Annotated in this window: 107 protein-coding genes, 1 tRNA gene and 1 riboswitch (1 of these 109 running past the window's edge); of the genes, 41 read left to right on the top strand and 67 right to left on the bottom strand. The window is 71.4% G+C overall.

Annotated features, from left to right (window positions below; all coding sequences use genetic code 11):
- Positions 1-505 precede the first annotated feature (505 nt).
- From OHB01_RS20530 to rpsP, 9 genes are all read right to left on the bottom strand, one after another.
- On the bottom strand, positions 506-829 hold the full coding sequence (locus tag OHB01_RS20530; RefSeq protein WP_036327164.1) for a DUF2469 domain-containing protein: 324 nt from the start codon (positions 827-829) through the stop codon (positions 506-508).
- A gap of 54 nt (positions 830-883) precedes the next feature.
- On the bottom strand, positions 884-1,609 hold the full coding sequence (locus tag OHB01_RS20525) for a ribonuclease HII (RefSeq protein ID WP_142650452.1): 726 nt from the start codon (positions 1,607-1,609) through the stop codon (positions 884-886).
- 78 nt (positions 1,610-1,687) lie between these two features.
- Positions 1,688-2,419, bottom strand: coding sequence for a signal peptidase I (gene lepB / locus OHB01_RS20520; RefSeq protein ID WP_147944358.1), 732 nt, complete (start codon positions 2,417-2,419; stop codon positions 1,688-1,690).
- 20 nt (positions 2,420-2,439) lie between these two features.
- On the bottom strand, positions 2,440-3,294 hold the full coding sequence (gene lepB / locus OHB01_RS20515) for a signal peptidase I (protein WP_142650450.1): 855 nt from the start codon (positions 3,292-3,294) through the stop codon (positions 2,440-2,442).
- 108 nt (positions 3,295-3,402) lie between these two features.
- Positions 3,403-3,768, bottom strand: a complete 366-nt coding sequence (rplS, locus tag OHB01_RS20510) for a 50S ribosomal protein L19 (RefSeq protein ID WP_030511727.1) — start codon at positions 3,766-3,768, stop codon at positions 3,403-3,405.
- Between the two features lie 153 nt (positions 3,769-3,921).
- On the bottom strand, positions 3,922-4,791 hold the full coding sequence (gene trmD, locus OHB01_RS20505; protein ID WP_142650449.1) for a tRNA (guanosine(37)-N1)-methyltransferase TrmD: 870 nt from the start codon (positions 4,789-4,791) through the stop codon (positions 3,922-3,924).
- Positions 4,792-4,801: 10 nt separating this feature from the next.
- Entirely contained in the window at positions 4,802-5,317 is a 516-nt protein-coding gene (rimM, locus tag OHB01_RS20500) for a ribosome maturation factor RimM (RefSeq protein WP_328855819.1), read from the bottom strand.
- Positions 5,318-5,452: 135 nt separating this feature from the next.
- Positions 5,453-5,695, bottom strand: coding sequence for an RNA-binding protein (locus tag OHB01_RS20495; protein WP_030511730.1), 243 nt, complete (start codon positions 5,693-5,695; stop codon positions 5,453-5,455).
- Position 5,696: 1 nt separating this feature from the next.
- Positions 5,697-6,152 carry a 30S ribosomal protein S16 gene (gene rpsP, locus OHB01_RS20490; RefSeq protein WP_142650447.1) on the bottom strand — a complete coding sequence of 152 codons (456 nt, stop codon included), beginning with the start codon at positions 6,150-6,152 and terminating at the stop codon, positions 5,697-5,699.
- Positions 6,153-6,417: 265 nt separating this feature from the next.
- Here rpsP and OHB01_RS20485 point away from each other — a divergent pair, with 265 nt between their 5' ends.
- Positions 6,418-7,119 carry a DUF4232 domain-containing protein gene (locus OHB01_RS20485; RefSeq protein ID WP_328855818.1) on the top strand — a complete coding sequence of 234 codons (702 nt, stop codon included), beginning with the start codon at positions 6,418-6,420 and terminating at the stop codon, positions 7,117-7,119.
- 280 nt (positions 7,120-7,399) lie between these two features.
- On the opposite strand, the gene ffh is transcribed toward OHB01_RS20485, so the two are convergent.
- The 5 genes from ffh to OHB01_RS20460 form a co-directional block, all read right to left on the bottom strand.
- Complete coding sequence (gene ffh / locus OHB01_RS20480) at positions 7,400-8,947, bottom strand: signal recognition particle protein (RefSeq protein WP_328855817.1); 1,548 nt, start codon at positions 8,945-8,947, stop codon at positions 7,400-7,402.
- 127 nt (positions 8,948-9,074) lie between these two features.
- Positions 9,075-9,626 (bottom strand): ATP/GTP-binding protein, encoded by a 552-nt coding sequence (locus OHB01_RS20475; RefSeq protein WP_328710763.1) that lies wholly within the window; start codon positions 9,624-9,626, stop codon positions 9,075-9,077.
- A gap of 7 nt (positions 9,627-9,633) precedes the next feature.
- Complete coding sequence (locus tag OHB01_RS20470; protein WP_328710764.1) at positions 9,634-10,071, bottom strand: DUF742 domain-containing protein; 438 nt, start codon at positions 10,069-10,071, stop codon at positions 9,634-9,636.
- A 4-nt stretch (positions 10,072-10,075) separates the two neighbouring features.
- Positions 10,076-10,504, bottom strand: coding sequence for a roadblock/LC7 domain-containing protein (locus tag OHB01_RS20465; RefSeq protein ID WP_147945471.1), 429 nt, complete (start codon positions 10,502-10,504; stop codon positions 10,076-10,078).
- Positions 10,501-13,305, bottom strand: coding sequence for a nitrate- and nitrite sensing domain-containing protein (locus tag OHB01_RS20460; RefSeq protein ID WP_328855816.1), 2,805 nt, complete (start codon positions 13,303-13,305; stop codon positions 10,501-10,503). Before OHB01_RS20460 ends, OHB01_RS20465 begins: the two co-directional genes overlap by 4 nt.
- Positions 13,306-13,719: 414 nt before the next feature.
- Here OHB01_RS20460 and OHB01_RS20455 point away from each other — a divergent pair, with 414 nt between their 5' ends.
- From OHB01_RS20455 to OHB01_RS20435, 5 genes are read left to right on the top strand one after another with little or no spacing between them, the layout of a single operon-like run.
- A complete protein-coding gene (locus OHB01_RS20455; protein WP_240972261.1) occupies positions 13,720-14,703 on the top strand; it encodes an ABC transporter substrate-binding protein in 984 nt (327 codons plus the stop codon).
- Between the two features lie 19 nt (positions 14,704-14,722).
- The gene (locus OHB01_RS20450; RefSeq protein ID WP_147945472.1) at positions 14,723-15,496 is read left to right on the top strand and encodes an ABC transporter permease; all 774 of its coding nucleotides are present in this window, start codon (positions 14,723-14,725) and stop codon (positions 15,494-15,496) included.
- A complete protein-coding gene (locus OHB01_RS20445; protein WP_142652662.1) occupies positions 15,493-16,281 on the top strand; it encodes an ABC transporter permease in 789 nt (262 codons plus the stop codon). Before OHB01_RS20450 ends, OHB01_RS20445 begins: the two co-directional genes overlap by 4 nt.
- A gap of 9 nt (positions 16,282-16,290) precedes the next feature.
- On the top strand, positions 16,291-17,067 hold the full coding sequence (locus OHB01_RS20440; protein ID WP_142652661.1) for an ABC transporter ATP-binding protein: 777 nt from the start codon (positions 16,291-16,293) through the stop codon (positions 17,065-17,067).
- A complete protein-coding gene (locus tag OHB01_RS20435; protein ID WP_240972260.1) occupies positions 17,064-18,068 on the top strand; it encodes a methyltransferase in 1,005 nt (334 codons plus the stop codon). The genes OHB01_RS20440 and OHB01_RS20435 overlap by 4 nt, the downstream gene beginning before the upstream one ends.
- 109 nt (positions 18,069-18,177) lie before the next feature.
- Here OHB01_RS20435 and OHB01_RS20430 read toward each other — a convergent pair whose 3' ends face one another.
- The 17 genes from OHB01_RS20430 to OHB01_RS20350 all read right to left on the bottom strand — a co-directional run bounded on the left by OHB01_RS20430 (position 18,178) and on the right by OHB01_RS20350 (position 37,953).
- The gene (locus OHB01_RS20430; RefSeq protein WP_328710766.1) at positions 18,178-18,753 is read right to left on the bottom strand and encodes an ATP/GTP-binding protein; all 576 of its coding nucleotides are present in this window, start codon (positions 18,751-18,753) and stop codon (positions 18,178-18,180) included.
- A gap of 7 nt (positions 18,754-18,760) precedes the next feature.
- Positions 18,761-19,195 (bottom strand): DUF742 domain-containing protein, encoded by a 435-nt coding sequence (locus tag OHB01_RS20425; protein WP_405395848.1) that lies wholly within the window; start codon positions 19,193-19,195, stop codon positions 18,761-18,763.
- 119 nt (positions 19,196-19,314) lie between these two features.
- Positions 19,315-19,728 (bottom strand): roadblock/LC7 domain-containing protein, encoded by a 414-nt coding sequence (locus tag OHB01_RS20420; RefSeq protein ID WP_205825907.1) that lies wholly within the window; start codon positions 19,726-19,728, stop codon positions 19,315-19,317.
- Between the two features lie 8 nt (positions 19,729-19,736).
- Complete coding sequence (locus tag OHB01_RS20415) at positions 19,737-22,883, bottom strand: nitrate- and nitrite sensing domain-containing protein (protein ID WP_168065828.1); 3,147 nt, start codon at positions 22,881-22,883, stop codon at positions 19,737-19,739.
- Between the two features lie 482 nt (positions 22,884-23,365).
- Positions 23,366-23,902: a GTP-binding protein gene (locus OHB01_RS20410; RefSeq protein WP_260617195.1), complete on the bottom strand. Its 537-nt coding sequence runs from the start codon at positions 23,900-23,902 to the stop codon at positions 23,366-23,368.
- 28 nt (positions 23,903-23,930) lie between these two features.
- A complete protein-coding gene (locus OHB01_RS20405; protein ID WP_030510865.1) occupies positions 23,931-24,290 on the bottom strand; it encodes a DUF742 domain-containing protein in 360 nt (119 codons plus the stop codon).
- A gap of 15 nt (positions 24,291-24,305) precedes the next feature.
- Positions 24,306-24,725: a roadblock/LC7 domain-containing protein gene (locus tag OHB01_RS20400; protein WP_142647064.1), complete on the bottom strand. Its 420-nt coding sequence runs from the start codon at positions 24,723-24,725 to the stop codon at positions 24,306-24,308.
- Positions 24,722-28,138 carry a nitrate- and nitrite sensing domain-containing protein gene (locus tag OHB01_RS20395; RefSeq protein ID WP_328855815.1) on the bottom strand — a complete coding sequence of 1,139 codons (3,417 nt, stop codon included), beginning with the start codon at positions 28,136-28,138 and terminating at the stop codon, positions 24,722-24,724. Before OHB01_RS20395 ends, OHB01_RS20400 begins: the two co-directional genes overlap by 4 nt.
- A gap of 230 nt (positions 28,139-28,368) precedes the next feature.
- Positions 28,369-30,720, bottom strand: a complete 2,352-nt coding sequence (locus tag OHB01_RS20390) for a [protein-PII] uridylyltransferase (protein ID WP_240971306.1) — start codon at positions 30,718-30,720, stop codon at positions 28,369-28,371.
- 4 nt (positions 30,721-30,724) lie between these two features.
- Positions 30,725-31,063, bottom strand: a complete 339-nt coding sequence (locus OHB01_RS20385) for a P-II family nitrogen regulator (protein ID WP_030510869.1) — start codon at positions 31,061-31,063, stop codon at positions 30,725-30,727.
- Positions 31,060-32,376: an ammonium transporter gene (locus tag OHB01_RS20380; RefSeq protein WP_142647066.1), complete on the bottom strand. Its 1,317-nt coding sequence runs from the start codon at positions 32,374-32,376 to the stop codon at positions 31,060-31,062. The genes OHB01_RS20385 and OHB01_RS20380 overlap by 4 nt, the downstream gene beginning before the upstream one ends.
- 245 nt (positions 32,377-32,621) lie before the next feature.
- Entirely contained in the window at positions 32,622-32,837 is a 216-nt protein-coding gene (locus OHB01_RS20375; protein WP_147944459.1) for a MarR family winged helix-turn-helix transcriptional regulator, read from the bottom strand.
- Positions 32,838-33,062: 225 nt separating this feature from the next.
- The gene (locus OHB01_RS20370) at positions 33,063-33,995 is read right to left on the bottom strand and encodes a sigma-70 family RNA polymerase sigma factor (RefSeq protein ID WP_142647068.1); all 933 of its coding nucleotides are present in this window, start codon (positions 33,993-33,995) and stop codon (positions 33,063-33,065) included.
- A gap of 224 nt (positions 33,996-34,219) precedes the next feature.
- A complete protein-coding gene (gene hutI, locus OHB01_RS20365) occupies positions 34,220-35,368 on the bottom strand; it encodes an imidazolonepropionase (protein WP_142647069.1) in 1,149 nt (382 codons plus the stop codon).
- 53 nt (positions 35,369-35,421) lie between these two features.
- A complete protein-coding gene (locus OHB01_RS20360) occupies positions 35,422-36,765 on the bottom strand; it encodes a formimidoylglutamate deiminase (protein WP_260617196.1) in 1,344 nt (447 codons plus the stop codon).
- 73 nt (positions 36,766-36,838) lie between these two features.
- Positions 36,839-37,525 carry an SDR family oxidoreductase gene (locus OHB01_RS20355; RefSeq protein WP_142647071.1) on the bottom strand — a complete coding sequence of 229 codons (687 nt, stop codon included), beginning with the start codon at positions 37,523-37,525 and terminating at the stop codon, positions 36,839-36,841.
- A gap of 80 nt (positions 37,526-37,605) precedes the next feature.
- On the bottom strand, positions 37,606-37,953 hold the full coding sequence (locus OHB01_RS20350; RefSeq protein WP_142647072.1) for a hypothetical protein: 348 nt from the start codon (positions 37,951-37,953) through the stop codon (positions 37,606-37,608).
- A 39-nt stretch (positions 37,954-37,992) separates the two neighbouring features.
- Here OHB01_RS20350 and OHB01_RS20345 point away from each other — a divergent pair, with 39 nt between their 5' ends.
- From OHB01_RS20345 to OHB01_RS20335, 3 genes are read left to right on the top strand one after another with little or no spacing between them, the layout of a single operon-like run.
- Positions 37,993-38,532, top strand: a complete 540-nt coding sequence (locus tag OHB01_RS20345) for a PadR family transcriptional regulator (RefSeq protein ID WP_142647073.1) — start codon at positions 37,993-37,995, stop codon at positions 38,530-38,532.
- Between the two features lie 17 nt (positions 38,533-38,549).
- Positions 38,550-39,533, top strand: coding sequence for an ATP-binding cassette domain-containing protein (locus OHB01_RS20340; RefSeq protein ID WP_328855814.1), 984 nt, complete (start codon positions 38,550-38,552; stop codon positions 39,531-39,533).
- 56 nt (positions 39,534-39,589) lie between these two features.
- Positions 39,590-40,339 carry an ABC transporter permease gene (locus OHB01_RS20335; RefSeq protein WP_142647075.1) on the top strand — a complete coding sequence of 250 codons (750 nt, stop codon included), beginning with the start codon at positions 39,590-39,592 and terminating at the stop codon, positions 40,337-40,339.
- A 391-nt stretch (positions 40,340-40,730) separates the two neighbouring features.
- On the opposite strand, the gene OHB01_RS20330 is transcribed toward OHB01_RS20335, so the two are convergent.
- From OHB01_RS20330 to OHB01_RS20305, 6 genes are all read right to left on the bottom strand, one after another.
- Positions 40,731-42,515 (bottom strand): ABC transporter ATP-binding protein, encoded by a 1,785-nt coding sequence (locus tag OHB01_RS20330; RefSeq protein WP_328855813.1) that lies wholly within the window; start codon positions 42,513-42,515, stop codon positions 40,731-40,733.
- Between the two features lie 139 nt (positions 42,516-42,654).
- On the bottom strand, positions 42,655-43,356 hold the full coding sequence (locus OHB01_RS20325; RefSeq protein ID WP_260617197.1) for a hypothetical protein: 702 nt from the start codon (positions 43,354-43,356) through the stop codon (positions 42,655-42,657).
- A 38-nt stretch (positions 43,357-43,394) separates the two neighbouring features.
- On the bottom strand, positions 43,395-43,589 hold the full coding sequence (locus OHB01_RS20320) for a hypothetical protein (protein ID WP_142647077.1): 195 nt from the start codon (positions 43,587-43,589) through the stop codon (positions 43,395-43,397).
- Positions 43,590-43,747: 158 nt separating this feature from the next.
- On the bottom strand, positions 43,748-44,200 hold the full coding sequence (locus OHB01_RS20315) for a DUF3592 domain-containing protein (RefSeq protein ID WP_142647078.1): 453 nt from the start codon (positions 44,198-44,200) through the stop codon (positions 43,748-43,750).
- A gap of 152 nt (positions 44,201-44,352) precedes the next feature.
- A complete protein-coding gene (locus OHB01_RS20310; RefSeq protein WP_240971307.1) occupies positions 44,353-45,213 on the bottom strand; it encodes a hypothetical protein in 861 nt (286 codons plus the stop codon).
- A gap of 44 nt (positions 45,214-45,257) precedes the next feature.
- Positions 45,258-46,061, bottom strand: coding sequence for a FadR/GntR family transcriptional regulator (locus tag OHB01_RS20305; RefSeq protein ID WP_240971308.1), 804 nt, complete (start codon positions 46,059-46,061; stop codon positions 45,258-45,260).
- A gap of 146 nt (positions 46,062-46,207) precedes the next feature.
- Here OHB01_RS20305 and OHB01_RS20300 point away from each other — a divergent pair, with 146 nt between their 5' ends.
- From OHB01_RS20300 to OHB01_RS20250, 11 genes are all read left to right on the top strand, one after another.
- On the top strand, positions 46,208-47,545 hold the full coding sequence (locus OHB01_RS20300; RefSeq protein WP_312845729.1) for a glutamine synthetase family protein: 1,338 nt from the start codon (positions 46,208-46,210) through the stop codon (positions 47,543-47,545).
- A 44-nt stretch (positions 47,546-47,589) separates the two neighbouring features.
- The gene (locus OHB01_RS20295) at positions 47,590-48,897 is read left to right on the top strand and encodes an aldehyde dehydrogenase family protein (RefSeq protein WP_240971317.1); all 1,308 of its coding nucleotides are present in this window, start codon (positions 47,590-47,592) and stop codon (positions 48,895-48,897) included.
- Between the two features lie 4 nt (positions 48,898-48,901).
- On the top strand, positions 48,902-49,666 hold the full coding sequence (locus tag OHB01_RS20290) for a 3-oxoacyl-ACP reductase (protein WP_142647080.1): 765 nt from the start codon (positions 48,902-48,904) through the stop codon (positions 49,664-49,666).
- Positions 49,667-49,677: 11 nt separating this feature from the next.
- Complete coding sequence (locus tag OHB01_RS20285; protein WP_142647081.1) at positions 49,678-50,367, top strand: gamma-glutamyl-gamma-aminobutyrate hydrolase family protein; 690 nt, start codon at positions 49,678-49,680, stop codon at positions 50,365-50,367.
- A 91-nt stretch (positions 50,368-50,458) separates the two neighbouring features.
- Positions 50,459-52,558, top strand: coding sequence for a peptidase domain-containing ABC transporter (locus tag OHB01_RS20280; protein WP_328855812.1), 2,100 nt, complete (start codon positions 50,459-50,461; stop codon positions 52,556-52,558).
- Positions 52,559-52,965: 407 nt separating this feature from the next.
- A complete protein-coding gene (locus tag OHB01_RS20275; protein ID WP_260617198.1) occupies positions 52,966-53,931 on the top strand; it encodes an MvdC/MvdD family ATP grasp protein in 966 nt (321 codons plus the stop codon).
- A gap of 74 nt (positions 53,932-54,005) precedes the next feature.
- The gene (locus OHB01_RS20270) at positions 54,006-55,337 is read left to right on the top strand and encodes a TIGR04500 family putative peptide maturation system protein (protein WP_328855811.1); all 1,332 of its coding nucleotides are present in this window, start codon (positions 54,006-54,008) and stop codon (positions 55,335-55,337) included.
- Positions 55,338-55,583: 246 nt separating this feature from the next.
- On the top strand, positions 55,584-56,522 hold the full coding sequence (locus tag OHB01_RS20265; protein ID WP_142647085.1) for an AfsR/SARP family transcriptional regulator: 939 nt from the start codon (positions 55,584-55,586) through the stop codon (positions 56,520-56,522).
- 98 nt (positions 56,523-56,620) lie between these two features.
- A riboswitch (glycine riboswitch) is annotated at positions 56,621-56,718 on the top strand.
- A gap of 138 nt (positions 56,719-56,856) precedes the next feature.
- A complete protein-coding gene (gene gcvT / locus OHB01_RS20260; RefSeq protein WP_328710772.1) occupies positions 56,857-57,948 on the top strand; it encodes a glycine cleavage system aminomethyltransferase GcvT in 1,092 nt (363 codons plus the stop codon).
- Complete coding sequence (gene gcvH, locus OHB01_RS20255) at positions 57,945-58,337, top strand: glycine cleavage system protein GcvH (protein ID WP_142647087.1); 393 nt, start codon at positions 57,945-57,947, stop codon at positions 58,335-58,337. The genes gcvT and gcvH overlap by 4 nt, the downstream gene beginning before the upstream one ends.
- 25 nt (positions 58,338-58,362) lie before the next feature.
- Positions 58,363-59,736: an L-serine ammonia-lyase gene (locus tag OHB01_RS20250; RefSeq protein WP_142647088.1), complete on the top strand. Its 1,374-nt coding sequence runs from the start codon at positions 58,363-58,365 to the stop codon at positions 59,734-59,736.
- Here the strand turns inward: OHB01_RS20250 and OHB01_RS20245 are convergent.
- A complete protein-coding gene (locus OHB01_RS20245; protein WP_260617199.1) occupies positions 59,723-59,854 on the bottom strand; it encodes a hypothetical protein in 132 nt (43 codons plus the stop codon). The genes OHB01_RS20250 and OHB01_RS20245 overlap by 14 nt on opposite strands.
- Before the next feature lie 52 nt (positions 59,855-59,906).
- Here OHB01_RS20245 and OHB01_RS20240 point away from each other — a divergent pair, with 52 nt between their 5' ends.
- On the top strand, positions 59,907-61,334 hold the full coding sequence (locus OHB01_RS20240; RefSeq protein WP_142647089.1) for a hypothetical protein: 1,428 nt from the start codon (positions 59,907-59,909) through the stop codon (positions 61,332-61,334).
- Here the strand turns inward: OHB01_RS20240 and OHB01_RS20235 are convergent.
- A complete protein-coding gene (locus tag OHB01_RS20235) occupies positions 61,263-61,754 on the bottom strand; it encodes a hypothetical protein (RefSeq protein ID WP_328855810.1) in 492 nt (163 codons plus the stop codon). The genes OHB01_RS20240 and OHB01_RS20235 overlap by 72 nt on opposite strands.
- 1 nt (position 61,755) lies before the next feature.
- Complete coding sequence (locus OHB01_RS20230) at positions 61,756-62,484, bottom strand: DUF6286 domain-containing protein (protein ID WP_328710775.1); 729 nt, start codon at positions 62,482-62,484, stop codon at positions 61,756-61,758.
- A 201-nt stretch (positions 62,485-62,685) separates the two neighbouring features.
- Here OHB01_RS20230 and OHB01_RS20225 point away from each other — a divergent pair, with 201 nt between their 5' ends.
- Positions 62,686-63,861, top strand: coding sequence for an amino acid deaminase/aldolase (locus tag OHB01_RS20225; protein WP_142647092.1), 1,176 nt, complete (start codon positions 62,686-62,688; stop codon positions 63,859-63,861).
- Positions 63,862-63,982: 121 nt separating this feature from the next.
- Here OHB01_RS20225 and OHB01_RS20220 read toward each other — a convergent pair whose 3' ends face one another.
- Positions 63,983-64,312: a DUF3618 domain-containing protein gene (locus OHB01_RS20220; RefSeq protein ID WP_142647093.1), complete on the bottom strand. Its 330-nt coding sequence runs from the start codon at positions 64,310-64,312 to the stop codon at positions 63,983-63,985.
- A 135-nt stretch (positions 64,313-64,447) separates the two neighbouring features.
- Between OHB01_RS20220 and bcp the strand changes: the two genes are divergently transcribed.
- Both bcp and OHB01_RS20210 read left to right on the top strand, forming a co-directional pair.
- Positions 64,448-64,915: a thioredoxin-dependent thiol peroxidase gene (gene bcp / locus OHB01_RS20215; protein WP_147944468.1), complete on the top strand. Its 468-nt coding sequence runs from the start codon at positions 64,448-64,450 to the stop codon at positions 64,913-64,915.
- Positions 64,916-65,443: 528 nt separating this feature from the next.
- A tRNA-Leu gene (locus OHB01_RS20210) sits at positions 65,444-65,517 on the top strand.
- A 352-nt stretch (positions 65,518-65,869) separates the two neighbouring features.
- Here the strand turns inward: OHB01_RS20210 and OHB01_RS20205 are convergent.
- On the bottom strand, positions 65,870-66,115 hold the full coding sequence (locus OHB01_RS20205) for a hypothetical protein (protein ID WP_142647095.1): 246 nt from the start codon (positions 66,113-66,115) through the stop codon (positions 65,870-65,872).
- 787 nt (positions 66,116-66,902) lie between these two features.
- Between OHB01_RS20205 and OHB01_RS20200 the strand changes: the two genes are divergently transcribed.
- From OHB01_RS20200 to OHB01_RS20185, 4 genes are all read left to right on the top strand, one after another.
- Complete coding sequence (locus tag OHB01_RS20200) at positions 66,903-68,084, top strand: sensor histidine kinase (protein WP_260617200.1); 1,182 nt, start codon at positions 66,903-66,905, stop codon at positions 68,082-68,084.
- Positions 68,085-68,356: 272 nt separating this feature from the next.
- Positions 68,357-69,022, top strand: coding sequence for a response regulator transcription factor (locus tag OHB01_RS20195; RefSeq protein WP_221889898.1), 666 nt, complete (start codon positions 68,357-68,359; stop codon positions 69,020-69,022).
- A 113-nt stretch (positions 69,023-69,135) separates the two neighbouring features.
- On the top strand, positions 69,136-69,879 hold the full coding sequence (locus tag OHB01_RS20190; RefSeq protein ID WP_328855809.1) for an ABC transporter ATP-binding protein: 744 nt from the start codon (positions 69,136-69,138) through the stop codon (positions 69,877-69,879).
- A 3-nt stretch (positions 69,880-69,882) separates the two neighbouring features.
- A complete protein-coding gene (locus OHB01_RS20185; protein WP_142647098.1) occupies positions 69,883-72,372 on the top strand; it encodes an ABC transporter permease in 2,490 nt (829 codons plus the stop codon).
- Between the two features lie 214 nt (positions 72,373-72,586).
- On the opposite strand, the gene OHB01_RS20180 is transcribed toward OHB01_RS20185, so the two are convergent.
- Complete coding sequence (locus tag OHB01_RS20180) at positions 72,587-73,210, bottom strand: TetR/AcrR family transcriptional regulator (RefSeq protein WP_168065836.1); 624 nt, start codon at positions 73,208-73,210, stop codon at positions 72,587-72,589.
- An 85-nt stretch (positions 73,211-73,295) separates the two neighbouring features.
- On the opposite strand from OHB01_RS20180, the gene OHB01_RS20175 reads away from it, so the two are divergent.
- Entirely contained in the window at positions 73,296-74,249 is a 954-nt protein-coding gene (locus OHB01_RS20175; RefSeq protein ID WP_328855808.1) for an alpha/beta hydrolase, read from the top strand.
- Positions 74,250-74,309: 60 nt separating this feature from the next.
- Here the strand turns inward: OHB01_RS20175 and OHB01_RS20170 are convergent, their stop codons facing one another.
- From OHB01_RS20170 to OHB01_RS20140, 7 genes are all read right to left on the bottom strand, one after another.
- Positions 74,310-76,403: a toxin glutamine deamidase domain-containing protein gene (locus OHB01_RS20170; RefSeq protein WP_328855807.1), complete on the bottom strand. Its 2,094-nt coding sequence runs from the start codon at positions 76,401-76,403 to the stop codon at positions 74,310-74,312.
- A 134-nt stretch (positions 76,404-76,537) separates the two neighbouring features.
- Positions 76,538-78,508 (bottom strand): molybdopterin-dependent oxidoreductase, encoded by a 1,971-nt coding sequence (locus OHB01_RS20165; protein ID WP_328855806.1) that lies wholly within the window; start codon positions 78,506-78,508, stop codon positions 76,538-76,540.
- A gap of 58 nt (positions 78,509-78,566) precedes the next feature.
- Positions 78,567-79,169 (bottom strand): RdgB/HAM1 family non-canonical purine NTP pyrophosphatase, encoded by a 603-nt coding sequence (gene rdgB / locus OHB01_RS20160; protein ID WP_142647100.1) that lies wholly within the window; start codon positions 79,167-79,169, stop codon positions 78,567-78,569.
- A gap of 19 nt (positions 79,170-79,188) precedes the next feature.
- The gene (rph, locus tag OHB01_RS20155; protein ID WP_142647101.1) at positions 79,189-79,905 is read right to left on the bottom strand and encodes a ribonuclease PH; all 717 of its coding nucleotides are present in this window, start codon (positions 79,903-79,905) and stop codon (positions 79,189-79,191) included.
- Between the two features lie 5 nt (positions 79,906-79,910).
- Entirely contained in the window at positions 79,911-80,663 is a 753-nt protein-coding gene (locus tag OHB01_RS20150) for an MBL fold metallo-hydrolase (protein ID WP_142647102.1), read from the bottom strand.
- Positions 80,660-81,496, bottom strand: a complete 837-nt coding sequence (murI, locus tag OHB01_RS20145; RefSeq protein WP_396689249.1) for a glutamate racemase — start codon at positions 81,494-81,496, stop codon at positions 80,660-80,662. Before murI ends, OHB01_RS20150 begins: the two co-directional genes overlap by 4 nt.
- A gap of 82 nt (positions 81,497-81,578) precedes the next feature.
- Positions 81,579-82,373, bottom strand: coding sequence for a thioesterase family protein (locus OHB01_RS20140; RefSeq protein ID WP_142647104.1), 795 nt, complete (start codon positions 82,371-82,373; stop codon positions 81,579-81,581).
- Positions 82,374-82,803: 430 nt separating this feature from the next.
- On the opposite strand from OHB01_RS20140, the gene OHB01_RS20135 reads away from it, so the two are divergent.
- Complete coding sequence (locus OHB01_RS20135) at positions 82,804-84,417, top strand: DUF3352 domain-containing protein (protein WP_328855805.1); 1,614 nt, start codon at positions 82,804-82,806, stop codon at positions 84,415-84,417.
- Positions 84,418-84,578: 161 nt separating this feature from the next.
- Here the strand turns inward: OHB01_RS20135 and OHB01_RS20130 are convergent, their stop codons facing one another.
- The 5 genes from OHB01_RS20130 to clpS all read right to left on the bottom strand — a co-directional run bounded on the left by OHB01_RS20130 (position 84,579) and on the right by clpS (position 87,305).
- Positions 84,579-85,526: a PLP-dependent cysteine synthase family protein gene (locus OHB01_RS20130; protein ID WP_142647106.1), complete on the bottom strand. Its 948-nt coding sequence runs from the start codon at positions 85,524-85,526 to the stop codon at positions 84,579-84,581.
- Entirely contained in the window at positions 85,527-85,805 is a 279-nt protein-coding gene (locus OHB01_RS20125; protein ID WP_142647107.1) for a MoaD/ThiS family protein, read from the bottom strand.
- A 261-nt stretch (positions 85,806-86,066) separates the two neighbouring features.
- Positions 86,067-86,483: a Mov34/MPN/PAD-1 family protein gene (locus OHB01_RS20120; RefSeq protein WP_142560302.1), complete on the bottom strand. Its 417-nt coding sequence runs from the start codon at positions 86,481-86,483 to the stop codon at positions 86,067-86,069.
- 10 nt (positions 86,484-86,493) lie between these two features.
- A complete protein-coding gene (locus OHB01_RS20115) occupies positions 86,494-87,018 on the bottom strand; it encodes a DUF2017 domain-containing protein (RefSeq protein WP_142647109.1) in 525 nt (174 codons plus the stop codon).
- Complete coding sequence (gene clpS, locus OHB01_RS20110; protein WP_079315320.1) at positions 87,018-87,305, bottom strand: ATP-dependent Clp protease adapter ClpS; 288 nt, start codon at positions 87,303-87,305, stop codon at positions 87,018-87,020. Before clpS ends, OHB01_RS20115 begins: the two co-directional genes overlap by 1 nt.
- A gap of 39 nt (positions 87,306-87,344) precedes the next feature.
- On the opposite strand from clpS, the gene OHB01_RS20105 reads away from it, so the two are divergent.
- The 4 genes from OHB01_RS20105 (at position 87,345) to OHB01_RS20090 (ending at position 90,991) form a co-directional block, all read left to right on the top strand.
- Positions 87,345-88,628, top strand: coding sequence for a nicotinate phosphoribosyltransferase (locus OHB01_RS20105; protein WP_142647110.1), 1,284 nt, complete (start codon positions 87,345-87,347; stop codon positions 88,626-88,628).
- 64 nt (positions 88,629-88,692) lie between these two features.
- A complete protein-coding gene (locus OHB01_RS20100) occupies positions 88,693-89,265 on the top strand; it encodes a nicotinamidase (RefSeq protein ID WP_142647111.1) in 573 nt (190 codons plus the stop codon).
- Between the two features lie 150 nt (positions 89,266-89,415).
- Positions 89,416-90,030, top strand: a complete 615-nt coding sequence (locus tag OHB01_RS20095; protein ID WP_142647112.1) for a hypothetical protein — start codon at positions 89,416-89,418, stop codon at positions 90,028-90,030.
- 262 nt (positions 90,031-90,292) lie between these two features.
- On the top strand, positions 90,293-90,991 hold the full coding sequence (locus OHB01_RS20090) for a hypothetical protein (RefSeq protein ID WP_328855804.1): 699 nt from the start codon (positions 90,293-90,295) through the stop codon (positions 90,989-90,991).
- 338 nt (positions 90,992-91,329) lie between these two features.
- On the opposite strand, the gene OHB01_RS20085 is transcribed toward OHB01_RS20090, so the two are convergent.
- From OHB01_RS20085 to OHB01_RS20060, 6 genes are all read right to left on the bottom strand, one after another.
- Positions 91,330-93,084, bottom strand: coding sequence for a DEAD/DEAH box helicase (locus OHB01_RS20085; protein WP_142647114.1), 1,755 nt, complete (start codon positions 93,082-93,084; stop codon positions 91,330-91,332).
- A 384-nt stretch (positions 93,085-93,468) separates the two neighbouring features.
- Positions 93,469-94,002: a hypothetical protein gene (locus tag OHB01_RS20080; RefSeq protein ID WP_328855803.1), complete on the bottom strand. Its 534-nt coding sequence runs from the start codon at positions 94,000-94,002 to the stop codon at positions 93,469-93,471.
- A gap of 685 nt (positions 94,003-94,687) precedes the next feature.
- Entirely contained in the window at positions 94,688-95,578 is an 891-nt protein-coding gene (locus tag OHB01_RS20075) for a hypothetical protein (protein ID WP_328855802.1), read from the bottom strand.
- A gap of 178 nt (positions 95,579-95,756) precedes the next feature.
- Complete coding sequence (locus OHB01_RS20070; RefSeq protein ID WP_328710788.1) at positions 95,757-96,728, bottom strand: zinc metalloprotease; 972 nt, start codon at positions 96,726-96,728, stop codon at positions 95,757-95,759.
- Between the two features lie 620 nt (positions 96,729-97,348).
- Positions 97,349-97,609 (bottom strand): DUF3039 domain-containing protein, encoded by a 261-nt coding sequence (locus OHB01_RS20065; RefSeq protein ID WP_142647117.1) that lies wholly within the window; start codon positions 97,607-97,609, stop codon positions 97,349-97,351.
- 86 nt (positions 97,610-97,695) lie between these two features.
- Positions 97,696-99,261, bottom strand: coding sequence for an MFS transporter (locus OHB01_RS20060; RefSeq protein ID WP_142647118.1), 1,566 nt, complete (start codon positions 99,259-99,261; stop codon positions 97,696-97,698).
- 126 nt (positions 99,262-99,387) lie between these two features.
- On the opposite strand from OHB01_RS20060, the gene OHB01_RS20055 reads away from it, so the two are divergent.
- Positions 99,388-100,053, top strand: a complete 666-nt coding sequence (locus OHB01_RS20055) for a TetR family transcriptional regulator (RefSeq protein WP_142647119.1) — start codon at positions 99,388-99,390, stop codon at positions 100,051-100,053.
- Between the two features lie 60 nt (positions 100,054-100,113).
- Here the strand turns inward: OHB01_RS20055 and OHB01_RS20050 are convergent, their stop codons facing one another.
- On the bottom strand, positions 100,114-100,605 hold the full coding sequence (locus OHB01_RS20050; RefSeq protein WP_260617216.1) for a leucine-rich repeat domain-containing protein: 492 nt from the start codon (positions 100,603-100,605) through the stop codon (positions 100,114-100,116).
- Positions 100,606-101,040: 435 nt separating this feature from the next.
- Here OHB01_RS20050 and OHB01_RS20045 point away from each other — a divergent pair, with 435 nt between their 5' ends.
- Positions 101,041-102,426 (top strand): cellulase family glycosylhydrolase, encoded by a 1,386-nt coding sequence (locus OHB01_RS20045; RefSeq protein WP_328855801.1) that lies wholly within the window; start codon positions 101,041-101,043, stop codon positions 102,424-102,426.
- 102 nt (positions 102,427-102,528) lie between these two features.
- On the opposite strand, the gene OHB01_RS20040 is transcribed toward OHB01_RS20045, so the two are convergent.
- From OHB01_RS20040 to OHB01_RS20030, 3 genes are all read right to left on the bottom strand, one after another.
- Complete coding sequence (locus OHB01_RS20040; protein ID WP_142647122.1) at positions 102,529-103,104, bottom strand: YqgE/AlgH family protein; 576 nt, start codon at positions 103,102-103,104, stop codon at positions 102,529-102,531.
- A gap of 102 nt (positions 103,105-103,206) precedes the next feature.
- The gene (locus OHB01_RS20035) at positions 103,207-104,616 is read right to left on the bottom strand and encodes an NAD-dependent malic enzyme (protein WP_142647123.1); all 1,410 of its coding nucleotides are present in this window, start codon (positions 104,614-104,616) and stop codon (positions 103,207-103,209) included.
- A gap of 245 nt (positions 104,617-104,861) precedes the next feature.
- Entirely contained in the window at positions 104,862-105,776 is a 915-nt protein-coding gene (locus OHB01_RS20030; protein ID WP_142647124.1) for a tetratricopeptide repeat protein, read from the bottom strand.
- Between the two features lie 131 nt (positions 105,777-105,907).
- On the opposite strand from OHB01_RS20030, the gene OHB01_RS20025 reads away from it, so the two are divergent.
- Entirely contained in the window at positions 105,908-106,414 is a 507-nt protein-coding gene (locus tag OHB01_RS20025) for a DinB family protein (RefSeq protein WP_142647125.1), read from the top strand.
- A 167-nt stretch (positions 106,415-106,581) separates the two neighbouring features.
- Positions 106,582-108,021 (top strand): pyridoxal phosphate-dependent decarboxylase family protein, encoded by a 1,440-nt coding sequence (locus tag OHB01_RS20020; protein ID WP_328855800.1) that lies wholly within the window; start codon positions 106,582-106,584, stop codon positions 108,019-108,021.
- Between the two features lie 141 nt (positions 108,022-108,162).
- Here OHB01_RS20020 and OHB01_RS20015 read toward each other — a convergent pair whose 3' ends face one another.
- Positions 108,163-109,155, bottom strand: coding sequence for a MarR family transcriptional regulator (locus OHB01_RS20015; protein WP_142647127.1), 993 nt, complete (start codon positions 109,153-109,155; stop codon positions 108,163-108,165).
- Between the two features lie 184 nt (positions 109,156-109,339).
- On the opposite strand from OHB01_RS20015, the gene OHB01_RS20010 reads away from it, so the two are divergent.
- Positions 109,340-109,936 carry a hypothetical protein gene (locus tag OHB01_RS20010; protein ID WP_328855799.1) on the top strand — a complete coding sequence of 199 codons (597 nt, stop codon included), beginning with the start codon at positions 109,340-109,342 and terminating at the stop codon, positions 109,934-109,936.
- Positions 109,937-110,217: 281 nt separating this feature from the next.
- Here the strand turns inward: OHB01_RS20010 and OHB01_RS20005 are convergent, their stop codons facing one another.
- Positions 110,218-111,900, bottom strand: a complete 1,683-nt coding sequence (locus tag OHB01_RS20005; RefSeq protein ID WP_328855798.1) for an acyl-CoA mutase large subunit family protein — start codon at positions 111,898-111,900, stop codon at positions 110,218-110,220.
- A 196-nt stretch (positions 111,901-112,096) separates the two neighbouring features.
- On the opposite strand from OHB01_RS20005, the gene OHB01_RS20000 reads away from it, so the two are divergent.
- Both OHB01_RS20000 and OHB01_RS19995 read left to right on the top strand, forming a co-directional pair.
- Positions 112,097-113,827, top strand: coding sequence for a S8 family peptidase (locus tag OHB01_RS20000; RefSeq protein WP_328855797.1), 1,731 nt, complete (start codon positions 112,097-112,099; stop codon positions 113,825-113,827).
- A 365-nt stretch (positions 113,828-114,192) separates the two neighbouring features.
- Positions 114,193-114,406, top strand: partial view of a serine hydrolase gene (locus OHB01_RS19995; RefSeq protein ID WP_328855796.1) — the start only. It continues 1,283 nt past the right edge of the window; only the first 214 of its 1,497 coding nucleotides appear in the window; its start codon is at positions 114,193-114,195; its stop codon lies beyond the right edge, outside the window.

Below are 114,406 nucleotides of genomic sequence, written 5' to 3'. Positions count from 1 at the left end.
CATCGACCCCAGCACGTCCGGCGCGACCGCCCCCACCGGTTGCGCGGCCCCAGCAGGTCGGACGGCCACCCCAGAGCGGGCCGTCCCGCCGGAACCAGGGCGGGCCCTCCCGGCAGAAGCAGAGAGGGTCGTCCACAGCGGCACGTCGGCCTGGGCCTGGTCCGGCGATCCGCCTGCCGGCCCGTTGGATCGAGCCGGTCCGGCCGTTCCAGCGCCCGCGGATCGCGATGCCCTCCTCGGCGATGCGTCCGCAGACCTGGGCGCCCCGGCCGGCAGCGGATCCGTGGGCGGGGGCGCACTCGCCGACGCGACCGCGTACGGCCCCGTGGACGGTTCCGGGGAGCCTTTGGCGGCTACGGGCCGGACGGCGCCGGACAACCGATCGGAAGCCGCGGTCAGCAGCGCCAGGACGAGCACGTACGCGACGAGACGCATGCCACGACGATGCACCCCTGAAGCTCACGCCGAGCGGCCGAACGTCGTTCTGTGGACAGACCGCGCACGATCAGCTCGAGAAGCCCTCCTTGGGCATCTCGAGGTCGGGCTTGGCCAGTTCCTCGATGTTGACGTCCTTGAAGGTCACCACCCGCACGTTCTTCACGAAGCGGGCCGGGCGATACATGTCCCAGACCCAGGCGTCCTGCATCTTCACGTCGAAGAAGACATCGCCGTTCTCCGCGGTGCGGACGTCGAGATCGACGGAGTTGGTGAGATAGAAGCGCCGCTCGGTCTCGACCACGTACGTGAACAGGCCGACCACATCGCGGTACTCCCGGTAGAGCTGCAGCTCCATCTCGGTCTCGTACTTTTCGAGATCTTCCGCGCTCATCCCGGTCCTCCTCTTCCACTCCCCGTCGGGAACCCACCGTCGAGGCCGACCCGTTCAGACGACACCGGTCTTAACCTCATTCTCGCGCATGTCCTCATCCTGCCCCGTCCACAGGCCCCCGGCCGGGATCCTTGTCCCACGAGTCACCCTGGCCACCGTCACGAACGAGAACCGATGGTGAGGGCACGGCCCATGCCGCGCCAGCGCCCGCCGATGTCCGGGCGTCACGTAGCCCTTGTGCAGGGCGAAGCCGTACTGCGGATAAACCTCGTCGAGACCGTGCATCAGCCGGTCCCTCGTCACCTTCGCCACGATCGAGGCCGCCGCCACGCACGCGGCGACCTGGTCGCCCTTCCACACCGCCAGCGACGGCGCGGGCAGCCCCGCCACCGGGAAGCCGTCCACGAGGACGTAGCCGGGATCGATCCCCAGCCCGGCCACGGCCCGCCGCATCCCCGCGATGTTGCACTTGTGCAGGCCGCGCGAGTCGATCTCCTCCGGTGGGATCACGACCACGCTCACGGCCCGGGCGGTCGCCGTGATCCGCTCGTAGAGGCGCTCGCGCACGGCCTCGGTCAGGAGCTTGGAGTCGCTCAGCCCGTCGATCTCCCGCCCCAGCACGACCGCGGCGACGACCAGCGGCCCGGCGCAGGCGCCGCGACCGGCCTCGTCCACCCCGGCGACCGGCGTGAACCCCCGCCGGGCCAGGGCCCGCTCATAGCCGTAGAGTCCGGAGTCCCGTCGTACGACGCTCGGGCGCGGGCGATAGGCAGCTGTCATGACGACAAGCAGATTACGCCCCATTCGGGACCGGCGATACGGCCGAAACCACCACCGACGGCAAAGCCGCAGGTGAGATCAGCGTACGGCGGAGAAAGTGCCGGGCCGGGAGAGGATCGAGATCCGGTTCAGCGGCCAGTAGCGCAGGAACGCCCGCCCGGTGACATCGTCTTCGGAGATCGTGCCCTGGTGCCCGTCGTCGGTGTAGAAGCGCGAGTCCGCCGAGTTGTTCCGGTGGTCGCCCATCAGCCACAGCCGCCCCTTGGGGACCGTTATGTCGAACTCACGGTCGGAGGGCTTGGCCCCGGGATAGAGGTACTTGTCCTCGTCCAGCGGCGTCCCGTTCACGGTGATGCGCTGCTTGGCGTCGCAGCACTTCACGTGGTCGCCGCCCACCCCGATCACCCGCTTGATCGTGTCCTCGCCGTTCCATCCCTTGAAGACCACGATGTCGCCGCGCTCCACCGGCCCGAACTTGTACGCGAGCTTGTTGACCACCACGTAGTCGTTGACCAGGAGCGTGTTCTGCATCGACTCCGACGGGATCCAGAACGACTGCAGCAGGAAGGTGTGCACCAGCAGGGCGACGACGACCCCGCCGAGCACGTACGCGAGGGTCTCGAGAAGGCCGGAGCGCTTCTTCTTCGCGGCCCGGTCCTTCTTCCCCGCGGCGGCCCCCTCGTTCTCCTCCGCCCCGCCCGTCGCCGCCGGCTCCGCCGATTCCTTCGGTTTCGCCGGCTCTTCCGGGGCGCGGTCCGCGGACCCGGCCGGCTCCGCGGTGTCTAAGCGACTCTCGTCGGACTCTCCCACGGCTGGTTCCTCCGGCTCTGTCACGTCCTACGTCGCCTCACCAGCCGGCGGCGCAGGGCCACCAGCGGCACGGCTCCCGCGAAGCCCGCGACGAACGGCGCGGACCCGAGGGCCACCTGGAGCGCCGGCTGCGCGAACGTCTCCGGAATCGGCAGGATCTTGGCCCGGTTGAACGGCCAGACGATGACGAACGCGCGGCCGATCACCTTGTCGGCCGGAATGGTGCCGCCGCCCGGGTCGCCCATGTGCAAGCGGGAGTCCCAGGACACCGAGCGGTGGTCGCCCATCACCCACAGGCGGTCCGGCGGGACGGTGACCTCGAACTCGCGCCCGGACGGCTCGTCGCCGGGATAGAGGTACGACTTCTCGTTCAGCGGCACGCCGTTCACCGTGACCCGGCCCTGCGCGTCGCAGCACTTGACCTTGTCGCCCGGAACGCCGATGACCCGCTTGATGTAGTCCTTCTCCCCCGGCACGACGCCGAACGCGGTGCCGAGCCAGCGAAGCGCGGCCGAGATGGGGTTGGACGGCTCTTCGAGCTTCACCTCGGGGTCCCAGGAGTCCACACCGGAGAACACCACGATGTCGCCGCGCTCGATGTCGCGTACGTGGTAGACCAGCTTGTTCACCAGCACCCGGTCGTTGATGAGGAGCGTGTCCTCCATCGACTCGGACGGGATGTAGAACGCCTGGACCACGAAAGACTTGATCAGCAGGGCAAGGGCGAGGGCGACCACGATCAGGACGGGCAACTCCCGCCAGAACGAGCCTTTCTTCTTCCCGTCCTCGGCGTTCTGCTTGACGTCTTCGGCGACCACGTCCACCCCGTCCTCGGCAGGGCTGCGCGTGCCCGGCCCCTGTCCCTCGCTAGTCATCGCTGCTGAGCCTAGATGATGTCCGCGACGGCGGGCGCCGGGGACACCGCATCACCGGCAAAAAGAAAGTGGCCCGCGCCTGGGGCGCGGACCACGATCTCCAAAGCCTTACTTGGCGGCCGGCTGCGCCTCGCGCTTCTCGCGGATGCGGGCGGCCTTTCCGCGCAGGTCACGCATGTAGTACAGCTTGGCCCGGCGGACGTCACCGCGGGTCACGACGGTGATCTTCTCGATCACGGGGCTGTGAACCGGGAAGGTGCGCTCGACGCCGACGCCGTAGCTGACCTTGCGGACCGTGAACGTCTCACGGATGCCACCGCCCTGGCGGCGCAGGACGAAGCCCTTGAACACCTGGATGCGGGACCGGTTGCCCTCGACGACGCGGACGTGGACCTCCAGCGTGTCACCCGGGCGGAAGGCCGGTACGTCGCTGCGAAGGGCAGCCTTCTCGATCTCCTGGATCTGCGTGTGCATGGCGGCGGTTCCTCATTGACATGGGCACGCGGAGGTCCACCCGGCCGGCCCGAGGGCGCGGCGACGAGGGGGACACGCGTGCTTGGCTTGATACGTCTTGTCTGCCGTGTTCGGCCGGGCGCACCCGGCCATGCAGAAGTAGGCAGCAGCGATTCAGTCTGCCATATCTTCCGGCTCCGCGCGAAACGCGGTGCGAACTCCGGTGGGAGACGCGCTTTGGGAGGCGGCCGAACGGCGCTCATCAAGGCGTTCCTCGAACTCCTCGATGACGCGCCGGTCGTGCTTGTCGAGGCCGTCACGGTCGAGCCGGGCGACCAGTTCCGGCCTGCGGTCCAGCGTACGGCGCAGCGCCTCGTCGCGCCGCCAGCGGGCGATCCTGCCGTGGTGTCCCGACAGCAGGACCTCGGGCACCTCGTGCCCCCGCCACACGGGCGGCTTGGTGTAGACGGGGCCTTCCAGCAGGTTGGCCATGGCCCCCGGGGCGAAGGAGTCGTCGGCGACGGAGCGCGCGTTGCCGAGGACGCCCGGCAGCAGCCTCCCCACGGCCTCGACCATCACCAGGACGGCCGCCTCTCCCCCGGCTAAGACGTAGTCGCCGATGCTCACCTCGTCGGCGCGCAGCCGCTCGCCGTACTCGGCGACGACACGGGAGTCGATGCCCTCGTAGCGCGCCGGGGCGAACAGCAGCCACGGCTCCCCGGCGTACTCCAGCGCCACTTCCTGGGTGAACGGCCGGCCGCTCGGTGTGGGGACGATCAGCCGGGGCAGCGCGTCCGCCCCGAGGGCGGCGCGTCCGCCGTCGATCACCGCGTCGACGGCCTCGCCCCAGACCTCCGGCTTCATCACCATGCCGGGGCCGCCGCCGTACGGCGTGTCGTCCACGGTCTTGTGGACGTCGTGCGTCCAGTCGCGGAGCTGGTGGAGATGGATGTCGAGGATGCCGCGCTCGCGGGCCTTGCCCATGAGGGAGACGTCGAGCGGGGCGAAATACTCGGGGAAGATCGAGATGATGTCGACGCGCATCGGCGGCCCCCTACTCGGCCTCGGCGTCGAGCAGGCCGGGCGGTGCGTCGACGACGAGGATCCCCTTGCCGAGGTCGATCTCGGGCACGAGCGCCTTGACGAACGGCACGTACGCCTCGTCGCGGGAGGGACGGGCCACCACCAGCAGGTCCTGTCCGTGGTGGAGGACGTCGCTGACCTCGCCGACCCGTTCCCCCTCGGTGGTGACCACCGTCAGGCCGATCAGCTCGTGGTCGTGGAACTCGTCGGGGTCCTCGATCGGCGGCAGGTCCGCGGAGTCCACGACGAGCAGCGTGCCGCGCAGCGCCTCCGCGGCGTCCCTGCCCTCCACTCCGGCCAGGGTCAGCAGCAGGATGCCCTTGTGCCACCGGGCCCGCTCCACCGTCAGCGGACCGGCCGAGGCCGGGTCGGTGGCCAGCGTCGCACCCGGAGCGAAGCGCAGGTCGGGCTCGTCGGTGCGCACCTCGACCGTGACCTCGCCCCGCACGCCGTGCGGGCGGCCGATCCTGCCCACGACTAGCTGCACTTGTCGCCTACCTCCGCTACCGCTTCCACGCGACTGCCACGTCTGTCACTGCGAACCGCCCGGGACGGACCGGTTCGAACCCGGAAAACACGCCGGGGGACCCCGATGCGGGGCCCCCCGGACGCGTCGTTCGGCTCAGCGCGCCTCTTCCAGGTCGACCAGGTCGATCCGCACGTACTTGCCGTTCGACAACGCGTTGAGCACGGTGCGCAACGCCTTCGCCGTACGTCCGCCACGGCCGATGACCTTGCCGAGGTCGTCGGGGTGCACCCGGACCTCGAGAACGCGCCCGGTGCGGATGCGCCGCGCGCGGACCCGGACATCATCCGGATGTTCGACGATGCCCTTGACCAGGTGCTCGAGGGCCTCCTCGAGCACCTCAGGCCTCGCCTTCCGGCTTCTCCTCCGCGGCCGGGGCCTCGGCGGTCTCTTCGGCCTTCACGGTCTTCCTGGCCTTCTTCGGCGTGGTGGCGGCGGCGCCGGTGTCACCCGAGAGCGACTCCTTGGCGGCGGCCTCGTACGCCGCGTGCCGGTCCGGCTTGGGCTCGGCGACCAGGAGCGGCGTGGCGGGGGCGGGCTCGCCCTTGAACTTCTGCCAGTCGCCGGTCAGCTTGAAGATCTTCAGGACCGGGTCGGTCGGCTGCGCGCCGACGCCCAGCCAGTACTGCACCCGCTCGGAGTTCACCTCGATGCGCGAGGGGTTCTCCTTCGGGTGGTAGAGGCCGATCTCCTCGATGGCACGGCCGTCCCGCTTGCTCCGGGCGTCGGCGACGACGATGCGGTACTGCGGGTTGCGGATCATGCCGAGCCGCTTGAGCTTGATCTTGACTGCCACGGGTGTGGTCTCTCCTGCATTAGAGCGTGGGTGAGCGGTGTCTCATCGAGTGGGGCACGATGGGAGCCCGCCCGAGGGACAGGCGCGACCGGCGGGGGTGAGAGGGCACCCGCCTGGCCACGATGTTCCAGCCTGACATTCTGCCAGATGATTCCCCATGCTCCGCAAAGGACGGTTCCATCGCCGCCCTGATTTCGGCACGGATGTGCCCATGCCTCCGGAACGGGCGCGCGAACTGATCGCGTGCACACGCCGTCCAATGGTCATGCGAATCACGAACACCACCCTCACGGCCGGAGCGGCGGCCCTCGCCCTGCTGGCCGCCGGCTGCGGCACGGGCACGACGCCCTCGGCCGCCGCCGCTCCCCCTGCCAGGACCACGACCACCACCACGACCACCACCACGACCCAGCACACGACAACGGCGGCCGCCGCGGACGCGGGCCGGGCCACCGCCGCGAGCGCCATGTCCGCCCGGTACGGCTCCGCGGCGCAAAGCGCCGGCACACGGACCACGGCCACACGGACCACGGCCGCACGGAGCACGGGCGCCGCCCCCGCGCGGTGCCGTACGACCGGTTTGCGGGCCCGTGTGGGCCGGCAGGACGCGGGGGCGGGCAACCGCTACGCCCCGCTCGTGCTGACCAACACGTCGGGCAAGACCTGCTGGGTGTACGGCTTCGTCGGGCTCGTCCTGATCGACGGCCGGGGGGACGCGCTGCGTACGCGCACCCGCCGCGAGAGCGTCACCCCGCACCGGGTCACGCTGCGTCCCGGGGCGAGCGCCCACGCCCGGCTCCACTGGACCGTGGTGCCGACCGGGCACGAGACCCGCTGCCCATCCTCGGCCCGGCTGATGATCATCCCGCCGGACGAGGTGGCGCACCTGGAGGTCCCGTTCAAGGCGACGGTGTGCGACGACGGCAGGATCGACGCCAGGCCGATGGCCCCGGGCACGAGCCTCTGACACGACGACAGCGGCCCCGGCACAAAGCAGGGCGAGCCGCCGCGGACGCCGCGTCACCCCTGTGAACGCCGCGCGGCCTCTCCGGACGCCACCGCTGTGGACGCCGCACGCGAACCTCCGCGGACGCCGCGTCATTCCTGTGAACGCCGCGCGGCCTCTCCGGACCCCACCGCTGTGGACGCCGCACGCGAACCTCCGCGGACACCCCGTGAACAGCGAGGAGGCCGCACACGAGCCCTGACCGCGCCGCGGCCCGCCGGGAAACCGGCGGGCGGGCGGGTCAGTTCTGGCCGGGCAGCTTCAGCTTCGACGGGTCGAAGCCGGGCGGCAGTTCCAGACCGGGGGGCAGCTGGCCGCCGCCGAGGTTGCCGAGCAGGCCCTTGGGCAGCTTCGGGGCGTCCGAGGACGACGCGTTCGCACCGGCCTTGCCGAGCGCGGCCTTGCGCGGGTCGCCGCTGACACGACGGCCCTTCTTGGGCTTCTGCGCCTTCTGCTTGCGGCCGCCGGGCATGCCCGGGATGCCCATGCCCTGGGTCATCCGCTTCATCATCTTCTGCGCCTCGAAGAAGCGGACCACCAGGTTGTTCACCTCGGTGACCGTGACGCCCGAGCCCTTGGCGATGCGCGCCCGGCGCGAGCCGTTGATGATCTTCGGGTCCTGGCGCTCGCCGGGCGTCATGGAACGGATGATCGCCGCGATGCGGTCGAGGTCGCGGTCGTCGACCTGGTTGAGCTGGTCGCGCATCTGCCCCATGCCGGGCATCATGCCGAGCAGGTTCTTGATGGGCCCCATGCGGCGCACCATCATCATCTGCTCGAGGAAGTCCTCCAGCGTGAAGCCGTCGCCGGAGACGAGCTTGCCCGCCATCTTGGCGGCTTCCTGCTCGTCGAACGTCTTCTGCGCCTGCTCGATCAGGGTGAGGATGTCACCCATGTCGAGGATCCGGCCCGCCATGCGGTCGGGGTGGAAGGCGTCGAAGTCCTCGAGCTTCTCACCGGTGCTGGCGAACATGATCGGCCGGCCGGTGATGTGCCGCACCGAAAGGGCGGCGCCACCCCGGGCGTCGCCGTCGAGCTTGGTCAACACCACGCCGTCGAAGCCGACGCCGTCCATGAACGCGCTGGCCGTGCTGACCGCGTCCTGACCGATCATCGCGTCGAGGACGAACAGGACCTCGTCCGGCGTGACCGCGTCGCGGATGTCGGCGGCCTGCTTCATCAGCTCCTGGTCGATGCCGAGGCGGCCGGCGGTGTCGACGATGACCACGTCGTGCTGCTGGCGGCGTGCGTGGTCCACCGACTGCCGCGCCACCGCGACCGGGTCGCCCACGCCGTTGCCCGGCTCGGGGGCGTACACAGCGACACCGGCCCGCTCGGCCATGACGGCGAGCTGCTGCACCGCGTTGGGCCGCTGGAGGTCACAGGCGACGAGCAGGGGAGCGTGCCCCTGGTCGCGCAGCCACTTGGCGAGCTTGCCGGCCAGGGTCGTCTTGCCGGAGCCCTGGAGACCGGCCAGCATGATCACGGTCGGTGGGGTCTTGGCGTAGCGCAGCCGCCGCGTCTCGCCGCCCAGCACCTCGATGAGCTCGTCGTTGACGATCTTCACGACCTGCTGCGCGGGGTTGAGCGCCTGGGAGACCTCGGCGCCGCGGGCCCGCTCCTTGACCCGGGCCACGAAATCCTTCACGACCGGCAGCGCGACGTCCGCCTCGAGCAGCGCGATGCGGATCTCGCGGCAGGTCGCGTCGATGTCGGCGTCGGAAAGCCTGCCTTTGGACCGTAGGGAGGAAAAGACCGAAGTCAGCCGGTCGGAAAGCGTCTCGAACACGTGTTTGGCCAGCCTCGAAGCGAGTGGACGGGTCGGTGAACCATCAGTCTCCCCAGACTATCCGCCCGCGCGCCCTTCACGCCCGTGCCGCCGGGGCGAGATCGCCGGTCCGGCCCGTTTCCGGGTCTCACCGGAACGCGCTCACATGGGATGACAGCGCGTGTTCGACCAGCGTGATGAGGGTGCTCTTGACCGATTCGCGGTCACGGGCGTCAGTGCGGACGATCGGAACCTGGGGTGACAACGTGAGGGCTTCGCGCAGTTCCTCCTCCCCGTGGGTGTACTGCCCGTCGAAGCCGTTCACGCCCACGACGAACGGCAGACGCGCCTCCTCGAAGTAGTCCACCGCCGGGAAACTGTCCGCCAACCGCCGCGTGTCGACCAGCACCACCGCACCGATCGCCCCCCGCACCAGGTCATCCCACATGAACCAGAACCGATGCTGACCCGGCGTACCGAACAAATACAAAATCAGATCCCGGTCCAACGACACACGACCGAAATCCATCGCCACCGTCGTCGTCGTCTTGTGCGGCACCAACCCCACATCGTCCACCCCCGCCGACGCATCGGTCATCACCGCCTCCGTCGTCAACGGCACGATCTCCGAAACCGCCCCCACGAAGGTCGTCTTCCCCACACCGAAGCCCCCCGCAACGACGATCTTCGTCGACGTCAACCCCCGGCTAGAGCCTGCGAAGTCCACTGAGCACCCTTTCCAGCAAGTTCAGATCCGGCTTACCGGCCTCCAACTGCGGCTGATGCACATGCACCAGCCCCTCCGCCGCCATGTCCGCGATCACCACGCGAACCACACCCAGCGGAATCCGCAGCAACGCCGACACCTCGGCCACCGACCGCACCTGACGGCACAGTGAGGCGATGGCCCGATGTTCCGGTGGCCTTGTGGACAGGTCGTAGTGCGTGGTCGTGGCGGAGGAGACCAGCGCCTCCAGCGCGAGCTGCATGCGAGGCGTCGTACGCCCGCCGGTGACAGTGAACGGGCGCACCGGAGACGCGGGCTCCTCGGGAGCCGATCGGCCCGGCTGCGGCCCCCACGGGTCCTCGCCGGGTTGCTGACCCCACGGGTCCGCACCACCCGGCGGCTGTCCCCACGGATCCATCCGGTCACCTCCGGGGATACGACATGGCTTGGAGCTCGGCGCGGACCGCGGGAGTCAGCACCTGACCCGCCCGCTCGACCAGCAACGTCATCTGATAGGCCACCAGACCCAGATCCGAGTCGGCAGCCGCCAGCACCGCCAGACAGGACCCGTCACTGATCGACATGATCAGCAACAGCCCCCGCTGCATCTCCACCACCGTCTGCGTCACCGGGCCACCCTCGAACACCCGCGACGCACCCTGCGTCAAGCTGATCAACCCGGCCGCCACCGCCGCCAGCTGATCCGCCCGGTCCTTCGGGAACCCGTGCGAGTACGCGAGAGGCAACCCGTCCGCGGAGACGACCACGGAGTGCGCCACACCGGGCACGGAACTCACGAAATCATCGATCAGCCAGTTCAGGCCGCGTGCGCCCTGGCTCAACTCACTCATGCGCCGTCCCCTTTCGTGGTCGGGTAGCCCTCGTCCTCACTCAGTTCGCCTCTGGCCACCGCACGGCCCTGCCGTACGCCCTGCTGCAGGCTCGCCAGCCGGCTGCGGGCCCGGTCGGGCGACAGGAGCGGCGGCTGCGAGGGGGCGGGCGCCGCGGGTGCCGCGGCCGGATCGGCCGAGCCGGGCACCAGGTTGGCCTTCGGCACCCGCTTGGGCAGACCCGAGGAGGTCGTGCCGTCCGAGGCGGGCTTCTCGGTGGCCGCCGCCGCGGCCTGCCACCCGGCGTCCACGGGTGAGACGTTCTGCCAGCCCGATCCGGTGTCGGCCGCGGGAGTGCGGCGGAACCAGGCGGACTCGACGGAGGCGAAGATCGGCAGATACTCCTCGGACTGCGGTCCCGTCTGTGGCCCGGTCTGCGGTCCCGTCTGCGGTCCCGTCTGCGTTCCGTTCTGACGCACGCCGCCCTGCTGTACGGGGGCGCCGTGCACCGGCCCGGGGATGGCGACCGGGCCGGTCGTCGAGCCGAACGGCGTCGGCACGGGCCCGGTCACCGTCGGCAGAGGCCCGGTCGCCGCTTCGTCCATGCCGGACCTGTTGCGCATGCGCGTGAGCGGATCGTGGAGCGACGGCGCGGCGACCCCGGAGGCCGGGAGCTGCGGACGACCCCAGCCGCCTCCGATGCCCTGCTGGGCCTTCCCCTGCTCGGCCTGCCGCGGGCTCCAGGAAGGGGCGAACGCGCCGGCGTAGGAGGGCTCCGGCTGCGACGGACTGCCCATGATCGTCTCCGGCAGCAGGACCATGGCGGTCAGCCCGCCTCCGTCGTGCGGCCTGAGCTGGACTCTGATGCCGTTGCGGGCGGCGAGACGGCCGACCACGAACAGGCCCATCCGGCGCGACACCGACACGTCCACCACCGGCGGGTTCGCCAGCCGCCAGTTGGCCTGGGCGATCTCCTCCGACGTCATGCCGATGCCGGAGTCGGTGACGGAGATCATCACGCCCCCGCCGTCGATCCGGTTGCCCGACACCACCACGCGGGTGTCGCGGGCCGAGAACGCCAGCGCGTTCTCCACCAGCTCCGCGAGCAGGTGGATGACGTCGTTGACGGACTGGCCGGCGATCGAGACGTCCGAGGGGAAGTTCAGCACCACCCGCTCGTAGCCCTCGACCTCCGACAGCGACGCCCGGATGACGTCGGTGATCTCGACGGGCCGGCTCCAGCGGCGTGCGGGCTCCTGCCCGGCGAGAACCAGCAGGTTCTCACTGTTGCGGCGCATGCGGGTCGCCAGGTGGTCGAGCTTGAACAGGTCGGCGAGCCGCTTCTCGTCCTGCTCGCCCTGCTCCAGACCGTCGATCAGGGTGATCTGGCGCTCCACGAGGGTCTGGGTGCGGCGCGACAGGTTCACGAACATCGCGTTGACGTTGCTCCGCAGCCGGGCCTCGTCACCCGCCAGCCGGATCGCCTCGCGGTGGACCTCGTCGAAGGCCCGCGCGACCTCACCGATCTCGTCGGCGGACGCGACGCCGATCGGCTGCACCTTGACCTGCCCCGCGGTGTCGGCCTCCGACTCGCGCAGCCGCTGCACCATGGCGGGCAGGCGGTGCCCGGCGACCTCCAGCGCCTCGCTGCGCAGCCGCCGCAGCGGCCGTACGAGCGAGCGCGCCATGACGGCGGTGATGAGCAGGACCAGCAGCAGGACGATGACGACCATCGTGATGCTGACGATGGCCACGTTGCGGTCGGAGCTCTGCAGGGCGTCGCTCCGGGTGACGATCGACTTGGTCAGCCCGGACATCACGTCGCGCATGAGGTCGGCCTGCTCGCTGATCGCGTCGAACCAGCGGTCGGCGTCGCCTCCCCTGCCGCCGACGTTGCGGATGAGCAGCCCGGCGCGGACGAGGTAGAGCGCCCGGTCGATGAAGAACCTCGCGCGGTCCACCTTCTGGTCGGTGACCGTGTCGTTGTAGAGCTGCCGCTCGTCGGTGGTGGCCACGGCGGCGAAGGCCGCCAGCTCGCTCTGCTCCCGCGCCGCCGCGCCGGTGAAGGCGTCGAGCTCGGCCGGGTCGAGCCGCTGCTGGGCCAGTCCCAGGGCGAGCAGCGCGCGCTGCTCCGACACCGCCTCCTTGGCCCGCGCGAGCGCCGCGAGCGCCTTGATGCTCGCGGACAGCCCTTCGTCCGGAACGCCCTGGCCCGCCGCGTCGTACAGCCTCAGCAGGTCGTCGGTGACGAGCCGGTAGTTGTCGATGCCGCGCAGCGGCGGGAGCTGCGACTCGAGCACGATCTTCCGGAACGCGGTCAGGTCCGTGAGACGGGCCAGGGCCCGCGACAGGTCCTCGCGGCCGAGTCCGCCCAGCGCGTCCCCGCTCGTTCCGGCCCGGACGCGCAACTGCTGCACGGCGGCGTTCACGGCGGCGTGCTGGTTCTTCACGGTCGCGAGCAGGTCGCGGTCACGGCGGCCGGACGCGACGTACTTGATCGACAGGTCCCGCTCCAGCTGCACCTCGTGGAGGAGCACGCCGACGTTGCCGACGAGCTCGACCGCCTCGCGCACCCGCTGATACTCGGCGGCGCTGGATATCGAGCTCGCCACCCGCAGGCCGCCGAGCAGGACCGCGACCACGGTGGGCAGCACGACCAGCGCGACGAGCCGGGTGCGCACCCGCCAGTTCTTCAGCTGCATCGAGTTGCCGGTCGCGGGCGCTTCGGGCGGCCCGCCGTCCACCGAGGACGCGCCGCCGGCGGGCTCGGCGACCGGTTCAGGCTCGGCGCGGCGACCGCTCTCGATCGTTGCTGTCCTCACTGGCGCAACCTCTCGCGCTGAATCTCAGGGGGGATAAGGCTCCGGGGTCGCTCTAATGCGGGAGCCCCACATCACCGGGCAATTTGAGCATAAGGCGTCGAGATAGACAAAGAGCTTGGGATATTGGAGCGGTCCAAGGTTTTGTCCGACCCTAAACTCGAATCCATCGGACGGCCACAAGCTGGGGAAAGGCGATATCGGACATGGAATGTTCGACATCTCCCCTCGTGCAACCGGTCCAACCCCCTGGCCGTAATTCCAAAAGATGACAGAAGGTGATTTAGCACTAAATTTGACTACAATCGTGACTCAAACACATCTAATCCGTACGGCTCCTGTACGCTCTCGCCCGTCGCCGTCTATGCGGGATCACCCGCCGGGCGGCCACCTCAACACTCCAGACAAGGAGCTTCCATGGGGCTTATAAGGCGTACTCTCGCCGTCGGCATCACGGCCGTTCTGGCGCTCACCGCTTCCGCTTGCGGCAACTCCGACACGACGTCCTCCTCTTCCTCGGGCAACGGACTGGAGAAGACGACGCTGAAGGTGGGCACCATCCCGGTGCCGGACAGCGCGCCATTACAGGTGGCGATCGAGAGAGGGTTCTTCAAGGCGGAGGGCCTGGAGGTCCAGCCCGAGGTGGTCGCCGGCGGCGCCGTCGCCACCCAGAAGCTGCTGGGCGGGAGCCTCGACATCTCGCTCGGCGCCTACGTCGGCACTTTCCTCGCCCAGGACAAGGGCGCCGGGAAGTTCAAGTATGTCGCGGACAGTTACGGCGCCGCCCCCGGCGCTTTCGTCATTATGGTCAAAAAGGACTCCCCGATCAAAACGGTCGCAGACCTCAAGGGAAAGACCATAGCGGTCAACGTGCTCAAGAGCGTCAGCCAGCTGACCGCCGAGGTGCAGATGAAGGTCGCGGGGGTGACCGCGACCCAGGACCAGTTCGTGGAGAAGGCGTTCCCCGACATGCCCGCCGCCCTGGAAAACGGCCAGGTGGACGCCATTGCGGGGGTCGAGCCGTTCATCACCGTGATATCGAAAGCGGGCGGCCGAATCATCGTCGACGAGATGACCGGTCCGACCGAAAATCTTCCCATCGCCGGCTGGTTCACCACCGACGCCACTGCGAGCAAATATCCGAAGGCGATCGCCGCGTTCCAGCGGGCGCTCGGCAAGGCGCAGGAGCTCGTCGCGAAGGACCGCAAGATCGTCGAGGAGACGCTGCCCAAGTACACGAAGATCGACGCCGCCACCGCGGCCGTCATCTCGCTGGGCTCCTACCCGACCTCCCTCAGCGAGAGCCGCCTTCAGCGTGTGGCCGACCTGATGAAGGAGTACGGCTACATCAAGAACGATCTCGACGTGAAGTCGATGATCCTGCCGCCGCCGGCGAACTGACGGAGATCCCTCACCTGCTATGAAACACGCACGAGTCCTCCGCGGCGTCGCGGGCGTCGCGGGGTTCCTCGCCGCGGCCGAGGTCGTCGGCGCGACCGGCCTGATCGACGACCGGTTCCTGCCGCGGATGTCCGCGATCCTTCGCGGCGCGGCGGAGCTGCTCGTCGATCAGGAGTTCCTCGTCGACGCGCGGGCCTCGCTCGCCGCGTGGGGGCTCGGGCTGCTGCTGACCGTGGCGGTGGCGGTCCCGGCCGGGCTCGCGCTCGGGGCACTGCCGCCCGTGGAACGGGCCGTACGGCCGCTGATCGAATTCCTGCGGCCCATTCCCTCGGTCGCCATCATCCCGCTCGCGATTCTGATCTTCGCTGACAACCTGCATCTCAGAGTGGCCGTCGTCGTCTACGCGGCGTCCTGGCCCATCGTCATCAACACGATCTACGCGCTTCAGGACGTCGACCCGCTCGCCAAGGAGACCCTGCGCAGCTTCGGGTTCGGTCCGGTGTCCGTGCTGCTCCGGGTGGCGCTGCCCAGCGCGGCGCCGTTCATCGCGACCGGGATCCGCGTCGCCGCCGGCACCGCCGTCATCCTCGTGGTCAGCGCGGAGCTGCTCGCCGGAGGATCGGAAGGGATCGGGATCTACATCACGGAGGCCGCGAGCGGCAACCGGATGGACCTGATGCTCGGCGCGGCCCTGTGGGCCGGCCTGTTCGGCGTCCTGTCCAACACCGCCCTGGTCGCGGTGGAACGCAGGCTGTTCCGCTGGCACGACGTACGCACCGGAGCCGCCCGATGAACGTGATCAGAGCCGTCGGCCGTGTCTGGCTGATTCCGGTGACGCTGGTGATCTGGGAGATCGCCACGCGCGCCGCCGAGCAGCCGTTCTTCCCTCCCCCGTCGGCGACGCTGGCCCGGATGGGCGAGATGTGGCTGTCGGGCCCGGCCACCCATCTCCTGCTGACCGATCAGGCGCTGGACGACTTCGGCCCCAGCCTCGCCCGCCTGTTCGCCGGGTGGGCGCTGGCCGCGGTCATCGGAGTGGCCGCCGGAATCGCCATCGGCTGCTCCCCCCGCCTGGCCGGCTATCTCGACCCGCTGATCCACCTCGGCCGGGCCGTGCCCCCGCCGCTGCTGGTGCCCTTCTTCCTCGCCCTGCTGAAGCTGAGCACGCCGGCGCAGCTCACGACGATCGTGTTCGGGATCATCTGGCCGATCCTCCTCAACACGATCGACGGCACCCGTACGGTGGACCGGCAGCACCTGGAGACCGCCCGCATCTTCGGATTCACGACGACCGAGCGGCTCACCAGAGTGATCATTCCCGCCGCGATGCCCAAGATCTTCGCCGGTCTGCGGCTGGCCCTCTCGCTGGCCCTGATCCTGCTGATCATCGCCGAGATCCTCGCCGGCTCAGGCGGCCTCGGCTACCGGCTGCTGACCGCGCAGCGCACCTACCTCTACACCGACATGTGGGGCTGCCTGGTGGTGCTCGGCCTCCTCGGATATCTGCTCAACTCCGCGTTCCTGCTGATGGAACGGCGCGTTCTCGCCTGGCACAGGAACGCCAGGCAGACCACCTAGGAAGGCATCGTGCTCGAGATCACCGATCTGGTCCACTCGTACGGCTCGCATCGCGTTCTCGACGGGGTGAGCATCCGCGCCGCCGAGGGCGAGCTCGTCTGCGTCGTGGGCCCTTCCGGCTGCGGCAAGTCCACCCTGCTGCGATCCGTCGCCGGTCTCATCCGCCCCACCGGTGGCCGGGTGCTGATCGGCGGGAAGCCCGTCGACCGCATCCCCGACAACCTGGCCGTCGTCTTCCAGGACTACAGCCGTTCGCTCTACCCCTGGATGACCGCCGCGAACAACGTGGCGCTGCCGCTGCGCCGCCGCGGGCTGGACCGGCAGCGCCGCAGGGAGGCGGCGATGGCCGCGCTCGACCAGGTCGGGCTGGCCGACGCCGCGGAGAAGTATCCCTGGGAGATGTCCGGCGGAATGCAGCAGCGGGTGTCCATCGCCCGCGCTCTCGCCTACCGTCCGTCCCTGCTGCTGATGGACGAGCCCTTCGGCTCGGTGGACGCGCAGACCCGCGAGGACCTGGAAGACCTGGTGCTGCGGGTCTGCGCGCATCACGGCATGACGACCCTGCTCATCACGCACGACATCGACGAGAGCGTCTACGTCGGCGACCGGGTGGTCGTCCTCACCCGGTCGCCCGCCCGCGTCGCCGCCGACCTGCCGGTCGGCCTGGGCGAATCGCGCGACCAGATCGCGACGCGGCAGCTGGACGCGTTCGTCCGGCTGCGTGCCGAAGTGGGCCGCCTGGTCCGGGGCGGCTCCTCCACCTCGAATGTTCTGGAGAAGCATTGATCGACTCCACCGGCCCCGCGTGGGACGCCATCGTCGGGCTCTCCCGGTTCGCCGCCCTCGCCGCGATGGCCGAACTGGACTGCGCCGAACACCTGGCCTCCGGCCCCATGGGCGTTCCGGAGCTCGCCAAGGCGTGCGACGCGCACGAGCCCTCCCTCGCGCGCCTGCTGCGGGAACTCGAGACGATCGGCGTGGTCCGCTCCGTCGCCCCGGAGACGTACGAGCTGACCGAGGAGGGCCAGACGCTGCGCGACGGCGTGCCCGGCAGCATGCGCTCGGCCCTGCGCATGGCGGCCGAGCCCGGCTACTGGTACGCCATGGGCAACCTGGCGCAGACCGTGCGGGACGGGCGGTCCGCCTTCATCGCGCGGTTCGGCCCCCTGTACGGCTACCTCCAGGAGCGCCCCGAGGCCGCCCGCCTGTTCAACGAGTACATGGCCATCCGGGCGGCGCCGCTGGAGGCCGCCCTGGCCACCACCTACGACTTCACCGGCGTGAAGACGTTCGTGGACATCGCCGGGGGGACCGGGCACCTGCTGGCGGCGGTGCTCGAACGACACCCGGACATGCGCGGCGTGCTCTTCGACATCGCGCACGTGGTGGAGAACGGCAGGGCGGCCATGACCGCGCGGGGCCTCGCCGACCGATGCGAGTTCGAGGGCGGCGACTTCTTCGAGAGCGTGCCCGCCGGCGCCGACCTCTATCTGCTGGCCAGCGTCATCCACAACTGGAGCGACGAGGACAGCCTGCGCATCCTCGGCAACGTGCGGAAGGCGATGCCCGGCCACGCCCGGCTGCTGCTTCTGGAGATGGTGCTGCCGGACGACGCCACACCGCACATCGGCAAGGACCTCGACATGCGCATGCTCGCCCTGACGAACGGCGGGATGGAGCGCACGACGAGTGAGTTCACCCGGCTGCTCGGCGAGGCCGGCTTCACGCTCTCCCGCATTCTGCCGCTGCCCGCCGGGGCGAGCCTGATCGAGGCCCTGCCCCGCTGACTGTCCCGCTGAGCCGTTCCCGGGCCCCATGGAAAGCCCGAGCCCTGCGAGGAGTTTCCATGGGGTCGCGCGAGCGCCGCCGGGGCCACCCGCGGCAGGGCCCGGTCGGTCAGACGCGACCCTGGTGAAGGTTGGAGCCGGGTACGGCGACCCGCATGGTGAGCGCGTGCTCGACCAGCGTGATGAGAGTGCTTTTGACCGATTCGCGGTCACGGGCGTCGGTGCGGACGATCGGGATGTGCGGCGCCAGCGTCATCGCCTCCCGCACCTCCTCCTCGGCGTGCGGGTACTGCCCGTCGAAGCCGTTCACGCCCACGACGAACGGCAGACGCGCCTCCTCGAAGTAGTCCACCGCCGGGAAACTGTCCGCCAACCGCCGCGTGTCGACCAGCACCACCGCACCGATCGCCCCCCGCACCAGGTCATCCCACATGAACCAGAACCGATGCTGACCCGGCGTACCGAACAAATACAAAATCAGATCCCGGTCCAACGACACACGACCGAAATCCATCGCCACCGTCGTCGTCGTCTTGTGCGGCACCAACCCCACATCGTCCACCCCCGCCGACGCATCGGTCATCACCGCCTCCGTCGTCAACGGCACGATCTCCGAAACCGCCCCCACGAAGGTCGTCTTCCCCACACCGAAGCCCCCCGCAACGACGATCTTCGTCGACGTCAACCCCCGGCTAGAGCCTGCGAAGTCCACTGAGCACCCTTTCCAGCAAGTTCAGATCCGGCTTACCGGCCTCCAACTGCGGCTGATGCACATGCACCAGCCCCTCCGCCGCCATGTCCGCGATCACCACGCGAACCACACCCAGCGGAATCCGCAGCAACGCCGACACCTCGGCCACCGACCGCACCTGACGGCACAGCGTGCTGATCGCCTGGCGTTCCGGGGTGAGCGTGGAGAGGTCCTGATGCATCACCGTGGCGGAGGACACGAGGGCCTCCATGGCGAGCTGGAGCCGAGGAGCCGTACGCCCGCCGGTGACGGCGTACGGCCGCACCAGCGAGCTCTGCTCCGTCGGCGCCGGCGTCGGGACGGGGTTCGTGCCGCCGTACTGCCGGTGGTCGCCCACCGGCGGATAGGCCTCGTTGTTCCAGCCGCCGCCTGCCACAGCGTCCTCCTGACCTTTTCGCTCTCGCTCCGGAACCCGGCGACCTGTCCAGGCCGCCCGCTCAGGGCGTCTTCCCCGATCTGTCCTCCACCGCGTGCCTCACTTCGCGGAGTCTTCCGTCACCGCGGGTGAGACGCCTGGAGCTCGGCGCGGACCGCGGGAGTCAGCACCTGACCCGCCCGCTCGACCAGCAACGTCATCTGATAGGCCACCAGACCCAGATCGGAATCGGCAGCCGCCAGCACCGCCAGACAGGACCCGTCACTGATCGACATGATCAGCAACAGCCCCCGCTGCATCTCCACCACCGTCTGCGTCACCGGGCCACCCTCGAACACCCGCGACGCACCCTGCGTCAAGCTGATCAACCCGGCCGCCACCGCCGCCAGCTGATCCGCCCGGTCCTTCGGAAAGCCGTCCGAGAACGCGAGAGGCAACCCGTCGGCCGACACCACCACGGTGTGCGCCACACCCGGCACGTTGTTCACGAAGTCCGTGATCAACCAGTTGATGCCGCGCGCGGCCTGGCTCATTTCCCTCATCAGTCCTCCTTCTCACTGTCCTGGGCATCGGGCGTGCCCAGGGGCGCCGCCCCGGGATATCCCTGGTCCTCCCCGGCCTCCCCGCGGGCGACGGCCCGGCCCTGCCGGATGCCCTGCTGGAAGCTGGAGAGTCTGCTGCGCACCCGCTCGGGCGAGAGCACGGGCGGGGGCGGCGGCGGGGCGGCCGCCGCTGCCGCGGCGGGCTCCGCGGAAGGGGTGGGAGCCGTGGCCGAGCCGGGCACCAGGTTGGCCTTGGGCACCCGCTTGGGCAGGCCGGACGAGGTGACCCCGCCCAGGGCCGGCTCGCTGGCCGCCTTGGCCGCCTGCCAGCCGGCGTCCGCCGGGGACGACCAGCTCCTGGTGTCGGCGGCGGACTCGCCGTCCGAGTCGTTCTTGTCCGCCGGGAGGTCGACCTTCTTGAACCAGTCCGACTCGACCGCTGCGAAGATCGGCAGGAACTCCTCCTCCGACTCCAGCGGCGAGGTCCGCACCACCGGCAGCGGGCCGGTGTTGTCGTCGCCTTCGAACCCGCCGCGGCCGGTCCGGCCGGGCCAGCCCGCGCCGTCGTCCTGCGACGCGCCGGGCCAGGAGCCGCCGCCTCCCGGAGGGGGCAGGTGGCCGGGCCAGGGCGTGTCCACGGGGGCCTCGCCGACATGACCCCGGCTGAACGGGTTGGTGTCGAAGGGGCTGGCGTCGAACGGTCCCGAGTCGAACGTCGCCGTCTCGAACGGGTCCCGCTCCGGCGCCGTCCTCTCGACCGGCGTCTTGTCGAAGGCCGCCCGGTCGAACGGCCCCGACTCGAACGGGCTGCGGGCGAACGGGTCGGACTGCCCGCCCTGGCCGAACCCGCCGGTGTCGAAGGGGTTGCGAGCGAAGGGATCGGACGGCTCGCCCGGCCGCCCCGCACCGCCCGCCTCGAACGGGTTGCGCGCGAACGGGTCGGCGTCGGCGCCGCGGCCCGGCGGCGGCTCGAACGGGTTGCGGGCGAACGGGTCGGGGTCGAAGCCGACGGTCTCCCGCGGGAACGACTCGAAGGGCCCGCGCTCGAAGGGATCCGCGCCCGGGGCGCCGACACCGGGCGCGTCCGCGCCGAACACCGGGGTGCGCGGCGGGTTCTCGAACGGCGTCGGGCTGGCGAGGGCCGGGGCGTTGCCGAACACGGAGGCGCCGAACTGCGGCCCGGTGCCGACCGCCGGCATCGGGCTGGTCAGCTCCGGCTGCGGCATGCCCGGCACGCCGGGGAACGCCGGGCCGGCGCTGGCCAGCAGCGCCTCGGGCAGCAGCACCATGGCCGTCAGGCCGCCGGTGTCCTGCTGGCGCAGCTGCACGCGGATGCCGTGACGCAACGCCAGACGACCGACCACGAACAGGCCCATGCGGCGGGACACCGACACGTCGACGACCGGCGGGTTGGCGAGCCGGTAGTTGGTCTGGGCCAGCTCCTCGGGGGTCATGCCGATGCCCTGGTCGCTGACCGAGATGATCAGGCCGCCGCCGTCGATGCGGTTGCTCGACACCGTGACCTTGGTGTCGCGGGGCGAGAAGGAGATGGCGTTCTCCACCAGCTCGGCCACGAGGTGGACGACGTCGTTGACCGACTGGCCGACGACCGACGCTCCGGCCTGCACCTGGATGTCGACGCGTTCGTAGCCCTCCACCTCCGACAGCGAGGCGCGTACGACGTCGACGATGGGCACCGGCTGGCCCCAGCGGCGTGCGGGCTCCTGTCCGGCGAGAACCAGCAGGTTCTCACTGTTGCGGCGCATGCGGGTCGCCAGGTGGTCGAGCTTGAACAGGTTCCCGAGCCGCTGCTCGTCCTGCTCGCCCTGCTCCAGGCCGTCGATCAGGGACAGCTGGCGTTCCACCAGCGTCTGCGTACGGCGCGACAGGTTCACGAACATCGCGTTGACGTTGCTCCGCAGCCGGGCCTCGTCACCCGCCAGCCGGATCGCCTCGCGGTGGACCTCGTCGAAGGCCCGCGCGACTTCACCGATCTCGTCGCGGCCGACCACCTGGATCGGGGCGATCGGCGGGACCTCGGCGGAGTCGCCGGCCTCCCGCAGCTTCTGGACCGTGTCGGGCAGGCGGCTGCCGGCGATCTCCAGCGCCTCGGAGCGCAGCCGCCGCAGCGGGCGTACGAGCGAGCGGGCGACGCCGGTGGTGACGAGCAGAACCGCGATCAGCAGGAGGGCGACGGCGACGGCCACGATGATGGCCCGCTGCTGCTCGTCGTCCTTCAGCGTCTGGCTCCGCGCCACGATGGAGGAGGTCAGCTTGGCCTCGACGGTGCGCATCCGGTTGATGGGCTGCGACATCGCGTCGTACCAGAGGCGCGTGTCGTCGCGCACGGACAGGTCCAGGCCCTTGAGCGGGAAGCCCGCGTTGGCGCGGTCGAGCACCAGCGTGCGGATGAACTCCGCCTGGTCTACCTGGCCACCTGTGACCGTGTTGTCGTAGTCGGCGCGTTCCGCGGGGGTGGCGCTCTTGCGGAAGGCGCGCAGGTCGCTGTCCTGGGCGGACACGGCGCCGAGGAAGTTCTGCAGCTGGGCCTGCTCGAAGCGGCCGTTGGGCAGCACCGTGGTCAGCAGGCCGCGCTGGATGGAGGCGCTCTCCTTCGCGCGGGCGAGCGCGGCCAGCGTGACGGACGAGGCGGCGAGCCGGTCGTCCTGCGTGCTCTTGGCCAGCTCGTCCTGCAGGGCCAGCAGGGTCTCGATGACGAGGGTGTACTGGTCGAGCACGGCGCTCGGCTGCAGGTTCCCCTGCATGGCCTGGCTCCGCAGGACCTCCACGCCGTCGAGCTTGCCGATGATGTGGTCGATCTCGTCGGAGGCGCGGGTGCTCACCTTCGTCCTGACCTCGTTGGCCAGGTTGCGTACGGCGGTGGCCGCCTTGTTGGTGAGCAGGGTCTGCGCCTTGACCGCGGCGGTCGCCTTCGCCGGATGGCCGAGCGTCGCGTTCCAGGCGGCGCGGTCGCGTTCCGACTGCAACTCGTGGGTGAGGCCCGCGACCTTGTCGACGAGTCGCGCCAGGTCACTGATCTGCTGATACTCGGCCGCCGTGTTCACCGACGTGACCACCCGCAGACCGCCGAGCAGCAGCGCCGCCGCGGTGGGGATGAGGATCAGCGCGACAAGCCTGGAGCGCACGCGCCAGTTGCGCAGGAGAAAACGACTACCCTCGTCGGGCTCCTGCTCAGCCGGAACCCCGGTCCCGGGGCTCTCGTCGGTCCGGGGGTCTTGTGTCCTCACAGGCTTTGCAACCTCTCGCAGTATGTGCGCACAGGGGGAGTGTCTCAGCACGGATGTGGCTGGCGTGACGTGCGAGACATCCTGCAGGCGAGGGTAATTGCAGCACACCGACACCAGGGAGGCCAACCGAACACCCGTGCACAAACAGCCTAGACAGGCATGTAGATGATGTTATTTGGTTAAATATCGGGTCAGCATCAATACCGAATTCTGCCCTGCCGGGTAGTCGCGGGTCCTGGGGATGAGGCCCCCGAAGGCAAAGAATCCCGCCCCGGCGCCGTGCCCTGGCCGGACGCCGCGAGGGCGGCACCCACCGGGATGCCGCCCTCGCCGCCCCGAGCCTCGGGGCGCGGTCTTCCTGGAACACGCCGTGTTCCGTCTCAGTACTGTCTGCCGTACGCGGCCCGGACGGTGAGCACGTATTCGACCAGGCTGATGAGCGTGGACTTGACGGCCTCCCGCGAGCGCGCGTCCGTACGGACGACGGGGACGTGCGGAGGCAGCGACAGCGCCTCACGGACCTCTTCTTCCGAGTGGAGGAACTGCCCCTCCCAGCCGTTCATCGCGACCAGGAAGGGAAGCTGGGCCTCCTCGAAGTAGTCGATGGCCGGGAAGCAGTCGGCGAGCCTGCGGCTGTCGACGAGCACGACCGCGCCGATGGCGCCACGGACGAGGTCGTCCCACATGAACCAGAAGCGGTGCTGGCCCGGCGTGCCGAACAGATAGAGGATGAGGTCCTGGTCGAGCGAGAGCCGGCCGAAGTCCATGGCGACCGTGGTGGTCGTCTTGTTCGGCGTGAGCCCGAGGTCGTCGATGCCCGCACTGGCGTCGGTCATCACGGCCTCGGTCGTCAGCGGCAGGATCTCGGAGACGGCACCGACGAAGGTCGTCTTCCCGACGCCGAACCCACCCGCCACGACGATCTTCGTCGAGGTAAGACCACGGCTAGAGCCTGCGTAGTCCACTGAGCACCCTTTCGAGCAGGTTGAGGTCTGGCTGTCCCTGGTTCAGCTGCGGCATGTGCAGGCGGACCAGACCCTCGTCGGCCATGTCGGCGATGAGCACGCGGGCCACGCCGAGCGGGACCCGGAGCAGTGCCGAGATCTCCGCGACCGATCGTACGGAACGACATAGCATCATGATTGATTCCTGCTCTGGGCTGAGCAGAGAATAATCGTTGCTCTTCAAGGTCACCGATGATACGAGGGTTTCCATCGCCATGTGGTAACGCGGCTCGGATCGGCCACCGGTGACGGCGTACGGACGGAACAGGGGCTCGTCCTCTGTCCCGTCACGATCACGCACGGCCCTCTCCTCTTGTCATCGCCGCGACGTCTGCAGCTCGGCGCGCAGCGCCGGAGTGAGCACCTGACCTGCTCGTTCGACGAGCAGGGTCATCTGGTAGGCCACCAGGCCCATGTCGCAGTCCGGTGCGGCGAGCACCGCGAGGCAGGAGCCGTCGCTGATCGCCATCACGAGCAGCAGTCCCCGCTGCATCTCGACGACGGTCTGCGTCACCGCGCCTCCCTCGAACACCCGCGAGGCGCCGACGGTGAGGCTGAGCAGGCCGGCGGCGACGGCCGCGAGCTGGTCGGCGCGGTCAGGCGGAAAGCCGTCCGATTGGGCCAGCCGCAGGCCGTCCGACGACACCACCACCGCATGCGCCACGCCAGGCGTGCTGCCGACGAACTCGGTGATCAGCCAGTCGAACCTGCGTGCTTCCACGCTCAGCTCAGTCACGAGCCCTCCTCCTCTTTACCCGACCCTTCGGCGAGCCCTCCGGCCGTCTCGGCCCGGCCTCGCCTCACACCCTGCTGGAAGCTGGACAGGCGGCTGCGCACCGCGTCGGCCGAGACCGGGGGGCGCGGGGCCGCGGCGGCGGGGCCGTCCGCGCCCACCGAACCCGGCACCAGGTTGGCCTTCGGCGTGCGCTTCGGCAAGCCCGCCGCGGTCACGCCGCCCAGCAGGGGGTCACGGGCGCTGGCCGCGGCCTGGAAGCCGCTGTCGGCCCGCGACCGCCACGCACCGGGGTTCCCGCCCTGCGCCTGCGGGGCGGCGGCGGGCCTCGGGGCGGGGCCGGAACCAGGCACCCTCGCGATCTCCCCGGTGGTCTCTCCGGGCTTCTCCCCGGCGTTCTCCGCGTCCGCCCCGGTCCGCGCCGCCGGCGCGGCCTGCGGGCCGGTGTCGGAGGGACGACGGAACCACGCCGACTCGACCGAGGCGAAGATCGGCAGGAACTCCTCACCCTGCTCCAGCGGCGACTCCTCCACCGACGGCAGCGACCCCGTGGCCGCCGCGGCGTCCTCGGCCGTTCCCGCGGACGACGCCGCACCGGGGAAGGCGTTCGGCCCGGTGCTGGACGGCGAGAAGGCGTTCGGCCCGGTGCTCGACGGCGAGAACGCGTTCGGGCCCGTGCTCGACGGGGAGCCCGGCTGAGGGAACCCCGTCGGCCCCGTGCTGGACGGCGAGAACGCGTTCGGCCCGGTGCTCGACGGCGAGAACGCGTTCGGGCCCGTGCTCGACGGGGAGCCCGGCTGAGGGAACCCCGTCGGCCCCGTGCTGGACGGCGAGAACGCGTTCGGCCCGGTGCTCGACGGCGAGAAGGCCGTGGGGCCCCTGGACGCGCCCCGCTGCGGCAGCGCGTTCGGCCCGGTGGGCAGCGACGGCCACGAGTGCTCCGAGCGGTCGTCGCCGCCCCCGCTCGCCGCACCGCCCTGCGAGCCACTCTGCGATCCGCTCACGGAGCCGCTCAGGGGGCCGCTCAGGGGGCCGCTCACGGAGCCGCCGGGGGATCCGCTCTGCGGTCCGCTTTCGGGGAACGACGACGGCCACGACGACCCGGGCTGCTCGCCGAACGCCGGACGGGGTATGTCGCCCTCCGGCGCCCTTCCGGCCCGGCCCGGCATCGAATGCGGCCCCGAGTGCTCGCCGAACGAGCTCTCCCCGTAGGCGCTGTCCCGGTAGGCGCTGTCCCCGTAGGCGCTCTCTGCGGGCGCGTCCAGCGTCGGCGCGCCGAACGCGGCGAACCCGCCCGTGCCGTTGCCGCCGGCTCCGCTCAGCCCGTTCCCGCCGGGACCGTTCCCGGCGGCGGCCGAGGGCCTGCGGGCTCCGACGCCGCCCGCCGCGCCGTTGCCCGGGCTCCAGGGTTCGAACGAACCGGCCCCCGGCGCGGCCGGGCCCAGCGGGTCCGGCTCGGCGAACGCCTGCCGCGCCGGCAGTCCGGACGCCGTCTGCCCGGCGGGTACGGAGGGACGCGGCACCACCGGCTGGTCGGCGTTGGAGATGAGCTGGGAGGGGAACAGCACCATCGCGATGACGCCAGCGCCGTCGCCCCGGCGCAGCTGCACGCGGATGCCGTGCCGCAGCGCGAGGCGGCCGACCACGAACAGGCCCATCCGCCGGGACACCGAGACGTCGATCGTGGGCGGCTCGGCCAGGCGGCGGTTGATCTCGGCGAGTTCTTCCGGCGACATGCCGATGCCCGCGTCGGTGACGCCGAGCATCACGGCGCCGCCCTCGACAGGGCTGGTGGAGACGACCACCTTGGTGTTGCGCGGCGAGAAGGCGATGGCGTTCTCGACCAGCTCCGCGAGCAGGTGGACGACATCGTTCGCGGCGTGCCCGGCGATCGCGATCGTCCGGGGGACCCGCACGACGACCCGCTCGTAGTCCTCGACCTCCGACAGCGAGGCGCGCACCACGTCGACCAGCCGGGCGGGCTGGCTCCGCTTGCGCGGCGGCTCGTGACCGGCGAGGACCAGGAGGTTCTCACTGTTGCGGCGCATGCGCGTGGCCAGGTGGTCCAGCTTGAAGAGGTCGGCCAGACGCCGGCCGTCCTCCTCGCCCCGCTCCAGGCCGTCGATCAGCGAGATCTGCCGCTCCACCAGCGTCTGCGTACGGCGGGAGAGGTTGACGAACATCGCGTTGACGTTGGCGCGCAGGCGGGACTCCTCGGCGGCCAGGCGCACGGCCTGCGTGTGGACCTCGTCGAACGCCTGCGCCACCTCGCCGATCTCGTCGCTGCTGTCGACCGGGATCGGCTGCACGTGGGCCTCGCGCTCGGGGTCCTCGGACTCGCGCATCTGGCGGACGATGCCCGGCAGCCTCCGCCCCGCGATGTCGAGCGCCTCCGCCCGCAGGCGGCGCAGCGGCAGCACCATCGACCGCGCGATGAGCACGGTCGTGACGAGCACGAGCACGAGGAGCGCGAGGATCAGGCCACCGGCGATGAGGGCGTTGCGCTGCTCGACCGACTGCAGGTCGCGGGCGCGGCTCTGCACCAGGTCCGACACGCGGCCCTCGACGGCCGCCATCTGCTCGATCGCCTTCGTGCTGTCCTGGAACCACGTCTGGGCCGTCCTGTCCCTGCTCCGATAGCGGCTGAGGGACTGGTTCTGCAGGCCGAGCGTGAGCGCCCACGACTTGGTCAGCTCGCTGTTGACCACGTCCTTGTCGCCGAGAAGGGTGACCAGGCGGCTCGCCTCGGCCGCCGGGGCCTCGGTGTAGAACGTCGCCAGGGCGCTCTGCTGACGCGACTGGGAGGCCAGGAAGTCCTCCAGCTCGAACGTGGTGAAGACCTGGTTGCGCTCCAGCAGCTCACGGGTGAGGATGGCCCGCTGCAGCGCGGCCTCCTCCTTGGCGTGGGCCAGGGCGCTGAGGGCGCGGAGGTTGCCCAGGATCGCGGCGTTGTCGTCGTTGTTGCCCAGTTCGTCGTGCAGGCGCAGGACGTTGGCGATCACGGCGCTGAAGTCCTCCGGCGCGCCGTTCTTGCGGATGCCCGCGAGGCTCGAGAGGCGGCTCTCGAGCTGCTGGGCCTGCTCCACCGCACGGGTGCCGTATTCCTCGTCGATGTTCTTGAGGTCGGCCTTCACCTGGGCGATGAGCGGGTCGACCGCCGCGCGCTGCTGGGCGCGGGTCACGACGGTCTCCCCGTCGACGTTGAACTTGCGGCTGGTGTTGCCGCCCCAGACGAACAGGTCGCGCTCGAGAGCCAGCTGCTCGGCCAGATCCCGCAGGTGCACCGAGTATTCCGCCGCCGACCTGGTCCGCTGGTAGGCCGTCAGGCTGTCGATCGAACCCACGACGCGGACACCGGCGAGGAGCACGGCCACGAGCGTCGGGGCGAGGATCAGCGCGGTCAGACGTGTCGGCACTCTCCAGTTGCGCGGCGAGAGACGACTCCGTCGCCTGCGGTTATCGGTATTCGACTGCTCCATGCTCACCGGCCCCGCCATCGTTCGGCCTGCCTTCACGCGTCTGGACAGCATGAAGTGACACAGCTGTATAAGCGGGGACAATTCGACCACAAGGTCACGACGGGGAGCGGCCCTACCCCTACCGCAGCACCCCAATTGTTACCAAGAGGTGAGGATCGTTACTTACGTCATCTGAGTGCCGCAAGCACGTGCTCTCGCACCTGGATCCGCTGTTGCTCATCGAGAATGGGACGACCCATTCGATCCGCCACATAGAAGACATCCACCGCTTCTGCGCCCAGAGTCTCCACACGCGCGGCGCGTACGTCAAGGCCGCAGTCGCCGAAAGCACGGCCGATCCGCCACAGCAGCCCGGGTCTGTCGTGCGCCCGCACCTCCACCACGCTGGCCGTGAGCGACGCGTCGTCCACCAGGGTGACCCGGGGCGGCGCGACCGGCACTCGCGACGGGCGCATCGACCTCGCCCGCCGGGCCAGGCGCTGCTCGATGTCGAGCCGGCCGGCCAGCACGAGGCGCAGGTCGGCCTCCAGCGTCGCCGGGTCGGGCGGCGTGCCGTACTCGGGGACGACGACGAACTCGATGACCGCCGTCGACCCGGCCGACGCGGCGGAGGCGGAGCGGACCGCCATGCGGTGCGCCGCGAGCACCCCGGCCGCCCGCCACAGCAGGCCCGGCCGGTCGGGCGCGACCACGGTGACCGCGCTCCCGTTCACCCGCACCGCGCCGCCGCCGTGCCGGGCGAGCGCCGCCTGTTCGGGGGAGAGCACGGGCGCGGGCATCGGCGGCGTGCCGGACAGCACCGACCGCACCCGCCGGACCAGGTCGGAGACCAGGGACGCCTTCCAGGAGTTCCATGCGGCCGGGCCGGTGGCGTTGCCATCGGCCACCGCCAGCGCGGCCAGCAGTTCGAGCACCTCCCGGGACCCGACGGCCTCCGCGACCCTGGAGATGGTGACCGGGTCGTCCAGGTCGCGCCGGGTGGCGGTCTCCGGCAGCAGCAGGTGATGACGCACCACGGTGGCGAGGATGTCCACGTCCGCCGGCGGCAGGCCCATGCGGGTGCCGATGTCCCTGGCGACGATCTCACCTGTGGTGGAGTGATCGCCCGGCCAGCCCTTGCCGACGTCGTGCAGGAGCGCCGAGATCAGCAGCAGGTCGGGACGGGACACCTCGCGGGTGAAGGCCGCGGCCCCGGCCGCGGTCTCGATGAGGTGCCGGTCCACGGTGTAGCGGTGGACCGGGTTGCGCTGGGGGCGGTGCCGCACCCGCTCCCAGTCGGGGATGAGCTTCACGAGCACACCGGCCTGGTCGAGCTCCTCCCAGACCGGCACGGCCGCGCGCCCCGCGCCGAGCAGGGCGACCAGCGCGCCGCGCGCCTCCGGAGGCCACGGCACGGGCAAGGGCGGCGACTGCGCGGCGAGCGCGCTCACCGTCGCGGGCGCGAGCGGCAGCCCGGCCTCGGCGGCGGCCGCGGCGGCGCGCAGCACGAGCGTGGGGTCGGTGCGCGGGTTGACACCGCGGGCCAGCACGACCTCGCCGCCGTGCTCCACCACGCCGTCGGCGAGCGGCCTGCGGCCCCGCGGCGCGGGACCGGTGAGCAGCCGGTCGACCGTCCGCCAGGTGGCGTCGAACGCGTGGGAGATGGTGCGCCCCGCCTCGGCCAGGCGGCGCATCAGCGCCTCGGCGTCCAGCAGGCCCAGTGTGCCCGCGACCGCGTCCTGTTCCTGGAGCACCAGGCGGTCGGTGCCGCGCGCGGTGACCAGGTGCAGCCCGTGCCTGATATCCAGCAGCAGCTCGTACGCCTCCCGGACCCGCGGGCCGGGGGCCGAGGCGACCCAGGCGGCGGCCACGGCCTGCATCGCCTGCACGTCGCGTAGCCCGCCCCTGGAGTCCTTGAGATCGGGTTCGAGCAGGAAGGCCAGCTCACCGCCGACCTCGGCGCGCTTGTCGGCCGAGGAGCGCAGCTCGGCGAGCCTGCGCCGGGAGTCGGCCCGCCACTCGGCGAGCACGGCCTCCCGTACGGCCCTGGTCAGCTCTGGGTCCCCCACGACGTGGCGCGCCTGGATCAGGCCCAGCACGGCCTTGAGGTCCTCCCTGGCGACCTTCACCGCCTCGTCCACCGTACGGACCGAGTGGTCGAGGCCGATTCCGGAGTCCCAGATGGGATACCAGATGCGGTCGGCGATCTTCGCCACATCGTCGCGGCCGTCGTGCAGCAGGACCAGGTCGAGGTCGCTGCCCGGGGCGAGCTCGCCCCGCCCCAGGCTGCCGACCGCGACGAGGGCGACCCCGCTGATCCCGTTGGGAGCGGCCCCGCTGTGTCCGATTCCAGTGGGGCCGATCCCGTGGGAGGCGGCGGGGCCACGCTCGTCGGGGAAGCCGCCCTTCCCTCCCGATCCGCCCTCCCGCGCGTACGGCCGTGTCGCCGCCGTGCGGAACAGATCGGTGAGCCATCTGTCGATGTCCGCGGCCCTGTCCTTGCGGACCGCGGCGAACGAGCGCGCCTCCCCTCTCATCATCCGGTTACAGCGCCTCCGGCCCGCGCTCCCCGGTGCGGACCCGGACGACGGTGTCCACGGGGACCGACCAGACCTTGCCGTCGCCGATCTTGCCGGTCTGGGCCGCCTTGACGATGACGTCGATGACGTCCTCGGCGTCGTCCTCCTCGGCGAGGACCTCGACCCGGACCTTGGGCACCAGGTCGACCTGGTACTCGGCGCCGCGGTAGACCTCGGTGTGGCCGCGCTGACGGCCGTAGCCGCTGGCCTCCGAGACGGTCATTCCCTTGATGCCGAACTGCTCCAGGGCGGCCTTCACGTCGTCCAGTTTGAACGGCTTGATGACTGCGGTGATGAGTTTCATGCGTCGACCTTCTTCGCAGGCGCGGGCACGGGCCCGTTGACTGAGGCCACTCCCGAGGAGTGGACGGTGCCGAGGTCGTACCCGGTCTCGGCGTGAGTCGTGATGTCGATGCCGGTGACCTCGTCCTCCTGGTTGATCCGGAAGCCCATCGTCTTGTCGATGATCTTCCCGATGACATACGCCATGATGAAGGAGTAGAGGCCGACCGCGACAGGACCGAGGGCCTGCACGCCGAGCTGCGAGATCGGGCCGCCGTAGATGAGGCCCTGGTTCTGGCCGTCCGCGAAGGGGTAGCGGGCGATGATACCGAGCGCGACCGCGCCGATCGCGCCGCCGACCAGGTGCACGCCGACCACGTCGAGCGAGTCGTCGAAGCCGAGGCGATACTTCAGGCCGACCGCGTACGCGCAGACCGCGCCGGCGACGAGGCCGAGCACGAGCGCCGCCCACGGGTCGATGAAGCCACAGGCGGGGGTGATGGCGACGAGGCCGGCGACGGCGCCGGAGGCGACGCCGAGGGTGGTGGAGTGGCCGTCGCGCAGCTTCTCCACGAGGATCCAGGCACCGGCGGCGGCGGCCGTGGCGACCTGGGTGTTCATGAAGGCGAGGCCGGCGGTGCCGTCGACGGCGAGCTCGGAGCCCGCGTTGAAGCCGAACCAGCCGAACCACAGCAGACCCACGCCGAGCAGGACCAGGGTCAGGTTGTGCGGCCGCATCGGGTCCTTGCGCCACCCGGTGCGCTTGCCGAGCACCAGCGCCAGCGCGAGGCCGGCGGCACCGGCGTTCACGTGGACGACCGTGCCTCCCGCGAAGTCCTCGATGCCGAGGTTCGCCAGCCAGCCGCCGCCCCAGACCCAGTGGGCCACGGGGAAGTAGACGATCGTCGCCCAGGCGAGGCCGAAGACGACCCACGCGCCGAACTTCGCGCGGTCGGCGATGGCGCCGCTGATGAGAGCCACGGTGATGATCGCGAAGGTGAGCTGGAAGGCCGAGAACACCAGGCTCGGCATACCGGTGCCGTCGTCCGCGGTGGGCGTGTCGATCAGGCTCTGCAGGCCAAGGGCGTCTCCCCCGCCCACGAGCTTGTTGATGAAGTTGTCACCGTCGCCGAAGGCGTCGAAGGCCAGCGAGTGGCCGTACAGGACCCAGGCGAGGGTGATGGTGATGATGCTGACGAAAGACATCATCATCATGTTCAGGACGCTCTTCGCCCTGGTCATGCCCCCGTAGAAGAACGCGAGCCCGGGCGTCATCAGCAGCACCAGAGCGGTGGCTGTGATCATCCAGGCGGTGGTGCCGGTATCGATCTTCACCGACGCGGCCCTCCTTACATTTGGCGTATGGCCGTTATCACTCCCGCAGTGACTTCCTCCCGGGCAACCTCGGCCGGCTGGCGCACTGACGTTGGCGACAGCGTGTTCTTCCGCCGTTTCAGCCCACGACCATGTGTGTTTCACATGTGTGAAACTCGCCACCACCGTGTTTCGGGCCTGTTTCGGATGTGTCTGGAACGACAAAACGCGCACCCCCAAAGAGGGTGCGCGTCACGATGCCCTGCTCACAGCAGAGCTCTGGCCGACTCGTAGACCTTGCCCAGCGCGGTCATCAGCTTGCGGATCTCGGCCTCGGTGAGCCCGGCGGTGATCTTCTCCTCCAGGCCATGGCGCTCGGCCGCGACCGGCTCCCGGAGCGCTCGGCCCGCGTCGGTCAGCCAGAGCCTCACGAGCCTGCTGTCGCGGCCGTCGCCGCCCTCGTGCTGACCGAGAACGGCCACGAAGGCCGGACCTACACCCTCACCGGCGACGAGACGTTCACCATCGCGGGGCAGGTCGAGAGCATCGCCGCCACCATCGGCCACCGCCCCCCGGCTTCTCCGACTGGTGCGCCGGAAACGCGCACGCGCTGGGGCTCGACGGCGAAGCCTCGTAGCGGCGAGGCGGCCGGCACGCGGGGCGAACGCCCGCCCCGCGTGACGAACCGGCCGGTGTGGGGGCGCGTGTTACGCGGCGCTGGCCATCTTGCGCAGCCGCACCAGCGCGTCGCGCTCGATGCGCCGGGCGCGGTCACGGCCGATGCCGTAGCGCTCCCCCACCTCGGTGAGGGTGTGCTCGCGGCCGTCCACCAGGCCGTACCGCCAGCGCAGCATCTCGCGCATCTGGCCCTCCAGGCCGGTCAGCCACTCCTCCAGGCGCTCCTTCTCCAGCGTGGCCATGGCCTGCTGCTCGGGGTCCGCCCAGGTCTCGTCGGCGATCATGTCACCGAGCTCGGTCTCGTCCTCGTCGCCCACGCCGAGCTGGAGGGAGACCGGGTCGGAGGCCCAGCGGCGCAGCTCCTGCACCCGCTCGATCGGCAGGTCGAGCACCTCGGCGAGGTCGGCGTCGGTCGGCTCTGCGTCGAACTCCGCCAGCATGTCCCTGCGCACCCGCATGAGCCGCGTCATCTGCTCGCCCGCGTGGGTGGGCAGCCGCACCGGCCGCGCCTGCTCGTGGATCGAGCGGCCCACCGACTGCCTGATCCACCAGGTGGCGTAGGTCGAGAACTTGTATCCCCGGCGATAGTCGAACTTCTCCACCGCGCGGACCAGACCGAGGTTGCCCTCCTGCACAAGATCGATCAGCGGCATTCCCCGTCCGGAGTATTTCCTCGCGACCGCGACCACGAGGCGCAGATTGGCCTGGATGAATTCGTCCTTGGCCCGCCGTCCCGAGATCGCGATTCGCTCCAGCTCCTCGTCGGTCGCATTCGCGATCTTCGGCTCGGGCCGCCCGCTGTCGAGCAACTGCTCGGCGAACAACCCCGCCTCGATACGCTTGGCCAGCTCGACCTCCTGCTCCGCGGTCAGCAAGGGGACGCGGCCGATCTCGGCCAGATATGTCCCGAGCAGATCCCGGTCAGAGATGTGCTGTTCCTGCGTCCGATTCCCCGTCGCCATCCGATGGCACCTCGTTCCGCCGCCGCGATATGCAATATGTGAGCCGGTGAGCCGGACGTGTCCGCCCCGTTCGGCACGGTCCCCGGCTTCCTGCTTCTGACCCGGACAACGGCCGGTCCATGGCAAAGATTCCCCAAACGGATACGACCGGGGAATGGTTTCGGTTTCCTCCCTGAGGAGGATGCGCGGCCGGGAAGAAAGGCGTTTACCCAGGTTGCGCGGGTCTAAACGAGGCGGCGCCCCATTCGCCACACCTGCGCCACCAGCGGCACTCCGGGCCGGTACGCGAGGTGGACGTACGACGGCGCCTCCAGGATGACGAGGTCCGCGCGGGCGCCGACGCACAGGGTGCCCACGTCGGTGCGCCGCAGCGCCCGTGCGCCGCCACGGGTTGCCGCCCGCACGGCCTCGAGCGGCGTCATGCCCATCTCGCGTACGGCGAGAGCGACGCAGAACGGCATCGAGGTGGTGAACGAGGTGCCCGGGTTGCAGTCGGTCGCCAGGGCCACCGTGACGCCCGCGTCGAGCAGCCGCCGCGCGTCCGGGTAGGGCGACCTGGTGGAGAACTCCGCGCCCGGCAGCAGGGTGGCGACCACCCCGGAGGCGGCCAGCGCGTCCACGTCGGCGTCATCGAGATGGGTGCAGTGGTCGGCGGATGCCGCCCCCATCTCGCAGGCCAGCCGCACGCCCGGCCCCGGGCCGAGCTGGTTGGCGTGCACCCTGAGCTGCAGCCCGGCCTTGCGGCCCGCCGCGAGCACCTCCCTGCTGTGCTCCTCGCCGAACGCGCCGCGCTCGCAGAACACGTCCACCCACTTGGCGTACGGCGCGCACGCCTCCAGCATCGGGCCGGTCACGAGGCGGACGTAGTCGTCGGCGCACGCCTCCGGCGGCACGACGTGCGCCCCGAGGAACGTGGTCTCCTCGGTGAACTGGCAGGCGATCTCCAGGCTGCGGCGCTCGTCGTCCACGGTGAGGCCGTAGCCGCTCTTGATCTCGAACGTCGTCGTGCCCTGCATGGCCATCTCCGACACCAGCAGAGCGGTGGTGGACACCAGCTCGGGGATGGTGGCCCGGCGGGTGGCCTCGACGGTCGAGCGGATGCCGCCCGCGGTGTAGGGCCGTCCGGCCATCCGCGCGGCGAACTCCTCGGTGCGGTCGCCGGCGAACACCAGGTGCGCGTGGCTGTCCACGAACCCCGGGATGACCGCGCGCCCTTCCACGTCGACCTGCTCGTCGGCGGCCGGGGCGTCGGCGGACCGGCCGATCCACCGGACCACCCCGTTCTCCGCCACCAGCGCGGCGTCCTCGATCTCCTCCCGCTCGGGGTCCGCCGTGTACAGCGATCCGATCCCCGTGTAAACGACTGATGTCATGCCGCTCGGCCCCACGTTTCCTGATCCTCGCCACCCCGTGAACGGCGCAAACCTCACCGGTTGAGCGGGGCGAGCGCCTCGCCCAGCAGCGCGCCGACGTCACCGAGCACGTGCCGTCCGTCCTCCACGATCCGCCGTCCGCCCGCGACCACCGAGTAGACGTCGGCGGAGGTGGCGGCGAACACCACCGCCTCCACCGCAGTCGCCTTGGTGGCTCCGGCCGTACGGACCGAGTCGAGCCGGACGGAGACGAGGTCGGCCCAGGCCCCGGGCACCAGGCATCCGGCGTCGGGGAAACCCAGCGACGCCTGCCCGATGGCGGTCGCGGCGTTCAGGAGCTGCTCGGCGTGCCAGTGCCCGCGCTCGCCGGTGACCAGCCGCTCGTCCAGCTCCACCGCCCTGGCCTCCTCGAACAGGTCGATGACCGCCTGGCTGTCGGTGCCGAGCGTGACGGGCGATCCGGCGTCCAGCAGCCTGCGGGCGGGGCCGACGCCGTCGGCGAGGTCGCGCTCGGTGGTGGGGCACATGCACACGTGGGTGGTGGAGCCGCCGAGCAGCGCCACGTCCACGTCGGACAGGTGGGTGGCGTGCACCGCCGTCGAGCGTGGTCCGAGCGCGCCGTGCTCGTGCAGCACCTGCACGGGCGTGGCCGAGTAGAGCTCGACGCACGCCTCGTTCTCCGCCGGCTGCTCGGAGACGTGCGCGTGCAGCGGCGCGGTGTGCCGGTGGGCGAAGTCGACGACCACGGGCATCTGCTCGGGCGGCACCGCGCGCACGGAGTGGATGGCCGCGCCGATCTCGACGTCCTCCTCGCCCTCGTACACCTGGGCGAGGTCGTCGGCCCTGGCGGCCCATCGATCGGCGTCCCCGTCGCCGAAGCGCAGCTGGGTGCCGGTGAGGGCGTCGCCGATGCCGCCGGTCAGATAGCAGGTGTCGAGCAGGGTGATGCGCAGCCCGGCCCTCCTGGCCGCCTCGACCAGCGCGTGGCCCATCGCGTTCGGGTCGGCGTACGGCCGCCCCCCGGGTCCGTGGTGCAGGTAGTGGAACTCGGCCACGGTGGTGATCCCGGCGAGCGCCATCTCGGCGTACGTCGCGGTGGCCAGGTCGAGGTAGCTGTCCGGGCCGAGCGCCTCGGCGACCGCGTACATCCGCTCGCGCCAGGTCCAGAAGCTGCCGCGGCCGGTCTGGGTGTGGCCGCGCAGGGCGCGGTGGAAGGCGTGGGAATGGCAGTTGGCCAGGCCGGGCAGGGTGAGCCCGGCCAGCCGTACGGCTCCGGGTGGAGGCGCCGCCTCGGGCCTGACCTCGACGATGCGGCGGCCCTCGACGCCGACGACCACGCTCTCCACGATCTCGCCGGGCGGCAGCCACGCCATCTCGCACCAGTAGGTCACGTGCACCGGTCCTCCAGATGGGCGGCATGGCGGTGATGCCACTGTAATGAACATCCGTCCCGCGCGCCTCGCGGGGGCGTCAGCGGGTGGGTCCCCCAGCCGGCCGCACGGTGATCTCGGTGACGTGGGCGTCGGGCGTCGCCGTCACCGCGGCCAGCACGGCCCGCGCCACCGACTCCGGCTCCAGGTATCTTCCCGGCTCGTACGGCCCGCCCTCCTGGGCCCGGATGGCTCGTTGCATGTCGGTGTCCACCCGCCCGGGGAAGATCGCGGTGACCCGGACGCCGTTGGCGTGCTCCTCCTCGCGCAGCGTGTCGCCGAACGCCCGCAGGGCGAACTTGCTCGCGGCGTAGGCGCCCCAGTTGGGGTTGGCCCGCTGCCCGGCCCCCGAGTTGATCAGCACGACGTGCCCGCGTGCCGCGCGCAGCGCGGGCAGCAGCAGCCGGGTCAGCTCGGCGACCGCGATGACGTTGACCTCCATCAGCCGCCGCCACTCGCGGGCGGGGGTGTCGGCCAGGGGCCCGACACTGGCGACGCCCGCGCTGTGGACGAGCACGTCGAGCCGCTCGATCCCCTCCACGTCGGCGGGGGTGAGCTCGGTCAGCTCCACCGCCCAGGGGCGGGCGGCGGGCAGTTCCGCGCACAGCGCGTCGAGCGCCGTGCCGTCCCGGCCGCCCAGGAAGAGGTCGTAGTCGGAGGCGAGGGCACGGGCGATCGCCGCCCCCACACCCCGCGAGGCGCCGGTGATCAGAGCCGTGGGTCGCATGGACCTCACCTTAGAACGCCGCGCGGATCTTGCCGCACACCGCGTGGCGCGTTTCCGGCCGGCCGGGTGCGGCGGGCGTTTCACCGCCCCGGGCGCAGCGTCTCGGGGGTGGGGCGCTCCAGGGTCAGGGCGTAGCGGTGGTGGGGGTAGCGGTGGTCGGCCGGGCGCACCCGCACCTCGCCGGCGGAGGCCTCCAGGATCACGCAGCGATACCACTCGCCGTCTTCGAGGAACTCCCACTGCCCGGCGAGCACGTCGAGCCCGGCGCGGCGCACCTCTTCCTCCGCCCGCTCGTACGGCCCGGCCGGGCCGATGGGGTAGCCGAAGACGGTCAGCGGCTCCCACTCCCCGCCGGTCCGCCGGACGTATCCGAGCAGGGCGCCGTCGTCGTCCCTGCGGATCTCGTGCCTGTCTGTCTCGCGGTTCATGGTTGACTACCATACTCAAACTTGTATACAAATTTGAATATGTCATCGACGCGAGTGCTGATCCTGGGCGTGCTGCTCGATGGGCCGCTGCACGGCTACGAGGTGCGCAAGAAACTCGAACTGTGGGGCGCCCAGCACTGGGCCAACATCGCCTTCGGCTCGATCTACCACGCCCTCGGGAAGATGGCCCAGGAGGGCCTGCTCGAAGTGGTCGGCGACGACCGGCCCTCCGGCCGGGGGCGGACGGTCTACGGCATCACGCCCGAGGGACGGGCCGAGTTCGACCGGCGGCTCCGCGAGCACTGGTCGGAGATCATGCCGATCGTCGACCCGTTCCAGGTCGCGCTGACGTTCATGGACCGGCTGCCCAAGGCCGATCTGCCGGCGATCGTGCGGGAAAGGGCCGAGCTGCTGCGCGCGGGGTTCGCGAGCTACGAGCGGGCCCGTCACGCCAAGCGCGCGGCGGGCGCCCCGCGGCACGTGGACGAGTGCCTGGAGCTGACCGCGGCCGAATTCCGCGCCCAGCTGGAGTGGCTGGAACAGGCCGTCGAGCGCATCGAGCACGACGACCTTCCCTGACCGACGAGGAGCCGAATGTGATCATTGAAGCGCGGGAGTTACGCAAGACCTACCGCCCTCGCGGCCCCCGTGGGCGCCGTGGCCGCCGCGGCGGCCCGGCCGCCGAGCCGGTGGAGGCCGTGCGCGGCGTCGCCCTCGACGTCGCCGAGGGCGAGATCTTCGGGGTGCTCGGCCCGAACGGCGCGGGGAAGACCACGACGATCCGCATGCTGGCCACGCTGGTCGCGCCCACCGGCGGCACCGCGACGGTGGCCGGGCACGACCTGCTGGCCTCCCCCGAGCAGGTGCGGCGCCGCATCGGGTACGTCGGCCAGGCCGGCGGCGTGGACGAATACAACACGGCCAGGGCCGGCCTCATGCTCGCCGCCCGGGTCAACGGCCTGACGGCGGCCGAGGCCACCACCCGCACCGCCGAGGTGCTCGCGGCGTTCGACCTCACGACACTGGCCGACCGGCCGGCCCGCACCCTGTCGGGAGGCCAGAAGCGGCGGGTCGCGATCGCGCTCGGCCTGGTGCACCGGCCGCCGCTGCTGTTCCTCGACGAGCCCACCACCGGCCTCGACCCGCAGAACCGGGCCAACCTGTGGGACCAGATCAAGGCGCTGCGCGACGCCGGGACGAGCGTCCTGCTCAGCACCCACTATCTGGACGAGGCCGACGCGCTGTGCGACCGCCTCGTCATCGTCGACCACGGGCGCGTCGTCGCGGCCGGGACGCCCGCCGAGCTCAAGCGCGAGATCGCCGGGGATGTCGTGTCCCTGCGGGTGTCCTGCACGGACGAGGCGGCGCGGGTGCTGGAGGGCCTGCCGTACGCGCGGGAGGTGCGGGCCGGCGGCGACCTGCTGCGCGTCTATCTCGACGACGGCGAGCGGGCACTGCCGCACCTGATGGCCGCGCTCACCGGGCACGGCCTGACCCTGGAGTCGGTCGCGCTCGAACGGGCCACGCTCGACGACGTCTTCCTGCACAAGACCGGCCGCTCGCTCCGCGACGCCGCCTGAACTCCACTCGAAAATCACCCGCCCGCGGAAAGACACGCCGACGGAAAGACGCAGCCATGCTGAAGCACACCGGCCTGTTCCTGGCCTACGAGTTGCGCAACACCGCCCGCAATCCGATCTGGCCGTTCTTCGGCCTCCTCCAGCCCGTCCTCTATCTGCTGCTGTTCGCCCCGCTGCTGGCCAACACCATGCCCGGCGTGCGGGACGAGCGGACGCTCGCCATGTTCACCCCCGGCGTGATGGTGATGATCGCGCTGTTCGGCTCGTTGTTCGTCGGCTTCGGCATGATCGCAGAGATCCGCACCGGAGTGCTCGAACGGCTCGCCGCGAGCCCGGCGAGCCGCCCGGCCATCGTCCTGGGCCGGACACTGCGCGACATGATCGTGCTGGTGGCGCAGGCTCTGGTGATCATCGTGGTGGCCCTGCTGATGGGCATGCGGCCCAGCCTGCCCGGCGTCGCCCTGATGCTCGTGCTCATGGCCCTGACCGGTCTTTTCGCCTCCGGCCTGTCGTACGGCCTGGCCCTCGCGGTGCGGGACGAGAACGGCATGTCGCAGATCCTGCAGTTCTTCGCGCTGCCGCTGATCCTGTTCACCGGCATCCTGCTGCCGATGTCGCTCGCTCCGGCGTGGATGCGGACGGTGGCCCAGGTAAACCCGCTCTATCACGCGGTCGAGGCCGGGCGGGCGCTGTTCGCCGGCGACCTCGCGGACGGCCACGTGGCGCTCGCGTTCGTCCTGATGGCGGTGCTCGCGGTGCCCGCCCTGGCCTGGTCGGTCCGCTCCATGCGCCACCTCGCCGGATAACCGGGTAGCCGGATAACCGGCAGCCTGTGAAGCGTGGCGGAGCGCCCCGGCATGGCCGGGACGCCCCGCCTCCGACCCTGGTCACCGGACGCGCCCGCACGCGCGACAGCTCCGGCAACCGGGCGGTGGTGAAGGAGAGGTTACGCACCACCGATCTTCCCGGTCTCCGGTCGAAAGAAGCTGTGGCCCGGTGTAAGGGCTGCTCACGGCTTCGCCATCGGCGTCTGCGGAGATCACGGGCACCGGTCACGCGGGGATCTCGGACACCGGTCGGCCGGACTTCGCGGACGCCGGTCAGGACGGACATCGCGTGCGTCGGTCGGACGGGCTTCGCGTGTGCCGGTCGGACGGACATCGCGTGTGCCGGTCGGCAGGACTACGCGGACGCCGGTCAGGACGAGACGAGGAACTGCGTGGCGGCCAGCTCGCGGTAGAGCTCGTCGGCCGAGACCAGCTCGTCGTGGGTCCCCCAGGCCCGCACGCGACCGGCCTCCATCACCACGATCCGGTCGGCGCCGGTCACGGTGGACAGGCGGTGGGCGATCACCAGCACCGTGGTCTCGCGCGCCACCTCCGCCACGACCTCCCGCAGCCGCACCTCGTTGACCGCGTCGAGCTGTGAGGTCGCCTCGTCGAGCAGCAGCAGCCGGGGTTTGCGCAGCAGCGCCCTGGCGATGGCGACCCGCTGCCGCTCGCCGCCCGACAGCAGCACGCCGCGATGGCCGACCGGCGTCTCCAGTCCCTCGGGCAACCGCTCGACCAGGTCGTCCAGGCGCGTACGGGCGAGGGCGCGGGCGACCTCCTCGTCGGTCGCTCCGGGCGCGCCGAAGACGAGGTTCTCCCGCAACGTCCCCGCGAGCACGGGGGCGTCCTGCTCGACGTAGCCGAGCATGGCCCGCAGCTCGCCGAGCGGCCACTCGCGGATGTCGCGCCCGCCGACGGTGATCGTCCCCTCCTGCGGCTCGTAGAACCGCTCGACCAGGCCGAACACCGTCGACTTGCCCGCGCCCGAGGGGCCGACCAGCGCGGTCATGCCGCCCGCCGGCACCTCGAACGTCACACCCTGGTGGACCACCGGCCGGTCGTCGCCGTAGCGGAAGACGACCCCGGAGAACGTCACCCCGACCGGCTCGCCCCCCGCCCGCGCCGCCGGGGCGGCGGGCTCGGTGCGCAGCGTGGCGATCTCCTGGATGCGGGTCACCGCGGCCAGGCCGTTCTGGATCTGCGTGAGGCTCTGCACGATCTGGCCGATCGGGGAGACCAGATAGAACAGGTACATCAGGAACGCGATCAGGGTGGAGATCTCCATCTGCCCCGACGCGACCCGCGCGCCGCCCACCCCCAGCACCGCGAGGAACGCGAGCTGGATCGACATCCACGCGCCGATCCCGGCCAGCGAGGTCCACGCGGCGGCGGCCACGCCCCGGTCGCGCGCCTCGGCGGCCGCCGTGCCCACCGTCGCGATCTCCCGCGCCTCCGCGCCGCTGGCCTTGACCGTACGGAACGCCTGGAGGGCGCGGTCGAGCATCGAGCCCATCTCGCCGAGCGCCACCTGTGCCTGAAGGGAGGCGCGGCGGATGCGCGGGGCGATGACCACGCCCAGGAGCCCGACCAGCGCGACGACGGCGAGCGTGACGACCAGCAGCAGGCCGTCCATGATCGCCATCATCACGGCGGCGCCCAGGAACGTGAACACCGAGCCGACCAGCGAGGCCAGCGCGTCGGTGCACACGGCTCGCAGCAGGGTGGTGTCGGAGCTGACCCGCGACAGCAGGTCGCCGGGCTTGAGCCGGTCGACGTCGGAGACCGTGAGCCGCAGGATGCGGTCGACCAGGCCCCGGCGCGAGTCGAGCACGATGGTCTCGCCCATCCGCTCCAGCAGGAACCGCCCGGCCGCCGAGATCAGCGCCCCGGCCAGGACGGCGGCCGACAGCCCGAGCACCGGGCCGGCCAGTGCGCCGCCCGCGCCGAACGTGTCGATCACCCGCTTGGCCATGACCGGCATGGCGAGCCCGGTGAGGCTGCCGACGAGGCTGAGCACGCCGCCCAGCAGCAGCACCCGCCGGTGGGGGCGCACCTGGTCGAGCAGCAGCCGCCAGGCGGCGCGCTCCCCTAGTGACGCCTTCGGCCGTGGCGCGGGCCGTCCCCCGTCAGGGCCGTCGCCCTCCGTCCCCATGGAGCCCCCTCCGCGAGCACTGCGCACGGACCGGGCGCGCCGGCCCTGTGCCCGGGCCCTGCGCAGCCTGTGTGCGATCTCCCGGAGACCCTAATTCACCGGAAACGCCGATGCGCGCGGGGATTTCGGACGTCGTGGATCAGTCCAGGTCGGGGACGTCCAGGTCGAACTCGGCGTCGCCGTCGTCGACGCGGCGCAGTTTGATGTCCTCCGCCCAGGCGTACGCGAAGCGGCGTACGGCGGCGACGCCCTCCTCGTCCAGGCCGCCGAACGCCTCTTCGGCCAGCAGGTCGACGGTCTCCAGCCGTTCGACCAGGTCCTCCACCCGCCACTCGTCGTCGTAGCGCGCGCCGAGTTGTTCGAGCAGGCGGAAGGAGTAGAGGCCGGACACCGAGGCCACGTCGGCGAAGTCGCGTGGCAGGCCGCGGTCCTGCAGCGCGCGCACCTTGAGCCCCACGGCGTCGTCCAGGCCGAGCACCCGGCAGGGGCCGATGTCGGCGGGCCGGTCGCGCAGCGGCTCGCGGAGCAGGGTGACCTCGCACGACTGGCCGGTGATCTCGTCGGTGACGACGACGCGGCCGATGCGGGCGCCGGCCTCGCGCACCTCGGCCGACAGGCCGGTGCTGCCGAACGCCTCGGCCAGCGCCCGGCCGGCCTCCTCCAGCGGGGCCTCGCCGCCGGTGGCGAAGGTGAGGTCGTCCACCGGCCTCGACGTGCATCCGTGCGCCAGCAGCGCGTAACCGCCGGCGAGCAGCAGGCCGTAGCGGTCGAGGACCGGCCGCGCGTCCTCGATGAGGCGCAGGTGGAACGGGGGCGCCGGGAAGGTGGAAGACGCGGTCACCACGTCAGTATCGCCCGCGCACCCACCGTGATGATCCCTCATCCCGGCACTCCGTAGGTCAGGCGGATCATCCGGGTGGTGTCCATGATCGCGTACCAGGTGAGGCACAGGTCGGCCTCGGCCTCCTCCGCGCGTGCCTCGGCAGCCATGAGCCGGTCCCCCGTCAGGAGCGCCGCCTCCCCTTTGAGCTGTGCCGCCATCCGCTGGAACATGAACCGCTCGCGAGACTCCATGACCACCCCTCCCACCCCCACCGCTCTTACTTGGGGTGAAATACCCACAGAACCGGCCGAAATGCTCTTTGAGCGATCGGCACACGTCCCGGCAGGGCGTTCCCGGAGCCGGATCCTCGGCGCGTACGCGGATCTCGATCACATCGCGGCGGGCATCGTCACCATCGGTACCAGGAGAAAACGAAGCTGACGCCGAAGACCAGCATGGCGAGCAGGATGGCGATCAGCACGAAATGTCCGGCCAGCCCGCCGAGGCCGGTGTCCTCCTCGCTCCTGACGACGTTCACGTTCTCGGGGTCGTAGACGATGCGGACCTTCTCCCCTGTCGCGTACCGGCCGGAGATCTCCTCGACGTGCCGTTGTGCGCCCACCGTGAAACCGACCTTCGTGTAGTCAACGGTAATGGGGTGGCCGTCGGTGTCGTTCCACGTCTCCGACCGGGTGGCGAGGGCCACGCCGGTGGTGCGGACACCGTGCCGCCCGAGGTCCAGGGCCGAGACGAGGTTGGAAACCTGGGCGACGAGCGCCACGATCAGGATGCCGAACCAGGCCACGAAGAACGCGACCGACCCGGCACCCGATAAAAACCGCCGGAATGACCATCGAGCCATCAGTCACAGCCTCCTTGGCGAAGGCGAATCGGAAAGGCGCGGCTGCCGCCCTGTCTCCTACGACTCCTCCCCGGCCCCGGAGGTTCGGTGACCGCTCACGGTCGTCGGCCCGGCGTCACGGATCATCCCTCTTTCGGGACGGCGGCGTGGTCTCAGTGGGCGCGGGGCCGGCCCGACCGCCAGGGACGCCCGGGATGGTCCGCCCCCTGACGGGGACGGGGGGACACGACCCGCCGCCGGAGGCGCCGGTCGGGCAGCGCGGGCGCGGGCAGGTCGTGGCGGCCGGAGACGAACTCCTGCACCGCGATCTTCACCCGGATGACCGGGCGGCGCCAGCGCTCCTCCCGGTGGATCGCCTTGGCCATCAGGCGCGGCCGGGGCCGCCGCGCCCGCTCCGAGTAGCACCAGCGGGCCCAGGGCGAGCCGGGACGGGCCACCCGCACCGCCCCCACGTACAGCAGCGGCGGCACGAACAGGCCCAGCAGGCCGCTCCAGATCTTCCCCTTGAGCAGGGTGATCACGGCGAAGATTAGGTTGACGAAGAGGAACGCGAGAGCCGTCCAGTGGCCGCCGTCCGCCGCGCCGTTCCAGGTGAGCGGGCGCAGCCCGAGCAGCAGCAGGCCGGTGGCGGCGATCGCCACGAAGACCGCGTCCACGGAGGTGCGGCCCTCCTCCTGCCAGTAGACGTCGCGCAGGTGCAGGATCAGCGCGAACTCGTCGAGCACGAGGGCGGCGCCCACGCCGAACACGGCCGCGGAGAACGAGTACCACCCCGTGGACACGTCCGACAGGACCAGCCCGGCCACCCCGCCGAGCAGCGTGAGCACCACGCCGAACACCACGTGGTGGATGTGCATCTCGCCCACGCTGACGTTGCCGAGCCACCGCACCCGCGCCCTGATCAGCCGTACGTTCACCCGCGTGAAGACGAATGCCGTGATCAGCGCGGCGAAGAAGCAGAACAGCGGCAGACGGTGCGCCTCGATGATGCGTTCGTGAAACCAGCCGGCCATCAAGCGATCCCCCGGCCTCCGATGCTACGACGCGGGGGAAGTGGTCACGCGAGAAAGCCGCGCAGCAGGGCCGCCGTGCCCTCCAGGTGCTCGGCCACCGCCCGTTCGGCCGCCTCCGGGTCGCCGTCCAGGATCGCGGCGGCGATGGCGGCGTGCTGCACCGCGGCGTGCTCGATGTTGGGCCCCAGCACGGGGATCGCGTTGAGCAGGTCGGTGACCCGCAGCCGGGCGTCGGCGCACGCGGCGGCCAGCAGCGGCGACCCGCTCAGCTCCGCGATCGCCAGGTGGAACGCGATGTCCATCCTGCGATAGTCGGCCGGCGCCGCGTCGTTCACCCCGGCCAGCCGGGCGGCGAGCGTCTCCCGCTGTCCCGGGGTCAGCTCGGTGGTCGCGAGCACCCGGGCCGCCCCGCACTCGACGGCCATCCGGAACGTCAGCGCGTCTTCGAGGTCGTCTTCTCCCATCCGGGTGACGGCCCTGCGCAGGTCGCCCTTGCGCGGGCTCGGCGGCTGGTAGACGACGAAGGCCCCGCCGTACCGGCCGCGCCGTACGTCGAGGTAACCGGCCTCCTGCAGCGCGCGGATCGCCTCGCGCAGCGTGACCCTGCTGATGCCGAGCCGGGCGGCCAGTTCGCGCTCCGGCGGCAGCTTCTCGCCGTGCGGGACGACGCCGAGCTTGATGGCCTGGAGCAGGCGCTCGACGGTCTCCTCGAACGCGTTGCCCGCCCGCACCGGCCGCAGCAGCGACACCGCGCCGGTGATCCCCACCGCCGCGTCCCGAGAGGCGGGCTCGGCCGGGGTCCGGGAACGGGAGACGGACGTCTCCGCCGGGGTGATCTCCATGCGCATCGTCCCTCCACCCGTCACAGCGGGTCCCCCGTCCCTGTGATCGAGGTTAAACCCCTCGGACATTGTTGACGACGAGGGGAACATGGTGCTTGCATGCCCTCAATGGTCTGATTCCAGACTTTTGGACGGGAGGCACCGTGCTCAGCGTGGATCGACTCCGCGATGACGTCGAAGCGGGCCGCGTGGACACGGTCCTGCTCGCGGTCACCGACATGCAGGGGCGGCTGCAGGGCAAGCGGCTTTCTGCGCGGTACTTCCTGGAGGAGGTGCTGAGCCACGCAGCGGAGGGCTGCAACTACCTGCTCGCGGTGGACGTCGACATGAACACCGTGGACGGCTACGCCATGTCGTCCTGGGAGCGCGGCTACGGCGACTTCGTCATGCGGCCCGACCTGTCGACGCTGCGCCGCGTGCCCTGGCACGAGGGCACCGTGCTGCTGCTCGCCGACCTGGTGTGGGAGGACGGCGCCGACGTCGTGGCCTCCCCCAGGCAGATCCTGCGCCGCCAGCTCGCCCGGCTCGCCGAACGCGGCTGGACCGCCTACGTCGGCACCGAGCTGGAGTTCGTCGTCTACGACGACAGCTACGAGCAGGCCTGGCAGCGGGGCTACCGCGACCTGACCCCGGCCAACCTCTACAACGTCGACTACTCGCTGCTCGGCACCTCCCGCATCGAGCCGCTGCTGCGCAGGATCAGGCTCGGCATGGAGGGCGCGGGGCTGTACGTCGAGTCGGCCAAGGGCGAGTGCAACCTCGGCCAGCACGAGATCGCCTTCCGGTTCGCCGACGCGCTGACCACGTGCGACAACCACGTGTTCTACAAGAACGGCGCCAAGGAGATCGCCGCCCAGGACGGCAGGTCGATCACCTTCATGGCCAAGCCGAACCAGCGCGAGGGCAACTCCTGCCACATCCACATCTCGCTGCGCGAGGCCGACGGCACCCCCGTGATGGCGGGCGGCGAGCCGTACGGGCTGTCGGAGACCGGGCGGCGGTTCATCGCCGGTCAGCTCGCGGCGATGCGGGAGCTGACCCTGCTCTACGCGCCCAACATCAACTCCTACAAGCGGTTCGTGCCCGGCAGCTTCGCCCCCACCGCCGTCAAGTGGGGCGTGGACAACCGCACCTGCTCGCTGCGGCTGGTCGGCCACGGCCCCTCGCTGCGGATCGAGAACCGGGTGCCCGGCGGCGACGTCAACCCGTACCTCGCGGTCGCCGCCATGATCGCGGCGGGGCTGCGCGGCATCGACGACGGGCTGGAGCTGGAGGAGCCGTTCACCGGCAACGCGTACGACTCCGGGGCCGAGCGGGTGCCCTCCACGCTCCGCGACGCCCTGGCGCTGTGGGAGGAGTCGCCGATCGCCGAGGAGGCCTTCGGCAAGGACGTGGTCGAGCACTACGCCAACAACGCGCGGGTCGAGCTGGCCGCCTTCGACGCGGCGGTCACCGACTGGGAGCTCTATCGGGGGTTCGAACGGCTGTGAAGATAGTCAATCCGGCGACCGAAGACGTGGTCGCCGAGGTCGAGATGGCGGACGCCGCCGAGGTGGACCGGGTGGTCGAGCGGGCCGCCCGGGCCTTCCCCGCGTGGCGGGCGGTCGCCCCGGGCGAGCGGGCCCGGCTGCTGCGCCGCTTCGCGCAGGTGGTCGAGGACCACGCGGAGGAGCTGGCGCGGCTGGAGATCGCCAACGCCGGGCACACGATCGGCAACGCCCGCTGGGAGGCGGGCAACGTCCGCGACGTGCTGAACTTCTACGCGGGCGCGCCGGAGCGCGACCACGGCAAGCAGATCCCGGTGCCGGGCGGGGTGGACGTCACGTTCGCAGAGCCGCTGGGCGTGGTCGGGATCATCGTGCCGTGGAACTTCCCGATGGTCATCATGACCTGGGGAGTCGCCCCGGCCCTGGCCGCCGGCAACACGGTGATCGTCAAGCCCGCCGAGTGGACGCCGCTGACCGCGCTGCGGCTGGCCGAGCTCGCCCTGGAGGCCGGGCTGCCCGAGGGCGTGCTCCAGGTCGTGCCCGGCGAGGGTGAGGTCGCCGGCGCCCGGCTCGTCGAGCATCCCGACGTACGGAAGATCGTGTTCACCGGCTCGACGGAGGTCGGGAAGCTCATCGGCGCCAAGGCGGCCGAGCAGGTCAAGCGGGTGACGCTGGAGCTGGGCGGCAAGAGCGCCAACATCGTCTTCGCCGACGCCGACCTCGCCCGGGCGGCCGAGTCCGCCCCGATGGCGGTCTTCGACAACTCCGGCCAGGACTGCTGCGCCCGCTCGCGCATCCTGGTGGAGCGTTCCGTCTATGACGACTTCCTCGCGCGGCTCGCCGAGGCGGTGCGCGCGGTGCGGGTGGGCGACCCGAACGACCCGGCGACCCAGATGGGCCCGCTGATCAGCGCCGAGCACCGGGAGCGCGTCGCGTCGTTCGTCACCGAGGCCGACGTGTACGCCGCCGGGTCGTGCCCGAGCGGCCCCGGCTTCTGGTTCCCGCCGACCGTGCTGGCCGGATCGTCCTCGGAGTCCTTCCGCAGGGCGTTCACCGAGGAGATCTTCGGGCCCGTGGTGTCGGTCGTGCCGTTCGAGGACGAGGCCGACGCGGTGCGGATCGCCAACGACACGGCGTACGGCCTGTCGGGGTCGATCTGGACCCGCGACGTGGGCCGGGCGCTGCGCGTGGCGCGGGCCGTCGAGGCGGGCAACCTGTCGGTGAACTCGCACTCCAGCGTCCGCTACTGGACCCCGTTCGGCGGCTTCAAGCAGTCGGGCCTCGGCCGGGAGCTCGGCCCGGACGCCCTGTCGGCCTTCACCGAGACCAAGAACGTCTTCATCTCCACGGAGTAGATCAATGCAGCGTTTGCAGGACCGTGTCGCCGTCATCACCGGCGCGGGCAGCGGCATCGGCCTGGCCACGGCCCGCCGGTTCGCCCAGGAGGGCGCCAAGGTCGTGGTGGCCGACCTCGACGAGGAGGCCGGCGCGAAGGCCGCCGCCGAGGTCGGCGGCCTGTTCGTCAAGGCCGACGTGGCGAACGAGGACGACGTGACCCGGATGTACCGGACCGCGTTCGAGGAGTTCGGCAGCGTCGACATCGCGTTCAACAACGCGGGCATCTCGCCGCCGGACGACGACTCCATCCTGGAGACCGGCCTCGACGCCTGGCGCCGGGTGCAGGAGGTCAACCTCACCAGCGTCTACCTGTGCTGCAAGCACGTCATCCCGTACATGCAGCGGCAGGGCAAGGGCTCGATCATCAACACCGCGTCGTTCGTCGCGGTCATGGGCTCGGCCACCTCGCAGATCTCCTACACCGCCTCCAAGGGCGGCGTGCTCGCGATGAGCCGCGAGCTGGGCGTCCAGTTCGCCCGCGAGGGCATCCGGGTCAACGCGCTGTGCCCCGGGCCGGTGGACACCCCGCTGCTGCGGGAGCTGTTCGCCAAGGACCCCGAGCGCGCCCAGCGCCGTCTCGTCCACGTGCCGATCGGCCGTTTCGCCCGGGCCGAGGAGATCGCCGCGGCGGTCGCGTTCCTCGCCTCCGACGACGCGTCGTTCATCACCGCCTCGGAGTTCCTGGTCGACGGCGGCATCTCCGGCGCGTACGTCACTCCGCTGTAAAGGGGTATGCCATGGCCCGTCCCGTCATCGGCGTGACCTGCTACGTCGAGCCGGCGAGGTTCACCGTCTGGGACATGCCGACGGCGCTGCTGCCGTACATGTACGTCGACCACATCGCGCGGGCAGGCGGCCAGCCGGTCATCCTGCCGCCGGCCGGGGAGCCCGCCGCGCTGGTGGAACGGCTGGACGGGCTGATCATCGCGGGCGGGGGCGACATCGACCCCGCCCGCTACGGCGCGCCGCCCGCGGAACAGACCGGATATGTCAGGGAGTTCCGCGACGAGGCGGAGTTCGGACTGTTGGAGGCCGCCCTGCGCACCGGCCTGCCGTTCCTCGGCATCTGCCGGGGCCTGCAGGTGCTCAACGTGGCGCTGGGCGGCACCCTCCAGCAGCACCTGCCCGACGTGGTCGGCCACACCGCCCACTCCCCCGCGCCCGGGACGTTCGGCCGCCTTCCCGTACGGCTCTCGCCGGGGTTGGCCAAGATCTACGACGGCGAGGACCTCACGCCCGCCCACTACCATCACCAGGCGATCGACCGCCTGGCGGACGGGCTGGAGGTCACCGCCCGCTCGGACGACGGCACGATCGAGGCCGTCGAGGTCACGGGCGCGGCGTTCGCCCTGGCCGTCCAGTGGCATCCGGAGGCCGACGAGGACGGGCCGCTGTTCCACGCCCTGGTCACCGCCGCCCGCCACTGAGCCGCCGCTTTTCGCCACCGCTTTTCGGGGCCGCGGGATTGAAGCCGGTCACAAGCGATGGACAAGCCTCCCGGCCGACACTCCGTGGACCATGAGGCTCAATCGCGGCACAGCTTCCAGCAGGGTTCCTGTCGTCCACCAGCGCACCCCCACCGAGTGCGGCCCCGCCTGCCTCGCCATGGTCCTCGGCGCGTACGGGCACCACGTGGAGGTGCGCGAGCTCGGCGAGGAGCTGGGCGCCGGCCGTGACGGCACCTCCGCGCTCACCCTGGTCAGGGCGGCGAGGCGGCGCGGGCTGGAGGCACGGGCCTTCTCCCTGCCTCCCGAGGGGCTGGCGCACGCGCCGCTCCCGGCGATCGCGCACTGGAAGGGCGACCACTACGTGGTCGTCGAGCGTCACGGGCGCGGCGGGGTCACGATCGTCGATCCCGAGACGGGCCGCCGTCGCGTCACCACCGCCGAGCTCGCCCTGGACTACAGCGGCGTGCTGCTCGTCTTCACCCCCGGCCCCGGATTCCGGCGGACCGCGCGCCCCCGGCGGGGCCGCTGGTGGCGGTGGCCCGCCTCTGTCGCCTTCGCGGGCCATCGCCGGCTGCTCGCGCTGCTGGTGGCGCTCAGCGTCGTCATGCAGGCGTTCGGCTTCGCCCTCCCGGCGCTGACCGAGCTGGTCGTCGACCGGGTGCTGCCGGCCGGCGACCACGACCTGCTTACCATCGCGGGCTTCGGAGTGCTCGGCCTGGTCGCCGCGTACGGGCTGGTCCGGGTGCTGCGCGGATACGCGATGGTCTCGCTCAGGGCGAGCGCGGACGGCGAGCTGGTGCGCGTAACGGGCGAACGGCTCCTCGCGGCGCCCTACCGGTTCTTCGCCCTGCGCGGCTCCGCCGACCTGGTCAACCGCGTGCTGGCGACCTCGCTGATCCGGGAGGTCCTCACCAACCAGGTGACGCTCGCCTTCCTGGAGGCCCCGCTGGCCCTGGGATACGTGATCGCGATCGGCGTGCGCAGCCCTCTGGTCGGCGGCTGCCTGGTCGCGTTCGCCCTCGCCCAGGCGGGCCTGCTCCTCCTCACCCGCCGCCGCGTCGGCGACCTGACCCACCGCGAGACCGAAGCCCGCAACGACCTGCAGAGCAGGCTGATCGAGGGCCTGCGCGGCATCGAGACCGTCAAGGCCTCCGGCGCGGAGCCGCGGATCGCGGACCGATGGGCGACGGCCGTCGCCACCGTCGCCGAGCGTTCCGGGCGAAGCGGCCGGGCGCAGGCCATGCAGGAGGCCCTGCTCGGGGCCCTGCAGTTCGCCGCCCCGCTCACCCTCGTCTGGACGGGCGCCCGCCAGGTGGCGGACGGCACGCTGACGCTCGGCGGGATGCTCGCCCTGCAAGCCCTGGCCGGCGCCGCGCTCGCCCCGCTGAGCTCGCTGATCGCCGGCCTGCAGGCCGTACAAGGGGTCAGGCCGCACGTGGAGCGGCTGGCCGACGTCTGGCACGCCGAGCCCGAGCCCGTTCCCGCCGCCCCGGTCACCCGTACGCTCACCGGGCGGATCGAGCTGGACGGCGTCGGCTTCCGCTATGGCCCCGACAGCCCGTGGATCCTGCGGGACGTCACGGTCACCGTGCGCCCCGGGCAGAAGGTCGCGCTGGTCGGTGCCTCGGGCTCCGGCAAGACCACCCTGGCCCGGCTGATCCTGGGGCTGCTCACGCCCGGCGAGGGCGAGATCCGCTACGACGGCGTGCCCGCCGCCGCCTTCGATCCCCGCGCCCTGCGCCGCCAGTTCGGCGTGGTGCCGCAGGAGCCCGTCCTCTTCCACGGCACGATCTTCGACAACATCGCGCTCAACGTCCCCTCCGCCACCCCGGAGCAGGTGGAACGGGCGGCCCGGGCGGCCCGCCTGCACGAGGAGATCAGGGCCATGCCGATGGGCTACCGCACGCTGCTCACCGACGGCGGCGGGCTGTCGGGCGGGCAGCGCCAGCGGCTCGCGCTCGCCCGCGCCCTGCTGTCGGAGCCGAGGATGCTGCTGCTCGACGAGGCCACGAGCCACCTCGACACCGTGGCCGAGGCCGCGATCGAGGAGAGCCTGCGCGGCTTCGCGGGCACCCGCGTCGTCATCGCCCACCGACTGAGCACCGTGCGGGACGCCGACTGCGGCGGCCGTGGCCGCACTAGCTCCTGCGGCCCTGGGCGACGGCGGTAGCTCCGGTGATGCGACACCGGTGACCTCGGCAGCCAGGCAGCTCCGGTGGTGCGGCACCGGGGCTCAGGTCGCTCACGTGGCCACCGATGGCAGCCAGCGGTCTCCGCCCGCGCCCGGTGGCTCTCGGTGGCGTCCCTACCCGCCTGGCCCGTAGATCCACGGCCCCGCACTGCGCCTCGTGGGTCCACGGCCCGCTCGATCCCGTACCTGCCGATGCACGGCTCGCTCGATCAAGGCCCTGGCCGTTCACACCCGGTCCATTCAGGCCGCGTCCATTCAGGCCCGGTCGATTCGGGTTCTGTCCGGTTTCGGGCCACTTCCGGAAGGCGCCGCCCCGGCGTCCCGTCCGCGCTCAGGTCTGTTGAGGCACGTCGAAAGGCCCTCCGTTGCGCTCTTCTCACGTTCTCGTGCTCACCAGCGAGGACGACCCGCACGCCGAGCGGGTCGGCGGTCTACTCGCCCGGCGCGGCGCGCGCGTCAGCGTCTTCGACCCCGGCGACTTCCCCGTCTCCGCGAAGCTGGACCTCGGCTACGGCACCGACCTCGGCACCCGCCGCATCCTGCGCCGCGACAAGGAGACGATCGACCTCGACACGGTGTCCGCCGTGTGGTGGCGCCGGCCGACTCCCCCGCGGGCGCACCCCGAGATCGCCGATCCTGCGGTCGCCGCCCACACCGTGCAGGAGTGCAAGAGCCTGCTCGGCGACCTGTGGGAGCAGTTGCCGTGCCGTCAGGTGCCCGCCCGCGAGTCGGTCTTCCGCCGGTCCGGCCAGAAGTCCTCCCAGCTCGCGCTCGCCGCGGAGCTCGGGTTCGCGATCCCGGAGACACTGATCACCACGGACGCCGAGTCGTTCCTCGACTTCCACGACCGGCACGACGGCCGGATCATCACGAAGGCCTTCCACGTCCCGCTCGTGGAGGGCGTCGCGGGCGGCCTCACCGCGACGCGCCTCACCGAGCCGGTGTCGCCCCGCGACCTCGCGTACGCCGACGGCCTGCGGTTCTGCCCCGTGATCGTGCAGGAGATGGTGCCGAAGCGCGTCGAGCTGCGCGTCACCATCGTCGGGCGACGGATCTTCGCCGCCGAGATCCACTCGCAGGCGTCCAACCGGTCGAGCCTCGACTGGCGCTACTACGACACCAGGACCACGCCGCATCGGCCGCACCGGTTGCAGGAGGAGATCGCCGACCGGTGCCTCGCGCTTATGGACCGCCTCGGCCTGCTGTACGGCGCCGTCGACCTGATCGTCACACCGGACGACCGTCACGTCTTCCTTGAGGTCAACCCCAACGCCCAGTGGCTGTGGGTCGAGAACATGACCGGCCTGCCGATCAGCGAGGCCCTCTGCGACCTCCTGCTCGAACCGGCCTGACATCCCCGCCGCCGACCAGCCCGACAGATCCCGCTCGGAGGGAGCGGGATCGACCGCGCCCCGAGGAGCCCGACATGCCGCACAGTGCCGACCACAACACCGACCACAACACCGACCACAGCACCGACCGCAGTGCCGACCGCAGCACCGCCGATCGCGCCGCCCCGAGTGCCGCCGTCGGTGCCCCGCTTGGTGCCGCCGTTGATGCCACCGAATCTCCGGCCGGCAGTGCCGCCCACCGCGCCACCCAGAGTGCCGCCGTCGTTGCCGCCGTTGGTGCCACCGAGACTCCTGTCGGCAGTGCCGCCCACCGCGCCGCCCAGAGTGGTGTCCACCGTGGTGTTGTTCCTTCTGCCCGTCTGCTGACCGATGTCCTGGCGTACCTGCGCCGGATCTGTGATCGGGAACCCGCCGAGGCCAGGCTCCTGCTGGGCGGCCTGCGGGCGGAGCACGAAGGCGTGCCGATGCGCCTGGTGTGGCAGCGCGACCACCCCGGCGGCAGATGTCACTACGACATGCTGCTCCCGGTGGGCGACGGCACGGTCTCGATCGCCTTCGCTCCCGACCTCGCGCTGCCCTGGCCGCTGCGGGGCAGCCGCAACTCCGGCGAGCAGGTCGTCGTGCGGGTCAACGGCATGGAGGTCGCCATGGAGCAGGCCATGGCGGTGCTGGACGAGCTGTGGAGCGACGCCTCACTCGCCAGCAGACTGGTCGACGCCGCCCTGGTCGCGCAGGAGCTGGCCGGCGACCCGGCAGACCTGTCCGCCGCCGAGTTGCAGGACGCTCTCGACGCCTTCCGGCGGGCCCGGGGGCTGCTCACGGTCGAGGCCACCCAGGAGTGGATGGCCGAACGCGGCCTCGACCACGCCGGCCTGGAGGACGTCGTGGCCCAGGAGGCGGGGATCGCCCGGCTTCGTCGCCGGGTCGCCGGTGACCGCGCCGAAAGTCTTTTCGCCGCCGCCCCTCGCTCCTACGACCGGTTGTGCGCGGTGTTCCTGCGGTATCCCCGGGTGGAGGCCGCCCGGGCCGCCGCCGACCGGCTGCGGGACGGCGGACCAGGCTCCCTCGCCTCCGCCGCCGAGACGCTCGACCACGGCGCGGACGCCCGGCTGCGCCGCCTGTTCCGCGCCGAGCTCGGCCCGGAGGCGGCGGACGCCGCACCGGGCGACGTCCTCGGCCCGTACGGACCCGACCCCGTGGTCGTCCAGGTCGTGGAGGTCAGACCCGCTACCTTCGACGACGCCACCCGGCAAGGGATCGAGCAGCGGCTCTTCGACGACTGGCTGGCCGGGCGGCGGCGCGAGGCCCGCGTGGAGTGGGTGTGGGGCGACGCCCGGCGCACCGAGGCCGTCAACCAGGCCCTGCGGGCCCCCGCGGCGGAAGACGGCCTCACGGCGGCCCGCTGAGCGCGATATTCGCGCCTCCCCGGGCCCGATTCCCCCTCCCCGGGCCCGATTCCCCCTCCCCGGGCTCGATTCACGCCAGCCCGGGCGCGGCACCGTACGCGCGCCGATCATCCGGCTAATCGACGCCACTCACGCACACCGCCTCCGGGGACGGCCGGCGAGAGCAGCATCTGCAACCGCTTTCATTTGGGTTATCGGCGTATCGGAGCATGCGGAGCCGGCATTGGCCCGGGCGGAGCGGTGTTTATGGGCCCCCGGGCAGCCGACATAGAAACGGCATATATTTTGACGCACGCCGCCGGAGAGGGATATGGTCAAATAGCGATCACAGCCGCGTCGTCGGCGCGTTCACGCTGCTTTCGTGCGAGGGGAACCGTGTTATACGCCGTGCTCGGAACGTTCCTGGCCATGAAGCCCTCAGGGGATGTCATCGCCGGACTCGCCCCGAGGCACCGGCAGCTGCTCGCGTTGTTCCTGCTCAATCCGAATATCGCGGTCCACCGGGACCGGCTCATCGATCTGTTGTGGAATGGCCGTCCCACTAAATCGGCGGCGCGGAATCTTACCACCTACATCGCGCAGATGCGGCAACGTCTGTCGCCCCGCGACCCCCACCTTTCTCCACTGCACACCGTGGAGGGCGGCTACCTTCTTTCCGTGCCACCGGCATCCGTGGATGCTGAAGTATTCAACCAATTTGCGGCACAGGGCAGAATCGCTCGTGAGAATTGCGATTACCACAATGCGGCGCGGATGTTCGAGAACGCGCTGAGCCTGTGGCGCGGCGACGCCCTGCTCGCCATGAGGCATGTGGACGCGCTCTCCGCGTGGGCCGACCGGCTCGACGAGGAGCGGCGCGCGGTGACCGAGGACCTCTTCGACGTCAGGCTGGCGCTCGGGCACCATCACGAGATCGTCGGCGGCCTGGCCCAATGGGCGAGACGCCACCCGCTGCGCGAACGGCCGCACCGGCAGCTCATGCTGGCGCTGCACCGGTCGGGCCGCACCCACGACGCCTCGGCGTCCTACCAGCGGCTGCGCCGCACCCTGGTCGACCGCCTCGGCACCGAGCCGTCCCCCGACACCCAGGCCCTCCACCAGCGGATCCTCACCGGCGACGACCTCCCGTCCACCCATGTGCGGCTCCGCGCGGCGCATCGGCCGCCGTGCGACTCCAGCCACTGACCCGTACGGGATGGCACGGCCGGGAAGTGACAGGGGAAATCAGGTGATCCGGCCGGTTACGGGGATGGCGGCGACCCACTAGGCTTGCAGCACACCGGTGATCCCGTGCGGGAGAGCGTCCTGGCATCCGGTCAGGGCCCCTGAAGGAGCAAGCCCTCCCCGCGAACCTCTCAAGGCAAAGGACCGTGCGGGCCAGGTGACCTCTGGAAAGAAGGCCGTCAGGCCTCGCCGAAGGTGAAAGTCCGGCAAAGATCGGACGAAGCTCTCAGGCGCCGATGACAGAGGGGGAGGATGCCCGATAGTCAAACGCAGCATCCGTCCTTCCGAGGTGCGCATGTCCCGATCCACCCCGCTCCGCGGGGTCCACGAAAGTCTGGGCGCGACCCTGACCGACTTCGCGGGCTGGCAGATGCCCCTGCGCTACGGCAGCGAGTCGGCCGAGCACAACGCGGTGCGCACGGCCGCGGGCCTGTTCGACCTGTCCCACATGGGGGAGATCTTCGTCGTCGGCCCGCAGGCGGGCGAGGCGCTCGACCACGCGCTCGTGGGGCACCTCAGCGTCCTCGCGCCCGGCCGCGCCCGTTACACGATGATCGTGAACGAGACCGGCGGCATCCTCGACGACCTCATCGTCTACCGCCTCGACGAGGACCAGTACATGGTCGTCGCCAACGCCTCCAACTACGCCCTCGTCGCCCGTGAGCTCGCCGAACGCGTCCGGGGCTACGACGCGCAGGTGACCGACAGGTCGGACGAGTACGCGCTGGTCGCCGTGCAGGGCCCGCGCAGCGCCGAGATCCTGGCCGCGCTGACCGACGCCGACCTCGACGAGCTGAAGTACTACGCCATCGTCGCCGGCATCGTCGCGGGCGCGCCCGCCCTGATCGCCCGCACCGGATACACCGGCGAGGACGGCTTCGAACTCTTCGTGCTGAACGAGCACGCCGTGCCGCTGTGGAACGCCCTCGCCGAGGCGGGCAGAGACGCCGGGCTCGTCCCCGCCGGGCTGTCGGCCCGCGACACCCTGCGTCTGGAAGCCGGCATGCCGCTCTACGGCAACGAGCTGAGCGCGGCGATCACACCGTTCGACGCGGGCCTCGGCCGGGTCGTCCGCTTCGACAAGCCGGGCGACTTCGTGGGCAAGGCCGCCCTTGAGCGGGCGGCGGAGTACGGCACCAGGCGGCGCCTGGTCGGGCTGGTGGCGCGCGGCAGGCGCGTGCCCCGCCACGGCTACTCCGTCACCCGGGAGGGGGCCGTCGTCGGCGAGGTGACCAGCGGCGCTCCGTCGCAGTCCCTCGGCCGCCCGATCGCCATGGCGTACGTGGACGAGGGCGCCCTGGAGAAGGGTGGCCTGGCCGTGGACATCCGGGGCAGCCAAGAACCGGTCGACGTCGTCGATCTGCCTTTCTACAGGAGGAGCAAGTGAGCACCATTCCGGACGACCTGAGCTACACCAAGGAACACGAGTGGGTGGCCGGGCTTGAGGACGGCCGCACCGTGACGGTGGGCATCACGGCGTACGCGGCCGAGCAGCTCGGCGACGTGGTTTACGTGGAGGTGCACTCCGAGGTCGGCGCGACCATCGCGGCCGGCGACGCGGTCGGCGAGGTGGAGTCCACCAAGTCCGTGAGCGACATCTTCGCGCCGGTCGGCGGCGAGATCGTCGAGATCAACTCCGCCGTCGTGGACAACCCCTCGCTGGTCAACTCCGACCCGTACGGCGAGGGCTGGCTGTTCCGCGTGCGCGTGGAGGAGGAGCCCGACGACCTGCTGTCGGCCGCGGAGTACGCCGCGCTGACCTCCGGCGAGTCCTGACAGACGGCGCGAAGGGCGACGGTCAATGGCGATCAGCGTCTTCGACCTGTTCAAGGTGGGCATCGGACCGTCCAGTTCGCACACGGGCGGTCCGATGGCGGCGGCGCACAGGTTCGCCCGCGGGCTGCACCAGGACGGGCTGCTGGAGAAGGTGACCCGGATCGAGGCGATCCTGTACGGCTCGCTCGGGCTGACCGGCAAGGGCCACGGCAGCGACAAGGCGGTCCTGCTCGGCCTGTCCGGCGACAAGCCCGAACTGGTCGACGTCGACACCGTCGACGAACGGCTGGCGGCGATGCGGGCGAGCGGCACGGTCACGGTGTACGGCGTGCACGAGATCCCGTTCGTGGTCGGCGAGGACCTCGTCTTCGAGCGCAAACTGTCGCTGCCCCACCACCCGAACGGCATGCGGTTCACGGCGTACGCCGACGACACCGTGCTGCGCGAGAAGGTGTACTACTCGGTCGGCGGCGGCTTCGTGGTGGACGAGAACGCCACCGGCGCCGACCGGATCAAGCCCGACGACACGGTGCTGCCGTACGCCTTCACGACCGCGCACGAACTGCTCGCGCACTGCGCCGACACGGGCCTGTCGATCTCCGGCGTGATGATGGAGAACGAGAAGGCCTTCGGCCGTACGGAGGAGGAGATCCGCTCCAGCCTGCTGCATCTGTGGGCGGTGATGGCCGAGTGCGTACGGCGCGGCACCAGCCGCGAGGGCGTCCTGCCGGGCGGCCTCAAGGTGCGCCGACGGGCCCACCAGCTCCATCGGCGGCTGCAGAGCGAGGCCGACGGCGCCGACCCGCTGCGGGCGATGGACTGGGTCACGCTGTTCGCGCTGGCCGTCAACGAGGAGAACGCGGCGGGCGGCCGGATCGTCACCGCGCCGACCAACGGCGCCGCCGGCATCGTGCCGGCCGTTCTGTCCTACTACATGCGCTTCCTTCCAGGGGCCGACGAGGACGGCGTCATCCGCTTCCTGCTCACCGCGGGCGCGATCGGCGTGCTGTTCAAGGAGAACGCCTCCATCTCCGGCGCGGAGGTGGGCTGCCAGGGTGAGGTCGGCTCGGCCTGCTCGATGGCGGCGGCGGGCCTCACCGAGGCGCTCGGCGGGACGCCGGAGCAGGTCGAGAACGCCGCCGAGATCGGCATCGAGCACAACCTCGGCCTGACCTGCGACCCGATCGGCGGGCTCGTCCAGATCCCGTGCATCGAGCGCAACGCCGTCGCCTCGATCAAGGCCATCGCCGCCGCCCGCATCGCGCTGCGCGGCGACGGCCGCCACTTCGTGTCGCTCGACAAGGCGATCAAGACGATGCGCGACACCGGCAGGGACATGCTCGACAAATACAAGGAGACCTCGCGCGGCGGCCTCGCCGTCAACGTCATCGAGTGCTGATCCCCGCGTCCCCGCCCCCGCCGGGCACGGCGGCGGGGACGGGTGCGGTGCCGGAGGTGGCGCTGAGCACGCCGCCGTCCGTGAGGGCCCGCGCGGTGACGTCTCGAATGTGACGCATGTGCCGCTCGCCAATATCGTGGTGACTTCCCGGCGAGGAGGAGGGCCGTCACGTGAGGTGGCGCGAGGCGCTGCGCCCGCATCGGGCGTTCCTGGTCGTGCTGGCGGCGGGCGTCGCACTGCGCGCGCTCGCCGTGCTCGGCTACCGGCCCGCGCTGTGGTTCTGGGCCGACTCCTTCGCTTACCTCAGCTCGGCGCTCGACCTGCGGCCGCTGCCCTCACGGCCGTCCGGCTACTCGCTGTTCCTGGCGGCGCTGAGCCCGCTGGGCAGCGTCACCGCCGTCGTGATCGTCCAGCATCTGCTCGGTCTCGGCATGGCCGTGTGCGTGTACGCGCTGCTGCGCCGCCGCACCCGGCTGCCCGGCTGGGGCGCGGCGCTGGCGGCGGCGCCGGTGCTTCTCGACGTCCACCAGATCCAGCTCGAACACCTCGTCATGGCGGACCTGCCGTTCACCGCGCTGGTCGTGGCCGCCGTGACGATCCTGCTGTGGCGTCCCCGCCCGGGCGGGTGGGCCGTCGTCGCGGCGCTGCTGCTGCTCGGGTTCGCCACGGTCACCCGCACCCTCGGGCTGCCCCTGATCGCGCTGGCGCTGCTGCCGGTGGTGCTCGCCGGACGATGGAAGGCCGCGCTCGCCGGGCTCGCCGCCGCGTCCGCCGTGCTCGGCGGCTATGCCGTCTGGTTCCACGACACCCACGGGTCGTACGGGCTGGGCGGCAACAGCACGTGGCTGTGGTCGCGCACGATGACCTTCGCCGACTGCTCGGTGATGGAGCCGCCGAAGGAGCTGGCGGTGCTGTGCCCGTCGGGGCCCCGGCTGGCCGCGCCCGCCTACATCTGGGACGCCGACTCGCCCATCCAGCGGGTGAAGAAGGACAAGGACCGGCTGGCGAGCGAGTTCGCCTCGCTGGCGATCCGCAGCCAGCCCCTCGACTTCCTCATGACCGGGCTGCACGACGCCATGTGGGCGTTCGAATGGGACCGGAAGGTCTACCCCTCCCCCGGGCCGCAGAGCGCGTACGTCTTCCCCGCCTCGGTGAAGCCGTTCACGTCCAAGGTGGCCTCCGCCGGCCGTACGGCGGGCGAGCTGACCACCGCCTACCAGGGAAGCTCCGGGGACACCAAGGTAGTGGAGCCGTTCGCGGGCCTGCTGCGCGCCTATCAGGAGCAGGGCTTCCTGCGGGGGCCGCTGCTGGCGGTGATCCTGCTGGCCGGGCTCGCCGGGCTGGTCGCCCGGCGGTGGACGGCGCTGCTGCCCTGGACCGCGGCGGCGGCCCTGCTCCTGCTGCCGCCCCTGATCGCCGCCTTCGACCACCGCTATGTGGTGCCGGTCGTGCCGCTCGCCTGCCTGGCCGCCGGGCTTGCCATCGGCACGGGCGCGACGCCCGCGCCGTGGCGCAGGCAGGGCCGGTCAGCGGCGGCGGACGTGCAGGCGAACGACCGCAAGCGCGTCGTCGCGGCCGACCGCGCGGCGAACGCGTGAGACCGCCGACTCGTCCAGCCGCCTGATCACCTGCCGCAGGTCGGCCGACCGCCGGAGCGACACCGTCACCCGCACCCTGCCGTCGCGCACGAGCCTGACCGAGATGCGGCCGATCCCGTCGATCCCCTTCAACGCCACGCCGAGCATGGCGATGCCGGCGCCGGTGCGGGTGCCGACCCGGCCCCAGCCGAGCGCCATGAAGAGCCAGCGGGTCGCGACCAGGGCGAGCACCATCGCCGCCCCGGCCAGCAGGGGCAGCGCCCACGGCTTCCCGTCGACGACGCTCCCGTCGGCCACGCTCGCGTCGATCAGGGTCACGCCGGGCCGCCGGCGTACGGCGGTCAGCAGGCCGAAGCCTCCCGCGACGAGCGCGACGCCCACCAGCAGGAGCCCGATGCGGTTCCCCCATCGCGGACGCATGTCAGCCCCCTCTCCTGCGCAGCCGTACGACCACCTCGTGGCGGGACCGGACGCCGAGGCCCGACAGCCGGTCGCCGACCGCCGCGCCGACCTCGCGGAGCAGGGCGCCGGTCGTGTCGGCGTCGGCCACCACGGCGACCTCGATCCGCCTGCGGAGGATGTGGACGTCGGCCCGCCGCACGTGCTCGACCTCGCGGGCCGAGGCGGCGAGCGTACGGCGCAGCCCGGAGCGGGTCAGGCCCATCGCGAGCAGCGGGTCCGAGCAGGCCAGGGGCATGAGCCGGGGACGGCCGGGAACGAGCGCGAGGGCCACCAGCCCCAGACCGCAGACGATCATGCCGGCCCCGGCGGCGGGAACGGCGGGGTCCGACGTCGTGAGGTTCATCAGCCGGGGCGGCAGCCGCCAGTCGAGGGACATGCCGAGCATGACGGCGACGACCACGGCGGTGCACACCCAGCCGAGCAGGGCGATCACGGTGGCGACCACGACGGCGGCCGGGGTCCGGCCCGGCAGGAGGAGGCGCGTGGCGTTCCGGCCCGCCGCGGCGCGTCCGCCGCCGGTGTCGCTTCCCGCGCCCCTGACGCCGTCGCCGCCGCCCGCGCTCTCGGCGCCTCCGGAGCCGTATCCGAAGCCGTATCCGAAGCCTTGTCCGGCGTCGTCGGAGCCTTCGGCGTCGCCGTCGGCGCTCCTCGCCGACGAACCCGCCAGGATTCCCTGCACGACGCTCATCAGCCGTTCACCCTTCCCGCTCACCGTGCCGGGCCCGCCCGGTAGTCACCTCACCATGGGTACACGGAGCACCGGCGGGACGGGCGGGTCACCCGCGGCCTTGCGCGATCATGAACGCTCCACGGCGGAGATTTTGCCCGGGCACGGTTAACGTGAACGGCGCTCATGTATTTCCCGGCGGTGCCGTATTAGGCTGCGCCCATGGACGACCGACAGCGCCTCGACCAGGCGACGGCCCACCTTGAGCCGCCCTTCGCGGTCCTCGACATGGACGCGCTCCGGTCGAACGCGGCCTCCATGGTGCGCCGCGCCCGGGGCAAGCCGATCCGGGTGGCCAGCAAGTCGATCCGCTGCCGGGCCGTGCTCGAACGCATCCTGGGCATGGACGGCGTCTCGGGCATCATGGCCTTCACGCTGCCCGAGGCGCTGTGGCTGGTCTCCACCGGCCTGCGGGACGTGCTCGTGGCCTATCCCACGGCCGACAGGACCGCGCTGCGCGCCCTGGGGACGGACGAAATCGCCGCGCGGGAGATCACCGTCGTGATCGACTCGCCCGAGCACCTCGACCTCATCGAGAGCCTGCGCCTCCCCCACCGGATCCGGGTGTGCCTGGACATCGACGCCGGGTTCGTGGCCTTCGGCGGCGCGTTCCGTGCGGGCGCGCTGCGGTCGCCGATCCGCGAGCCCGAGCAGGCCGCCGAGATCGCCGCGCACATCGTCAAGCGCCCCGGGGTGCGGCTGACCGGGCTCATGGCGTACGAGGCCCAGATCGCCGGGGTGGGCGACGACGTTCCGGGGCCGTACGGCCGCGCGGTGCGGTGGATGCAGGAACGGTCGCGCCGCGAGCTGGTCGTGCGGCGCGGCCGGATCGTGCAGGCCGTACGCCAGGTCACCGACCTGGAGTTCGTCAACGGCGGCGGGACGGGAAGCATCGAGAAGACCGCCGCCGAGCGGGCGATCACCGAGGTCGCGGCGGGCTCGGGGTTCTTCCATCCCCGGCTGTTCGACTTCTATCGGGGCTTCACCGGCCGTCCGGCGGCGCTGTTCGCCCTGCCGGTCGTGCGCAAGCCGGCTCCGGACGTCGCGACCGTGCTCGGCGGGGGCTACCCCGCCTCCGGGTCCCCCGGGCCCACCCGGCTGCCCCAGCCGTACCTGCCGGCGGGGCTTCGCTATCACCCGGACGAGGGGGCGGGTGAGGTGCAGACGCCGCTACTGGGCGAGGCCGCCGCCGACCTCCGTCTGGGCGACCGCGTCTGGTTCCGCCACGCGAAGGCCGGGGAGCTGTGCGAACGCTTCGCCGGTCTGCACCTGGTCGAGGGCGATCGGGTGACCGAGGAGGTCCCGACCTATCGCGGCGAGGGCAAAACCTTCCTCTGACCGCCGGTCTCGATGGTTCCGGACACGGCCGGGGAACGCGAACGCCGCCGTGAACCCGTCACGGCGGCGTGGCCACGCGGCGTCTCAGCGGTCCGCCGTGGGCCGGCGGCCCAGCGGCGTTTCAGCGAGATCGGCGGCGGCGCAGCAGCACGATGGCCGCGCCCACGACGACGACCACGCCGATCCCGATCAGCACCGGAGCGATGTCGGGCGCCTCGTACTCCGCGGGCTCCTCGCCCTCGCCGTCGGCCGGGGCGTACGTGCGCGGCCCCAGGACCATGTCCCCCATCGACGTGACGAAGTCGCGCGCGTTGGCCTTCGCCTTCGCGACGCCGCGCCCCGCGACCCGCTTCGGGCTCACCCGGTCCGCGATGGCGTCGACCGTGCGAGCGAGTTCCGCCCGCGTGCGCTCGATCTTCCGTTCCAGCGCATCGGGATCGGTGTCCGCCATGCGATCCCCCTCCTGTGGTATTCGTGTGTGATCAGTCTGCCAGGTCCGGCGGTCGCCCCGCACAGCGGCTGAGCCGGTAGTTTGGTTGACGCTTGCCCGCCGATCGCCGCGGGTCACCTTTTTCCGGAGGACGTGATGAGCAAGCTCCAGCCCGGCGACCCCGCGCCGGACTTCACCCTGACCGACGCCGACGAAAACGAGGTCTCGCTGGAGTCGTTCCGCGGCAAGCGGGTCATCCTCTACTTCTACCCGGCGGCGATGACCCCCGGATGCACCAAGCAGGCCTGCGACTTCCGCGACAACCTCGGCGCGCTGACCGAGCAGGGCTACGTGGTGCTGGGCGTCTCCAAGGACAAGCCCGCCAAGCTGCGGCAGTTCCGTGAGCGTGACGCGCTCACCTTCCCGCTGCTGTCCGACACCGGCCTCGACGTGCACAAGGCGTACGGCGCGTACGGCGAGAAGACGAACTACGGCAAGACGGTGATGGGCGTCATCCGCTCCACTTTCATCATCGACCCGGACGGAAAGGTCGAGAAGGCCCTCTACAACGTGAAGGCCACCGGCCATGTCGCCCGACTCACCAAAGAGCTGGGAATTTCCTGAGATATCCCTTTCGCCACACTCCCGGAATTGTCGGTCGCGGCCGATAAATTCCGGGGCATGGCGAAGTACAAATACACCCCCGAGCTGCTCGCCGACGCGGCGGCCGGCGCGACCAGCATCGCCGACGTGCTGCGCTATCTCGGCATCCCCTGGTCGGGCGGCGCCCACGCCCACATCAGCCGCCGCCTCAAGCACTTCGGCATCGACACATCCCACTTCCTCGGCCAGGCCCACAGGCGGGGGCAGGCGTCACCACGGCGGAGCCTTCCGGCGCAGGTGCTGGTCCTGAACCACCCGGGTGCCACCCGCGAGAAGCCGACGAAGCTTCGCCGGGCGCTTCGCGAAGTGGGAGTTCCCTACCGCTGCGCAGACTGTAAGATAGGCGGCACTTGGCAAGGTCGGCCGTTGACATTGCACATCGAGCACATCAACGGAAACTGGCTGGACAACAGAAAAGACAATCTGAGATTTCTCTGCCCGAACTGCCATTCTCAGACGGAGAACTTCGCAGGAAAGGGAAGAGGAAAAGGGGCCGTAGTCCAACGGCAGGAGACCGCGGCTTTAGGTGCCGTACAGTGCGGGTTCGAATCCCGCCGGCCCCACAACAAATCAAATGAAAACAGCGGCACGCCGAATACCGTCGAAGGCGGCGATTATTTCGACCGGCGGAGAGCGCCCGCGAGAATGGCCGTGATGGTCACGGCGGACGACCTCGACTTCCTCGATCGGTTCGCGGCGGCACACGGCGATCGCGCTGCTCCGCGCTCAGAGTGAGCGGGAGTGGCCGTGATGGGGATGCGCGCAGGCGCGGCAAGAGGTTACGGCGCCGACCACGGGCTCTCCGGCAACCGCCATGGAAGTTCGATACCGACGGCGCCGATGCGGGGAAGACCCGTAGGCGCGCGCCGGCCCCTCCGCCGGCACGCGCCTATCGGGAAGACGAAACGCGAGCTCTCAGCCGGGCGCCTGGCAGCGCACTCCGGCGTCGGTCTGCCTGCACCAGGGAGGCAGGCCGTTCTGGCCCTGCGGCACGTCCTGGCCGAAGCCGCGGGGGAAGAACCGCTGCCGGTCGTCTCCGCCGATCCAGGTCGTCCCCGCGTGCGACCGGTCCCAGATCATGCCGGTGATGGCGACGACGCCACCGCCGAGGAGCGCTCCGACGATCGCCGACGCGACGCCGACGGCGACGAGTTGCCCCACGTGTCCGCGGGGCAGCCGGGCCGCCAGGCGCGTGCCGATGCCGGGCCGCGGGGCCGAGGCGACCCGCGGCCGCGGGTCGTGCCAGCCCGGGGCGTTCCATCCCGCGCCGCCGGGGCCGAAGGCATACCCGCTGCCGGTCGGGGGCGCGCCGACGCCTCCCTGCCCGGGGCCACCAGGGGCTGCGGAGCCTGCCCAGGTCGCGTACGGTCCCGTCGCGCCGGGCCTGCCCCCAGGCCCGGTCCAAGGCGATCCCGGCCCCACGTTCCCCGGGCCGGTCCACGCCGGTCCCGGCCCGACGTTTCCCGGACTGGTGCCGGCCGCGCCTGCCCCGCCTCCGGGCGTGTTTCCCAGGCCGATCCCAGGTGAGCCTGGCCCCGCACCTCCGGGCGTGTTCCCGGTCCGTGGCGATCCCGGCCCCGCGCCTCCGGGCGAGCCGGCCGGGCTGGTCCAGGGCGTCGTGGGAGTGTTCCCAGGTGGCAGAGGCGCGGTCGGCCCGGCGGGTCCGGCCGGTCCGCTGGTCGTGGTCGGCTCACTCGGCCGGGCCGGCCCCGTCTCCGGCTCCGGGCGCGGGCCGCGCGGCTCGTCCCCTGCGCCGCGCGACCCCGCGTCCTGATCCGCCATCCAAATCTCCCTTGACCCGCTTCACAGAAGCGCTCCCGAGGACAAGAATGCGCCGAGATCCGTAAGAACGGCGTAAACGCGGCAGGCGGCTGCGACCTGAGTCGTACCACCGGATCCGCCGCAAGGGTGAGACCCTCCTGAGCAGCCGATACATATGGTTGGGTACGTGTTCGGCAGACTGCGCGCCTGGACCCGGCGCCACAGCAAGCTCGTGGACTCGCTCACGGTCTCCCCGCTGGCGCTGTTGAGCCTGATCACCGTCGAAGTGTTCAGCCGAGCCAGCGCTATGGGGGCACGTGAGGTCGGCGTGCCCTGGCTGCTGCTGTTGTCGGCCGCGCTCATCGTTCCGCTGACGTGGCGCCGCGACCATCCCCGTGAGGTCTTCGCGGTGGTCTCCGCCGTCAGCTTCGTCCAGTGGCTGCTCGGCGTCATCGTCCTGCCCGCCAACATCGCGGTGCTCGTCGCGCTGTACAACGTCGTCGCGCGCTCCACACTCCTGTGGGCGCTGGCCGCCGGTGCGGTCGCCGAGTTCGGGCTGCTGCTGGCGATGCTGCGCTGGTCTCTCGAGGCCGGGCGGGCATGGGTCTCGTCTTCGGCGTTCATCGTCGCCGTCTGGCTCGCCGGGATCTACACCAACACGCGCCGCCGCTATGTGGAGAGCCTGGTCGAACGTGCCGAGCGGGCCGAGCGGGAGCGCGACCAGCAGGCGCGCATCGCCGCCGCGGCCGAGCGCGCCCGCATCGCCCGCGAACTGCACGACGTGGTCGCCCACAACGTCAGCGTGATGGTCGTCCAGGCCGACGGCGCGGGATACGCCATCGACAGCGACCCCGAGCAGGCCCGGCGCGCGATGCAGGCGATCTCGGCGACCGGGCGGCAGGCGCTCGCCGAGATGCGCAGGCTGGTGGGCGTGCTGCGGCACGACGCTGGCAGCCCGGCGGAGGAGTACGCTCCGCAGCCCGGCGTCGCCCAGCTCGGCGACCTGATCGAGCAGGTCAGGGCCTCGGGGTTGCCGACCGAGTTCACCGTGTCCGGCACCGCGCGGAGCCTGCCGGAGGGCGAGCAGCTCGCCGTCTACCGGATCGTGCAGGAGGCGCTGACGAACGCGCTCAAGCACGGCGGCCCGGGCACTCGGGCCTGGGTCGAGGTGACGTACGGCAGGCGTGAGATCGAGCTGAGGATCAGCGACGACGGCAGGGGCGCGGCCGCACCGCGCATGGTCGGCGGGCACGGGCTGATCGGCATGCGGGAGAGGGCGGCGATGTACGGCGGCAGCGTCGAGGCCGCCCCGCGCATGGGCGGCGGGTTCCGGGTGGTCGCCCGCATTCCCGTCGGGGTGGCCGCGTGACCCGGCCGGCTCCCGGCCCAACGCCCAGCCGGCCCCCGGCCGGGACGCCCGGCGGTCCCCCGGCCGAAGCGGCCGGCCGGCCCCAACCCGTGATGAACGGCAGGTCCCGGACCGTGGTGACCCGGCCGGGACGCCCGGCGGTCCCCCGGCCGAAGCGGCCGGCCGGCCCCAACCCGTGATGAACGGCAGGTCCCGGACCGTGGTGACCCGGCCGTCTCCCGGCCGCGTACGGTTGCGGGGATCGCGGCGATGACGAGCGGAACGGAGCGGCAGTGATACGCGTCATGCTGGTGGACGACCAGGAGCTGGTGCGGACCGGGTTCCGGATGGTCCTCGGGGCGCAGCCGGACATCGAGGTCGTGGGCGAGGCGGCGGACGGCTTGGCGGCCGTCGAGGCGCTGCGCGCCGTCGAGGCCGACGTGGTCCTCATGGACGTCCGCATGCCGCGGATGGACGGCGTGGAGGCGGCCCGCGTGATCTGCGCGGCGCCCGACGGCCCCAAGGTGCTGATCCTCACGACGTTCGACCTCGACGAGTACGCGTTCGCCGCGATCAAGGCGGGCGCGGCGGGGTTCCTGCTGAAGGACGTGCCGCCGGCCGAGCTGATCAGCGCGATCCGGTCGGTCCACTCCGGCGACGCGGTGGTCGCGCCGAGCACGACCCGCCGTCTGCTCGACCGCTTCGCCGTGCTCCTGCCGGAGGGGGACGCGCGGCGGGAGGACTCGGGCGTGCTGACGGCGCGGGAGCGTGAGGTGATGGTCCACGTGGCCCGCGGCCTGTCGAACTCCGAGATCGCGGCGCGGCTGCATCTCGCGGAGGCGACGGTGAAGACCCATCTCGGCCGCATCCTCGCCAAGCTGGGGTTGCGCGACCGGGCCCAGGTGGTCGTCTACGCGTACGAGACGGGCGTAGTGTCCCCCGATCATCCGCGGGGCTGAGGCCGGACTACCTCACCAGTCGCACACGTCCCAGCGGGCCCGTACCGGGGCCGCACGCCGAGAACGTCCGCGAGGCCGAGGAAACGCCCTGATCACGGCCATAGCGTGGCGGCATGACTACGACAACCCAGGTCCGCACCGCGGTCGTCGCGCGTGGACTGACAAAGGTGTACGGCGAGGGCGACGCGGCGGTGCACGCGCTGCGCGGCATCGACGTCGCCTTCGCCGCGGAGGCGTTCACCGCGATCATGGGGCCGTCCGGCTCCGGCAAATCCACCCTGATGCACTGCCTGGCCGGATTGGACACCGTGACGGACGGGCGGGTGAGCATCGGCGACGTCGAGATCACCGGTCTGAACGACAAGCAGCTCACGCTCCTGCGGCGCGAGCGTGTGGGGTTCATCTTCCAGGCGTTCAACCTGCTGCCGACGCTGACGGCCGAGCAGAACATCCGGCTGCCCCTGGAGATCGCGGGCCGTCAGGCCGACCAGGCGTTGTTCGACCGCGTGATCGAGACGGTCGGCCTGCGTGACCGGCTCAGGCACAAGCCGAACGAGCTGTCGGGCGGCCAGCAGCAGCGCGTCGCCGTGTCGCGGGCGCTCATCAGCAAGCCTCAGGTGATCTTCGCCGACGAGCCGACCGGCAATCTCGACTCACGCAGCGGCGCCGAGGTGCTGGCGTTCCTGCGCAGGTCCGTACGCGAACTCGGGCAGACGATCGTGATGGTGACCCATGACCCGGTGGCGGCGTCGTACGCCGACCGGGTGGTCTTCCTGCGTGACGGGTTGCTGGTGAGCGAGGTCGATCGGCCGACGCCGCAGGCCGTGCTCGACACGCTGATGGCGCTGGAGGCCTGAGCCGTGTTCCGGACCACCCTCGCCGGGCTCCTGGCGCACCGCCTGCGCCTGGTGCTCACCTCTCTGGCGATCGTGCTCGGGGTCGGCTTCATCGCGGGCACGTTCGTGCTCACCGACACCATCGACGCCGGGTTCGCCCAGTCGTTCGCCGCGGACGCCGACAAGGTGGATGTGGTGGTGACGCCCAAGGACGGCGCCGGGCCAGACGAGAACCTGCCGGAGAGCGCGCTCGCGGCGATCAAGGCGGTGCCGGGCGTCAAGGATGCGCAGCCCATGGTGTCCGGGGACGTGCCGCTCATCGGCAAGGACGGCAAGGTCGTGGGGGACTACCCCACGGCCGGGGTGTCGATCCCGGCGAGCCGCATCAAGATCACCTCCGGCAGGGCCCCCTCTGCCGCCGACGAGGCGGTGCTCGACGAGAACACCGCCAAGACGCAGGGGTTCACGCCCGGGGCCACCATCGCGGTGCTCGACCATGCCGGCAAGCGGCAGGAGTTCCGCCTCGTCGGCGTCTTCGACGTGGGCCTCGACCAGGAGCTCGCCTACCGGGGCGCGGTCGCGTTCACCCCCGGCACGGCTCGGCGCGTCACCGGCGCCAAGGGCTTCACCGAGATCGACGTCCTCTCCTCGGGCCCCTCGCAGGAGAGCCTGCGTACGGCCGTCGCGGCGGCGACGGGCGAGGCGAAGGTCGTCACCGGGCGGGAACGCGCCGACGAGGTGGCCCAGCGCAACCATGTGGACACGTCCTCCTTCCGGCTGGGCCTGTTGCTGTTCGGCGCGGTCGCGCTGCTCGTCGCCGCGCTCGTCATCTACAACACCTTCAGCATCCTGGTCGCGCAGCGGATGCGCGAGATGGCGCTGCTGCGCTGCATCGGCGCGACCAAGCGGCAGGTCTTCGGCTCGATCGTGCTGGAGTCGGCCGTGGTCGGCCTGGTGTCGTCGGTGCTCGGCCTGCTGACGGGCCTCGGCCTCGGGGCCGCCGCGGTCGCCGTGCTGCGGGCCGTCGGGACGGACATCCCCACGGGCACCGTGAGCCTGTCCCCGCAGACGATCGTCGTCGGCATGTGCACCGGCACCGTCATGACGATGGCCGCCGCCCTGCTCCCGGCGCGCCAGGCCACCCGCGTGCCGCCCGTCGCGGCGCTGCGCACGCAGGTCGAGGAGCACACCTTCCGCACCGGGGTCGTCCGGATGGTCGCCTCCGCCCTGTTCGTGCTGGCCGGGGTCGGCCTCACCGTGGCGGGCGTGCTGCAGGAGCCGAGCCAGGCGGCACTGCTGACGGTCATGGCGGGCGGCGTGCTCGTGTTCTTCGCGGTGCTCATCCTCGGCCCGGTGATCGTACGGCCGCTGAGCGGGCTGGCCGGCTGGGTGCCGGCGCGGCTGTTCGGCGTGCCGGGACGGCTCGCCGTGGACAACGCGCGGCGCAACCCCAAGCGGGCGGCGACCACGACGGTGGCCCTGACGGTCGGCGTGACGCTGATGACGTTCATGGCGGTCCTGACCTCCACGATGCGGACCACCGTGAGCGGCCGGCTCGACCAGCAGTTCCCCGCCGACTACATCCTGTCCTCGCAGACGGGCACGATCCCCCGCTCGATCGCCGACACGCTGCGCGCGAACCGCGACCTGGCCACGGTGACCGAGTTCCGCGGGGAGAAGGCCAAGGTGAACGGCCACGACTACAAGGTGGGCACGGTCACCCAGTCGTCCATCGGCACCGCCATCAAGCCGGAGGCGTCGTCCGGCACCATGGACGGCTTCGGCGTGGGCGACGTCGCGGTGGCCGACGACGTGGCCCGGGATCTCGGCGCAAAGGTCGGTGACACCGTGACGGTCACGTCGAAGGGAAAGAGCACCCCGCTCAAGATCGTGGCGGTGCTGAAGTCCGACGTGTCGATGCTGCCGTCGATCACCATGGCCGAGCAGAGTTTCGAGCGGCACTTCGGCAGGGTGGACGACGCGCAGGTCCTGGTGAACACCGCGGACGGGGTGGACCCCCAACGGGCGCGCACGATCGTGGACGCCGCGACGGCGGCCTACCCGGCGGTCAAGGTCGGCAGCACCACCGAGATCCGCGGCCAGTTCGACGAGGCGCTCGACTCGATCCTCATGGTCGTCACCGGGCTGCTCGCCCTGGCGATCGTGATCTCCCTGCTCGGCATCGCGAACACGCTGTCGCTCTCGGTCCACGAACGCACCCGCGAGTCCGCACTGCTGCGCGCCCTCGGCCTGACCCGGCCGCAGCTACGGGGCATGCTCTCGGTCGAGGCGCTGGTCCTCGGCCTGGTCGGTGCGATCGTCGGCGTCGTGCTCGGCACCGCGTACGGCTGGGCGGCGACGACGGCGTTCACGACGGACGTCTCCTTCGAGCTGCCGATCGGGCAGATCCTGCTCTTCATCGCCGCCTCCGGCCTGGCCGGAGTGCTCGCCGCGCTGCTGCCCGCCCGCCGTGCCGCCCGGGCCTCGGTCGTCGGAGCGCTGGCCGCCTCCTGACCACCGCTCCCCCGCCGCTCACCAGTGCCGTCCGGACCGGAACAGCGGTCGCCCGGGCCGGTACGGCGGTGACCCGGGCCGCCCGCGCGAGCGGGTGACCCGGGCGAGCGGGTGACCCGGGCGAGCGGGTGACCCGGGCGGCGGGGCCGGGCACGCACGCCGTCTCCGGCCACACGATGCCCGACGACCGACGACCGACACCCGACGCTGGTCGTCACCCGGAGACCCGCGACGGGGAAGGATCGTCGGAGCGGGCCCGGGCCCCGGGCAGGATCCGGCCGAGGTGATGGTCGACGATCGCGGCCGCGGCGTCGACGCCGAGTTCCCCGAGCAGCACGCCGTCGGCGAGGCCACGCGCGAGACCGAGCAGTGCGTGGGCCTCCGCGCCGGGATCGACGTCCGGGGCCGGGCCGGCGGCCGCCAGCAGCGCGGCGATCTCGCGATGGACGCCGTCACCGCCGGCACGATAGAGGGCGCGGATCTCCGGGTCGGCGACGGCCATGCTCAGGAACGCGTGCCCGGCGAGCAGCGGGACCACGGCTGTCACGCCCAGCTCGACGATCGCGAGCAGCACGCACCGCAGCGTTTCCGCAGGGCCGTGAGCGTCCCGTACGGCATCGCGAACCTGGCGCTCGATCTCTCCCCTCAGGACCTGGGCGCTGGCGCGCAGCAGATCGGCCTTCCCGGCGAAGTAGTGCTGCACAAGCCCTTTGGAGACGCCGGCCTCCTGTGCCACCTGCCCTATGGTCACTCCGGCCAGGCCGTCTCGCGCGCACAGCCGCAGCGCGGCCTGGGCGATCTCCTCCCGCCGGGCCGCGTGGTCGACCTGCTTCGGCACGGCCCGCTCCCTCTTTCGCGATACGAACGTATTGTGATAGTGATGCAATACGATCGTACTGCCAAGGTGAGCGGAGGATCCGTACGTGAACGAGGTGCGGCCCAACATCGGAGCGCAGTTCCGCCGGCGCCGCCTCGGGCACTTCCGGGACGCGCCGGCCTACGCGCGCTACCGGCGGGCGTATGACCGGGCCATGGCCGGCCTCCCGCCGTGTGACGAGGTCCGGGATGTGCCGACCGGCTTCGGCACGGTCCGCGCCTACCGCTTCGGCGCGGACGGCGCCGATGCCGGAACGCCGCTCCTCCTGCTGCCGGGACGCACCGCGTCCACCCCGATGTGGGCGCCGAACCTCGCCGGCCTCCGCGCCTCCGGCCGCGTCGTCTACGCGATCGACCTGCTCGGCGAGCCCGGCCTCTCGGTGCAGAGCAGGCCGTTCGCGAGCGCGGCCGACCACGGCGTGTGGCTCGCGGAACTCCTGGCCGGGCTCGGCCTCGACCGTACGCACCTCCTGGGAGTGTCGATCGGCGGGTGGACCGCCTTCCGGCTCGCCATGCACGCCCCGGAGAAGGTCGCCTCCCTGAGCCTGCTCGATCCCGCCTGCCTGTTCGGCCGGATCACCTGGAAGGCGGTCGCCGTCTCGCTGGGAGCGGTGGGGCCGCTCCCCGAGCCGTGGCGCAGGCGGCTGCTGGGCTGGATCTCCGGCGGAGCCGACATATCCGGCGACGAGCCGGTCGCCGCCCTGATCTCCGCCGGGATGCGGGAGTTCGCCGCATTCCTCCCCCCGCCGACGTACCCCTCGGACGAGGAGGTCGCCGCGGTCGGCGTGCCGGCCCTCGCCGTGATCGCCGGGCGCAGCATCATCCACAATCCGGGCAGGGCCGCGGAACGCGCCCGCCGGCTGCTCGCCCACGGCACGGTCGAGCTGTGGCCGGACGCCTCCCACGCCCTCAACGGCGAGTTCCCCGAGCGGGTCGCCGCCCGGGTCCTCGGCTTCATCGAACGGCTCGACGCGGACGACGCGCTCCACGACCGTCCCTGACCGCCGTCGCCGCCGCAGGGCCCGTGCTCGCCGCACGGGCCGCAGGCGTCGGCAGGGTGGTCACAGGCGGCGGCCCTGGCGGTCGATCACCACCGCGAAGACCCCCGTCACATCCTCGTACGGCGGCTCCACGGCCATGTGACCCCGCTGGGCGTCGATCCACAGGACCTCGCCCCGGCAGTTGACGGCGTTCCACGCGTGGCTGCCTCCCCCGGCCCACCGGGTGATGAGGACGGCGGCGGCACCGTGACCACCGAAGATCAGCCGCTGCGCGATCGCCACGTACGCCCGGCGGCCGTGGCCCACGTATTCGAAGCGATGCCCGAGCCACTCCTCGGCGCGGGCGACGCCCCCGGTCTCCCCGGTCAGCAGCGGGCGCCCCGACCCGTCGTACTCCGGCTGCCTGCGCGCCGCCACGACAGGCTCACCGTGCCAGGTGGACATGACCGACAGCGCGCAGTCGACGGCGTTGTTGGACCTGAACGCGTCCTCCGTCGGGCCTTCGGCGTTGATCAGGCGGATCCACGTGCCTCGCGGGTCCGGGAAGCGCCCGCTCACCGCCTGCATGAGGCTCACCTGGCCGCCTGGATCCGCCTCGGCCAGGCCGCCGGGCCTGCCGTACGGACGGGTCTCCTCCAGCCGACGCGGGCGGTCCGGGCTGTCGAGCCAGTCACGCTCGGTCTCGTCGCGCAGCACGGCCGACCAGAAGTCGTCGGCATCATCGAGTTCGCCCGTCTCCGGGCCGTCGTCGGCGGCCATGCCCGGCTGCATGGGAAGCGTCGGCGCGGGCGAGGTCTCGACGAGCCACTCGTCCTGCCCGGCCAGGGCGGCGACGTCGTGTCCCGTCTCGGGCATCGGGTCCTGCGGCCGATCGCTCTCGACGGTCGGCATGGCCGTCACAGTCGTCAGGGACGTCACGGTCGGCACGGCCGTCCGGGTCGCCTCGGCCGTCGTGACCTCGTCTACCGGCGCACCCTCCTGTTCCGCCGCGCAGTCCTGTTCCACTGCGCCAACCTGTGTGCCTGCGGCCGCCGTCCCAAGGTGGTTCTCGCTTGCCAGGGGATCCGGGAGCTTGGCCGGGTCCTCGACGTCGTCGTCCTCGTACTCGCACGCGGAGTCGATGTCGGCGTCGGTGCCGGTGCCGGTGCCTGTGCCGTCCGTCTCGGTCGCGGGGGTCACGCGCTCCACCACGTGCGTCAGGTCGCCGGAGTCGTGAGGGCCAGGCTCCCCCACGCCGGGCTCCTCCGCTCCGGGCATCCCGATGCCAGACGTACCGATGCCAGGCAATCCTGCGCTCAGCTCCCCCGTACCGGACGCGCCCACATTCGGCTCCCCCGCAGCGGACTCCTCCGCTCCGGGCATCCCGATGCCGGGCATCCCGACGCCAGGCAATCCTGCGCTCGGCTCCCCGAAGCCGGAACGTTCCCCGCCGGGCTCCGCACCGGATCCTGCCGCCCACGACCCTGTTGCCCCAGCCCCTGCCATCTCGGGCCCTGCCGCTCCTTTCTCGGGCTGCGGCGTGCCGTCGGGTGCCGTGGCGATCAGCTGGGCGGTCTTCTCATCGGTCTCCTCGGCGCTGTTCTCAGGCACCGTCTCGTCCGCCGCTTCCCGAGCAGCCTCCCCGTCGGCCGCCCCCTCGGCGTCCTCGAAGCCCTCGGCGTCCTGGAAGCCCTCGGCGTCCTCGAAGCCCTCGACGTCCCCGGCGTCTGGTGCGTCTTCGGAGTCCTGTGCGTCCTCGAAGTCCCCGAGCTCCTCGGGATCCCCGGTGTCTTCCCGGTCCCCAGCGCTCCGGGTGGCCCCGGCGTCGGCGGGCGTCGCGGCGGTCACGGCGTCCCGAGGATCTAACGGCCCCGCGCGCCGCCCGGTCAGCGCTCCCAGCCCGTGGCCCCCGCGGTGCCCGTTCTCGCCGTTCCTCGCTGCCGGCACCACCGGCAAGGTCACGGTGTCCACACCCAGCGGCAACGCCGCCAGCCGTACCTCCAGACGCCGGTCCTCCAGCGAGGGAGCGGGCGCTTCCGCGGCCTGCTCGTAGTCCCGCCATCTCCGGCCGTCGGCCGACACGACCGGGTTGTACACACCGGACGGCAACCGCCACCTCGCGTGGCGGCGCGCCCTCTCCTGGTTCACGCGCTTGGCCCCCCTCCTCGCGCCCATCAGGGTGCCGATGGTAGAGGCGGGCCGTCCGGGGCACGGCGGGTTTTCCCAACTCCAGACCCGACTTCAGGCCCGGCCGCCGATCCCGGCCCGGCGACCCGTACCCGGCTCTCGCCGGAGATCGCGCGGGACGGTCAGCGGGCCGTGACGGCGATCGTGTGGAAGCCGGTGGCGCCGTCGGGGGCGGGCGGGGCCTCCTCCGAGGTCTGGGTGTAGCCGGTCGCGTCGGTGGCCCGCACGGAGATCGTGTGCCGGCCCCGCGTCAGGTCGAGGTCGAGCGACCACTGCCGCCAGGTGTCGGGCCCGGGGACCTGCGCGAGTTTCGCCTGCTGCCACGCGCCGCCGTCCACCCGGACCTCCACCGCGTCGATGCCGCGGTGCTGGGCCCAGGCGACGCCCGCCACGGTCGTACGGCCCGCCGTGACGTCGTCCCCGTCACGGGGCAGGTCGATCCTCGACTGGGTCTTGATCGGGCCCTTGGGAGCCCAGCCGCGCGGCGTCCAGTAGGCCTCCTCCTGGTCGAACCGGGTGACCCTGATCTCGGTGACCCACTTCGTCGCCGACACATATCCGTACAGTCCGGGCACGACCTGGCGGACCGGGAAGCCGTGGGCCTCCGGGAGCACCTCGCCGTTCATGGCGACGGCGAGCAGCGCGTCGCGGCCGTCCATGACCACGTCGACCGGCGTGCCGCAGGTCCAGCCGTCCTGGGAGACGCTGAGCAGCATGTCGGCATCGCGCCTGATCCCGGCCTCGCGCAGCACGTCGGCGAGCCGGGTGCCGAGCCAGCGGGCGTTGCCGATGTACGGCCCGCCGACGTCGTTGGACACGCAGGTCAAGGTGACGTCCGCTTCCATGAAAGGGCGTTTGAGCAGGTCGGCGAAGGTCAGCTCGACCGGCCTGTCCACCAGCCCGTGGATTTTCAACGTCCATCGGGCCGGGTCCACCGACGGCACGACGAGTGCGGTGTCCACACGGTAGAAATCCGCGTTGGGGGTGACGAACGGCGAGAGGCCGGGAATGCGCAGGTCCGCCCCCGCGGGGATCGGCGCGGCCGGGCGGGCCGCGCGCGGCAGCATCCTGGACACGCCGCGGCGGGCCAGTTCGGCGTCCTTGGAGCCCTTCAGCAGCCATCCGCCGAACCCGGCGACGCCCGCCACCGCGACCCCCGCGGCCGCCCCGGTCAGCAGCCTGCGCCGGTCGAAGACGTACGGCACGGCGTCCGATTCCGCACCGGATCCCGTGCCCGAGCCCGCACCGGATCCCGTGCCCGGCCGCATGACGGCCGGCATGGCGGGCGCCGGGCCGGCCGACCGACCCTGCGACGGTGCCGCCGACCGGCCGGGCGACGGCGCGAGACCGGTCTCCGCCGCGTGGCTCTCCTCGCCCACGCTCGCGACCCACGCGCCCTCTACCGCCGTGCCCGCTGCCGCCGCGCCCTCTACCGCCGTGCCCGCTGCCTCCGTGCCCGATGCCGCCGTGCCCGATGCCGCCGTGCCCGCTGCCTCCGTGCCCGATGCCGCCGTGCCCGATGCCGCCGTGCCCGATGCCGCCGTGCCCGATGCCTCCGTGCGCTCTGCCGGTGCGGGCGCCGTCAGGACCCTGGCGGGCGCGGCGCGGTCGGCGGCCCGGCTTGCGGCGACATAGTCCTCCTCGCCGCTGCTCAGGGCGCGGCGCTTCAGGCGCGGCAGTGTCCACGCGCCGGCCGCGGCGCCGATGAGCGAGGGCAGGACGTGCGCCACCCCGGCGTCCGGCCGGGACAGCGCCGCGGCGGCGCCGACGAGGCCGAACACGGCCAGGCCCAGCGTGCCGTACGCCGTCCTGCGGCGGGCGAGCAGGCCGAGACCCGCGGCGACGAGGGCGAGCACGACGACGATGCCGCCGAGCAGGACCGGCTTGTCGTTGGAGCCGAAGGTGCTGATCGCCCATTCCTTGAGACCGGCGGGCGTGGAGTCGATCATCGCGCCGCCCACGGCGACGACCGGCGCGGCGCCGGGATCGATCAGACCGGCGACGATCTGGGCCACCCCGAGCGCCACCGCGCCGGCGACGAGGCCGGTCAGCGCGGCCGCCCAGGCGGGCATGCGGGTGCCTGCTGCGTTCACATCCTGAACGCTACGCCCGTCCGCCCGCCCGGGTCTTACGACGTGATTACGAGAGGTGTTACGAGACCACCTGGGCGATCACCGGGGCGATGGCCCGGAACGCCTTGCCGCGGTGGCTGATCGCGTCCTTCTCCTCGGCCGTCATCTCGGCGGTCGTACGGGTGTCGCCGTCCGGCACGAAGATCGGGTCGTAGCCGAAGCCGCCGGTGCCGCGCCGCTCGCGGATGAGATGGCCGTGCACGGCCCCCTCCACCACGTGCTCCTCCCCCGTCGGCAGCGCGAGCGCGGCCGAGCACGCGAAGTGGGCCTGGCGGCGGCCGTCCGGCACGTCGGCGATCTGCGCGAGCAGCAGGTCGAGGTTGGCGTCGTCGTCGCCGTGACGCCCCGACCAGCGGGCGGAGAAGATGCCCGGCATGCCGTTCAGCGCGTCGACGCACAGGCCGGAGTCGTCCGCGATGGCGGGCAGGCCGCTGGCGGAGGCGATCGCGTGGGCCTTGAGCAGCGCGTTCTCCGCGAACGTGAGCCCGGTCTCGGCCACGTCGCCGATGTGCGGGAACCCCTCGAGGCCGACGAGCTCGACCGGCACACCGGCGTCGGCGAGGATCCGGCGCAGCTCCACGATCTTCCCGGTGTTCCGGGTGGCGAGGATCACCTTGTTCATGCTGTCGATCTCCCGTGGATCAGGCGAGGGCCTCGGCCTGCAGGCGGGTGAGCTCCGCGCAGCCGGCCGCGGCGAGGTCGAGCAGGCCGTTGAGCGCCGTCCGGTCGAACGGCGTGCCCTCGGCGGTTCCCTGCACCTCGACGAAGTCGCCCCTGCCGGTCATCACCACGTTCATGTCGGTCTCGGCCTTGACGTCCTCGCTGTAGTCGAGGTCGAGCATCGGCTCGGTGCCGACGACGCCGACGGAGACCGCGGCGACCGAGTTGACCAGGGGGTCGCCGGGGCACATCCGGCGCTGCCGCATCCAGGCGATCGCGTCGGCGAGGGCGACGTACGCTCCGGTGATGGCGGCGGTGCGGGTGCCGCCGTCGGCCTGCAGCACGTCGCAGTCGAGCACGACGGAGTTCTCCCCCAGGGCCTTGTAGTCGACGCAGGCCCGCAGGGACCTGCCGATCAGGCGGGAGATCTCGTGGGTGCGCCCGCCGATCTTGCCGCGGACCGACTCGCGGTCGTTGCGGGTGTTCGTCGACCGGGGCAGCATGGCGTATTCGGCCGTCACCCAGCCGAGACCGCTGCCCTTGCGCCAGCGGGGCACGCCGCTTTCCACCGTCGCGGCGCACAACACCTTGGTGCCGCCGAACTCCACCAGTACGGAACCCTCCGCGTGGGCGAGCCAGTTCCGGGTGATGGTCACGGGGCGAAGCTGGTCGGAACGACGACCGTATGAACGAGCCATACGGGTCACCCTAGGTCATACACGGCCCCGCTCCGTGCCAACTCCATCGGCCCGGCGAAGCCGCCCCGCGAGGCGTCCTCCAGAATGCGCGACTTGTCGTACCACGGGACGAGATGGGTGAGGACGAGCGCGCCGGCCTCGGCGCGGGCAGCGTGCTCGGCCGCCTGCCTGCCGCTCAAATGCAGGCCGGGGGTCAGGCCCGGCTGATCGAGGAAGGACGCCTCGCACAGCAGCACGTCGGCCTCGTGGGCCAGCTTGACCAGCTCGGCCGACTCGCCGGTGTCGGCCGAGTAGGCGACGGAGCGGCCCTGGTGGGTGACGCGGAAGCCGTAGGTCTCCACGGGGTGGTTCATCGGGGCCGCCGTCACCTCGAACGGGCCGACGTGCCGGGTGCCGGGCGACAGCCGCACGAAGTCGAAGGAGGTCTCAAGCACGGGCTCGTCCGGCATCGCGTACGCCGCGTTGAGCCGCTTGGAGGCGCCCGCGGGGGCGTGCACGGGCACCTTGGGCAGGGGGCCGTCGGGGGTGTAGGTGCGCACGACGTGATAGGCGCACAGGTCGAGGCAGTGGTCGGCGTGCAGATGGGACAGGAGGATGGCGTCGACGTCGTAGAGCCCGGCGTGCCGCTGGAGCGGGCCCAGCGAGCCGTTGCCGAAGTCCATCAGCAGCCGGAAGCCCTCGGCCTCGAAGAGGTAGCAGGAGGCCGGACTGTCGGGGCCGGGGAAGCTGCCCGAGCACCCGATGATCGTCAACTTCATCGCGAACTCCCTACGCCGCTGACGTCGCCGATGCCGGAGGCGGTCCGCTCCACCGACTGGAGCTCGGGACCGAGGAAGCGCTGCCCGAGCCGTTCGAACAGCTCGGTGTCGCCGGTCGCGCGGAAGCGGTGCCGCGGCTCGCCCGCGCCGTTGGACAGCCCGCGGTCGTGCAGGACGCGGTAGACGTCCTTGGCCGTCTCCTCGGCGCTGGACACCAGCGTGACCCCGTCCCCTGCGACGTACGACAGGGCTCCGGTGAGCAGCGGATAGTGCGTGCAGCCGAGGATCAGCGTGTCGCACCCCGCGTCCTGGATCGGCTTGAGATAGCCCGTGACCACCTCGATCAGCTCCTCGCTCATCGTCTCGCCCCGTTCGACGAACTCCACGAGCAGGGGCGCGGCCACCGCGACCAGCTCGACGTCGGGGGCGGCGGCGAAGGCGTCGTGGTAGGCCATCGACTCGATCGTGGCCCGGGTGGCGATCACACCGACCCTGCCGTTCCTCGTGGCCCGCACTGCCCGCCGGGTGGCGGGCTGGATCACCTCGACGACCGGGACGTCGTAGCGCTCCCTGGCGTCCCTGAGCACGGCCGAGCTGGCGCTGTTGCACGCGATGACCAGCATCTTCACGTCGTGCTCTACCAGGTGGTCCATGACCTCCAGCGCGTATGCGCGGAGCTCGGCGATGCTCTTGGGTCCGTACGGCTGGTGGGCCGTGTCGGCCACGTAGAAGATCGATTCATGGGGCAGCTGGTCGATGATCGCCCGGGCGACGGTCAGGCCGCCCACCCCGCTGTCAAAGATCCCGATCGCCCGGGTGTTGTCCTCCGGCACGCTTCCCAAGGTTAGGGGACTGATCCCCGCCGCAGACGGTAAGAATGCTCACATCGCGCGCCGGGCGGCGGTGACGTACGGTCTAGCCCCGGCCCAGGCGCGCGATCTGGCGCGACTGGGCGACGAGCCGGCCCGCCGAGTCCCACACCTCGACCTCCTCGTCGAACCAGCCGTCGCTGATCAGGCGTCCGCCGCCGATCAGGGTCAGCCACCCCGGCGCGGGCAGGGCCCGCAGGTGCCAGGTCAGCTCCACCGTCGGGGCCCAGCCCCGCGCCCCCGCCGAGAACACGACCGGCGGCAGCGCGTCCACCGCCAGCGCCAGCACGTACGGGTCGGGGTCCTGCGGCTCCACCAGCCGGAAGTACGCCCGCGACTCGGGCCGTCCGGTCGGCGCGCCGGTGAGCCAGCCGATCGTGGGCGGGTCGAAGGCGAGCTCCATCCGGGCGCTGAGGTTCATGTTCGACTCGGGCTTGGGCTGGGGCAGGCGCACACAGTCGGCCAGGTCCGGCATGACGGCCGACGGGCCGTCCGCCCAGTCGGGGGCCGCCTCCTCGTTGAGCGTGGCGGTCGTGACGAGCATCTCGATGAACGACTCGCCGTCCTGGACGAGCCGCGCCCGGGTCATCGTCGCCGTACGGCCCGTCTTGAGCGGTTCGAGCAGCACCCGGGCCGGGCCCGGCCTGGCCACGCGAAGGAACTGGGCGCTCGTCGAAATCGGGTGCGCGTGCGGCGAGGCGTCCACCACGGCGCGCAGCATCGTGGCCATGAGATAGCCGCCGTTGAGCGGCCCTCCGATGGAGTATCCGTCGTCGAGACAGACGTCGTAAGTGGTGTCGTCGACCCGGATGGCCTGCGTCGCCTCGTCGAACTTGGTCATGCGCCCCTCGCCGCTCTACCGAATAATGTTCTGCTCATTACTGTAGCGTGGCACTCCGGCGGATCCCACGGCTCACTCGCGTGAGCCTGCTCACGCGAGTGAGCCTGCTCACGCGAACGGACCGGGCGCGCAGGGCCGGGCGCGCGGCTCGCGTGGCCGGCTCCGCACGGCGGGCTCGCATCGCGGGCCAGCGCGCGGCGGCTCGGGCGCGGCCGGCTTGCATCGCGGGCCGGTGGGCTCGGGCGCGGTCGGCCTCGCTCGACAGGCTGGCCGGGCCGGGGCGCGGCGGCTCGGGCACGGCGGCACGCATCGCCGGGCCCACCTGGCCTGGCCGCGGCGGGCTCGCGGTCAAGTGGGCTGCAAGCGCACCGCTACCGGCCGCGCCTACCTTCACGGCGTACCTGACGACGACGCCTGTGAGTGAGCCCCGATGTCCTCCTCCCCCAACCCCCCGGGCCCGTGGCGGCCGGGCGACGAGCCCGACCTCGACCGCACCGTCGCCTATCGCATTCCCCGCGCCGCCGCGAGCGAGGCGCACACCGTGCGGCTGCCGTCCTGGACGGAGCCCGAGGAGATCGGCTTCGCCACCGTGGTCGGCCCGCCCGCGCCGCCTCCCGGACAGGGCAGGCGGGGACGCGGCTGGATCATCGCGCTGGTGGCCGCCGTGCTCGTCGGGGTGGTCGCCGGCGGCGGCGTGTGGGCCGCATCGAAGCTCAGCGGCGGCGGCACGCAGCCGCAGGACGTGCTGCCCGCGAACGCGATGGCCTACGTGCGGCTCGACCTCGACCCGTCGGCCGGGCAGAAGCTCGCGTTGTTCGGCATCGCCCGCAAGTTCTCCGCCACACGCGACGCCTTCGGCGGGGACGACCCCCGCGAGGCCCTGGTCACCGCGCTGCAGAAGGACGACCCCGAGCTGTCGAAGATCGACTACTCCAGAGACGTCGAACCCTGGCTCGGCGACCGCGTCGGCCTCGCCGTGCTCCCCGGGGACGGCGGCGGCGACCCCGTCGGGGCGCTCGCCGTACAGGTGAAGGACGAGGCGGCGGCCCGGGCCGGCATCGCCAAGCTGGGCCTCGGCAGCAAGGGCGGCCTGGCGTTCCGCGACGGGTACGCCGTCATCGCGACGAGCCAGAAGCTGGCCGACGAGTACGTCAAGGCGGCGCCGCTGTCCGGTGATCCGCACTTCGCCGCCGACCTCGGCGCGCTGGGCGAGCAGGGCGTGCTGTCGTTCTGGATGGACGTGGAGAAGGTCGCCGACGCCGGCTGGAGCGAGGTCGCGGCGACGCCCGTGCTGGAGCAGATCAAGGGCATGCGGTTCGCCGGCGCCCTCCGGTTCTCCGGGGACTACGCCGAGCTGGCCGGGATCACCCGCGGCGGCACGGCCATGCGGGGCAGGCCCGAACCGGTGAACATCGGCGAGCTGCCCGCCTCCACGGTCGCGGCGGCCTCGGTCTCCGGCCTGGGCGACCTGCTGCGCGAGCAGTGGCCGTCCATCGAGCAGGCGGCGACCGACCAGGGCGGCGCCATGGTCAGGCAGGCCCTCGACGAGGCGCGGGCGCAATATGGCCTGTCCCTGCCGGACGACCTCGCGACGCTGCTCGGCCGCACGTTCACGCTCGCCCTGGACGAGCAGGACCTCGACGGCGCGCTGCCCAGGGCCGGCGCCGTGGTCACGACGGACACCGCCAAGGCACGCGAGGTGGTCGACCGGCTCAGGGCCCATCTGAACGGCATGGAGAGGTCCGCCGACATCGCCACCGCGGAGGGCGACGGGCGGTTCGTGATCGCGAGCACCCAGGAGTACGCCGACGCGCTCAACGGCGGCGGCACGCTCGGTGAGAGCGAGACCTTCCGCCTGGCCGTCCCGGACGCCGCGAACGCCACCTACGCCGTGTACGCCGACCTGAACCGGCTGGAGAAGCTCTACCTGCGCGGACTGAACGACCAGGAGCGCGCCGACGTGGAGAAGCTGCGGGCGGTCGGCCTGAGCGGCACCCACGGCGAGGACGGCTCGACCTTCACCCTCCGGGTCGTGTTCGACTGAACCCCATACTCCGGCTCACCCCGATACTCCGGCTCACCCCATACTCCGGCTCACCCCGATACTCCGGCTCACCCCATACTCCGGCTCATCCCGTCCGAACCGGATCTCCGGCCCACCCATGCCGGAGCGGGCGGGGTGAGCCGGTCGGCGTCCGACGGTGATCAGGCCCAGAGCTGGCCTTCGAGCCGGTCCTCCGCCTCGTCGAGGGTTCCCTCGTACGCGCCGGTGGACAGGTATTTCCAGCCGCCGTCGGCCACGATGAACACGATGTCGGCCCGCTCGCCCGCCTGTACGGCCTTGCGGGCCATGCCGATGGCGGCGTGCAGGGCGCAGCCCGTCGAGATGCCCGCGAAGATGCCCTCCGCCGCCAGCAGCTCACGCGTACGGCGCAGCGCGTCGGCCGAGGTCACCGAGTAGCGCGTGGTCAGCACGGACGCGTCGTACAGCTCGGGCACGAAGCCCTCGTCCACGTTGCGCAGGCCGTAGACCAGCTCGCCATATCGCGGCTCGGCGGCCACGATCTTCACGTCCGGCACGTGCTCGCGCAGGTAGCGGCCGACGCCCATGAGCGTGCCGGTCGTGCCGAGCCCCGCGACGAAGTGGGTCACGGTCGGCAGGTCAGCGAGGATCTCCGGCCCGGTCGACTCGTAGTGGGAGCGCCAGTTGGCCGGGTTGCCGTACTGGTAGAGCATCACCCAGTCGGGGTGCTCGGCCGCGAGGCCCTTGGCCACCCGCACGGCCTCGTTGGAGCCGCCCGCGGCCGGCGAAGAGATGATCTCGGCGCCCCACATGCGCAGGAGCTGGCGGCGCTCCTCGGAGGTGTTCTCCGGCATGACGCAGATCAGCTTGTAGCCCTTGAGCCGGGCCGACATCGCCAGCGAGATGCCGGTGTTGCCGGAGGTCGGCTCCAGGATCGTGCAGCCCGGCGTGAGCAGCCCGTCCTTCTCGGCCTGTTCGATCATCCACAGCGCCGGCCGGTCCTTGACCGACCCGGTCGGGTTGCGGTCCTCCAGCTTCGCCCAGATCCGTACGTCGGGAGACGGCGAAAGCCGGGGCAGGCCCACCAGCGGGGTGCGCCCGACCGAGTCGATCAACGAGTCGAAGCGCATCTAGCGCGCTCCACCCGCGACGGCCGGGAGCACGGTCACGGTGTCGCCGTCGGCGACAGGGGTGCCGAGCCCGCCGAGGAAGCGTACGTCCTCGTCGTTGAGGTAGACGTTGACGAAGCGGCGCAGCCCGGTCTCGTCCACCAGCCGGTCCTTCAGGCCGGGGTGGCGCGACTCCAGGTCGCCGATCAGCTCTTCGAGGGTCGCTCCCTTGGCGTTGACCGCCTTGGCGCCATCGGTGTAGCTGCGGAGGATCGTAGGAATGCGGACCTCGATGGCCATGTCGGCTCAATCTCCTTGATCAGTGGTCGTCGTTATGGTGGGGCGTCCTCCTGCTCTGAACATGGACAGGAGGACGGCGATTCCAGCGGCCTTCTTCCCCCGACGCCGCGTGGGCGGCCGGGTTCAGCGACAGTCGTAGACGACGACAGACGGCGTGTGCGCGAAGAGGAACGCCTGAACAGGAGATTCCGGGCGCACCCGGCGCGACAGGACAGCCGGTGACGACACAGGACGAGCGTCATCGTTAGCCATGGTTCAAGTTTAACCGTACGACTCTACGATCTTGACTTCCTCCTCGGTCACGACGCCGTCCACGATCCGGTAGGACCGGAAGGGCGTCTCCTCCTCGGAGGCGGTCGACACCAGCACATAGTGGGCGTCGGGCTCGGAGGCGTAGCTGATGTCCGTACGCGACGGGTACGCCTCGGTGGCGGTGTGGGAGTGGTAGATCACGACAGGCACCTCGTCGCGGTCGTCCATCTCCCGCCACACACGGAACTGCTCCATCGAGTCGAACCGGTAGAACGTCGGCGAGCGCTCGGCGTTCTCCATGGGGACGAACCGCTCGGGACGGTCGGATCCGGCGGGCCCGGCCACGACACCGCACGCTTCGTCGGGGTGGTCGGCCCGGGCATGGGCCACGATCTTGTCGACCAGCTCGCGTGAGATCGTCAGCATGCTGCGAAACCTACCAAAGCGCCCTGACAAGGGTGTCCTGCAGGTAGGTCAGCCAGTCGTAGGTCACGTACGCCGGATAGCGGGGGTCGTCCTCGGACATCGAGGCGATCTCCTCGTGGACCTCCTCGGTGACCTCCAGCCGCACGCCGAGCGCGAGACGGACGTCGTTGAGCGCCCGCAGCCACGCCTGCCCCTGCTCGGCGGTCAGCGTCAGCAGCCCCGGCTCCGCGGTCTCCAGCAGCGTGGTCGCGTCGGCCCGCTTGGCGTCGCGCAGCGTCGCCTCGGTGTAGCGCCGGAACTCCTGCGCCGCGTCCTCGTCGTCCGAGTACGCCGAAGGGAACAGCCGCGCGAGCACGGGGTCGGCGGGCGGAGCAGCCGATCCGATGCCCAGGGCGCGTTCCAGCGGGTCGTCGCCGGTGGCCCCCGGCTCGACCAGGCCGAGCACCTGCGACACCAGCGAGCGCAGGATCGACACCTCGCCCGCGTCGAGCTGGACGGCCACCCCGTCGCGCGTCGCCTGGAATCCCGTGCTCATCACTTGTCCTGCTGGACGGTCGCCCACAGCCCGTAGGAGTGGAGAATCTGCACGTCCCGCTCCATCTCCTCCCGGGTGCCGCTGGCGACGACGGCCTTGCCCTTGTGGTGGACGTCCATCATCAGCTTCTCGGCCTTCTGCCGGGGATAGCCGAACACGGTCTGGAAGACGTACGTGACGTACGACATCAGGTTGACCGGGTCGTTCCACACGATCGTGAGCCACGGCAGATCGGGGCGCACGTCCGACGACGGACGCTCGACCTCGGTTGGAGCTGTGCTACCCACGTACCCATCCTGCACCACGACCGTCGTAGTCTTCGACACGTGCGCACGACCACGGGCACGGCCCTGCTGACCGACCGCTACGAACTGACGATGCTCCAGGCCGCACTCGCCAGCGGTGCGGCGCATCGGCGGGTGGTCTTCGAGGTGTTCGCCCGGCGGCTGCCCGGAGGACGGCGCTACGGGGTGGTGGCCGGCACCGGGCGGTTCCTCGACGCGCTCGAGGCCTTCCGCTTCGAGGAGCGGGACATCGAGTTCCTGTGCTCCTCCGGGATCGTGGACGAGCCGACCGGCGAGTTCCTCGCGGGCTACCGCTTCTCCGGCGACGTGTACGGCTATAGCGAGGGCGAGGCGTTCTTCCCCGGCTCTCCGATCATGGTCGTGGAGGGGACGTTCGCCGAGGCCGTGCTGCTGGAGACCGTGGCGCTGTCGATCCTCAACCACGACTGCGCGATCGCGGCGGCCGCCTCGCGGATGGCCCAGGCGGCCGGCGACCGGCCGCTGATCGAGATGGGCTCGCGCCGCACCCACGAACACGCCGCGGTCGCCGCCGCCAGGGCCGCCTACCTGTGCGGCTTCGCCTCCACCTCCAACCTCATGGCCGGCCGTCTTTACGGCGTGCCGACCGCCGGCACCGCCGCCCACGCGTTCACCCTGCTCCACGACTCGGAGGAGGACGCCTTCCGGGCACAGCTCGACTCCCTCGGTCTCGGCACCACCCTGCTCGTGGACACCTACGACGTGGCGAAGGCCGTACGGACCGCGGTGGAGCTGGCCGGGCCGGATCTCGGCGCGGTGCGCATCGACTCCGGCGACCTCGCGGTGGTCGCGGTGGAGGTGCGCCGCCTGCTCGACGAGCTGGGCGCGAACCGCACGCGGATCGTCGTCACCAGCGACCTGGACGAGTTCGCGATCGCGGCGCTGGCCGCTGCGCCGGTGGACGCCTACGGCGTCGGCACCGCCCTGTCCACGGGCTCCGGCCATCCGACGGCGAGCCTCGTCTACAAGCTCGTCGCCCGGGAGGACCACGCGGGCAGGCTCCAGCCGGTCGCCAAGGCGTCCGTCGGCAAGCCGAGCATCGGCGGGCGCAAGTGGGCCTACCGCAGGACCGTCGACGGCACCGCGACCGCCGAGATCGTCACCCGCGAACCGGTGGAGACGGACGACCGCCCCCTGCTGGCCGAACTCGTCCGGGACGGCGAGATCGTCGGCCGCGAACCCCTGACGGCCGCCCGCGACCGCCACCGGGCGACTTTGTCCGAGTTGCCACTGGAAGCGTGCAGCCTCTCCCCCGGAGACCCCGCAGTCCCTACTATCTTCAAGTGATCGCGGGGGACCGGCGCATGAGGACGACGCCGGTCCTCCGTGATCGCCACTGTGAGGTGACCCCATGAAGACCGCGCTCGTCGTCGTGGACGTGCAGAACGACTTCTGCGAGGGCGGCAGCCTGCCGGTCGGCGGCGGCTCCGAGGTGGCCGCCGCGATCAGCCGCCACATCCAGGAGCACCCGTACGACCACGTGGTCGCCACCCGCGACTACCACGTCGATCCCGGCGCCCATTTCGCGGACGAGCCCGACTTCGTGGACTCCTGGCCGCCGCACTGCGTGGCCGGCACGCCCGGCGCGGACTTCCACCCGGCCTTCGACACCTCCAAGATCGAGGAGGTCTTCAGCAAGGGCGCGCGACAGGCCGCCTACAGCGGGTTCGAGGGAACCAACGCCGACGGCGTCGGCCTGGCCCAGTGGCTGCGCGACCGCGGCGTCGAGGCCGTCGACATCGTCGGCATCGCCACCGACCACTGCGTGCGGGCCACCGCCCTCGACGCTGCGGCCGAGGGCTTCGCCGTACGGGTGCTGCTGGATCTGACGGCGGGCGTGGCCCGGGAGACGACCGAGGCGGCGCTCGCCCGCCTCGCCGAGGCCGGAGTCGAGCTCGTCGGAGAGCCCGTCCTCCGCTCCTGACCCGCTCCTGACCCGCTCCCGATCCGCGCCTGATCCGCGACACCGCCGAGCCGTGCGGCCGGGACACGCGCAGGACATCAATGGCTTCACCACGAAGCGTCACGGGTGTATTACCTAGAGCGACGACCCCTTCGTGGATTGGCGGCCCCGATGTTCGCGTTCCTGCTCGGCCTCAGCTGGCTCGTCCTGACCCCGGTCTGCATCTGGCTGCTCTTCGGGCGCGGCCACAAGGGCGTGCGCCGCGCCACGGGCGCGCTGACGCTCGCGGCCCTGCAGGCGATCACGATGACCGTGGGGTTCGCCCAGGAGCCCGCCCGGGTCCCCGCCCAGACGGTCGCCGTACGCGACCCGCGCGCCGAAGCCCGGCCGACGCCGTCCCCCAGCGTGGTGGCGGCCGCGACTCCGTCCCCCGAACCCGGCCACTCGCCCGCCTGCGATCCCCGCGTCCCCGACCCCCAGGCCGTACGGCTGTCGTTCCGCGGCAGGGTCCTGCACGGCCTCACGGTGTTCTGGCCCGCGTCTCCCGCACAGTGCGACACGGCGACGGTGGCCGTCCACCAGGCCGGACGCCGGCTGCGCATCTGGGTGCAGGAGGGCGCCGAGGCGCGGCAGCACGAGGGAGCGCACAACGTCCCCGTACGCGTGGAGCAGGGCATAGCCTCCCTCAGCCTCCGGCTCAGCTCGGTCACCCGGAACCACCGGCGTTACGTGGCGATCAACGGCCACACCGGCGACAAGATCCCGCTGCGCTCCCGCACCTCATAGCGCCGCCACGCGAGTGGAAACGAGCCGTTCATAAATCGCGGGAAATGAGGACACGACGCACAGAGCACGCGGAGCCGGGTGAATATTCATCACACCGGTAGCGAAAAATCCCCACCCCGCCGACGGACCCGCAAAATCCGCCGTGAACATTCCCATTCCGGCGACCTCCGAGCTGATAGCAATTACCTCCGCGCACGCACAGCGCTCTTGTTTCCCCCAGCGAAGCCCCGGCTACGCTGCGAGCAGCATCGGAGCACTGAACGTGAAGACCCTCAGCGAACGCGTCAAGCGCCTGGAGGACGAAGTGGAAAAACTGGGCGTCGATTGCTTCAAGCAGGCTGCAGCACACGCGTACGACGCGCTGCAGCCGAATTGGGGAAAAATCGATGCGATAAGCGATCGCCTGGTGCGGGTCGAGCACATCGCCGAGGAGACCAGAGCCGACGTCAGCGTTCTCAACAGGCAGATGACCGTCGCTACTGTCCGATTCGACCACATCGACACCGCGATCGCCCGCATGGATGGGCGCATCGACGAACTCAGCAATCGGGTCGACACCCTGACCTGCCGGGTGGACACCCTCACCGTAGAGGTCGAAACCCTCGGAGGACACGTCGAGGTCCTGACCGGCCGCGTGGACGGCCTCACCACACGCGTGGACACACTCACCAACCGCGTCGACACCCTCACCGGGCAGGTGAACGTGCTCACCGCTCGTGTCGACGGGCTCACCACCCGGGTCGACGCGATGAGCGGCCAGGTGACCACACTGACGGAACAGGTCGACGGCATGGCCGACCACCTCCGCAGGATGACCGACATGAACAAGACGATGTTCAACTCGGTCCTGACCCGGCTGGAAGATGTGTACGCCCAGATCCGGATGAGAAACTTCGCCGACCGACCGGCCCCTCGGCGCGTGGAGGATGCCGAGGACGGCGGAGCGGAGGCGTCCGCCTGATCGACCCGGCCCGGAATCCGGAGCCCGGGGAGGGGCCCAGGCAGTGCCCGGAACGGCTTGCCGCAGGTCCTCCTGGCCCGCCCCGGGTAGCCGGCGCGACGGCACCGCGGTTCGCCGCCCCGCAGGGGACCGGCGAGCCGCGGTCCGTCACCCGTCGGGCGGCAGGCCGTCAGCAGACACCGAACGACTCTTCGGCGCACTCTGGCTGCTGCCGCCGGAGGCGCGCGTGCACGAGCCGCAGGTCGTGCTCGACGGCGACCAGAGGCGCGACGCGTCGCCCGGTCCGGCGCGCTGGACCACGCGCATAGCCGTACGGCCCCGATGGAATGACCGCGAGGTCACCTGCGCTGGGTGGCCCACTTGCGGATCATCGCGATGCGCTCGCGGACCTGTTCGGCGGTGGCCTGGGCGATGGCGGGGCCGCCACAGGCGCGACGCAGCTCGGCGTGGATGACGCCGTGCGGCTGGCCCGTGCGGTGGTTCCACGCGCCCACCAGGCCGTTCAGCTCCTTGCGGAGCTCGGCGAGCTGCTCGTGCGGCGCGAGGGCGGGCGCCTGCTCCTCGCTCTTCTTGGTCCTACGCTTGGCCGCCTGCTGGTCGGCCTGGCGCTTGCGCAGCAGTGAGGCCACCTGGTCGGGCTCCAGCAGGCCGGGCAGGCCGATGAAGTCCTCCTCCTCCGGGGAGCCGGGCGCGGCGGCGGTGCCGAACTCGCCGCCGTCGAACAGCACCCTGTCGAAGGTCGCGGACGCCTCCAGCGTCTGGAAGGGCAGCTCGTCGCCGAGCGCGTCGGGCTGCTTCTTCTCCTGCTGGGCCTGCTCAAGCAGCAGGTCGTCGAGGCCGTCCTCGTCGCGGCGGCGGCCCAGCACGTGGTCGCGCTCTTCCTCCATCTCGCCCGCCAGGCCCATGAGGACGGGCACCGAGGGAAGGAAGACCGACGCGGTCTCGCCACGTTTGCGGGCACGAACGAAACGCCCGACGGCCTGCGCGAAGAACAGCGGGGTCGAGGTGCTCGTGGCGTAGACCCCGACGCACAGCCGGGGAATGTCGACACCCTCGGAGACCATCCGGACCGCGACCAGCCAGCGCCGGTCGGAGGTGGCGAAGTCCTTGATCTTCTTGGACGCGCCCGGGTCGTCGGAGAGCACGACCTCGGCGCCCTCCCCGGTCACCGTGCGGATGTGCCGGGCGTAGGCGCGGGCCGCCTCGTGGTCGGAGGCGATGACCAGCCCGCCCGCGTCGGGGACGCCCCGGCGCACCTCGGTCAGGCGCCGGTCGGCCGCGTGGATGACCTGGCGGATCCAGTCGCCCTTCGGGTCGAGGGCAGCCCGCCACGCCTGCGAAAGCTGGTCCTTGGTCAGCGGCGTGCCGAGCGTGGCGGCGATCTCGTCGCCCGCGCGCGTGCGCCACTTCATCTCTCCCGAGTACGCGAGGAAGATGACGGGCCGGACGACTCCGTCGGCCAGGGCCGGGCCGTAGCCGTAGGAGTAGTCGGAGACGCTCCGCATCGCCCCCTCGCCGTCCTCCACGTAGGTGACGAACGGGATCGGGCTGTCATCGGACCGGAACGGCGTGCCGGTCAGCCCGAGTCGCCTGGTCGCGGGCTCGAACGCCTCGCGGATGCCGTCGCCCCACGATTTCGCGTCGCCGGCGTGGTGGATCTCGTCGAAGATCACCAGCGTCTTGCGCGCCTCGGTGCGGGCCCGGTGCAGCGCCGGGTGCATGGCGATCTGCGCGTAGGTGACCGCGACCCCGATGTAGTCGCGCGAGGTGGCGCCCTGGCTGTTCTTGAACTCGGGGTCGATGCTGATCCCGACCCGGGCCGCGGCGTCGGCCCACTGCCGCTTGAGGTGCTCGGTGGGGGTGACGATCGTGATGGCGCGCACGATCCCGCGGCTGAGCAGCTCGCTGGCGATCCGCAGCGCGTACGTCGTCTTGCCGGCGCCGGGTGTGGCGACGGTCAGGAAGTCGCGCGGCTCGCGGCTGAAGTAGAGGTCGTAGGCCTGCTGCTGCCATGCGCGCAGCTTCGGGGCGGTGCCCCAGGCGGCTCTGTCGGGGTAGGACGGGGAGAGGTGGGACGCGGCCGAAACGCTCAACGACGCCTCCCCGAACTCATCGGAACACTGGTGTCTCTATCGGTTCGCTCCCTCACAGTGGATTCAGACTAGCCCGCCGGACCGACAGAACGCGCCGAGCACGCGCAGCCTGGCCGGAATTCACCGGGTGTGGCGTCGAGCACAGTCGAGCACCGTCGAGCACATCGGGGCCGGCGCGATGCCGCAGGTGCGCCGCCCCGGCCGCTTCCACCCGCCACGGCCCCGGCCTGCTTTCCCGTGGCCGCCGCGTTCGTCCATCGACGGGAAGACGCTCCCGCGATGGCCGTGTCCAGCCGGCGCCTTGACGCACGAGGGCGGACAGCCCCGGGAGCCCGTCGGGCTCCGCGGCTGTCCGCCCTGAGTGCTATCTGCCAGGACCGGCCGTTACAGCGTCGTCGGCGCCGTGCAGTTGGCCGTGGACAGCGGCAGGAAGGTGCCGAGCGTCCCACCGCCGCTGAGGCTGCTGACCGTGCAGTCGGAGCGGAGGATCGCGCCGTCCGCCCGACGCACCGTGACCCTCACCCGGCCCGCGGAGGCACCGGTGCCGGGGAGCGTGACCCCGGTGGCCCCGGCCGGGACCGCCGTGGTGGTGCTCGGAGCCAGGGCGATGTCGTAGAAGAAGCCGGTGTTGCCGAAGACCGGCGTGAGGTCCGTCCAGGCGTTGCCGTCGTTGACGAACACGTGACCCCGGCGCGCCGACCCGGTGAAAGTCCGGGTGATGGTCGGGGTGATGGTCGTCGCTCCGGCGGTGAACGTGAAGTCGGTGACGATGTCCGTCGCGTCAAGCCTCGGGAAGGGGATGAACTTCTGCTGCTCCCCTCCGCCCTGCGGAGTCGCTGCCTGCGTGGCCGGGGTGGTCTTCGTCGATGCTGCGCTCGCCGCGACCGCACCCGACAGCCCCACAGATGCGCACGTCACGGCCACTGCGGCGGCCCGCGCCAGCAGGCGACCGGCGCCACGCGAACCAGAGGCCGAGCTGCTCCTACGAGAAATCAATTTGATTTCCCCCCCATGGTGAGAATTGGTGTTTCCGGGTCACCGCGTTTTCGTGCGATGCGACATCGAAGATACCTGTCAGGGGAAACGTGGGCAGCGAGCCACTTATCGGATACCGGCAAACAGATGCTCCGCCTATCTCAAAGCCGCACCGAAAATGCCGCGATCTCCCGCTATCGCGGGATCGAGCACCGGAGAAACCACTAACTCACCGATATGCACATTCGATCGGACGTACGCGACAAAGAAGCAGGCCGCCATATCGCATACTGTCCCGATTCAACGCCCATATCAACGGAGAGGATTCAAGGAGAGATAGCAGGCGCTATTTCCCGACATAGCGGACGCACGACCCCAGGACCGGAGCACCGCAATACGCCAGGGGCACGCGAGGCGCGAATGGCGTGGTGTGCAGGGCAGCCGGGCCCATAGGCGCCCCGCTCCGCAGAGGCGCAGGAGGCCACACGAGGCGGGAGGCGCGGCGCGCGTGGTGCCGCGGGCGAGAGTGGCGCGGCACGCGCGGGGGTGCGGGGGCGTTAGGCCCCGGTGGCGCGCGGTGCGGGCGGGCGGGGTGGCTGGAGCAACGGCGGCGGGAACGACGGTGGGGTCAGCGGGCTCCCAACATGAGGCCCTCGATCTCGGCGCGGGACTGGGGACGGTCGGGATGGGCCAGCCCGAGCAGGACCGTGCTGCCGCCGTCCGGCCTGGTCAGCAGGGTCACCCGCATGAAGGCGGGCTCGTTCACCACGTCGGTGTATTCGGCGCGTACGGCCCGGGTGTGGCCCGGCCGCCCGCCGACGGTCACGGCGCGGTCATCGATCACCTCGACCTTGTCGCCGTGCAGCAGCAGCTGCGTGTAGAGATCGCTCAGGTCGATGACGGCCGAACGCAGGTTGGGCGGGTCCACCCGGTCGCCGGGCCGGGCCATGACCGTGGCGCTGTCGCCGCGCGCGGCGGCGGACGTGAAGCCGGTCACTGGCGCGACCACGCCCTCCCGCCACTCCGGCGGCAACGTGTAGGAGACCCCGGCGATCTGGTCGTGGACCACCGTGGGGGGCGCGCTCTCGGCCCGGTTCAGGACCGTGACCACCACCGCGCCGATGACGGCGGCCGAGCAGACCAGCGCGAGGCCGCCGACGAGAAGGCGCCGTAACCACCGCGGCATCGGGCGGGGAGGCGTCTCTGGCGCACGGTAGCGGCGCGCCGACGGAGGCAGGTCGTCCTCGGGCTCGGGGGACTCCAGGCCCAGCGAGGGCCAGGCCGGGCGGCCGGACTGTGACCGTTCGGCGACCGGCGCGCCGTACAGGCCGGTGAGGCTCTCCTCGGTGGGGTTCCGCTCCGGCTCACGGCCGCCGTACGGCCGTGTCGGCCACCGAGGGGGCGTGGACGACCGCGGCGGCCCGCCCGGGACGCCGTACGGGCGACTGGGCGCCTGTCCGGACGGCGGAGACTCCTCCTCCGCGGGTGGCCAGACCCGGCGGGTCCACTGGTCATCCACATAGCCTCCCCGGGCGGCCTGGGCCGGGCGTGTGGGACGGAACCGGCGAGCGACTCGGCGCTCAGGGCCGGGCGCGAGGCTTCGTGACCATGAACGCTGCTGTGGAGTTACTCATACCCGCGCCGCGACGTCAACGGCTCCGACCGATTCGTCACCGCCCTGTTCCTGTGATGATCCCTCATCGCCCTACGCGTCGCCAGCCGGGTTGCTCGGAGCCCCGGGTGGCGAGACCCGGCACAAGGTCACTCGCAGGGTCGCTCACAGGGTCACTCGCAGGGTCGCTCGCCGCTCCGTTCGCGGTGTCGCTCACGGTGTCGCTCACGGTGTCGCTCAGGGCGTCGCCCACGGGTACGGCATCGAGGTCGCTCGCGGTGCTGCTTGACGCCTCCGTGCCGTCGGCGACATCCACAGCGGTCCCCTGAGGCGCCGGCGCGGCCTCCTGAAGCCCCGCCGCGGCCACCCCGGCGGCGGCCTTCTCCGCCGCCGCCTCGGTTCCCAGCGGCGCCGGGCGGCGGTAGGCGTCCCACATCTGGTGGATGCGTACGCCCTGGCCCACGGTGAACTCGCGCATGCAGCGGTCCTGGGCGTAGTCCATGAAGTTGTGCACCGGATCGCTGCCCGGAGCCGGGCAACTGTCCTTCTTCGCAGGGCAGCCGTTCGTCGGGTGTGCCTCGGGGGGCGTGTCGTCCACCGAGTCGCCCGGGGCCTTGCAGCCGTTCTCGAAGGTGTGCAGCAGGCCCAGCCAGTGGCCGATCTCGTGCACGGCCGTGAAGCCCCTGGCGAAGTCGCGCAGCGGGCCGCCGGGGACGCTCCGCCAGTCGATCACCACGCCGTCCAGCACGGGCTCGTCGTCATACCAGTACGGATAGGTGGAGTAGCCGAGCACGAGCCGGCTCAGCTGCGCGATGTAGAGGTTGAGCGTCTCGGGACCACCAACCCGCAGCTTCTTCTTCATCGGCTCCTCGTTGCCGAGGGGGTCGCGGAACCAGTCCCGGTTCTCGGTATGCGTGATGCCCTTGAGCTCGAAGCGCACGCCGGTGTCGGCACCGCCGTACCCGCCGGAGTAGGCGGTGTTGAGCACGGCGATCTGCCGGGAGACGGCGGAGTCGGGCAGGCCGAGCGTGCGGTCCCTGATGATGTGCACCCGCACCGGGACAGTGATCCGTTCGAGGGCCGCGGAACCGCTCCGCCGCGCGGCGGCCCCGCTCCCCGGCCGCATCGTCGCCCCCGGCCGCGCCGTCGTCGTCCCGGGCTGCACCGCCGCCCCCGGCTGCGGGGTGACCGCAGGCCGCGCGGTCGCTCTCGGCGGCAGGGGTTCACCTGCCCGCGCGGCTTCCCCAACCCGCGCGGCTTCTCTTGCCTGCGCGGTCGCTCTCGGCGGCGCGGCTTCTGCCGGCTGAGCGGCCTCTTGCGTCCGCGCCGCGCCAAGCCTGCGGACCAGGTCGGCCGACATCCGGGCGACCTCGTCCGGCCCCGGCACACGCGGCTCCATGGCGCGCGTCAGCCTGCCCGCGCCCTTCCGGCGCTTCGGTGCGGCGTTGCGGGTAAGGCAGGCGTCCGGCCGGGAGGCCGGCGATTCACGCAGTGCGGCGCCGGTGAGACCACCGGGCGCCCGGGAGGCTGCGGTGGCCGGGACGGCGCACGCGCCGCCCAGCGCGTAAAGGCATGCAAGGACGACGGCGATGGGTCGCCGAACCATTCGTTCCCCCGATACGGCTGGTCAGAAGGCAGACCCTAGCCGCAGGGGACGCGATGATCCCGGATCGACACTCACTCGCCGGACGGTTCGCCCTTGGGCAGCCCGTCGTAGATCTCCTTGCACTCCGGGCAGACCGGATACTTCTTCGGGTCGCGGCTGGGCACCCAGACCTTGCCGCACAGGGCCCGCACCGGCGCGCCGGTGACGTAGCTTTCAGTGATCTTGTTCTTGTCGGCGAAGTGCGAGAAGCGCTCGTGGTCACCGTCGCCGTGCGAGAGCCGGGGTGTTACGTCGCTCTCGGGAAGAATCTTCGTGCCGCTCACGGATACCAAGTCTACTGAGCGAGCGGGCGCGCCCGGCCCGGGCGCGCGTACGGCTCCCGCCGGGGTGGCGGGAGCCGTACGGAGGAGACCGGGCCTCAGCCCATGTGGACCGGGGCGCCCTCGGTCTTGCGGCCGGCCTTGACGAACAGGGCCAGGGCCGCCGCAACGAGGGCGACCGCCGTGCTCACGACGAAGCCGAGGTGCAGGCCGTCCATGAAGGACAGGTGCGCCGCGTCGGCCAGCGTCTTGGCCACGGGGCCGGTGAGTCCGGGCGGGGCCTGACCCACCGATGCCAGGGCCTTCAGGCCCTCCATCTGGGCGGGCGGGACGGCTGCCGCCGCCGGGCCGAGGTAGCCGGGCAGCACGTCGGCCACCTTGGCGGACACCACCGCGCCCAGGATGGCGGTGCCGAGCGCGCCGCCGACCTGCATCGCGGAGTTCTGCACGCCGCCCGCGACGCCGCTCAGCTCCTCCGGCGCGTTGCCCACGATGATCTCCGTGGCGCCGACGAACACCGGCGACAGACCGAACGCGAGCAGCACGAACGGGATCGCGCTGTCGGCGAAGGCGGCCTCGACGCTGAGCCGCGACATGAGGAACATCGCGAAGGCGCTGATCACCATGCCGCCCGCGATGGTGATCTTCGGACCGAGCTTGCCGATGAGGACGCCCGCGATGGGCGAGGCGACGATCATGCCGGCGCTCATGGGCAGCATGCGCAGGCCGGAGTCGAGCGGGGTGAGCCCGTGCACGCCCTGGAAGAAGAACGTGAGGAAGAACATCGCGCCGAACATCGCGAACGACATGAGGATCATGAGGACGGTCCCGATCGAGACCGATGCGTTGCGGAACAGGCTCAGCGGCAGCAGCGGCTCGCTCGCCTTCGACTGCCAGAACAGGAACACGGCCCCGACCACCACGGCGGCGGCGAGGAAGCCGAGCGTCTTGGCGTCGCCCCAGCCCCACTCGGGGGCCTTGATGATGGCCCACACCAGCGCGAACATCGCACCGGACAGCAGCACGACGCCGAGCCAGTCGACCCGCGACAGCATCTTGGCCCGGTTCTCCCGCAGCGTCCACAGCCCGAACGCCAGCGCCGCCACGCCGACCGGCACGTTGATGAAGAACACCGACTGCCAGCTCACGTTCTCCACGAGGAGGCCGCCGACGATCGGGCCCGCCGCGCTCGACAGCCCGATGATCGCGCCCCACGCCCCCATGGCCATGTTGAGCCGCTCACCGGGGAACGCCGACCGGAGCAACGCGAGCGCCGCGGGCTGCAGCAGCGCGCCGAACAGCCCCTGCAGCACCCGCAGCCCGATGAGCACGCCGATCGAGGACGACAGGCCGATGGCGAGCGAGGTCAGCGCGAAGCCGGCGACGCCGATGAGGAAGACGCGCTTGTGTCCGAACAGGTCGCCGAGCTTGCCGGCCGTGATCAGGAAGACCGCCAGCGCGAGCAGATAACCGCTGGTCACCCACTGCAGGTCGGCCAGTGTCGCCTTGAGCTCGACCTGGATGACCGGGTTGGCGATCGCCACGACCGTGCCGTCGAGCATGACCATGATCACGCCGAGCGAGACGGCGAGCAGCGTGAGCCATGGATGCCCCTGGCCTCGTCCTGGAGGCGCGTCGGCGTCCACCGATACGGCTTGAGTCATGGAGATTCCCCCTTAGCACCACTGAGTCGACCTCAAGCAATTTATGTCAGTCGATGACAGATGACAAATCCTTTTATCCGACATACGGTGACAAGTGAAAGTTTGTGAACCGGCAGTTTCGAGGAGGTGACCGCCGTGGGTCTGCGCGAACGCAAGAAGCAGCGGACGCGGGACGCCCTGGTCGACGCGGCCCTCGATCTCTTCCTCACCAAGGGCTACGAGGCGACGACTATCGACCAGATCGCCGCCGAGGTGGAGGTCTCGCCCAGGACGTTCTTCCGATACTTCGCCTCGAAGGAGGACGTGGCGCTCTCGCTGACCGCCGACGAGCAGCGGGTGCTCCTCGCCGAACTGGTCGCACGTCCCGAGTCGGAGTCGCCGTTCACCGCTCTGTGTCAGGCGATGCGCTCGTTGCTGAAGATGCTACGAAAGACGGATGACGCGGAAACGGGCAGGTACCTGCGTTGCCAGAAGGTCGTGCACTCCACGCCCGCCCTGCTCGCCGGGGCCATGCGGCTGATCAAGGAGAACGAGCGCAGGCTCGTCGCCGAGGTGGCCCGCAGGCTGGGGACCGACCCGTGGGACCTCCAGCCGAAGTTCATCGTGGCGGTCTTCCTCAGCGTGGCCCTCGCCTGCTTCGACGAGCGCACGCAGGACCCCGTCGTGCTGGCGCGGCGGCTGGAGGACCTGCTCACGCTGGCCGAGCGTTCCCTGTGTCCCGGCTGGGACCTGCCCGCATGCTCCGCACAGACCGCCGGACGCCCGGTCGAGCCCGCCGCGACCACGGGCTGACCCACCCGGCCGCCCGCACCGCCGCCCGCGCAGCCGCCCCGCAGCCGTCCCCGGTCGTCCTCAGAGGAGTACGACGCACCCGCGCTCGCGCAACGGGCCGACACAGGCGAGGGGCTCCTCGAACTTGACCCAGCGCAGGTCGAGCTTCTCCAGCCGCGGCAGCTCCGCGAGCCCGTCGGGCAGCGTGGCGAGACTGGTCGCCCGCAGGTCGAGGTGGGTCAGCTCGGTCAGGCGTACGACGGAGTCGGGCAGCCGCTCCAGGGGATTGCCGCGCAGGTCAAGGTGACGCAGGGCGCGCAGCCCGCCGAGCGACTCGGGCAGCCCGGTGAGGCGGTTGTTCCTGAGGTGCAACTCGCGCAGCCCGGTCAGACGGCCGATCGTCTCCGGCAGCGTCGTCAGCCGGTTGTCGTGGATCCGCAGCTCGTGCAGGGCGGTCATGCCGCCGATCGTCTCCGGCAGGGCGGCAAGCCGGTTCTCCGCGAGGTTGAGATAGCCGAGCCGGTCGAGCCGTCCCAGCGAGGCGGGCACCGAGGTGAACCCGTTGTCGCTCAGGTAGAGGTAGTCGGTGAGGCCGGGCAGGTCGCCGATCTCCGCGGCCGGTCACGCCGAGGTCGAGCCGGCTGACGTTTGACACACCGGGACCGGGCACGCCAGGGCAGGGCCCACCGGGATCCTGCACCCCGCGATCCTGCACACCGCGATCCTGCACACCGGGGTCGGACATGGCAGCCGACTCTACCGACGTCCTCCGCCCCCCCAATCGCGGCGGCCGGGGCCGGTGAACGTTTCATCGGGATGACACGGCCCAGGTGGGGGCCCTCGGAGGGGAATCGCGCTGGTCCGATGGCACACGCTGCCGAACCGGTTCAGTAGGGCCATGCCCGTCGGCGAGCGCGCGAGAGCCGTCTCCTGTACGGCCTCGGCTCCCGCTGCCTATGGTGCGTTCGGCGTTCCCACCGACGCCGATCCCCCCACCCGAGGTACAGAATGAAAACACGTTTCATCGCCGCGGGCGCGGCCCTCCTCGCCCTCCTGACGTCAGTGCTCGCGATGACCCAGAACGCGCAGGCCGCGACCGGACTCCACGTCAGCGGCACGAGGATCCTCGAAGCCAACGGAAACCAGTTCATCATGCGGGGCACCAGCCACGCCCACACCTGGTACCCCAGCCAGACGAGCTCGTTCGCGAACATCAAGTCCCTGGGCGCGAACACCGTCCGCGTCGTGCTGAGCGGCGGCCGCTGGACGGCCAACACCGCGAGCGATGTCGCCAACGTCATCTCGCTGTGCAAGCAGAACCGGTTAATATGCGTGCTCGAAAACCACGACACCACCGGTTACGGCGAGCAGAGCGGCGCGTACACGCTCGACCAGGCGGTCGACTACTGGGTCGGTCTCAAGAGCGTGCTGACCGGCCAGGAGAACTACGTCGTCATCAACATCGGCAACGAGCCGTACGGCAACAACAACCCGTCCGCCTGGACCAACGCGACCAAGAGCGCGATCAGCAGGATGCGGGCGGCCGGATTCCAGCACCTGCTGATGGTCGACGCGCCCAACTGGGGCCAGGACTGGCAGTTCGTCATGCGCGACAACGCCTCCTCGGTCCTCGACAGCGACCCCCAGAAGAACACCGTCTTCTCGATCCACATGTACGGCGTCTTCGACACGGCGGCCGAGGTCACCGGCTATCTCCAGGCGTTCCAGAACGCCGGCCTGCCGCTGGTGATCGGCGAGTTCGGCAACATGCACTCGGACGGCGACCCCGACGAGGACACGATCATGTCGCAGGCCCAGTCGCGCGGCATCGGCTACCTCGGCTGGTCGTGGAGCGGCAACGGCGGCGGCGTCGAATACCTCGACCAGGTGACGAACTTCAACGTCGACCAGCTCACCTCGTGGGGCCAGCGGCTCTTCAACGGCGCGAACGGCATCAGGCCGACCGCCAGGGAGGCGACGATCTACAGCGGCCAGCCGCCGGTGAGCCCGTCTCCCAGCCCGTCCGCCTCCCCCAGCGCCTCGCCGACCAGATCTCCGAGCGCCAGCCCCAGCCCCTCCCCCACCGGCGGCGCCCGGGGCTGCTCGGCGACGTACACGGTCTCCAACCAGTGGGGCGGCGGCTTCCAGGGTGAGGTGACGGTCAGGGCCGGCTCCAGCGCCATCTCCGGCTGGACCGTGACCTGGACCTACGCCGACGGCCAGGCGATCACCCAGGTGTGGAACGCCACGGTGTCGTCGAGCGGGTCGTCGGTCACCGCCAGGAACGTGAGCTACAACGGCGCCCTCGGCGCCGGAGCGTCCACCTCGTTCGGGTTCCTCGGCTCCTGGAACGGCACCAACGCGGTGCCGGCGGTGAGCTGCACCGCGAGCTGAGACGCGGCGTCCCGCCCACGGCCGGGCGCGCTCCCCGCGCCCGGCCTCCGCGCGTCGCGGCCGGCCAAGGACGGGCGCACCGGCATCACCTGAGCAGGGGGATCAGTTGAGCATGGGGTCGTCGGGGAAGGTGGCGACCAGCGCCAGGTCCCCCTTCTGCCTGCGCAGCACGGTGCGCCACAGCGTGGCCGGGTTCGGGTGGAAGGTGTCGCCCGGCTCGGAGTCCACGACGTACCAGGCTCCCTCCTGGAGCTCGTTTTCGAGCTGCCCGGCGGTCCAGCCCGCGTAACCCGCGAAGATCCGCATCTGGGAGATCTCCCCCGCCAGGATCTCCGGGGGCGCGTCGAGGTCGACCGTGCCGAGGCGCGAGACCGCCGCCCTGCCCTGCAGCCGGCGCCAGCCCAGCGGCTCCTCGCCGCTGAGCACGACGGCGAGGGCGAGGGCGCTGTCCGTCTGCACCGGACCGCCCTCGAACAGCACCGGAGGTCCCGTGACCAGGGCGTCCCAGGAAGGTAAGACCTGGGTCACGGCGATCTCGCTTGGCCTGTTGAGCACCACACCCAACGTGCCGCCGTCCTCGTCGTGCTCCAGGACGAGCACCACGCTACGCCGGAAGTTGGGGTCGTCGAGCAGTGGCGTCGCTACAAGCAACCCGCCGACGTAGATCGCCTCCGCCATACATCCCATCATGAGGGAGGATTGCGGATTCGTGTACGCCGACCCCGGTTTGCCGCGTCATATTACCGACCGCAACGACACTGTCACGGACAGGAACCTTGATCAGGCCTCGGTGAAGCCCCTGGCCCTGCCGCCAGCCGACTCCCGTACGGCAGCCGCCACCGCGTTGGCCACGTCGGGGTGGAAGACGCTCGGGATGATGTAGTTGGGGCCGAGCTCCTCGCTCGATACGACGGCGGCCAGCGCGCGTGCCGCCGCGAGCAGCATCTCCTGCGTGACGCCGCTCGCCTGGGCGTCGAGCAGGCCGCGGAACACGCCCGGGAACGCCAGCACGTTGTTGATCTGGTTGGGGTAGTCGGACCGGCCCGTGGCCACGACCGCCGCGTGCTCGCGGGCCTCGTCCGGGGAGACCTCCGGCTCGGGGTTGGCCAGCGCGAACACCACCGCGTCCTTCGCCATGGCGGCGACGTCGTCCCCGGTGAGGATCCCCGGCGCGGAGACGCCGATGAAGACGTCGGCGCCCTTGACCGCGCCGCGCAGGTCGCCGCCGTACCCTTCGCTGTTGGTGTGCTCGGCGATCCACCGTAGCGAGTCGTCGAGGTCGTCGCGGCCGAGGTGGACCGCGCCGCGATAGTCGCAGACGATGATGTTGCGCGCCCCCGCCGCCAGCAGCAGGCGCAGGACGGCGGTGCCGGCCGCGCCGGCACCGGCCATCGCGATCCGCACCTCGGACATCTCCTTGCCGACGACCTTCAGCGCGTTGGTCAGCGCGGCGAGCACGCAGATGGCGGTGCCGTGCTGGTCGTCGTGGAAGACCGGGATGTCGAGCAGCTCACGCAGCCGCCGCTCCACCTCGAAGCAGCGCGGCGCCGAGATGTCCTCCAGGTTGATGCCGCCGAAGCCCGGCGCGATGGCCCGCACGGTCGAGACGATCTCGTCCACGTCCTGCGTGTCGAGGCAGATGGGCCAGGCGTCGATGCCGGCGAACCGCTTGAAGAGGGCGGCCTTGCCCTCCATCACCGGCAGCGCGGCGGCGGGGCCGATGTTGCCGAGACCGAGGACGGCCGAGCCGTCGGTGACGACGGCGACCGAGTTTCGCTTGATCGTGAGGCGGCGGGCGTCCTCCGGGTTGCGCGCGATCGCCAGGCTGACCCGCGCCACACCCGGGGTGTAGGCCATGGACAGCTCGTCGCGGTTGCGCAGGGGAACCTTCGACTGCATCTCGATCTTGCCGCCGAGGTGCATGAGGAAGGTCCGGTCGGAGACCTTGTGGATCGCGACACCCTCGACCGCGCCGAGGCTGTCGACGATCGACTGCACGTGGTCGGCGTCCTTGGCCGCGCACGTCACGTCGATGCGGAGCTTCTCGTGACCGGCGTTGGTCACGTCGAGGGCGGTTACGACACCGCCCGCGTTCTCCACCGCATGGGTGAGGAGGCTGACCGCCTGGCCCCCTGCGGGCACCTCGAGGCGCACGGTGATCGAGTAGGACACGCTAGGCACGGTGGCCACGTCTATCCGCTCCTTTGCGGGGTAATGCCTGGCCGTGCTCTCCCGGCTGCTCCATTGGGGCGCGGCCTCCGCGTGGCGGCCACGCTCCCGCATCCGGCTGGACGGCTCATGGGTGCTTTCCATCGTGCCATCCCCGGCGGGGTGTTTCAGCCCGTGTCCATACGTTCGCACCCGTCGTACCCGGCCCGCGCCCCGCCACACCGCGTACACGGGGCGGACGCGGGCGAGAACCGGGCGGGAACCGGTCAGAAAAGCGCGCTGGCCAGCGCCCTGCGCGCCCGCGCGACGGACGGGTCGTCGGAGGGCAGCGCGTCGAACAGCCCCAGCAGGTGGAGCCGCGCCTTGTCCCTGTCGGCGCCCCGGGTGCGCCGCACGACCGCGACAAGCCGGTCGAACGCCTCGTCCACCTGGCCGTTCACCATCTCCACGTCGGCGGCCTGGATCTGCAGGTCCACGTCGTCGGCGTTCTCGGCGGCCCGGCGCAGCACGTCGGCAGGGTCGAGGTCCTGCGTGCGCCGCAGCAGCCCGACCCCCGCGAGGCCGATCTTCGCGCCCTCGTCCGACGGCGACCTCGCCAGCAGGCGCTCGTACGCCGCGGCGGCGGCGTCCAGGTCGCCCTTCTCCACGGCCTGCTCGGCCGCCAGGAGCTCGGGGTCGACCGGCGGCTCCTCGGCCTGGCCCTCCGGCGGCGCGGCCAGTTCGACGCCGAGCTGCTCGAACACCTGCGCCAGCGCCTGCCGGAGCTGCGACTCCGGCAGCGGGCCCTCGAACAGGGGCATGAGCTGCCCCTGGAAGGCCAGATAGACGGTGGGCACCGCGCGCATCCGCAGCGCCTGGGCGAGCTGCGGGTCGGCCTCCACGTCCACCCGGGCCAGCACCCACGCGCCCGCCGCCTCGGCGGCGAGCTTCTCCATCACGTCGCTGAACTGCCGGACCTGCTCGGCCCTGCTCACAGTCGCCTCGACGATGACGGGGACGCTCAGCGAGCGCTCCACCACGTCGGCGTTGAAGGTGGCCGAGGTCACCTCGATGACGTCCGCCGAGGCGGCTCCGGCCGGCCCGGCGGCCTCACGCCGCGCCTGGGCCTCGAGTGCCTGCTTGCGTGCGCCGAGGTCCACGGCGCCGTAGAGCGATCCAGGTCGAGAGAACTCCGCTGCCATACCCCCAATCCTGCCGTACGCGCCCGCGTGATCCGTGCGATCCCCACCCCTTCCGCCGGGCGATCGGATCGAAGCGGCTCCGGCCATAGGGTGAACGACACATAAATCGCCATATTGGAAGGACCACGGACATGGCAGTGGAACGGATCGGCCCGCCGAGCATCGCGGATGAGCGCGAGATGCTGCGGGCGTTTCTCGACTACCACCGGGCCACGCTCGCGCTGAAGTGCGACGGGCTGTCGGACGAGCAGCTGCGCCGCAGGTCGATGCCGCCGTCGACGCTCACGCTGCTCGGTCTGGTCCGGCACATGGCCGAGGTCGAGCGCACGTGGTTCCGCCGGGTGATCGCCCAGGAGGACGTGCCGCTCCTGTGGTCGGAGGAGGGCGACTACCAGGCGGCGTACGACCCGGACGGGTCCACCGGCGAGGAGGCGTTCGCCGCCTGGCAGACGGAGGTCGAGCATTCCCGCAGGATCGAGCGCGCGGCGGAGTCCCTCGACGTCACCGCCTACCAGCCCCGGTGGGACGAGGAGGTCTCGCTGCGGCTGGTCATGCTGCACATGATCCACGAGTACGCCCGGCACAACGGCCACGCCGACTTCCTGCGCGAGGGCGTCGACGGGACCGTGGGCGTCTGAGCCGCTTTCCGCTTGCCAGGCGACCGGACCCCTTCTCAGGCAACCGGGCCCCGGACGGTCCCGCGCTCGGAAGATCAGCGCCGAATCCGGGCCGGCGGTCACGCGATGATCCCTCCGCCGATTCGGCGTTCGTGGCGGTTGCCGTCCGATAGAGCCATTATTCGGGCATGACACCGAATCACACCCGGACGCCGAAACACACCTGGACACCGAAACACACCTGGACACCGGATCACACCTGGGACATCGACGACTTCGTCCAGGCCGCCGAGGCGACCGTCGAGGGCCTCGCCGCGTACGTCCGGGAGAGCCAGGACGGCGAGGTGCCGGTGATCCGCCGCACACCGCCCGGGGAGCTGGCCGGACGGCTCGGGCTCGCCCGCTGGATCCGGGAGGGCGGCATGACCCCGGAGACCTACCGGGAGTGGCTCGGCGCCTATCTCGCGGAGGGAACGCGGCTGCACCACCCCGCCTACCTCGCCCACCAGACGGCCGCGCCCGACTTCCCCTCCGCGCTGGCCGACTTCATCCACGGGGCGATCAACAACCCGATGGCGGTCTACGAGATGGGCGCCGCGGCGGCGACCGCCGAGTTCGAGGTGCTGCGCTGGATGCTCGCCAAGGTCGGTTTCCCCGAGGGCGGCGGGGTGCTCACCCACGGCGGGTCGCTGGCCAACCTGACCGCGATGCTCGCCGCGCGGGCCGCCGCCGCCCCCGACGCGTGGACCGAGGGCGTGCCCGGCGATCTCGCCATCCTCGCGCCGCCGTCGGCGCACTACTCGATCACCCGGGCGGCCGCGATCCTCGGCCTCGGCGAGCGCGCGGTCGTGCCGCTCGACGTGGACGACCTGGGCAGGATCGACGTGGCCCGGCTGCCCGAGGGGCTCGACCGGGCGCGGCGCGCCGGGCGCCGGCCGATGGCCCTGGTCGCCGCCGCCTGCGCCACCGGCACCGGCCTGTACGACGCCCTGCGGCCCATCGGCGAGTTCTGCGCCGAGCACGGCCTGTGGTACCACGTGGACGGCGCGCACGGTGCGTCGGCGCTGCTCAGCGAGGAGCACCGCCACCTGCTCGACGGCATCGACCTGGCCGACTCCGTCATCTGGGACGCCCACAAGATGCTGCGCACCGCCAGCCTCGCGGCGGCCGTGCTCGTACGGCGCGAGGGCGACCTCGACGCGGCGTTCAAGCAGGAGGCCAGCTACCTGTTCTACGGCGACCAGGGGTTCGACCTGATCGGCAGGACCGTGGAGTGCAGCAAGGCCGCGCTCGGGACCAAGGTGTTCCTCAACCTGGCATGGCGGGGCGAGCGGGGCCTGGGCGAGCACGTGGCGGCGCGGTACGCCACCGCGCACCGCTTCTGGGAGCTGGCCCGCGAGCGGCCCGGCTTCCACTGCCCGTACGAGCCGGAGAGCAACATCGTCTGCTTCAGGTATGGCGACGGCGACCAGGCCGAGATCCGCGAGACCCTGCTGGAGGAGGGCTCCTTCCATCTGACTTCGGCCGAGATCGGGGGCGTGCGCCACCTGCGGGTGACGGTCATCGCCCCGGCGACCGACGACAAGACTCTCGAAGCCCTCCTCGACCGCGTCGCCGCGCTGACCTGAGCCCTGTCGTGAGCCCTGTCGTGAGCCCTGTCGCGAGCCCTGTCGCGAGCCCTGTCGCGAGCGCGGTCGTGAGCACTGTCATGGGCGCAGCCGTCAGCACGGACGTCAGCACGGACGTCAGCGCGGCCGTCAGCGCGGTCGTCAGCGGGAGAAGAGGTCGATGATCTCGTGACCGCGGCGGGTGCGCAGGATCCACACCTCGCGCCCTCTGCGTTCCCTGCGGATCAGCCCGGCCGCCTCCAGACGGTCGCAGTGATAGGTGATGGCGCTCGGAACCGTACCGGCCAGCGTGGCGAGCTGCCCCATGGTCGCGGGCCGGGCCAGCGACGACAGCAGGCCGGCACGCGCCGGGCCGAGCAGGGAGGCCAGCTCGTCGGCCGCCCGGCGCGCGGGATCGGCCCCGAGCCACAGGGCGTCCGCCCGCGGCAGCGGGTAGGCGATCCAGACGTAGCCGGGCAGATCGAGGTTGAGGATCGTGGCGTCGGGCCCGGAGAGCATGGGCACGAGCACCAGCTTGCGGTCGCCGAGGTCATACCGCGCGGGCTCCTGGTCGCTCATGTAGAGGCTGCCGTCGGCGAACCTGATGCGCTCGCTGAGCGTGCCGAGGAGCGTGTCGAGCGAGCCGCGCACCACCGCCGTGCCGACCCGCTCGACCTCCCGGTCGAGCAGCGGCTGCGCCTGCTCCCACAGTGGCCTGACCGCGGACCAGACGTCGGAGACCGCGCTCGCGTAGCCGTTCAGCCACCGACGCGGCCGGTCGGCGGCCCACCTCCAGTGCTCGGGAACGCGCTCCGGCCCGTACGCCTGCTCCATGTCGTCGAGCAGGGCGTCCGGCCGCATGTCGTGCAGCCAGGCGATCTGGGACTCCACGGAGGCGTCCGACACCGGCGGCAGCGGGACGATCGTGTCCGGCGCCACGGAGTGGCCGGGCTCGCCGAGCGGGCGGCACGACTGCCGGCCCTCGGCGTCGACGGACTCCAGGATCCTGCGCCGCCACCGCTCCGGCAGTCCCCGCCGCCGCACGGCCACCGCGTCCACCAGCAGCGACAGCACCGACACCTGCGGCGAGACCGCGACCGAAACCGCCGGACTGGGGCACAGCCGCAATTCGCTCCACATCTCCGCGCGTCGCACCGCTCCCCCGAGGCACTTCGTCCACTCCGGGCACACCCTAGCCATTCCGTTCGGAACCCCTCGGACGTTTCAAAGATCCGCGAAACGACCGGGCCGTCGCTTGCAGGTTCGTTGAAATGGCCCGGAACCCGCCCTTGGACGGCCCAAGCTGACCGAACGTTGAAATCGTGAGAAAGGACAGCACATGTCTGTTCGGCTCGGCAGGGGCACTGCCACGTTCGGTCTCGCGCTGGCCCTCGCCACCTCGGCGGCGGCCGGCGTCGCCTCCCCCGCTTCGGCCGCCCCGTCGTCGGCCGCGTCGTCGGCCGCGTCATCGGTCACGGCGGCTTCTTCGAGCACGGCCATCCACAAGGTCCGGCTCTACGAACTGACGACCAAGGGCGGCGAGGGCTTCTTCTACACGGCCGACCGGCAGGAGCTGGAGCAGGCCGTCTCCAAACACGGCATGCAGGTGACCCAGACGCCGCTCTACTACATCTCTCGTACGGCCTTCCCCGGCGGCAAGCCCATGTGGCGGCTCCGCTACACGGCCAAGTCGTCCTACCTGGTCACCACCTCCCCGCAGGAGCGCGACCAACTGGTCGGATCGGGCAAGTTCGTGAACGACGGCATCCTCGGCTACGCGGCCGGGGACGGCTGCGCCGCCGGCACGACCAGGGTCTGGCGGCTGAGCAACAACAACAAGTGGCGGCTGGCCGTGGAGTCGCACATGGTCAGCATCGTCAACAACGAGCCCGGCTGGAAGCTCGACGGCCTGGCCCTCAACCACTTCATGTCGTGATCGCTTCCTGCCGCCGGCCGCTGCCCCGGCGACGCTCCGGGCAGCGGGGGCGCCCGGCAGCGCTCCGAGGCTTCGGCCGTAGTCCGGGCTTCGGTGGTCGGGCCGGAGCTTAGGAGGTGGTCCGGAGCTTCGGGGGCGCTCCGGGGCAGCGGGGGCGCCCGGCAGCGCTCCGAGGCTTCGGCGGTGGTCCGAGGCTTAGGGGGCGGGTTCGGGGCTTCGGCGGTCGGGCCGGAGCCTGTTCCCGGGACGTCAGGGCGAAGGGCGTCCCGGGAACGCCCGCCTCAGAAGGCGGCCGGCTCGGAGTAGGTGCCCCACTCCTCGCGCAGGACGTCGCAGATCTCGCCCAGCGTGGCCTCGGCCCGTACGGCCTCAAGCATGGGCGGGATCATGTTGTCGTCGCCCTTGGACGCGGCCCGCAGGGCGGCCAGCGCCGCGTCGACGGCCTCCTGGTCGCGCGCGGCGCGCCGCTCGGCCAGCACCCTGCGCTGCTCGACCTCGACCTCATGGCTGATCCGCAGGATCTCCAGCGGCTCCTCCACGCTCGCGGTGTGGCAGTTGACGCCGACGATCCGCTTGTCGCCCTTCTCCAGCTTGCGCTGGTAGTCGAAGGCCGACTCGGCGATCTCGGACATGAACCAGCCGTCCTCGATGCCGCGCAGGATGCCCGAGGTCATCGTGTCGTCGCCGCCCATCTCCCGGATCTTCGTGAAGATCTTCTCCGCCTCGGCCTCCAGCCGGTCGGTCAGCGCCTCGACATACCAGGATCCGCCCAGCGGGTCGACGACGTTGACGACCTCCGTCTCCTCCATGATCACCTGCTGGGTGCGCAGCGCGATCTCGGCGGCCTTCTCCGACGGCAGCGCGAGCACCTCGTCCAGCGCGTTGGTGTGCAGCGAGTTGGTGCCGCCGAGCACGGCCGCCAGCGCCTCGATCGCGGTGCGGACGATGTTGTTGTCGGGCTGCTGCGCGGTCAGCGACACGCCCGCCGTCTGGGTGTGGAAGCGCAGCCACTGCGCCTTCTCGGTGCGCGCGCCGTACACGTCGCGCATCCAGCGGGCCCAGATGCGCCGCGCGGCGCGGAACTTCGCGATCTCCTCGAAGAAGTCGATGTGCGCGTCGAAGAAGAACGACAGGCCCGGCGCGAAAACGTCCACGTCGAGCCCGCGCGACAGGCCGAGCTCGACGTAGCCGAAGCCGTCGGCGAGCGTGAAGGCCAGCTCCTGCGCGGCCGTGGCCCCCGCCTCGCGGATGTGGTAGCCCGACACCGACAGAGGCTTGTACGCCGGGATCTCGGCGGCGCAGAACTCCATCAGGTCGCCGATCAGCCGCAGGTGCGGCTCGGGCGCGAACAGCCACTCCTTCTGGGCGATGTACTCCTTGAAGATGTCCGTCTGGAGCGTGCCGTTCAGCTTGCCCACCGGCACGCCCTGCCGCTCGGCCGCGACCACGTACATGCAGAAGATCGGTACGGCGGGCCCGCTGATGGTCATCGACGTGGTGACGTCGCCGAGCGGGATGCCGTCGAACAGCAGGTCCATGTCGAGGGCCGAGTCGATCGCCACGCCGCAGTGGCCCACCTCGCCGAGCGAGCGGGGGTCGTCGGAGTCGCGGCCCATCAGCGTCGGCATGTCGAACGCCACCGACAGGCCGCCGCCTCCGGCGCCGAGGATCATCTTGTAGCGCTCGTTGGTCTGCCTGGCGTTGCCGAAGCCGGCGAACTGCCGGATGGTCCAGGGACGGCCGCGATAGCCGGTGGCGTACAGGCCGCGGGTGAAGGGGAACTCCCCCGGCCAGCCGATGCGCTCGAACCTGGGGTCGTCCCCGGGCGGGCCGTAGACGGGGTCCACCTCCAGCCCCGACAGGGTGCGGAACTCACGGTCCCGTTTGAAGGCGGCGTCGTAACGCGCCTGCCAGCGGGCCCTGCCCGCCTCGATCGCCTCGGCGCTCGTCGCGTCCGGCTCCATGCGTCCCTCCCCGTGTCTCACTCTTCGAGAAGATACTAGGACGTCCTACTAAATCCGGCCACCACCGGCCTCCTCTCGACTCCCCACCTCCACCATCGTCATGTCACACGTTGGTCGCGAACTGACAGGGACCTTTGACGGGGCCGCTGAATCTTCAACCATGGTCAGCGCCCTTGAAGTCCACATGGAGGTGGATGTGAAGCGCTTGACAGTCGTCGCCGCGACCGCGGCGATGGTGGCGGCAACCCTCGCCACACCCGCGCAGGCCGAACCGGCGGCCGCCGGGTCTGCTGCCCAGACCGAATACGTGGTCCTCTTCAGGGAAGGCGCGGCCGCCGCGGACGCCCAGAAGGCGATCGAAGCGGCGGGCGGCAGCGTGATCAAGGTCAACACCGATGTCGGGCTGGCCACGGTCAGCAGCGCCAACGCCGGTTTCGCCGATGCCCTGCGGGGCTCGGCGGCCATCGAAGGGGTCGCCCGCAACCAGTCGATCGGCAGCGTGCCCGACGACGCCAAGGCGTCCGCCGCCGTGAAGAAGGCCGTGGCCCAGGCCGCCAAGAACCAGGCCGTGGAGAAGGAGGGCCGGGGCGGCGGGCGCTTCACGTGGGGGCGCAGCGTCAAGGACGAGCCGCTGGCCGACCTCCAGTGGGACATGAAGCAGATCCACGCGGACCAGGCCCACCGGTTCGAGCAGGGGGACAAGGGCGTCCTCGTCGGCATCCTCGACACCGGCGTCGACGGCTCCCACCCCGACATCGCGCCGAACTTCGACCGGAGGCTGAGCCGCAACTTCACCGTCGACCTGCCGGCGGACGCCGACGGCACCGAGATCGACGGCCCCTGCGATAGCGACCCCGACGGCTCCTGCACCGACCCGAACGACGTGGACGAGAACGGCCACGGCACCCACGTCGCCTCGTCGATCGCCTCGCCCATCAACAAGCTGGGCGTCTCGGGCGTCGCGCCGAAGGTGACGATCGTCAACCTGCGGGCGGGCCAGGACTCCGGCTACTTCTTCCTCCAGCCCACCGTCGACGCCCTCACCTACGCGGGCAAGATCGGCGTCGACGTGGTCAACATGAGCTACTACGTCGATCCGTGGCTGTTCAACTGCGCGGACAACCCTGCCGACAGCCCCGAGGAGCAGGCCCAGCAGCGGCTGTACATCGCCGCCACCCAGCGGGCGATCGACTACGCCCACGCGCGCGGCGTGACGATCGTCAGCGCGGCCGGCAACGAGGCGATCGACTACACGAAGACGAACGTCGACAGCGGCAGCCCCGACTTCGCCGGTTTCCCCGGCCAGGCCCCCAGGGAGCGGACCATCCCCCCGTCGTGCGTCTCGCTGCCGAGTGAGTCCGAGCACGTGATCTCGGTCTCCGCCACCGGCGTCAGCAAGCGCAAGACGTACTACTCCAGCTACGGCAACCACTACGTCGACGTGGCCTCGCCCGGCGGCGACGTCTACGACACCCCCGGCAACACCAGGGACATCAGCAAGGCCACGCTCGCGGCCTATCCCAAGGCGCTCGCCGTCGCCAACGGCGAGATCGACGCGAACGGCGACCCGACCGTCGAGTACGTCGTGAAGGACTGCAAGGGCTCCACCTGCGGCTACTACCAGTACCTGCAGGGCACCTCGATGGCCTCGCCCCGCGCGGCCGGCGTCGCGGCGCTGATCGTCAGCCGGTACGGCAAGCGCGACCGCGCCCGCGGCGGGCTGACCCTGGATCCCGACAAGGTGGAGGCCATCCTCAAGGCCACGGCCACCAGGACGCCGTGCCCGAACCCGCCCGCGTTCACCTACACCCGCATCCTGCCGAGCGGCTCCACCGTGACCGCGACGCACACCTGCGAAGGCGGGCCGTGGGACAACGGCTTCTACGGCAGGGGCATCGTCGACGCCCTGCGCGCCGTCGGCCGCTGACGCGCCGGTTCCTCCCGGGACCGATTCCTCCCGAGGCCGGTTGTTCTCGAGGCCGGTACCTCCCGAGGCCGGTTGCTCTCGAGGGCCGGTACCTCTTGGGGCCGGTGGCGCACCACGTGACGTGCGCCACCGGCCCCCTGGGCGGCGCGGACGCCCGGGGGCCCGGCCGCGGCGACCGGGCGGTGGAGATCAGGGCCGTCTCATCGCGACGTACAGTGATCGTGAAGGTGAGATCACGTAATGCCCGCCGCGGCGAACCGCCGACGACCCGCACACAAGCTCCGCACCCCCTACCGCGAAGGAGCCTTCTCGTGCCGATCACGCCGATGCGCACCACGTCACAGGGCCGGGTGAGGATTCCCCTCATGAGCGTCATGAGCGCGGCACTGGCCCTCGCCGTGACGGCCACCGCCACCGCCGCCCCCGCCACCGCCGCTCCCGCTGACACCGCGGCCGCCACCCCGGCCACCGCCTCTGCCGCTGACACGACTCCCGCCGCCAACACGGCACCCGCCACCCCGGCCACCGCTGATACCACCCCCGCCAGCCCGGCAACCGCCGCCCCCGCCGACGTGGCGC

Source organism: Microbispora hainanensis (assembly GCF_036186745.1).
GTDB lineage: Bacteria > Actinomycetota > Actinomycetes > Streptosporangiales > Streptosporangiaceae > Microbispora.
The sequence above is the reverse complement of the archived record's forward strand: the minus strand, read 5'-3'. Positions and strand labels throughout refer to the sequence as shown.

Coding starts and splice junctions, on each gene's coding strand:
- rdgB (WP_142647100.1), bottom strand. CDS start 79,169: ATGAACAAGGTGATCCTCGCCACCCGGAACACCGGGAAGATCGTGGAG.
- OHB01_RS20335 (WP_142647075.1), top strand. CDS start 39,590: ATGCTGAAGCACACCGGCCTGTTCCTGGCCTACGAGTTGCGCAACACC.
- hutI (WP_142647069.1), bottom strand. CDS start 35,368: ATGACATCAGTCGTTTACACGGGGATCGGATCGCTGTACACGGCGGAC.
- OHB01_RS20005 (WP_328855798.1), bottom strand. CDS start 111,900: ATGGAGCCGGACGCGACGAGCGCCGAGGCGATCGAGGCGGGCAGGGCC.
- OHB01_RS20265 (WP_142647085.1), top strand. CDS start 55,584: ATGGGCCCCCGGGCAGCCGACATAGAAACGGCATATATTTTGACGCAC.
- OHB01_RS20135 (WP_328855805.1), top strand. CDS start 82,804: ATGTCCTCCTCCCCCAACCCCCCGGGCCCGTGGCGGCCGGGCGACGAG.
- OHB01_RS20025 (WP_142647125.1), top strand. CDS start 105,908: ATGGCAGTGGAACGGATCGGCCCGCCGAGCATCGCGGATGAGCGCGAG.
- OHB01_RS20150 (WP_142647102.1), bottom strand. CDS start 80,663: ATGAAGTTGACGATCATCGGGTGCTCGGGCAGCTTCCCCGGCCCCGAC.
- OHB01_RS20230 (WP_328710775.1), bottom strand. CDS start 62,484: ATGAGCGTCGTGCAGGGAATCCTGGCGGGTTCGTCGGCGAGGAGCGCC.
- OHB01_RS20455 (WP_240972261.1), top strand. CDS start 13,720: ATGGGGCTTATAAGGCGTACTCTCGCCGTCGGCATCACGGCCGTTCTG.
- OHB01_RS20270 (WP_328855811.1), top strand. CDS start 54,006: ATGCCGCACAGTGCCGACCACAACACCGACCACAACACCGACCACAGC.
- OHB01_RS20040 (WP_142647122.1), bottom strand. CDS start 103,104: ATGGCGGAGGCGATCTACGTCGGCGGGTTGCTTGTAGCGACGCCACTG.
- OHB01_RS20045 (WP_328855801.1), top strand. CDS start 101,041: ATGAAAACACGTTTCATCGCCGCGGGCGCGGCCCTCCTCGCCCTCCTG.
- OHB01_RS20370 (WP_142647068.1), bottom strand. CDS start 33,995: ATGGCGACGGGGAATCGGACGCAGGAACAGCACATCTCTGACCGGGAT.
- trmD (WP_142650449.1), bottom strand. CDS start 4,791: ATGCGCGTCGACATCATCTCGATCTTCCCCGAGTATTTCGCCCCGCTC.
- OHB01_RS20330 (WP_328855813.1), bottom strand. CDS start 42,515: ATGGGGACGGAGGGCGACGGCCCTGACGGGGGACGGCCCGCGCCACGG.
- OHB01_RS20530 (WP_036327164.1), bottom strand. CDS start 829: ATGAGCGCGGAAGATCTCGAAAAGTACGAGACCGAGATGGAGCTGCAG.
- OHB01_RS20525 (WP_142650452.1), bottom strand. CDS start 1,609: ATGACAGCTGCCTATCGCCCGCGCCCGAGCGTCGTACGACGGGACTCC.
- OHB01_RS20020 (WP_328855800.1), top strand. CDS start 106,582: ATGACACCGAATCACACCCGGACGCCGAAACACACCTGGACACCGAAA.
- OHB01_RS20170 (WP_328855807.1), bottom strand. CDS start 76,403: ATGGGCGCGAGGAGGGGGGCCAAGCGCGTGAACCAGGAGAGGGCGCGC.
- OHB01_RS20245 (WP_260617199.1), bottom strand. CDS start 59,854: ATGCGTCACATTCGAGACGTCACCGCGCGGGCCCTCACGGACGGCGGC.
- bcp (WP_147944468.1), top strand. CDS start 64,448: ATGAGCAAGCTCCAGCCCGGCGACCCCGCGCCGGACTTCACCCTGACC.
- OHB01_RS20445 (WP_142652662.1), top strand. CDS start 15,493: ATGAACGTGATCAGAGCCGTCGGCCGTGTCTGGCTGATTCCGGTGACG.
- OHB01_RS20295 (WP_240971317.1), top strand. CDS start 47,590: ATGGCGGACGCCGCCGAGGTGGACCGGGTGGTCGAGCGGGCCGCCCGG.
- OHB01_RS20385 (WP_030510869.1), bottom strand. CDS start 31,063: ATGAAACTCATCACCGCAGTCATCAAGCCGTTCAAACTGGACGACGTG.
- OHB01_RS20470 (WP_328710764.1), bottom strand. CDS start 10,071: ATGGATCCGTGGGGACAGCCGCCGGGTGGTGCGGACCCGTGGGGTCAG.
- OHB01_RS20465 (WP_147945471.1), bottom strand. CDS start 10,504: ATGAGTGAGTTGAGCCAGGGCGCACGCGGCCTGAACTGGCTGATCGAT.
- OHB01_RS20280 (WP_328855812.1), top strand. CDS start 50,459: ATGAGGCTCAATCGCGGCACAGCTTCCAGCAGGGTTCCTGTCGTCCAC.
- OHB01_RS20355 (WP_142647071.1), bottom strand. CDS start 37,525: ATGCGACCCACGGCTCTGATCACCGGCGCCTCGCGGGGTGTGGGGGCG.
- OHB01_RS20315 (WP_142647078.1), bottom strand. CDS start 44,200: ATGGCTCGATGGTCATTCCGGCGGTTTTTATCGGGTGCCGGGTCGGTC.
- OHB01_RS20140 (WP_142647104.1), bottom strand. CDS start 82,373: ATGACCAAGTTCGACGAGGCGACGCAGGCCATCCGGGTCGACGACACC.
- OHB01_RS20115 (WP_142647109.1), bottom strand. CDS start 87,018: ATGAGCACGGGATTCCAGGCGACGCGCGACGGGGTGGCCGTCCAGCTC.
- OHB01_RS20030 (WP_142647124.1), bottom strand. CDS start 105,776: ATGGCAGCGGAGTTCTCTCGACCTGGATCGCTCTACGGCGCCGTGGAC.
- gcvT (WP_328710772.1), top strand. CDS start 56,857: ATGTCCCGATCCACCCCGCTCCGCGGGGTCCACGAAAGTCTGGGCGCG.
- OHB01_RS20060 (WP_142647118.1), bottom strand. CDS start 99,261: ATGACTCAAGCCGTATCGGTGGACGCCGACGCGCCTCCAGGACGAGGC.
- OHB01_RS20120 (WP_142560302.1), bottom strand. CDS start 86,483: ATGCTGACGATCTCACGCGAGCTGGTCGACAAGATCGTGGCCCATGCC.
- OHB01_RS20290 (WP_142647080.1), top strand. CDS start 48,902: ATGCAGCGTTTGCAGGACCGTGTCGCCGTCATCACCGGCGCGGGCAGC.
- OHB01_RS20010 (WP_328855799.1), top strand. CDS start 109,340: ATGTCTGTTCGGCTCGGCAGGGGCACTGCCACGTTCGGTCTCGCGCTG.
- OHB01_RS20100 (WP_142647111.1), top strand. CDS start 88,693: ATGAAGACCGCGCTCGTCGTCGTGGACGTGCAGAACGACTTCTGCGAG.
- OHB01_RS20390 (WP_240971306.1), bottom strand. CDS start 30,720: ATGATGAGAGGGGAGGCGCGCTCGTTCGCCGCGGTCCGCAAGGACAGG.
- OHB01_RS20235 (WP_328855810.1), bottom strand. CDS start 61,754: ATGCGTCCGCGATGGGGGAACCGCATCGGGCTCCTGCTGGTGGGCGTC.
- OHB01_RS20320 (WP_142647077.1), bottom strand. CDS start 43,589: ATGGAGTCTCGCGAGCGGTTCATGTTCCAGCGGATGGCGGCACAGCTC.
- OHB01_RS20225 (WP_142647092.1), top strand. CDS start 62,686: ATGGACGACCGACAGCGCCTCGACCAGGCGACGGCCCACCTTGAGCCG.
- OHB01_RS20485 (WP_328855818.1), top strand. CDS start 6,418: ATGCGAATCACGAACACCACCCTCACGGCCGGAGCGGCGGCCCTCGCC.
- OHB01_RS20305 (WP_240971308.1), bottom strand. CDS start 46,061: ATGCGCATGGAGATCACCCCGGCGGAGACGTCCGTCTCCCGTTCCCGG.
- OHB01_RS20350 (WP_142647072.1), bottom strand. CDS start 37,953: ATGAACCGCGAGACAGACAGGCACGAGATCCGCAGGGACGACGACGGC.
- OHB01_RS20345 (WP_142647073.1), top strand. CDS start 37,993: ATGTCATCGACGCGAGTGCTGATCCTGGGCGTGCTGCTCGATGGGCCG.
- OHB01_RS20420 (WP_205825907.1), bottom strand. CDS start 19,728: ATGAGCCAGGCCGCGCGCGGCATCAACTGGTTGATCACGGACTTCGTG.
- rplS (WP_030511727.1), bottom strand. CDS start 3,768: ATGCACACGCAGATCCAGGAGATCGAGAAGGCTGCCCTTCGCAGCGAC.
- OHB01_RS20130 (WP_142647106.1), bottom strand. CDS start 85,526: ATGCGCTTCGACTCGTTGATCGACTCGGTCGGGCGCACCCCGCTGGTG.
- OHB01_RS20310 (WP_240971307.1), bottom strand. CDS start 45,213: ATGGCCGGCTGGTTTCACGAACGCATCATCGAGGCGCACCGTCTGCCG.
- OHB01_RS20285 (WP_142647081.1), top strand. CDS start 49,678: ATGGCCCGTCCCGTCATCGGCGTGACCTGCTACGTCGAGCCGGCGAGG.
- OHB01_RS20095 (WP_142647112.1), top strand. CDS start 89,416: ATGTTCGCGTTCCTGCTCGGCCTCAGCTGGCTCGTCCTGACCCCGGTC.
- OHB01_RS20450 (WP_147945472.1), top strand. CDS start 14,723: ATGAAACACGCACGAGTCCTCCGCGGCGTCGCGGGCGTCGCGGGGTTC.
- OHB01_RS20190 (WP_328855809.1), top strand. CDS start 69,136: ATGACTACGACAACCCAGGTCCGCACCGCGGTCGTCGCGCGTGGACTG.
- OHB01_RS20250 (WP_142647088.1), top strand. CDS start 58,363: ATGGCGATCAGCGTCTTCGACCTGTTCAAGGTGGGCATCGGACCGTCC.
- OHB01_RS20125 (WP_142647107.1), bottom strand. CDS start 85,805: ATGGCCATCGAGGTCCGCATTCCTACGATCCTCCGCAGCTACACCGAT.
- lepB (WP_142650450.1), bottom strand. CDS start 3,294: ATGACTAGCGAGGGACAGGGGCCGGGCACGCGCAGCCCTGCCGAGGAC.
- rph (WP_142647101.1), bottom strand. CDS start 79,905: ATGGCTCGTTCATACGGTCGTCGTTCCGACCAGCTTCGCCCCGTGACC.
- OHB01_RS20220 (WP_142647093.1), bottom strand. CDS start 64,312: ATGGCGGACACCGATCCCGATGCGCTGGAACGGAAGATCGAGCGCACG.